This window comes from Marinobacter adhaerens HP15 (assembly GCF_000166295.1).
GTDB classification, from domain to species: domain Bacteria; phylum Pseudomonadota; class Gammaproteobacteria; order Pseudomonadales; family Oleiphilaceae; genus Marinobacter; species Marinobacter adhaerens.
On the sequence record NC_017506.1, the window covers coordinates 57,672 to 169,544 of the forward strand.

Annotated in this window: 118 protein-coding genes and 3 pseudogenes (2 of these 121 running past the window's edge); 76 read left to right on the forward strand and 45 right to left on the reverse strand. The window is 51.6% G+C overall.

What is annotated here, in order from left to right; all coding sequences use genetic code 11:
- The 8 genes from HP15_RS00270 to HP15_RS00305 all read left to right on the forward strand — a co-directional run.
- Window positions 1-511 carry the end of an amidohydrolase family protein gene (locus HP15_RS00270; RefSeq protein WP_014575683.1) on the forward strand. It extends 797 nt beyond the left edge of the window, so only the last 511 of its 1,308 coding nucleotides appear in the window; its start codon lies beyond the left edge, outside the window; the stop codon is at window positions 509-511.
- A gap of 109 nt (window positions 512-620) precedes the next feature.
- Complete coding sequence (locus tag HP15_RS00275) at window positions 621-1,772, forward strand: acyl-CoA dehydrogenase family protein (RefSeq protein WP_014575684.1); 1,152 nt, start codon at window positions 621-623, stop codon at window positions 1,770-1,772.
- The gene (locus HP15_RS00280; RefSeq protein ID WP_014575685.1) at window positions 1,772-2,830 is read left to right on the forward strand and encodes an acyl-CoA dehydrogenase family protein; all 1,059 of its coding nucleotides are present in this window, start codon (window positions 1,772-1,774) and stop codon (window positions 2,828-2,830) included. The genes HP15_RS00275 and HP15_RS00280 overlap by 1 nt, the downstream gene beginning before the upstream one ends.
- Window positions 2,831-2,840: 10 nt before the next feature.
- Window positions 2,841-3,641, forward strand: a complete 801-nt coding sequence (locus tag HP15_RS00285) for a crotonase/enoyl-CoA hydratase family protein (protein WP_014575686.1) — start codon at window positions 2,841-2,843, stop codon at window positions 3,639-3,641.
- Window positions 3,642-3,665: 24 nt separating this feature from the next.
- Complete coding sequence (locus tag HP15_RS00290; protein WP_014575687.1) at window positions 3,666-4,790, forward strand: acyl-CoA dehydrogenase family protein; 1,125 nt, start codon at window positions 3,666-3,668, stop codon at window positions 4,788-4,790.
- A gap of 32 nt (window positions 4,791-4,822) precedes the next feature.
- Complete coding sequence (locus HP15_RS00295; RefSeq protein WP_014575688.1) at window positions 4,823-5,722, forward strand: cache domain-containing protein; 900 nt, start codon at window positions 4,823-4,825, stop codon at window positions 5,720-5,722.
- A 45-nt stretch (window positions 5,723-5,767) separates the two neighbouring features.
- Complete coding sequence (folE, locus tag HP15_RS00300; protein WP_014575689.1) at window positions 5,768-6,397, forward strand: GTP cyclohydrolase I FolE; 630 nt, start codon at window positions 5,768-5,770, stop codon at window positions 6,395-6,397.
- A gap of 91 nt (window positions 6,398-6,488) precedes the next feature.
- Complete coding sequence (locus HP15_RS00305) at window positions 6,489-7,235, forward strand: SDR family NAD(P)-dependent oxidoreductase (RefSeq protein WP_014575690.1); 747 nt, start codon at window positions 6,489-6,491, stop codon at window positions 7,233-7,235.
- 13 nt (window positions 7,236-7,248) lie between these two features.
- Here HP15_RS00305 and HP15_RS00310 read toward each other — a convergent pair whose 3' ends face one another.
- A complete protein-coding gene (locus tag HP15_RS00310) occupies window positions 7,249-7,701 on the reverse strand; it encodes an Lrp/AsnC family transcriptional regulator (RefSeq protein WP_041644838.1) in 453 nt (150 codons plus the stop codon).
- A gap of 157 nt (window positions 7,702-7,858) precedes the next feature.
- On the opposite strand from HP15_RS00310, the gene HP15_RS00315 reads away from it, so the two are divergent.
- The 8 genes from HP15_RS00315 to HP15_RS00350 all read left to right on the forward strand — a co-directional run bounded on the left by HP15_RS00315 (window position 7,859) and on the right by HP15_RS00350 (window position 20,294).
- A complete protein-coding gene (locus HP15_RS00315) occupies window positions 7,859-9,088 on the forward strand; it encodes a thiamine pyrophosphate-dependent enzyme (protein ID WP_014575692.1) in 1,230 nt (409 codons plus the stop codon).
- A gap of 2 nt (window positions 9,089-9,090) precedes the next feature.
- Window positions 9,091-10,104: an alpha-ketoacid dehydrogenase subunit beta gene (locus HP15_RS00320; protein WP_041644839.1), complete on the forward strand. Its 1,014-nt coding sequence runs from the start codon at window positions 9,091-9,093 to the stop codon at window positions 10,102-10,104.
- Between the two features lie 17 nt (window positions 10,105-10,121).
- On the forward strand, window positions 10,122-11,420 hold the full coding sequence (locus HP15_RS00325) for a dihydrolipoamide acetyltransferase family protein (RefSeq protein WP_014575695.1): 1,299 nt from the start codon (window positions 10,122-10,124) through the stop codon (window positions 11,418-11,420).
- Window positions 11,417-12,802, forward strand: coding sequence for a dihydrolipoyl dehydrogenase (gene lpdA / locus HP15_RS00330; RefSeq protein ID WP_014575696.1), 1,386 nt, complete (start codon window positions 11,417-11,419; stop codon window positions 12,800-12,802). Before HP15_RS00325 ends, lpdA begins: the two co-directional genes overlap by 4 nt.
- Window positions 12,803-13,118: 316 nt before the next feature.
- Window positions 13,119-14,528 carry a CYTH domain-containing protein gene (locus tag HP15_RS21610; RefSeq protein ID WP_014575697.1) on the forward strand — a complete coding sequence of 470 codons (1,410 nt, stop codon included), beginning with the start codon at window positions 13,119-13,121 and terminating at the stop codon, window positions 14,526-14,528.
- Window positions 14,529-14,564: 36 nt separating this feature from the next.
- Window positions 14,565-15,263 carry a dihydromonapterin reductase gene (folM, locus tag HP15_RS00340; RefSeq protein ID WP_041644840.1) on the forward strand — a complete coding sequence of 233 codons (699 nt, stop codon included), beginning with the start codon at window positions 14,565-14,567 and terminating at the stop codon, window positions 15,261-15,263.
- A 215-nt stretch (window positions 15,264-15,478) separates the two neighbouring features.
- Window positions 15,479-18,967, forward strand: coding sequence for an EAL domain-containing protein (locus tag HP15_RS21615; protein ID WP_014575699.1), 3,489 nt, complete (start codon window positions 15,479-15,481; stop codon window positions 18,965-18,967).
- Between the two features lie 805 nt (window positions 18,968-19,772).
- Entirely contained in the window at window positions 19,773-20,294 is a 522-nt protein-coding gene (locus tag HP15_RS00350; protein WP_041644842.1) for a hypothetical protein, read from the forward strand.
- A 229-nt stretch (window positions 20,295-20,523) separates the two neighbouring features.
- Here HP15_RS00350 and HP15_RS00355 read toward each other — a convergent pair whose 3' ends face one another.
- From HP15_RS00355 to HP15_RS21620, 4 genes are all read right to left on the reverse strand, one after another.
- The gene (locus HP15_RS00355; protein ID WP_041644843.1) at window positions 20,524-21,213 is read right to left on the reverse strand and encodes a hypothetical protein; all 690 of its coding nucleotides are present in this window, start codon (window positions 21,211-21,213) and stop codon (window positions 20,524-20,526) included.
- A 197-nt stretch (window positions 21,214-21,410) separates the two neighbouring features.
- A complete protein-coding gene (locus tag HP15_RS00360; protein WP_041644844.1) occupies window positions 21,411-21,854 on the reverse strand; it encodes a hypothetical protein in 444 nt (147 codons plus the stop codon).
- Window positions 21,847-22,068, reverse strand: a complete 222-nt coding sequence (locus HP15_RS22225; RefSeq protein WP_169702116.1) for a hypothetical protein — start codon at window positions 22,066-22,068, stop codon at window positions 21,847-21,849. The genes HP15_RS00360 and HP15_RS22225 overlap by 8 nt, the downstream gene beginning before the upstream one ends.
- Window positions 22,069-22,110: 42 nt before the next feature.
- A complete protein-coding gene (locus HP15_RS21620; protein WP_169702117.1) occupies window positions 22,111-22,746 on the reverse strand; it encodes a hypothetical protein in 636 nt (211 codons plus the stop codon).
- 833 nt (window positions 22,747-23,579) lie between these two features.
- Here HP15_RS21620 and HP15_RS00370 point away from each other — a divergent pair.
- From HP15_RS00370 to HP15_RS00380, 3 genes are read left to right on the forward strand one after another with little or no spacing between them, the layout of a single operon-like run.
- Window positions 23,580-24,149: a hypothetical protein gene (locus tag HP15_RS00370; protein WP_041644846.1), complete on the forward strand. Its 570-nt coding sequence runs from the start codon at window positions 23,580-23,582 to the stop codon at window positions 24,147-24,149.
- Entirely contained in the window at window positions 24,146-26,455 is a 2,310-nt protein-coding gene (locus HP15_RS00375) for a site-specific integrase (protein ID WP_014575706.1), read from the forward strand. The genes HP15_RS00370 and HP15_RS00375 overlap by 4 nt, the downstream gene beginning before the upstream one ends.
- The gene (locus HP15_RS00380) at window positions 26,452-29,802 is read left to right on the forward strand and encodes a site-specific integrase (protein WP_014575707.1); all 3,351 of its coding nucleotides are present in this window, start codon (window positions 26,452-26,454) and stop codon (window positions 29,800-29,802) included. The genes HP15_RS00375 and HP15_RS00380 overlap by 4 nt, the downstream gene beginning before the upstream one ends.
- Window positions 29,803-30,245: 443 nt before the next feature.
- On the opposite strand, the gene HP15_RS00390 is transcribed toward HP15_RS00380, so the two are convergent.
- From HP15_RS00390 to HP15_RS00405, 4 genes are read right to left on the reverse strand one after another with little or no spacing between them, the layout of a single operon-like run.
- Window positions 30,246-30,518 carry a hypothetical protein gene (locus HP15_RS00390; RefSeq protein WP_041644849.1) on the reverse strand — a complete coding sequence of 91 codons (273 nt, stop codon included), beginning with the start codon at window positions 30,516-30,518 and terminating at the stop codon, window positions 30,246-30,248.
- Window positions 30,515-30,805: a hypothetical protein gene (locus HP15_RS00395; protein ID WP_041644850.1), complete on the reverse strand. Its 291-nt coding sequence runs from the start codon at window positions 30,803-30,805 to the stop codon at window positions 30,515-30,517. The genes HP15_RS00390 and HP15_RS00395 overlap by 4 nt, the downstream gene beginning before the upstream one ends.
- A complete protein-coding gene (locus HP15_RS00400) occupies window positions 30,795-32,003 on the reverse strand; it encodes an Arm DNA-binding domain-containing protein (RefSeq protein WP_014575710.1) in 1,209 nt (402 codons plus the stop codon). The genes HP15_RS00395 and HP15_RS00400 overlap by 11 nt, the downstream gene beginning before the upstream one ends.
- Window positions 31,996-32,232, reverse strand: coding sequence for a hypothetical protein (locus HP15_RS00405; protein WP_014575711.1), 237 nt, complete (start codon window positions 32,230-32,232; stop codon window positions 31,996-31,998). Before HP15_RS00405 ends, HP15_RS00400 begins: the two co-directional genes overlap by 8 nt.
- A 150-nt stretch (window positions 32,233-32,382) precedes the next feature.
- Between HP15_RS00405 and HP15_RS00410 the strand changes: the two genes are divergently transcribed.
- Together HP15_RS00410 and HP15_RS22230 are read left to right on the forward strand one after the other, a co-directional pair.
- Window positions 32,383-32,589, forward strand: a complete 207-nt coding sequence (locus tag HP15_RS00410) for a helix-turn-helix domain-containing protein (protein WP_041644851.1) — start codon at window positions 32,383-32,385, stop codon at window positions 32,587-32,589.
- A gap of 50 nt (window positions 32,590-32,639) precedes the next feature.
- Window positions 32,640-32,777: a hypothetical protein gene (locus HP15_RS22230; protein WP_014575713.1), complete on the forward strand. Its 138-nt coding sequence runs from the start codon at window positions 32,640-32,642 to the stop codon at window positions 32,775-32,777.
- A gap of 510 nt (window positions 32,778-33,287) precedes the next feature.
- Here HP15_RS22230 and HP15_RS00415 read toward each other — a convergent pair.
- From HP15_RS00415 to HP15_RS00440, 6 genes are all read right to left on the reverse strand, one after another.
- Window positions 33,288-33,914 (reverse strand): SCO family protein, encoded by a 627-nt coding sequence (locus HP15_RS00415; RefSeq protein WP_041644852.1) that lies wholly within the window; start codon window positions 33,912-33,914, stop codon window positions 33,288-33,290.
- A gap of 17 nt (window positions 33,915-33,931) precedes the next feature.
- On the reverse strand, window positions 33,932-34,288 hold the full coding sequence (locus HP15_RS00420; RefSeq protein WP_014575715.1) for a DUF3703 domain-containing protein: 357 nt from the start codon (window positions 34,286-34,288) through the stop codon (window positions 33,932-33,934).
- A gap of 57 nt (window positions 34,289-34,345) precedes the next feature.
- Window positions 34,346-35,068: a cytochrome c biogenesis CcdA family protein gene (locus HP15_RS00425; protein WP_041644854.1), complete on the reverse strand. Its 723-nt coding sequence runs from the start codon at window positions 35,066-35,068 to the stop codon at window positions 34,346-34,348.
- Between the two features lie 80 nt (window positions 35,069-35,148).
- A complete protein-coding gene (locus tag HP15_RS00430; protein ID WP_014575717.1) occupies window positions 35,149-35,826 on the reverse strand; it encodes a DsbA family protein in 678 nt (225 codons plus the stop codon).
- The gene (locus HP15_RS00435) at window positions 35,823-36,257 is read right to left on the reverse strand and encodes a disulfide bond formation protein B (RefSeq protein ID WP_014575718.1); all 435 of its coding nucleotides are present in this window, start codon (window positions 36,255-36,257) and stop codon (window positions 35,823-35,825) included. Before HP15_RS00435 ends, HP15_RS00430 begins: the two co-directional genes overlap by 4 nt.
- Window positions 36,254-36,979, reverse strand: coding sequence for a cation diffusion facilitator family transporter (locus HP15_RS00440; protein ID WP_014575719.1), 726 nt, complete (start codon window positions 36,977-36,979; stop codon window positions 36,254-36,256). The genes HP15_RS00435 and HP15_RS00440 overlap by 4 nt, the downstream gene beginning before the upstream one ends.
- A 69-nt stretch (window positions 36,980-37,048) precedes the next feature.
- On the opposite strand from HP15_RS00440, the gene HP15_RS00445 reads away from it, so the two are divergent.
- Window positions 37,049-37,456 (forward strand): MerR family transcriptional regulator, encoded by a 408-nt coding sequence (locus HP15_RS00445; RefSeq protein ID WP_041644855.1) that lies wholly within the window; start codon window positions 37,049-37,051, stop codon window positions 37,454-37,456.
- A 61-nt stretch (window positions 37,457-37,517) separates the two neighbouring features.
- On the opposite strand, the gene HP15_RS00450 is transcribed toward HP15_RS00445, so the two are convergent.
- The 7 genes from HP15_RS00450 to HP15_RS00480 form a co-directional block, all read right to left on the reverse strand.
- On the reverse strand, window positions 37,518-38,141 hold the full coding sequence (locus HP15_RS00450) for an SCO family protein (protein WP_014575721.1): 624 nt from the start codon (window positions 38,139-38,141) through the stop codon (window positions 37,518-37,520).
- Entirely contained in the window at window positions 38,138-38,980 is an 843-nt protein-coding gene (locus tag HP15_RS00455) for a cytochrome c oxidase assembly protein (RefSeq protein WP_014575722.1), read from the reverse strand. Before HP15_RS00455 ends, HP15_RS00450 begins: the two co-directional genes overlap by 4 nt.
- 22 nt (window positions 38,981-39,002) lie before the next feature.
- Window positions 39,003-39,641, reverse strand: a complete 639-nt coding sequence (locus tag HP15_RS00460; RefSeq protein WP_014575723.1) for a DsbA family protein — start codon at window positions 39,639-39,641, stop codon at window positions 39,003-39,005.
- A gap of 176 nt (window positions 39,642-39,817) precedes the next feature.
- Window positions 39,818-40,390 carry a hypothetical protein gene (locus tag HP15_RS00465; protein ID WP_014575725.1) on the reverse strand — a complete coding sequence of 191 codons (573 nt, stop codon included), beginning with the start codon at window positions 40,388-40,390 and terminating at the stop codon, window positions 39,818-39,820.
- Between the two features lie 75 nt (window positions 40,391-40,465).
- A complete protein-coding gene (locus tag HP15_RS00470; protein WP_041644856.1) occupies window positions 40,466-41,374 on the reverse strand; it encodes a cation diffusion facilitator family transporter in 909 nt (302 codons plus the stop codon).
- Between the two features lie 97 nt (window positions 41,375-41,471).
- Window positions 41,472-41,987 (reverse strand): signal peptidase II, encoded by a 516-nt coding sequence (gene lspA, locus HP15_RS00475; protein WP_014575727.1) that lies wholly within the window; start codon window positions 41,985-41,987, stop codon window positions 41,472-41,474.
- A gap of 4 nt (window positions 41,988-41,991) precedes the next feature.
- The gene (locus HP15_RS00480) at window positions 41,992-42,888 is read right to left on the reverse strand and encodes a cation transporter (RefSeq protein ID WP_014575728.1); all 897 of its coding nucleotides are present in this window, start codon (window positions 42,886-42,888) and stop codon (window positions 41,992-41,994) included.
- A gap of 165 nt (window positions 42,889-43,053) precedes the next feature.
- On the opposite strand from HP15_RS00480, the gene HP15_RS00485 reads away from it, so the two are divergent.
- The 6 genes from HP15_RS00485 (at window position 43,054) to HP15_RS00510 (ending at window position 49,906) form a co-directional block, all read left to right on the forward strand.
- Complete coding sequence (locus tag HP15_RS00485; protein ID WP_041644857.1) at window positions 43,054-43,521, forward strand: hypothetical protein; 468 nt, start codon at window positions 43,054-43,056, stop codon at window positions 43,519-43,521.
- Between the two features lie 319 nt (window positions 43,522-43,840).
- Window positions 43,841-44,416 (forward strand): hypothetical protein, encoded by a 576-nt coding sequence (locus HP15_RS00490; RefSeq protein ID WP_041644859.1) that lies wholly within the window; start codon window positions 43,841-43,843, stop codon window positions 44,414-44,416.
- On the forward strand, window positions 44,413-45,624 hold the full coding sequence (locus tag HP15_RS00495; RefSeq protein ID WP_014575731.1) for a saccharopine dehydrogenase NADP-binding domain-containing protein: 1,212 nt from the start codon (window positions 44,413-44,415) through the stop codon (window positions 45,622-45,624). Before HP15_RS00490 ends, HP15_RS00495 begins: the two co-directional genes overlap by 4 nt.
- A 25-nt stretch (window positions 45,625-45,649) precedes the next feature.
- Window positions 45,650-46,639 (forward strand): porin, encoded by a 990-nt coding sequence (locus HP15_RS00500; protein WP_227499677.1) that lies wholly within the window; start codon window positions 45,650-45,652, stop codon window positions 46,637-46,639.
- A 248-nt stretch (window positions 46,640-46,887) separates the two neighbouring features.
- A complete protein-coding gene (locus HP15_RS00505; protein WP_014575733.1) occupies window positions 46,888-48,294 on the forward strand; it encodes a hypothetical protein in 1,407 nt (468 codons plus the stop codon).
- Between the two features lie 73 nt (window positions 48,295-48,367).
- The gene (locus tag HP15_RS00510) at window positions 48,368-49,906 is read left to right on the forward strand and encodes a hypothetical protein (protein WP_014575734.1); all 1,539 of its coding nucleotides are present in this window, start codon (window positions 48,368-48,370) and stop codon (window positions 49,904-49,906) included.
- A gap of 30 nt (window positions 49,907-49,936) precedes the next feature.
- On the opposite strand, the gene HP15_RS00515 is transcribed toward HP15_RS00510, so the two are convergent.
- Window positions 49,937-51,250 carry an ATP-binding protein gene (locus tag HP15_RS00515; RefSeq protein ID WP_014575735.1) on the reverse strand — a complete coding sequence of 438 codons (1,314 nt, stop codon included), beginning with the start codon at window positions 51,248-51,250 and terminating at the stop codon, window positions 49,937-49,939.
- A 186-nt stretch (window positions 51,251-51,436) separates the two neighbouring features.
- Window positions 51,437-51,733, reverse strand: a complete 297-nt coding sequence (locus HP15_RS00520; protein WP_041644860.1) for a hypothetical protein — start codon at window positions 51,731-51,733, stop codon at window positions 51,437-51,439.
- A 336-nt stretch (window positions 51,734-52,069) separates the two neighbouring features.
- Between HP15_RS00520 and HP15_RS00525 the strand changes: the two genes are divergently transcribed.
- The 5 genes from HP15_RS00525 to HP15_RS00545 all read left to right on the forward strand — a co-directional run bounded on the left by HP15_RS00525 (window position 52,070) and on the right by HP15_RS00545 (window position 59,666).
- Window positions 52,070-53,320 carry a DcaP family trimeric outer membrane transporter gene (locus tag HP15_RS00525; RefSeq protein WP_014575737.1) on the forward strand — a complete coding sequence of 417 codons (1,251 nt, stop codon included), beginning with the start codon at window positions 52,070-52,072 and terminating at the stop codon, window positions 53,318-53,320.
- Window positions 53,321-53,646: 326 nt separating this feature from the next.
- On the forward strand, window positions 53,647-54,948 hold the full coding sequence (locus HP15_RS00530) for a TolC family protein (RefSeq protein ID WP_041644862.1): 1,302 nt from the start codon (window positions 53,647-53,649) through the stop codon (window positions 54,946-54,948).
- Between the two features lie 49 nt (window positions 54,949-54,997).
- Window positions 54,998-56,182 carry an efflux RND transporter periplasmic adaptor subunit gene (locus HP15_RS00535; RefSeq protein WP_014575740.1) on the forward strand — a complete coding sequence of 395 codons (1,185 nt, stop codon included), beginning with the start codon at window positions 54,998-55,000 and terminating at the stop codon, window positions 56,180-56,182.
- Between the two features lie 14 nt (window positions 56,183-56,196).
- Window positions 56,197-59,304, forward strand: a complete 3,108-nt coding sequence (locus HP15_RS00540) for an efflux RND transporter permease subunit (protein WP_014575741.1) — start codon at window positions 56,197-56,199, stop codon at window positions 59,302-59,304.
- 17 nt (window positions 59,305-59,321) lie between these two features.
- The gene (locus HP15_RS00545; protein WP_014575742.1) at window positions 59,322-59,666 is read left to right on the forward strand and encodes a P-II family nitrogen regulator; all 345 of its coding nucleotides are present in this window, start codon (window positions 59,322-59,324) and stop codon (window positions 59,664-59,666) included.
- 424 nt (window positions 59,667-60,090) lie between these two features.
- Here the strand turns inward: HP15_RS00545 and HP15_RS00550 are convergent, their stop codons facing one another.
- Complete coding sequence (locus tag HP15_RS00550) at window positions 60,091-62,232, reverse strand: TonB-dependent receptor family protein (protein ID WP_041644863.1); 2,142 nt, start codon at window positions 62,230-62,232, stop codon at window positions 60,091-60,093.
- 417 nt (window positions 62,233-62,649) lie between these two features.
- Here HP15_RS00550 and HP15_RS00555 point away from each other — a divergent pair, with 417 nt between their 5' ends.
- The 3 genes from HP15_RS00555 to HP15_RS00565 are packed head-to-tail and all read left to right on the forward strand — an operon-like array spanning window position 62,650 to window position 68,351.
- On the forward strand, window positions 62,650-63,867 hold the full coding sequence (locus HP15_RS00555) for a TolC family protein (protein ID WP_041644864.1): 1,218 nt from the start codon (window positions 62,650-62,652) through the stop codon (window positions 63,865-63,867).
- 24 nt (window positions 63,868-63,891) lie between these two features.
- Complete coding sequence (locus HP15_RS00560) at window positions 63,892-65,139, forward strand: efflux RND transporter periplasmic adaptor subunit (RefSeq protein ID WP_014575745.1); 1,248 nt, start codon at window positions 63,892-63,894, stop codon at window positions 65,137-65,139.
- Between the two features lie 14 nt (window positions 65,140-65,153).
- Window positions 65,154-68,351, forward strand: a complete 3,198-nt coding sequence (locus HP15_RS00565) for an efflux RND transporter permease subunit (RefSeq protein WP_014575746.1) — start codon at window positions 65,154-65,156, stop codon at window positions 68,349-68,351.
- A gap of 87 nt (window positions 68,352-68,438) precedes the next feature.
- On the opposite strand, the gene HP15_RS00570 is transcribed toward HP15_RS00565, so the two are convergent.
- Entirely contained in the window at window positions 68,439-69,761 is a 1,323-nt protein-coding gene (locus HP15_RS00570; RefSeq protein WP_041646046.1) for a sensor histidine kinase, read from the reverse strand.
- A 347-nt stretch (window positions 69,762-70,108) separates the two neighbouring features.
- Between HP15_RS00570 and HP15_RS00575 the strand changes: the two genes are divergently transcribed.
- Together HP15_RS00575 and HP15_RS00580 are read left to right on the forward strand one after the other, a co-directional pair.
- Entirely contained in the window at window positions 70,109-70,339 is a 231-nt protein-coding gene (locus HP15_RS00575; protein WP_014575748.1) for a hypothetical protein, read from the forward strand.
- A gap of 535 nt (window positions 70,340-70,874) precedes the next feature.
- On the forward strand, window positions 70,875-71,603 hold the full coding sequence (locus tag HP15_RS00580) for a TorF family putative porin (RefSeq protein ID WP_041644866.1): 729 nt from the start codon (window positions 70,875-70,877) through the stop codon (window positions 71,601-71,603).
- A gap of 124 nt (window positions 71,604-71,727) precedes the next feature.
- Here HP15_RS00580 and HP15_RS00585 read toward each other — a convergent pair whose 3' ends face one another.
- Window positions 71,728-72,414, reverse strand: a complete 687-nt coding sequence (locus tag HP15_RS00585) for a response regulator transcription factor (protein WP_014575751.1) — start codon at window positions 72,412-72,414, stop codon at window positions 71,728-71,730.
- 287 nt (window positions 72,415-72,701) lie between these two features.
- On the opposite strand from HP15_RS00585, the pseudogene HP15_RS00590 reads away from it, so the two are divergent.
- Window positions 72,702-73,001, forward strand: a pseudogene (locus HP15_RS00590) (transposase); the annotation flags it as partial.
- Here the strand turns inward: HP15_RS00590 and HP15_RS00595 are convergent.
- Window positions 72,978-74,147 (reverse strand): IS30 family transposase, encoded by a 1,170-nt coding sequence (locus HP15_RS00595; RefSeq protein WP_014575753.1) that lies wholly within the window; start codon window positions 74,145-74,147, stop codon window positions 72,978-72,980. The pseudogene HP15_RS00590 and the gene HP15_RS00595 sit on opposite strands and share 24 nt — an antisense overlap.
- Window positions 74,148-74,211: 64 nt before the next feature.
- On the opposite strand from HP15_RS00595, the pseudogene HP15_RS00600 reads away from it, so the two are divergent.
- The 6 genes and pseudogenes from HP15_RS00600 to HP15_RS00625 form a co-directional block, all read left to right on the forward strand.
- Window positions 74,212-75,102 (forward strand): annotated as a pseudogene (locus tag HP15_RS00600) (IS3 family transposase); the annotation flags it as partial.
- Window positions 75,103-75,603: 501 nt separating this feature from the next.
- On the forward strand, window positions 75,604-75,894 hold the full coding sequence (locus HP15_RS00605; protein WP_149600523.1) for a hypothetical protein: 291 nt from the start codon (window positions 75,604-75,606) through the stop codon (window positions 75,892-75,894).
- A gap of 470 nt (window positions 75,895-76,364) precedes the next feature.
- Window positions 76,365-76,601 carry a hypothetical protein gene (locus HP15_RS00610; protein WP_014575755.1) on the forward strand — a complete coding sequence of 79 codons (237 nt, stop codon included), beginning with the start codon at window positions 76,365-76,367 and terminating at the stop codon, window positions 76,599-76,601.
- Window positions 76,601-76,942 carry a hypothetical protein gene (locus tag HP15_RS00615; RefSeq protein WP_014575756.1) on the forward strand — a complete coding sequence of 114 codons (342 nt, stop codon included), beginning with the start codon at window positions 76,601-76,603 and terminating at the stop codon, window positions 76,940-76,942. The genes HP15_RS00610 and HP15_RS00615 overlap by 1 nt, the downstream gene beginning before the upstream one ends.
- Before the next feature lie 2 nt (window positions 76,943-76,944).
- Window positions 76,945-77,409 (forward strand): single-stranded DNA-binding protein, encoded by a 465-nt coding sequence (locus tag HP15_RS00620; RefSeq protein ID WP_041644868.1) that lies wholly within the window; start codon window positions 76,945-76,947, stop codon window positions 77,407-77,409.
- An 81-nt stretch (window positions 77,410-77,490) separates the two neighbouring features.
- Window positions 77,491-77,682 carry a hypothetical protein gene (locus HP15_RS00625; protein ID WP_143743805.1) on the forward strand — a complete coding sequence of 64 codons (192 nt, stop codon included), beginning with the start codon at window positions 77,491-77,493 and terminating at the stop codon, window positions 77,680-77,682.
- On the opposite strand, the gene HP15_RS00630 is transcribed toward HP15_RS00625, so the two are convergent.
- Entirely contained in the window at window positions 77,669-77,989 is a 321-nt protein-coding gene (locus HP15_RS00630; protein WP_014575759.1) for a hypothetical protein, read from the reverse strand. The two genes, HP15_RS00625 and HP15_RS00630, sit on opposite strands and share 14 nt — an antisense overlap.
- 57 nt (window positions 77,990-78,046) lie before the next feature.
- Here HP15_RS00630 and HP15_RS00635 point away from each other — a divergent pair, with 57 nt between their 5' ends.
- The 11 genes from HP15_RS00635 to HP15_RS00680 all read left to right on the forward strand — a co-directional run bounded on the left by HP15_RS00635 (window position 78,047) and on the right by HP15_RS00680 (window position 87,472).
- On the forward strand, window positions 78,047-79,003 hold the full coding sequence (locus tag HP15_RS00635; protein ID WP_014575760.1) for a recombinase RecT: 957 nt from the start codon (window positions 78,047-78,049) through the stop codon (window positions 79,001-79,003).
- Between the two features lie 74 nt (window positions 79,004-79,077).
- A complete protein-coding gene (locus HP15_RS00640) occupies window positions 79,078-79,371 on the forward strand; it encodes a hypothetical protein (RefSeq protein WP_169702119.1) in 294 nt (97 codons plus the stop codon).
- A 71-nt stretch (window positions 79,372-79,442) separates the two neighbouring features.
- The gene (locus HP15_RS00645; RefSeq protein ID WP_014575762.1) at window positions 79,443-80,447 is read left to right on the forward strand and encodes a YqaJ viral recombinase family nuclease; all 1,005 of its coding nucleotides are present in this window, start codon (window positions 79,443-79,445) and stop codon (window positions 80,445-80,447) included.
- Between the two features lie 302 nt (window positions 80,448-80,749).
- Window positions 80,750-81,709 carry an AAA family ATPase gene (locus HP15_RS00650; RefSeq protein WP_014575763.1) on the forward strand — a complete coding sequence of 320 codons (960 nt, stop codon included), beginning with the start codon at window positions 80,750-80,752 and terminating at the stop codon, window positions 81,707-81,709.
- Window positions 81,710-81,711: 2 nt separating this feature from the next.
- Window positions 81,712-82,452 carry a hypothetical protein gene (locus HP15_RS00655; protein ID WP_014575764.1) on the forward strand — a complete coding sequence of 247 codons (741 nt, stop codon included), beginning with the start codon at window positions 81,712-81,714 and terminating at the stop codon, window positions 82,450-82,452.
- A 90-nt stretch (window positions 82,453-82,542) separates the two neighbouring features.
- Window positions 82,543-83,457, forward strand: a complete 915-nt coding sequence (locus HP15_RS00660) for a DUF3150 domain-containing protein (protein WP_041644869.1) — start codon at window positions 82,543-82,545, stop codon at window positions 83,455-83,457.
- Between the two features lie 10 nt (window positions 83,458-83,467).
- Window positions 83,468-85,240, forward strand: coding sequence for a vWA domain-containing protein (locus tag HP15_RS00665; protein ID WP_014575766.1), 1,773 nt, complete (start codon window positions 83,468-83,470; stop codon window positions 85,238-85,240).
- Window positions 85,241-85,315: 75 nt separating this feature from the next.
- Window positions 85,316-85,609: a hypothetical protein gene (locus tag HP15_RS00670; RefSeq protein ID WP_014575767.1), complete on the forward strand. Its 294-nt coding sequence runs from the start codon at window positions 85,316-85,318 to the stop codon at window positions 85,607-85,609.
- A gap of 81 nt (window positions 85,610-85,690) precedes the next feature.
- Window positions 85,691-85,858: a hypothetical protein gene (locus HP15_RS22235; RefSeq protein WP_169702120.1), complete on the forward strand. Its 168-nt coding sequence runs from the start codon at window positions 85,691-85,693 to the stop codon at window positions 85,856-85,858.
- Between the two features lie 78 nt (window positions 85,859-85,936).
- Window positions 85,937-87,016, forward strand: a complete 1,080-nt coding sequence (locus HP15_RS00675) for a DUF7146 domain-containing protein (RefSeq protein ID WP_041644870.1) — start codon at window positions 85,937-85,939, stop codon at window positions 87,014-87,016.
- A gap of 93 nt (window positions 87,017-87,109) precedes the next feature.
- Window positions 87,110-87,472, forward strand: coding sequence for a hypothetical protein (locus tag HP15_RS00680; RefSeq protein ID WP_014575770.1), 363 nt, complete (start codon window positions 87,110-87,112; stop codon window positions 87,470-87,472).
- 267 nt (window positions 87,473-87,739) lie between these two features.
- Here the strand turns inward: HP15_RS00680 and HP15_RS00685 are convergent, their stop codons facing one another.
- A complete protein-coding gene (locus HP15_RS00685) occupies window positions 87,740-88,105 on the reverse strand; it encodes a hypothetical protein (RefSeq protein WP_041644872.1) in 366 nt (121 codons plus the stop codon).
- A gap of 399 nt (window positions 88,106-88,504) precedes the next feature.
- Here HP15_RS00685 and HP15_RS00690 point away from each other — a divergent pair, with 399 nt between their 5' ends.
- The 9 genes from HP15_RS00690 to HP15_RS00725 all read left to right on the forward strand — a co-directional run bounded on the left by HP15_RS00690 (window position 88,505) and on the right by HP15_RS00725 (window position 93,814).
- On the forward strand, window positions 88,505-89,893 hold the full coding sequence (locus tag HP15_RS00690; protein WP_041644873.1) for an AlbA family DNA-binding domain-containing protein: 1,389 nt from the start codon (window positions 88,505-88,507) through the stop codon (window positions 89,891-89,893).
- A gap of 172 nt (window positions 89,894-90,065) precedes the next feature.
- The gene (locus HP15_RS00695) at window positions 90,066-90,617 is read left to right on the forward strand and encodes a hypothetical protein (RefSeq protein WP_041644874.1); all 552 of its coding nucleotides are present in this window, start codon (window positions 90,066-90,068) and stop codon (window positions 90,615-90,617) included.
- 83 nt (window positions 90,618-90,700) lie between these two features.
- The gene (locus HP15_RS22240) at window positions 90,701-90,862 is read left to right on the forward strand and encodes a hypothetical protein (RefSeq protein WP_169702121.1); all 162 of its coding nucleotides are present in this window, start codon (window positions 90,701-90,703) and stop codon (window positions 90,860-90,862) included.
- Window positions 90,863-90,874: 12 nt separating this feature from the next.
- On the forward strand, window positions 90,875-91,150 hold the full coding sequence (locus HP15_RS00700; RefSeq protein WP_014575775.1) for a hypothetical protein: 276 nt from the start codon (window positions 90,875-90,877) through the stop codon (window positions 91,148-91,150).
- A 3-nt stretch (window positions 91,151-91,153) separates the two neighbouring features.
- Entirely contained in the window at window positions 91,154-91,456 is a 303-nt protein-coding gene (locus HP15_RS00705) for a hypothetical protein (protein ID WP_014575776.1), read from the forward strand.
- An 11-nt stretch (window positions 91,457-91,467) separates the two neighbouring features.
- Window positions 91,468-91,887, forward strand: coding sequence for a hypothetical protein (locus tag HP15_RS22245; protein ID WP_169702122.1), 420 nt, complete (start codon window positions 91,468-91,470; stop codon window positions 91,885-91,887).
- Window positions 91,888-91,896: 9 nt separating this feature from the next.
- Window positions 91,897-92,493, forward strand: a complete 597-nt coding sequence (locus tag HP15_RS00715) for a hypothetical protein (protein WP_041644877.1) — start codon at window positions 91,897-91,899, stop codon at window positions 92,491-92,493.
- On the forward strand, window positions 92,493-92,984 hold the full coding sequence (locus tag HP15_RS00720) for a hypothetical protein (RefSeq protein ID WP_041644878.1): 492 nt from the start codon (window positions 92,493-92,495) through the stop codon (window positions 92,982-92,984). The genes HP15_RS00715 and HP15_RS00720 overlap by 1 nt, the downstream gene beginning before the upstream one ends.
- The gene (locus HP15_RS00725; protein WP_227499678.1) at window positions 92,981-93,814 is read left to right on the forward strand and encodes a hypothetical protein; all 834 of its coding nucleotides are present in this window, start codon (window positions 92,981-92,983) and stop codon (window positions 93,812-93,814) included. Before HP15_RS00720 ends, HP15_RS00725 begins: the two co-directional genes overlap by 4 nt.
- A 310-nt stretch (window positions 93,815-94,124) precedes the next feature.
- Here the strand turns inward: HP15_RS00725 and HP15_RS00735 are convergent, their stop codons facing one another.
- Genes HP15_RS00735 through HP15_RS00740 form a run of 3 tightly spaced genes read right to left on the reverse strand, consistent with a single transcriptional unit; the run spans window position 94,125 to window position 96,232 of the window.
- Complete coding sequence (locus HP15_RS00735) at window positions 94,125-95,213, reverse strand: hypothetical protein (RefSeq protein ID WP_014575782.1); 1,089 nt, start codon at window positions 95,211-95,213, stop codon at window positions 94,125-94,127.
- A gap of 7 nt (window positions 95,214-95,220) precedes the next feature.
- Complete coding sequence (locus HP15_RS22250) at window positions 95,221-95,454, reverse strand: hypothetical protein (protein WP_014575783.1); 234 nt, start codon at window positions 95,452-95,454, stop codon at window positions 95,221-95,223.
- Between the two features lies 1 nt (window position 95,455).
- On the reverse strand, window positions 95,456-96,232 hold the full coding sequence (locus HP15_RS00740; RefSeq protein ID WP_169702123.1) for a DsbA family protein: 777 nt from the start codon (window positions 96,230-96,232) through the stop codon (window positions 95,456-95,458).
- A 461-nt stretch (window positions 96,233-96,693) separates the two neighbouring features.
- Between HP15_RS00740 and HP15_RS00750 the strand changes: the two genes are divergently transcribed.
- The 6 genes and pseudogenes from HP15_RS00750 to HP15_RS00770 all read left to right on the forward strand — a co-directional run.
- Window positions 96,694-96,999 carry a hypothetical protein gene (locus tag HP15_RS00750; RefSeq protein ID WP_041644881.1) on the forward strand — a complete coding sequence of 102 codons (306 nt, stop codon included), beginning with the start codon at window positions 96,694-96,696 and terminating at the stop codon, window positions 96,997-96,999.
- Window positions 96,989-97,285: a hypothetical protein gene (locus HP15_RS00755; RefSeq protein ID WP_169702124.1), complete on the forward strand. Its 297-nt coding sequence runs from the start codon at window positions 96,989-96,991 to the stop codon at window positions 97,283-97,285. Before HP15_RS00750 ends, HP15_RS00755 begins: the two co-directional genes overlap by 11 nt.
- Window positions 97,282-97,959, forward strand: coding sequence for a hypothetical protein (locus HP15_RS00760; protein ID WP_014575786.1), 678 nt, complete (start codon window positions 97,282-97,284; stop codon window positions 97,957-97,959). The genes HP15_RS00755 and HP15_RS00760 overlap by 4 nt, the downstream gene beginning before the upstream one ends.
- Window positions 97,960-98,008: 49 nt before the next feature.
- A complete protein-coding gene (locus HP15_RS00765) occupies window positions 98,009-98,326 on the forward strand; it encodes a hypothetical protein (RefSeq protein ID WP_014575787.1) in 318 nt (105 codons plus the stop codon).
- A gap of 53 nt (window positions 98,327-98,379) precedes the next feature.
- Window positions 98,380-99,108: an HNH endonuclease family protein gene (locus tag HP15_RS21815; protein WP_227499679.1), complete on the forward strand. Its 729-nt coding sequence runs from the start codon at window positions 98,380-98,382 to the stop codon at window positions 99,106-99,108.
- A gap of 174 nt (window positions 99,109-99,282) precedes the next feature.
- Window positions 99,283-99,555, forward strand: a pseudogene (locus HP15_RS00770) (MerR family DNA-binding protein); the annotation flags it as partial.
- A 60-nt stretch (window positions 99,556-99,615) separates the two neighbouring features.
- Here the strand turns inward: HP15_RS00770 and HP15_RS00775 are convergent.
- The 3 genes from HP15_RS00775 to HP15_RS00785 form a co-directional block, all read right to left on the reverse strand.
- Window positions 99,616-100,338 (reverse strand): cytochrome c biogenesis CcdA family protein, encoded by a 723-nt coding sequence (locus HP15_RS00775; protein WP_004578693.1) that lies wholly within the window; start codon window positions 100,336-100,338, stop codon window positions 99,616-99,618.
- Between the two features lies 1 nt (window position 100,339).
- Window positions 100,340-100,843 (reverse strand): DUF411 domain-containing protein, encoded by a 504-nt coding sequence (locus tag HP15_RS00780; RefSeq protein ID WP_004578692.1) that lies wholly within the window; start codon window positions 100,841-100,843, stop codon window positions 100,340-100,342.
- 79 nt (window positions 100,844-100,922) lie between these two features.
- On the reverse strand, window positions 100,923-101,186 hold the full coding sequence (locus tag HP15_RS00785) for a hypothetical protein (protein WP_004578691.1): 264 nt from the start codon (window positions 101,184-101,186) through the stop codon (window positions 100,923-100,925).
- 659 nt (window positions 101,187-101,845) lie between these two features.
- Between HP15_RS00785 and HP15_RS00790 the strand changes: the two genes are divergently transcribed.
- Entirely contained in the window at window positions 101,846-102,043 is a 198-nt protein-coding gene (locus tag HP15_RS00790; protein ID WP_014575789.1) for a hypothetical protein, read from the forward strand.
- A 68-nt stretch (window positions 102,044-102,111) separates the two neighbouring features.
- Here HP15_RS00790 and HP15_RS00795 read toward each other — a convergent pair whose 3' ends face one another.
- The 3 genes from HP15_RS00795 to HP15_RS00805 all read right to left on the reverse strand — a co-directional run bounded on the left by HP15_RS00795 (window position 102,112) and on the right by HP15_RS00805 (window position 104,432).
- Window positions 102,112-103,017, reverse strand: coding sequence for a cation diffusion facilitator family transporter (locus HP15_RS00795; RefSeq protein ID WP_004578690.1), 906 nt, complete (start codon window positions 103,015-103,017; stop codon window positions 102,112-102,114).
- A 65-nt stretch (window positions 103,018-103,082) separates the two neighbouring features.
- Complete coding sequence (locus tag HP15_RS00800) at window positions 103,083-103,472, reverse strand: DUF3703 domain-containing protein (RefSeq protein ID WP_004578689.1); 390 nt, start codon at window positions 103,470-103,472, stop codon at window positions 103,083-103,085.
- 63 nt (window positions 103,473-103,535) lie between these two features.
- Window positions 103,536-104,432: a cation transporter gene (locus HP15_RS00805; RefSeq protein WP_004578688.1), complete on the reverse strand. Its 897-nt coding sequence runs from the start codon at window positions 104,430-104,432 to the stop codon at window positions 103,536-103,538.
- 168 nt (window positions 104,433-104,600) lie between these two features.
- Here HP15_RS00805 and HP15_RS00810 point away from each other — a divergent pair, with 168 nt between their 5' ends.
- The 3 genes from HP15_RS00810 (at window position 104,601) to HP15_RS22255 (ending at window position 106,188) form a co-directional block, all read left to right on the forward strand.
- Entirely contained in the window at window positions 104,601-105,065 is a 465-nt protein-coding gene (locus HP15_RS00810; RefSeq protein ID WP_004578687.1) for a hypothetical protein, read from the forward strand.
- A gap of 489 nt (window positions 105,066-105,554) precedes the next feature.
- Window positions 105,555-105,842 (forward strand): hypothetical protein, encoded by a 288-nt coding sequence (locus tag HP15_RS00815; RefSeq protein WP_004578686.1) that lies wholly within the window; start codon window positions 105,555-105,557, stop codon window positions 105,840-105,842.
- A 103-nt stretch (window positions 105,843-105,945) separates the two neighbouring features.
- A complete protein-coding gene (locus HP15_RS22255; RefSeq protein ID WP_041644884.1) occupies window positions 105,946-106,188 on the forward strand; it encodes a hypothetical protein in 243 nt (80 codons plus the stop codon).
- 85 nt (window positions 106,189-106,273) lie between these two features.
- Here HP15_RS22255 and HP15_RS00825 read toward each other — a convergent pair whose 3' ends face one another.
- Genes HP15_RS00825 through HP15_RS00835 form a run of 3 tightly spaced genes read right to left on the reverse strand, consistent with a single transcriptional unit; the run spans window position 106,274 to window position 107,572 of the window.
- Window positions 106,274-106,696, reverse strand: a complete 423-nt coding sequence (locus tag HP15_RS00825; RefSeq protein WP_227499680.1) for a c-type cytochrome — start codon at window positions 106,694-106,696, stop codon at window positions 106,274-106,276.
- Window positions 106,693-107,358: an isoprenylcysteine carboxylmethyltransferase family protein gene (locus HP15_RS00830; RefSeq protein ID WP_004578683.1), complete on the reverse strand. Its 666-nt coding sequence runs from the start codon at window positions 107,356-107,358 to the stop codon at window positions 106,693-106,695. Before HP15_RS00830 ends, HP15_RS00825 begins: the two co-directional genes overlap by 4 nt.
- Entirely contained in the window at window positions 107,351-107,572 is a 222-nt protein-coding gene (locus HP15_RS00835; protein ID WP_040882146.1) for a DUF2933 domain-containing protein, read from the reverse strand. Before HP15_RS00835 ends, HP15_RS00830 begins: the two co-directional genes overlap by 8 nt.
- Window positions 107,573-107,720: 148 nt before the next feature.
- Here HP15_RS00835 and HP15_RS00840 point away from each other — a divergent pair, with 148 nt between their 5' ends.
- The gene (locus tag HP15_RS00840) at window positions 107,721-109,013 is read left to right on the forward strand and encodes an ATP-grasp domain-containing protein (protein WP_004578681.1); all 1,293 of its coding nucleotides are present in this window, start codon (window positions 107,721-107,723) and stop codon (window positions 109,011-109,013) included.
- A 60-nt stretch (window positions 109,014-109,073) separates the two neighbouring features.
- Here HP15_RS00840 and HP15_RS00845 read toward each other — a convergent pair whose 3' ends face one another.
- The 3 genes from HP15_RS00845 to HP15_RS00855 all read right to left on the reverse strand — a co-directional run.
- A complete protein-coding gene (locus HP15_RS00845) occupies window positions 109,074-109,532 on the reverse strand; it encodes a hypothetical protein (RefSeq protein ID WP_004578680.1) in 459 nt (152 codons plus the stop codon).
- A gap of 175 nt (window positions 109,533-109,707) precedes the next feature.
- Window positions 109,708-110,094 (reverse strand): DUF302 domain-containing protein, encoded by a 387-nt coding sequence (locus HP15_RS00850; RefSeq protein WP_004578679.1) that lies wholly within the window; start codon window positions 110,092-110,094, stop codon window positions 109,708-109,710.
- Window positions 110,095-110,118: 24 nt separating this feature from the next.
- Window positions 110,119-111,873 carry the 3' portion of a heavy metal translocating P-type ATPase gene (locus HP15_RS00855; protein ID WP_041644886.1) on the reverse strand. It continues 600 nt past the right edge of the window, so 1,755 of the gene's 2,355 nt are visible here — the last part of the coding sequence; its start codon lies beyond the right edge, outside the window; its stop codon occupies window positions 110,119-110,121.

The window sequence follows — 111,873 nt, forward strand, 5'->3', positions numbered from 1 at the left end:
TATTGGTTGGGTGCCTTATCTCCTGGAGCGTGCTGATTTCACGCATCGCCATCACCATGCCTGGACCAATGCGGATTTCGGCGGAAAAATGCCAAGTGATATTTTCTTCAAGCATTTCATTACTTGCTTCATTGAGGACAAGTTCGGACTCCAGAATCTCGATTTCATGAACGAGGACATGGTGACTTGGGAAAGTGATTACCCTCACTCGGATTGCACATGGCCTCATTCCCCTGAAACAACTTGGGACCACCTTAAAGGTCTGACAGATGAGCAGATCAATAAGGTTACGCACCTGAACGCCATGCGTGAGTTCTCTTATGATCCGTTCTCGGTTCTTGGTCGCGAGAATTGCACGGTGGGAGCTCTGCGAGCTCAGGCCACTCATGTGAGCACTGAGCCTGCGCTTGGGCTCGGAGGGGCTGAGGTAACCAGAAAAGATGGCAAGCCTGTCACCTCTGGTGACATCACCTCAATGTTCGAAAAGGCGGATGCCAAGACCGCTATCTAAATCTGCCAGCTAGTAACGCCTCCTCTACTCCACTTTTATGGAGAGGGGAGGCTCCTTACATCTGATGCAAACGGAGCTGTTCCGGTTAGCTAGCTAAGGACGCCTTACAATGAGTATTTCCCAATTTCGCCAGAGTTCTATTCCCCAAGAGGCCGAGCTGCTCCGGTCAGAAGTTCAATCCTTTTTAAAGAGCGAGCTTACTGACTACCCGCTGTCAGACAGGGCCCATTCCTGGATGGGATTTGATGCGGAGTTTAGCCGCAAGTTGGGTGCTAAAGGCTGGTTGGGTATGTCTTTGCCCATTCAGTATGGCGGGGCGGAAGCTTCACCATTCGCACGGTATGTCGTTATTGAAGAGCTTTTGGCCGCAGGTGCTCCTGTGTCGGCTCACTGGATCGCGGATAGACAAAGCGGGCCCTTAATTCAGCGCTTCGGCACGGCAGAACAGAAAGAAAAATTCCTGCCCTCGATCTGTAAGGGGGAAAGTTTCTTCTGTATTGGAATGAGCGAGCCAGATTCGGGCTCGGATTTGGCTTCCATCAAGACCAATGCAAAAAGAACCGACAATGGGTGGGTGTTGAATGGACAGAAGGTCTGGACGACCAATGCACATTTATCACACTACATGATAGCGCTGGTCAGAACTGGTGATCGAGAGGAAACAGGGCGTCATGGCGGAATGTCCCAATTCATTATCGACCTAAGTCTTCCAGGGGTAACTGTGCGCGCTATCCCCGATTTGACCGGAGGTGAACATTTCAATGAGGTGTTCTTCGACAACGTAGCGTTAGAAAAGGACGCTCTAATCGGTGAGGAGGGTGCGGGATGGCAGCAAGTGACTGCTGAGCTCGCCTTCGAGCGAAGTGGTCCGGAGCGCTTCCTCAGTAGTATTGCGCTGGTTTACGCCGCCCTTGATGTAATCGGAACCAATCCTGATGCGCTGCAATCGCGGGATATCGGAAGAATTACTGCTCGGCTTTTAACGCTTCGAGACATGTCTCTATCTGTGACTCAACAGCTAAGTGACGGAGAGAATCCGGCTTGGGCCGCCTCGTGCGTCAAAGACCTCGGTAATGCCTTCGAGCAAGAGATTCCCGAGATACTTCAGCTTTTAATTGAACAGCAGCCGCAGATAGATGGTGGCTCAGAGTATTCAAGGGTGCTTGCGTACTTGACGCAAATGGCACCGTCTTTCTCATTGCGCGGGGGAACCCGTGAAATTCTTCGCGGAATCATCGCACGTGGTTTGGGGCTTCGATAATGCGTGAGCTATTTGAATCTACTATTGAAAGGCTACTGGGCGATCTCTCAACAACTGAATGCATTCGGAGTGCAGAATCGGGCGGCTGGGCTGGTGGAGTCTGGGAGGCGCTTGAGGAGAACGGATTCACGTTGGCCAGCGTGTCTGAGGACAATGGCGGTGTCGGGGCTGGTTGGGGAGACCTTTTCGTGGTTGCTCGTGCGGCTGGAAGGCATATGGCGCCCGTTCCTTTGGTCGAAATGCTGCTCGCAAACTGGCTCTTGGAGTTGGCTGGACTGGAGGCCAAGGGCGGTGTTCTGACAGTTGCTCCAGAAGGAATGCTTGAGCGCACGGGAAATCTCATTTCGGGAGATTTGAGACAAGTGCCTTGGGGAAGGCATTCGCATGCGGTGGTCGCTCTGCTAAGTGAGGGTGAAAGGTCGAGCGTTGTTCTATTGCAAACGGCAGACGCGTCTGCAGTCACCAAAAGCAATAATGTCGCCGGTGAACCGAGAGATACGTTGACATTCACCTCTGTTTCGCCACTGGCAGTTGGTGAGCTTCCGGACGGGGTTGGCAATTCTTCATTGCAGCTCGGCGGCGCCATGTTGCGTTCTGCACAAATGGCCGGAGCGATGTCAAAGGCCATGGAGTTGTCATCAAATTATGCGGCGGAACGGAAGCAGTTTGGCCGACCTATCGCGAAGTTTCAGGCTATACAGCAGCAGCTAGCGATTATGGCTGAGCAGACTGCTGCAGCCAGTGTCGCATCGGAGTCTGCGTTTTCGGCTTCGGACTCTCAGCTGAATGCATTTCGGATAGCGGCCGCAAAGATTGCTACTTCTGATGGGGCGAGCGAAGCAGCTCGTATTGCGCATTCGGTTCATGGTGCGATCGGATTTACTCAGGAGTACGAACTGCAGTTGTTGACCCGACGTCTCTGGTCGTGGAGAGGCGAGTTCGGAAGCTCTACGTTCTGGAGCAAGGTATTGGGTGAACATATCTGCGCATCTGGGTCGAGGAATTTCTGGGCAGCGATCACGCATTCCCATCTTCAAGAATTAAAGCTTTCAAGGTAGAGGCATTGCCATGACAAAGTTTTTGAACGTCGAACGTCTCGGTAATGTCGCTGTGGTCCGGATGAACAGTCCTGAGACCCATAACGCTCTCACTACCGAAAGTCAGATAAACGAAATTGTTGATCTTTGCGCGGAGGTCAAGGCTGACAAAAGCATCAGGGCGATGGTTCTTACCGGCACGGGAAAAGCGTTTTGCGCTGGTGGAAACATCAAAGATATGCAGAAGAGGCAGGGTATTTTCGCTGGCTCGCCCTATGATCTGCGAGATGTGTACCGCAATGGAATCCAAAAAATTCCACTTTGTCTTTACGAACTCGACATTCCCGTAATTGCAGCCGTGAACGGCCATGCCATCGGCGCTGGGCTTGATTTGGCATGCATGTGTGACATTCGTATAGCGAGTAACAACGCCAAGTTTGCAGAGAGCTTTGTGAAGCTGGGTATTGTTCCTGGTGACGGAGGTGCGTGGCTGTTACCGCGGATTGTCGGTATACCCAAGGCCAGTCTGATGGCATTTACCGGTGAGACAATCGGTGCTGAACAAGCCTTGAGCTGGGGGCTAGTGGAGCAGGTTTGTGCTCCAGATGAGCTGGATGCCGAGGCCCTGGGGCTTGCACAGCGTATCGCCGAAAATCCTGGGCACGCGCTCCGGTTATGTAAGCGGCTCCTGCGTGAGGGCCAGCACATGCGTCTGGACTCGCTGCTGGAACTATCCGCAGCCTACCAGTCGCTGGCACATCATACCCAAGATCATCAAGAGGCAGTTGATTCGTTTGTTGAAAAACGAAAGCCCAATTTTCTCGACAAATAATTTCTAGAACGGAGATACATTTTAATGCGTACCGTGTTCCGTGAAGATCACAATATGTTTAGAGAGCAAGCTCGCCGTTTCATCGAACGGGAGATTTGCCCGCACCTTGAAGAATGGGAAAAAAGTGGGATTGTTCCCAAGGAAATTTGGAGGAAGGCCGGCGAGATGGGCTTGCTCTGCTCAACTGTACCGGAAGAATACGGCGGAGCTGGTGGAGATTTCGGGCACTCTGCGGTGATGATTGAAGAGCTTGCAAGAGTAAATGCAACCGCTATTGGATTTACTACCCACTCAGAAATTGTAGCTCCCTATATCGTCGCTTACGGGACCGAGGAACAAAAGCAGAAGTGGCTTCCCAGAATGGTCAGTGGCGAAATTATCGGCGTCATTGCCATGAGCGAACCAGGTATTGGTAGTGATCTGAGATCGATGCGCACTCAGTTACGTCGTGATGGTGATCAATACATCATTTCAGGTCAGAAAACATTTATCACTAATGGCGGGAATGCAGACTTGGTTGTGACAGCAACCAAAGTGGACCCTGCAAGCAAGGATCTGACTCTAGTTTGCGTTGAAACCGACCGTGACGGGTTTGCGAAAGGCCGGTTGCTGGACAAGATTGGTCTAAAGGGGCAGGACACGGCGGAGTTGTTTTTTGATGATGTGCGTGTGCCAGTCTCAAACCGTCTTGGAGAGGAGAATGAAGGTTTTGGCTACCTAACACATCAGTTGGCTTGGGAACGGCTGATTATTGCCATTCGGGCAGCAGAGTCTATCGATAGCTTTTTGGATATGACTATCGGTTACACCAAAGAGCGCAAAGTGTTTGGAAAGACAGTGTTCGATTTTCAGAACACACGCTTCAAATTGGCCGAAATCAAGGCCCAAGCCACAATGCTGAGGGTCTTTGTTGATAACTGCTTGGAGCGTGTAATGAACAATGACCTTCCGGCAGATGTGGCTGCCATGGCAAAACTCATGGGTTCGGAGCTCCAGGGCAAACTGCTCGACGAAATGCTCCAGCTGCACGGCGGTTACGGGTTCATGAGTGAGTACCGAATTGGCCAAGCATGGATTGATGCTCGCGTGGCGCGCATTTATGGCGGGACTTCGGAAATAATGAAAGAAATTATCAGCCGAAAGCTCTAAACGATGTTTTCGAATCGGTGCAGGTGACTGACATGATGCACAAGGTTATTGAGGCAGTAACGATCAAGTTGGATGTCATTCTAAAAGTGATTTCCTTACAAATGTTGCTCGTAGCCTGTGCATTTGGGCAGGGGCTGCCGGCAGATGTTGACGGACAGGATGCTAAACGAGCAAAAGCGCTATTAAATAAGGCTGTGTCCTACTATCAAGAAGCGGGCGATGCCTCACTGGCTGCCATCAGCAGGCAAGGCCAATTTACGGATGATGAGCTGTACGTATACGTTGTCAATACGGAAGGTACGATGCTCGCAAGCGGCGGGCCCTCAGCAACCTTGATTGGCCGGGATGTTTCTCAAGCACTAGGCGAATCGCTGAGAACAGAGTTTCGGCAGGCGCTCGATCGTCCCGAGACTGGTAAGATATATCACGCTACTTATCGGTGGCAGAATTGGTCTAGTGGCCGCTATGAAAAGAAAAGTGTTTTCTACACGCGTGTTGACGATAAGGTCTTTGCAGTTGGCTATTACGTTCCTCGGTCGAATGAAAAACAAGCAAAAGAACTGTTGAATCGGGTTGTTCAATCAATCAATGAAAATCCAGAAGAAACCATTGAAAAAATAAATGGTTTGTCTCCCGAGTTTCTCCAAGATGATTTGTATGCCTTTGTTATTGATCGCGATTCAGAGCGATTTGTTGCTCACGGATATAATCGTCGATTGGTGGGAAGTGACTTCAATAAGATTCGGTCGACAGATAAAAAGCCTATCGGGAAAAGCATTTTGGAAATGGCAGAAGCGAACAATAGTGGGAAAATGTCGTATTTGTGGCCAAATCCAACGACTAACTCCAATGAGCCAAAAATAACTCTATTCAGAGTTACAGGTAAATATATAGTTGCGGTTGGATACTATTTGAACGCTGATGATCAGTAATGGCTGAATAAACGTTGAAGAATAAATAAAAACCGGTCCGAAATAATGTTTTATTCAGAGATGAAAACTTTGGGTTCCTTGCGAAGCTCGGAGCTGAAAAAAAGAGAAAAAGTCATGAGTCTTGAAAACCTGACCAAACAATATGAAGAAATCCTCATGGGGCTTGATCCCAATCCGTCCCGTAACGGACTAGTCGGCACTCCACAGCGTGCCGCGAAGGCAATGCAGTTTTTGTGTCGAGGTTATGATCAATCTCTGGATGAAGTCGTAAATGGGGCCTTGTTTGAGTCCGATAACGACGAAATGGTTTTGGTTAAAGACATTGAGTTGTACTCCCTGTGTGAGCATCACATGTTGCCTTTTGTGGGCAAAGCCCATGTTGCCTACATCCCTTCCGGCAAGGTTATTGGTTTATCTAAAGTTGCTCGGATTGTTGATATGTTCGCTCGACGCTTGCAGATTCAGGAGAACCTGACCAGGGAAATCGCAGAGGCTTTACAAAGTGTGACTCAGGCAGACGGCGTTGCCGTTGTTATTGAGGCCAGGCACATGTGCATGATGATGCGAGGAGTGGAAAAGCAGAACTCAAAAATGTACAGCTCAGTTATGCTCGGCGCTTTTCGTGAATCAGTAAATACACGGCAAGAGTTTCTCCAGCTCGTCAGCAGAGGGTAGTGAGAGCCCTTTTGGCGTAAATCGTTGTATTCGTTGATCGCTGGTGCCTCGAATTTTCGCAAGTTGAGCAACCAATAAGGCAGAACTGAAAATGTCGCGCTTTTCCGAAAAATCATTTGTTATTACCGGTGGCACTAGCGGCATTGGGTTTGCTACAGCACTCTCCATTGCTAAGGAAGGGGGGCGCGTTCTCGTCACGGGTACAGGCCAAGAGCGTCTCGAAGCTGCGGCGACGGCACATCCAAATATAGAAGCGGTCTTCAATGATGCGTCTGATTTCAACACCGCGGACCGGTTGGCTGAAGAGGTTCGAAAGAGATTTGGTTTAATTGACGGCGCGTTTTTGAACGCCGGCAAGGGCGGGGGAGCCATTTTGGGGGAAATCACCCCTGAACTCTATCGAGAGCTAGTCGATCTGAATGTCGGTGGAGTTCTTTTTGGCGTGCAGGCGTTAAGCAGTCTGGTGAAAGACGGAGGCAGCCTAGTGCTCATGTCCTCTCTCGCAAAAGATAAGGGAATGGCTGGTGGCGCGGTCTATTCAGCGGCCAAGGGAGCAGTCCGCTCGATGACCCGAGCTTTTGCTCGTGAGCTTTTGTCGCGTCGAATTCGTGTGAATGCTGTAAGTCCAGGGCCCATCCACACCCCATTTTTTAAGCGCACCGGGCGTACTGATGAGGCGGTGGAACAGATGCAATCTGCGTTTTGTAAGTCAAACCCCATGGGACGGATGGGAACGGCTGATGAAGTGGCGTCCGTGGTTCTGTTCCTATTATCGGATGAGGCTAGCTATGTTACTGGTGCCGATTATGCAGTTGATGGGGGTGAGGCCCAGATATAGAGTGTCGCTCAAGTTAAATGGGAAGGTCTGTGGTTAACTTGACTCGTTTTAATACGAAGCTCGAATTGACACCTGTAACTCCCGGAAGATGGACCAGGGTCTTTTTCAGAAAGTTCTCATAGTCTTCAATACTGCGAGCCATGACTCGAAGCATGTAATCACTTTCTCCGCTCATTGAAAAGCACTCGACTATCTCGGGATGAGTTTGGACCTCCGCCTCAAGAGCTTCCAGAGTTTCCTCCTCCTGCCTAGCTACTTTTAAATGAGCGACCACGTCGATAACTATCCCCAAGCTCTTTGGATCCAGGATAACTGCCCGCCCTGAGATAACACCATCGTCTTCCAGTTTCTTTATTCGGCGCCAACACGGTGTCTGAGATAGACCTATCTTTTCGGCCAAATACGACACGGAAGCCTCAGGCCGGTCCTGGAGAAAGCGCAAAATTTTCAGGTCTGTTGTGTCCATAAAAATCCAGATTCCGAAAAGAGAATTTAATTCTAATATAAGTATAAAATAGGGAAATGCAACCCAAAAAATCCGGTTTTTGGAAGAAAATGAACAAAGAAAATCCCTTATGTGCATGACATCATCGTTGTACAAAGAGAGAGGGGAGTGACACTCAATGACTAATTCGAAACCACTTCATTTGCATGTTCCCGAGCCGCCTGCCCGCCCAGGAGACAAGCCGAGCTTCAGTCATCTTGTGATTCCAGAGGCTGGTGAAACTAGGAAGCCAGATGTCACAGACTCTGAATCGGATATGCGGGATCTGCCTTACGGACTGGTTCGTGTCCTGGACGATAATGGGGCGGCCATCGGGCCGTGGGACCCGGGGTTGTCTCCCGATGTTTTGCGCAAAGGCTTGCGGTCTATGCTTTTGACCCGGGTTTTCGACGAGAGGCTCTTCCGTGTGCATCGTCAGGGAAAAACCAGCTTTTATATGAAGTCGACGGGAGAAGAGGCCATCGGAGCGGCTCAATCACTTGCTCTGTCTCAGGGCGATATGTGTTTTCCTACATACCGGGTGATGAGCTGGTTAATGGCAAGGGATTATCCACTAATCGATATGGTTAATCAGATCTTCTCTAATGAGAAGGACCCGTTGAAAGGCAGGCAACTTCCAATTCTCTTTTCTGCCCGTGACTATGGTTTTTACTCACTTTCAGGAAATGTTGGAAGTCGATTTGGCCATGCGGTGGGTTGGGCCATGGCATCCGCCTACAAAGGCGACGATAAAATTGCCCTAGGTTACATCGGCGAGGGGACTACTGCCGAAGGTGATTTCCACGAGGCACTGACTTTCGCCTCGGTTTACAGGGCTCCTGTAATTCTCTGTGTTACTAACAATCAATGGGCGATTTCTAGCTACTCGGGCATTGCCGGTGCAGAAGCAACGACATTTGCAGCGAAAGCGCTTGCTTATGGATTACCTGGTTTGAGAGTAGATGGTAACGATTTCCTCGCTGTTTGGTCCGCGACAAAGTGGGCAGCAGAGAGGGCTAGAAACAATCTTGGTGCGACTTTGATTGAGTTCTTCACCTACCGTGCTGCTGGCCACTCCACTAGTGACGACCCGACAAAGTATAGGCCCGCAGACGAAGCAGAGCACTGGCCTCTGGGCGATCCACTCGAGCGTCTGAAACATCATCTGATCTCCCTGGGAGAGTGGGATGACGAGCGGCATGAGGCTCTGACCGATGAGTTGTCTGAAACGGTAAGGGCGGCGGTAAAAGAAGGTGAGGCCGTTGGCACTCTCGGTCAATCCAAACCCAGTGTTCGTGAAATGTTCGAAGGCGTCTTTGCAGAACCAGATTGGCGGGTGCTGGAACAGCGCCGGGAAGTGGGGATCTGATAATGGCCAAAATGAATATGATTCAGGCGCTGAACTCAGCGCTAGATGTGATGCTTGAGAGGGATCCCAATGTTCTCATCTTCGGTGAGGATGTTGGTTACTTCGGTGGTGTTTTCCGCGTAACCGACAAGTTGCAGGAGAAGCATGGAAAAACCCGTTGCTTTGATGCTCCCATTTCTGAAGGAGGGATCATCTCAACCGCTATCGGAATGGGCGCCTATGGACTGAGGCCCGTTGCGGAAATTCAGTTTGCAGATTACATCTTACCGGCTTATGACCAATTGGTATCGGAGGCTGCTCGGTTGAGATATAGATCTGGAGGCGAATTTTGGGCGCCTATTACCGTTCGATCGCCCTATGGAGGAGGTATTTTTGGTGGTCAAACCCACAGCCAGAGCCCAGAAGCCATATTTGCGCACATTACCGGTTTGAAGACAGTCATTCCCTCGAATCCCTACGATGCGAAAGGCTTGCTCATATCATCGATTGAGTCTGACGATCCTATTATTTTTCTCGAGCCCAAGCGGATCTATAACGGTCCCTTTGATGGCCACCATGAAAGACAAATTAAAAGCTGGGCCGATCATCCGGATGCCTCTGTGCCAGAGGGACACTATACGGTTCCATTAGGTAAAGCCGCCACGGTTCGTCATGGCAGCGATGTCACTGTGCTGGCATACGGAGCAATGGTACATGTGGCTAAGGCAGGAATCGAAGAGAGTGGCGTTGATGCTGAGCTTCTAGATCTGCGCTCGATCGTTCCTCTGGATATCGACGCAATTGTTCAGTCAGTCAAAAAGACAGGTCGTTGTGTGATTCTCCATGAGGCGTCTCGTTATGGTGGGTTCGGAGGAGAGCTTTCCGCGCTTGTCCAAGAACGTTGTTTTTATCACCTCAAAAGCCCTATCGAAAGAGTCGCTGGCTGGGATACTCCATACCCACATGCATTTGAGTGGGATTATTTTCCAGGGCCCATGAGACTTGCTAAAGCATTGCAAAAGTCGATGAATCACTGATTACGGAGGAAAGAAAAATGGGGCTATATGTATTCCGCCTTCCGGATATTGGTGAGGGCGTCGCCGAGGCCGAGATTGTTGAGTGGTATGTAAAAATCGGAGACAAGATCGAAGAGGACCAGACTCTTGTCGATGTTATGACCGATAAAGCTACTGTTGATATCACTTCACCTGTCAGTGGTGTTGTTGTTGCAGTTCATGGAAACATTGGTGATCAGGCTGCCGTTGGGTCAACTTTGGTTGAGCTGGAAGTAGAAGGAACTGGTAATGTTGATCAAGCTGAACTGGTGGACGTTCCGGAAACTCAAGCCGTCGAACCATCCGATAAAGAGGCTGAAGAGGAACCTCAACCTGAATTTAGTTCAGAGTCGAGTAATCCAAGAAAATCAGAGTATAGAGGGGGGCAGGTATCTGCAGATAGATATCCTTTGCGTAATCCTGGAGATGATCCTCTGGCTGCGCCAGCCACTCGAAAGCGAGCCTACGAACTAGGAATCCCTCTTCAGTTTGTCCCGGGCACCGGACCTGGCGGGCGAATTACACCAGATGATCTGCAAAGTTATATCGAGCAAGGAGGCGCTGGGCCTGTCCAATCTGGGCATGCGAAGCGGACGACGGTCACTGAGCAGAAAGTTATTGGTCTGCGCCGGAAAATCGCAGAAAAGATGCAGGACGCTAAAAGGCGAATTCCACATTTTGGATTCGTCGAAGCATTTGATTTGACCGAGCTGGAAAATCTGCGAAAAGCCTTGAATGCAGATCGCGGTGAGGATACGCCGAAACTGACATTGTTGCCCTTCTTTATGAAGGCCGTCGCGCAGCTGCAGAGTGAATTCCCTGAGATTAATGCTCGTTATGATGACGAGGCAGGCATTCTATATAAATACGATGGTGTTCATATCGGCATTGCCGCACAGACTCCCCAAGGCCTGATGGTGCCAGTGGTAAGGCATGTTGAGTCTCTCAATCTTTGGGACTGTGCTAGAGAGCTGAGCAGGGTGACCAAGGCTGCTCGTGAGGGCACTGCCGCGCGAGATGAACTTTCCGGATCGACGATTACTTTGACTAGTCTCGGAGTTCTTGGTGGCATTTCTGCTACGCCAATCATTAATGCTCCGGAAGTGGCAATAATTGGTCCCAATAAGTTGGAAGAGCGCCCTGTAGTACGTGATGGTCAAATGGTAATTCGGACCATGATGAACGTGTCGTCGTCTTTTGATCATCGGATTGTTGATGGTCACGACGCAGCAAGTTTCATTCAACGGCTAAAGCGTTTGATTGAGCGACCCACCTTGATATTTCTGGAGCGTCCATGAGCGAAGTAATCAAAACAAAAGTTCTGGTTGTTGGGGGCGGTCCCGGCGGATACGTTGCAGCGATTCGTTGTGGCCAGTTAGGACTCGATACTGTTCTTGTCGAAGCGGATCAATTAGGCGGAACATGCCTGACTCGAGGATGTATTCCGTCAAAAGCGATGATCCACGCGGCCAGTGAATTTTCCGCCATGATGAAAGCTGCGAGTAAGCCGCATCTAGGGATTTCATTGTCGGAACCGCCAAAAGTGGATCTGGCTGCAACTGTGGATTGGAAAGACTCCATCGTCAAGCGACTGAACACGGGAGTAGCTGCCCTGCTCAAGCGAGCAAAAGTAAAGGTGGTTAAAGGTTGGGGGACTTTTTCGGATGCCAAAACATGCAACGTAGAAACCGCCGATGGGGTGATTACTATCCAGAGCGAGCATGTGATTTTGGCGACTGGTTCTGCGCCTGTTGAATTGCCATTTCTGCCCTTGGGCGGAAAAGTGATTAGCTCAACTGAGGCGTTGTCCCTCCCAGACGTGCCTTCAAAGCTAGTCGTTATTGGCGCTGGTTACATTGGGCTGGAGCTGGGCATTGCATATGCGAAATTGGGAAGCGATGTGACAATTGTAGAATCGTCTGATCGCATTCTACCTCTGTATGATGAAGCTCTCGTTGAGCCAGTCCGGCGCTGGCTGGATGAGAGTGCTGTAAAGCTCCATCTGAATGCTCGCGCTTTGGGAGAGCGTGATGGAGGTCTAGCCGTCGAGCTTGAAGGCGGTAGCGAAACCGTTTTGCCCGCCGATAATATTTTGGTAACAGTCGGGCGAAAGCCGGTGACACAAGGCTGGGGGCTCGAAAATATGGCGCTGGATATGGATGGTCGCTATGTGAGAGTGGACGAGCAATGCGCGACCTCTATGAAAAATGTCTGGGCGATTGGCGATTTGGTTGGTGAGCCGATGCTAGCCCATAAAGCTTCAGCTCAAGGAGAGGTCGTGGCCGAGGTGATTGCCGGCAAAAGGCGTCGATTTGATCCTGTGGCTATTCCCGCTGTTTGCTTTACCGAGCCCGAAATTGTGAGCGTGGGCGCTGAGCCTAGTCTGGCTGGAACAGTGACTGGAGTGTTCCCTGTAGCGGCGAATGGGCGAGCCCTATCAATGGATGCAGGAGACAACGGGGGCTTTGTAAGGGTCGTTGCACATTCGGAAACCCATAGAATTTTGGGGGTACAGGCCGTTGGTACTCATATCTCCGAATTAACGGCAGCTTTTGTCACTGCCGTCGAAATGGGCGCCACCGTCGATGATATTGAAGGTATGATTCAAGCGCACCCGACGTTGGGAGAAATGTTCCATGAGGCATCTCTGAAAATTCTTGGCCACGCAATTCACGCATAGTTGCCGAATGGAGAGGCTCGTAAGCGCTCTTGATATCATCATGCTGGGTACGGCTGAGTATCAATCTGAGGGACTGAATGAACCAGTTCCTCAGACTCTCGCACCTGGCTCGATTACGTGGAGCACGAACGATCACTCAGATCACGATTCACAGCTGAGCCAGGTTCTAGATAAGTCACGATAAGCAGTCACTTATCATGGTTCATATACGAGTGGAAACGACTCCACGTTCAAAGCATGTGGGAGAAGTTAAGAAAAAGTTGACGGGGCAGAGGAATACCAAGCTCAAGTCCTCCGACTACTAAAGAGATATGCATTGTTTACGGAAACCGAAATAAAGTTGAGGATCACTCCTAAAACTGCGGACTCTATCAAGGCTAGCTCGCTGGTAGATTCTCGCTTGGTTGGATGCTGGCAATCGAGCATGATTCTCAATCAGTACTATGATACTGCGGAAAGAGATCTCGCCCGCGCAGGGGTTGCGTTGCGTCTGCGCATCGATGGCAATAGATATATCCAAACTTTCAAGCATAGCGGTAGCGGTCTGGCTGGCCTGTCTGTCAGGAAGGAATGGGATTGGTATTTAGATTCGCCAGAGCTCGACACCGCTTTGATTGAGTCAAATAGCTGGCCGGCTGGATTGCGGGAGTTGGACCTGAGCCACATCGAACCCATTTTCCGCACTGACTTTCGTAGGACCCGCGGTCTCTTACGTTGGGCTTTGCATGGGAGAACCGTGGAAGCGGAAGTGGCGATTGATCAGGGCTCAATAGCCACAGATGCAGGTTTTGAGCCTATATGTGAGCTAGAAATAGAACTAAGAGAGGGGCCTGAAACCGCCGTCACTGCGCTAGCACTAGAGTTGGCGAATACTAATTCGTTAATGCCTTGTGATTTGAGTAAATCAGATCGTGGTTACAGACTCCTCGGATTCTGCTCTGGCATAGCTCATGATGACCGAGAAGAGCTATGGCGCGGATCAAAAATTTCAAGTGTGGTCCTTGGTTTGGGGCGCTCCATACTTAATGACGTGGTTTCATTATCCGAACACTTTTTTTCGTTCCGTGACCACGAAAGCTTCTCCAAACTGCACCTGAAAGTGATATTTCTTTACTCATATTTTCACCTTTTTGATTTTGTGAAATTTCGGATCAAAAAATTTAGGGAGCTGTCGAGTCTGGCGGGCAGACTCTTGGATGAATCTAGCCATTTGTCTCAAATTGCGAACAGTGAAGGTTTCGATTCAGGGCTGGCCTCTCGGATCCTTAGTGTATTCATTGAGGAACATTTGTGGGGGCAACTTTTAATTGGGTTTGGGGACTGGCTGTTTAGTTACGAATTGGAGTGCGAAGTCCAGGAAGCTGGTAACGAAAGCTTTATAGACGAATCCTTAGAGTCTTGGCTAGCCACAGAAGCAAAAAAAACGACTAGCGCCATTAGGCTTTGGCATAAAAAAAATACCTGTAAAGATGGTGGTAGGTGTGCAGAGTCTGAATTAAACCCCATTTATCGCCTCGCGTTCCTGGTTGAGTATTTTGATGAATGCTTTGGGATTAATAAAAGCCACCAAAATCCCGATCTTAAAGAGTTCTTGTTATATGAACAGGTTGAAGCAGTACCCACATATCTTTCTTGGAAAGGTTCAACCGTATGGCTGGCGATAGAAAGGTTGGAGGAGCAGGCTGAACAGTATGTGCAAGGAAGTGCCAAAGGCTCGGATTCATAAGGTCGAATTAATGTTAGATATTGTCAGGAGAAAACCGTGAAGAATAAACCATCAATACTTATCACGGGGGGCGGGCAACGCATTGGACTTCACTGCGCTCAACGGTTTGTTGAGGACGGTTACCACGTTACGATCACATGCCGAAATTTTCGCAAAGAGTGGGCGGAAAATCCTCTTGAAGGCATAGATGTCATTCAGGCAGACTTCTCGACAATAGAAGGGATTGAAGAATTTATTGATACGATAAAATCCCAAGGAAAAAAATTTAGAGCAATCATACATAACGCTTCGCAATGGCTTGATGATAGTGAGGGGTACGAATCGTTTCAAACGATGTTTATGATTCACATGCAGGCTCCTTACATGATCAATAATGCCTGTGACGTGCTGTTTTATGACAACGGGCCTGCTGATATCGTTCATGTTACGGACTATGGTGCTCAACACGGTAGTGGTAAGCACGTGGCTTACGCTTCTACGAAAGCAGGCCTTGAAAACATGACATTGTCGTATGCGAAGAAGTTGGCTCCACGAGTAAAGGTCAACTCGATAGCTCCTTTTCTTATTATGTTCAATAAATGGGATTCAGAGGAGTATAAAGAAAAATCGTTAAATAAATCGGTCTTGGGAATCGAGCCGGGACCTGAAGTCGTCTACCAAGGGGTGCGTTATCTGATGGATAATATTTATGTTACAGGCGAATGCTTGAATTTGGATGGTGGTCGGCACCTGTAAGTGGGATGTATTTGGGTGCTAGACATTTTTTTTATGACATATGAGCTGCAATAGTGGTGTAAGATTCTTTATTATTTTCAGTGATAATTAAAGTGAAAGGCCGTTTTATTAAGCCCTCCGAAGACCTGATTTTCGAGGTCGTCTTCTCTCTATAATGTTCAGCGGCTGATTGGGTTTATAGAGAGCCGAATTTTTAAATAGGTATAAAAAGAATAATGACAGAACAAACCTCGAGCCTGTCGCGTCAAGCTGTTCTTTTATTGCTTCTATTAAGCTGTATTGCAATTGGGGCAAAAATATTACTCCTTGAATTCATGAAAATTGATCTCGTGCCAGTTTCTCAAGATCTCACTCTAGCAGAGGCAGTAGGCCTGATACTGGCGGGCTTCACTTTGGGCGTTATGGTGCTTGGAGTTTCAAAGCCAGTTAGGCTGGTTTTCTCGGCAGTTTTGCTCATATACAGTCTGAGCAGCTTGGTGCAATCAGTTAACATTTTCGGAGTATCTGGGCTTTTCTCGATAAAGGTTGGGTTGTTACCGTTAATGCCCGCTGCGATTGCAACACTCGCAGGCATTTGTTGTGCACTGGGGCTGACTCGACGAACTCTGATTCTCTGGCGGCTATTCGGCAGCATAGCTGGAACAGTCGGCATTCTTGCGATTCTTCAGGGATTGGGTGTTTCAAGCTTCCCGAGTATTCTCCAGATTCCGGCTGATCAGGCGTCTTTTACCGGGGCTCTTTTTGCGATAGCAATTGGCGTTATTGCATGGATGTTGGCCCGAAGTATTGATCGTCCGGCTATCTCACTTCCCTACTCGGCGATCGGCATAGGGATCTCTGGGACGCTGGCAACCGTGATTTTGATGTGTGTTGCGTCCATCGACCGCCATGAAGAAAGGTTGAAAGCTGCAAACGGGGTCCTTGAAAATCTGACTCATGCTATTGAACAGGCCAGTGAAAACAGAATGCGTGTTTTGCAGAGGATGGCCGAGCGATGGGCCTTATTATCAGAGTATGTCGGGGATGAAATTTACAAGACGGATGCTCGATTATTAACTCAAGACAAACTCGGTTTTCTCGCGTATGCGCTTATCGGTGTTTCAGGCTGGCGCTATGCCTCTGTTCCCAGCACTGGTCAGTGGCTAGAAGAACAACTGGATAAGCCGGAGAGCTCTCGTTGGTTACGTGAGTTCAGGGCTGGAGAGGAGCCTGGATCCTGGTTTTTTCCGAGTGATGACTACCCCTCGCGCGCTTTTCTTGTTGTCAGACCGCCTAACAATTCCAAATACATACTCATCGGATTGGTGGACTTAAGAGAGTTTATCCAGGCAGAAACACGTCAAGCAGCTGATGAGCTGGTAATTAACGTGTCGCGTAGTGGTATTCCACTTACCTCCATTGCCGGGGCAATTGGCGCAGCTGGTAAAAAGGGGGAGGTGTACGCCGAGTCTCAAGCACAGTTGCCAGGAAATGGCCAACCGTTGATAGCGCGAGCGCTGCCCCGATTCGATGCGATCGATAATCAACTCCCCGTGGCAATCTTTTTCTTTGGTCTGATGTTCACTCATCAGCTCATACTTAGTCGATCCCTGAGCCATATTCGCCATGAGCAATCCAAGACTCTCGCTTTGAGTGAGCAGAGGTTTCGGTCGTTATATGACCACAACCCGGATGCCGTCTTCTCTCTTGATGCAGATGGACGTTATCGAGATATTAATCCTGCGACGAAACATAGCCTGGGGGTGCCAAATTGTGAATTGCGGGGAAGGCATTTTACCGAACGGATAAACAAGGAAACCGTTCCAGAAGGGGATTTGAAAGAAGTCTTTCGCGCCTACACTGAAGCTACGCGTGGCTATCCAAGAACGGACTTCTCAATGTCGCTTCGAACATCAGGGCATGAGGTCCGCCATTTCGACGTCACGTTCCTTCCAATAGTTATTCAGGATCGGATTGACGGGGTATTTGCTATTGCGAAAGACATCACTAAACGAGTCAGGACGGAAGAGCAGCAACGCATAATGCAGCGAAGCGTTGAGGCAAGTAGCAACGCAGTCGTCATAACTAATGCGAGGGATCCAGGATTCCCGGTTGTATATGTGAATCCGGCATTCTCGCAGATCACCGGTTTCGGTAGTGAGGAGGTAGAAGGCCAGTCCTTGGGCTTCCTGATCGGAGAGGGTTCGGAAGACGACGACATTGAACGCATAAAGGTAGCTGTGCGTGAGCATCGCTCAGTGTCGGTGACCATGCGAAGCTATAGAAAAGATGGTGCACCTTTCTGGTATCAGCTTTTTCTTTCTCCAGTACGGGATGACGAAGGAGAAGTCACGCATTTTGTTGCTGTAATCAATGATATCTCGGAAAAGAAAGAGCAAGACGAGGAAATGGCCTATCAGGCAACGCACGACCTCCTGACCGGTCTTGCAAATAGATCACTTTTTAACGACCGACTAAAGCACGACTTTGAATTGGCAAAGCGTCATAGCCAATCAATGGCAGTTCTATTTATTGATCTCGATGAGTTCAAACCAATAAATGACACGCTTGGGCACAGGGTCGGAGATAAACTGCTTGTCAGTGTGGCGGAGAGATTGAATAGTTTGATCAGGCCGAGTGACACTTTGGCCCGCTTTGGAGGTGACGAATTTGTATTGTTGCTTCCGGATCTTGAAGAGACAGGACTTGCCGAGGAAATTGCAGAACGTATTCTTCAGGAGCTTGCGAAACCGCACCAGATTGATAATAACGAATTGCATATTTCTGCGAGCATAGGGATCGCTACGAATTCGCACTCCTCAAGATTTCCGGAAAAGCTGCTTCAGCGAGCTGATATGGCCATGTATAAAGCCAAACAACAGGGCCGTGATACCTATGAGATTTATTCTGCAGATCTTGATGAAGCGCTATCGACACGGGTGACGCTAAGAAATGATTTGCAGGAAGCGATCAAGGGTGATCAGCTAAGATTGCATTATCAACCACTTGTAAACGCTGATGGCAGCATCGTGAGCCTTGAGGCATTAGTGCGTTGGCAGCATCCCCAAAAGGGCAGCATTTCACCAGCGGATTTTATTCCGATTGCAGAAGAGACAGGACAGATAGTTCCATTAGGGAAGTGGGTGACGAGAAAGGCTTGTGAGGACGCCTTGATCCTTATCGAACGTGGATTGCGTATGGGTTGCATGGCTGTGAACCTATCGCCGATGCAGTTTCATCGTCCCAACTTTCTCAACGTGCTTCGACAGATATTGGAAGAGACTGGTTTGCCTCCTGAATATCTGGAGTTAGAGTTGACAGAGGGAATTCTGATGAAAGATACGGGGGGAGCTAAGAATATTCTGAATGACCTTCGGGGTATGGGTGTCAAAACTGCGATTGATGACTTTGGTACAGGTTTTTCAAGTTTTGGTTATCTGCGCGAATTGCCAGTGGATAAAATAAAGATTGATAGAAGCTTTGTTGAAGATGTCACCTCCTGTGAGAAAGATGCGGCTGTGTGCAAGGGCGTCATTACCTTGGCCAGGGAGCTCGGCATGAGAGTCGTTGCTGAGGGCGTGGAGACGGAAGAGCAGTATCGATATCTTGCAAAACATGGTTGTACCGGATTTCAGGGGTACTACTTCGCTAAACCTATGGCTCTTGATGAGCTGATTGTTTGGGTCGAAGAGAATGCAGGGGGCCTGAGGTGGCAGCGGCTATAATTCCTCACTGGTCTCGTAAATTGCATTAAACTTATTGAATTAGCTGGCGGGTTATGGGCGTCATGTTGGCGTGCTATGACCGCAAGACTATTTGAACCCATACAAAAGAAGCTGTTTCACGCTGCTTGGTATTTCTTACGAACACCAATCCCCACAATATTCTTATGCTTGATTTATGGAACTAGGTTTGCGAATTATTTCGGGAAACTATGTTGTGTAAATCGGTGTAGGAAGAAGAAAAAGCCTACCCGGAGAAAGTTCGGCCAGGATCATACTCCCTCCCTCTTTCTATTATTTTTACCTCTGGTGTAGATAAAGCAAAAACAAGGTGTGACGAACGCAAATAGGACATAAGCCAGAGAAATTAACCCTGACTGGCTCACGTTCTGAATTGCTCCTATGGCAAAGTGGAAGAAACAGGCCGGCTGCAATCGAGTGATTATCGACACAAACTAGACCAGGGGGGCGGTGCCCAAACTCACTTCGAACAAATCAGTTTTACACCAGCTTTTGGTTGTTTTGTTGAGCTCGTGTCGAAAAAACACGTCAAGACGACCCCGGTGCCTGCTATATATCCTAGAAAATGGCTCTATCGAAGCAAATTTGATGGAGTCGACATGAAGCCAATCCTAACTGCACGAAGTTCTTCTTTAACAAGCTCGCGCCATTGCTCAATGGAGCCAACGCTAGTTGCATCGTCAGTTTCGGCGCGCCAAGCAAAACCTACCGCCGCTCAAACTCTTTAAATTCGCTCATTTCAAGCAGCTGATTCCCTCCAATACATGAGAAATCCGGACGAGAAATTATGCAAATGATCCCTCAAATTAAACTGTTCGTTGGTGACGGTGAAATGAGTTACGTGGCGCCAGAACGAAGTGAAATCTGTATCAAGCTGAATTTCGGGATGGGGAAGGAATCCGCGTCCATATCCGAACCGTTCCTGTTGAGGCGAGGAGTGGAACGTGGATGTGAGTGGGGAGATTTTTTTGGCCACACCATGACGCTGAGGCTCGGGCGATACGTTCAGGCCTCGGAACTGGCGAAGCTGAAAGACAGAATCAGACCGCACGTAAAAACAATTAGATCAGGCTATCATTGTGTTGATGAGAAAACTTATGCAATTTTCGATAATTCAGCTTTAGAAGGCATTGATAAACTACATCGGGTTGTCTCGGCGTTCTCCTTTCATTTTGAAGAACCTTGTAACCCTGATGTAGCGATTGCCAAAATCATGTTAAATATGAGTGAGAGCGACCTCGCGCGATTGAGCCGTTGCCCAAGCAGCACTTTGAAACAAATGGCAGCTGATTATTCAAAGCAATGTTAACCGTATATGCATCCTTGGGACGCCTATCAATGCCTTAAACAGGTTCAGAAAAATCTAAAAGAAAGCTGCTTTTCCAAATAAAGAAATGGCTTAGACAGTAGAGGGCCAACTACTCTCCTTCTGTCTGTTTCATAACCTTCTTCCCTGTAGCTGCGAGGGAAGTGAATCCTGTCAAAATGTCGATAAAGCGCACCTGCTGTTTGGCCCCGTTCGGCAAAGAGGATTATGACTACTTCCGGAACTCCGACACTTCCCGCTCGAGATTTGCATACATGGTTAAGAAATCATCGCCATCAAGACGCCCGCCGATGTCTTCCCGGGCTTTCTTCTTATTTATCTGGCTACGTTGCTCGGCATAAACATGGTGCAGCACACTGGGTGGTAAATCGTGGCCTTCGTGTTCGTTTAACTGTTTGCGAAGCGCTTTAAATTGAGCAGGGCTGGGTGTGAGCTTCAGCTTGTCGGCAACGTCCTTTTGCCTAATCTCATAGATTTCTCCCCAATGAGAAACTGCCTGCTGCCAGGCTTGTGAGAGTGTCACTTTCTCATCAATGTAGAATTTCGTGGCAGCCCCTCGCTTGTTAACTGAAAAGTAACAGACTTCTTGGTCGGCTCTTCTGCCCGAGCCGATCCCAAGCGTGATGCCATGAAACCCAACACCGCGATATGGCCGAGTTGTGGGGTGTTCCTTCGTAATGAAGTCCAGGTATTGTATGGCGGCAGATCGCGCCATGTATCGGGCCTCGTAATATCGGGCTCGCGTTTCCTGGTACTGGTGCCAGAGTTCTTGGGAGATTTGGTAGTTCGGTCGATCTAATGAAAAGTATTTCTGAAAGCGCTTGCCACGAATGGTGGCAACAACACGCCAGCCGTGAAATCGAGATGATAACTCACCCTTCTCGTAAAATCTTATAGCCATGAATAGTCGATCTCTCTCTTTAGCACTCTGGTCGAAAATTTCACACTAGTGATGATAACGCAGCAGCGTTAGGCCTTGATTTTTTAAGTCGTGGCAACTTAAACCGCTGATTCAAGTTTTTCGCAGTCCGTATGTCGATGTCGCATTGTCATGCCCGATTAAATTAGATCCTTCTTGCATCTCGAAATACGAACGTTTTAAAGGCCCCGATGCTTTCTCCTGACGTGAATGAAACAGGCTCCCGGAATAAAAATGGTACATGCGGTGCCAATCATTAGAACCGCCACAGAATCTATCACATGCTGAAAAAATGCGATCGCCATGTAACAGGCCAAAAACGCCACCAGATGCAACGCGCAAAAGAGCGTCATCTCCGCGGCAGTGGGTATGTTCCGACCGGCGCGATTCGATGTAATCTGAAGGCCACTTACCACCAGGGTTGCCGCTAGCGGGGCTACAAACATAAGGCCTGTTGCACCACCTACGCCTTGAATGTCCTCTGGACTGATCCAGGAATAGGGGCCGTAGGCTCCGACTAGAGTGATAGCGCTCAGCACAAACAACGCCATTCCTGCGCAATTCAGATAGACGCGAACGTCGTCATTGGCATCCTGATCGGGACAGCCTCCGCCTCTAGCCATGGCTATCCTTCCCTTTCGAGAAATGCTTTTTCGCCCAGGCTTCCAATTGATCTGCTTTCCAATATCCCGCAAGACCAAGCAATGTCAGTGTTACTACAAATCCGCCGAATCCGATCAATCCAAGAAACATATTCATAGGTTTGCTCCAGTAATCTGAACCTGATGACCAGAATACCGGATTTCTGGATTCGTCCAAGTTATGCTCTGTGAGCACGCGGTTTCCTTGGATTGCAGGCGATCTATGAGCACGGTGCCGTCAGTCGGAGATCCGGAATCTTGCCAACTCAAGAACAGGTTCAGGGTTGCCGGTAGAGATGAGCCAGTCACGCGCACAGACCGCGCCACTTTGACCCTCGAGGTCCGGGTTGGGCAGAAGCATGAAGCGAGAGAGTGCCAACGGAGTGATGGATTTTCCTATGAGAGCCAGTATTGATTCGAGGTGGGGGATTGTTTCTGAATCCATGAACTGCCATCGGGGAAAACGAATCTGCCCATCTGCCAATGCAAAAGCGTGCAACATTGGAGGACTACACAACGCTCTTTGCTTGGCTTCTAAGGATGAAATTTTAAGCAAAGTTGCTACAGACTCAAGATTGAGTGAGCTGCCGACGAGGGCGCGGCATTCCTCAACCAACTCACCGAGTAGTTTAATTGCCCCAGCAGTGATTTCTGGCTGGGGGCTTTGGTCGAGCCCCTTGGCCCCTCCTTTTTTAAGGACGGCGATCTCTTTAGCTGATAGTGGATTAGTACTTTGCTTGCGTTCGGAAGCTAAACGCAGCGAGGGAGCAATACCTGCCCCATTCAATAAACGTCGAAGCTGTATGTTGGAGACTCCAAGGCCCGACATTATCTGCATGTCATAATCTGTAATCAGCGGCGCTTTTGTTTGCACGGTATTTTTCTCTACGGGCTCGCTTTCCCCTTATCCCTCCAGTTTGACAGACATTCGTTTTCTTACCAGCTCATATCGGATGTTTAAGCATTTTGGAGAAGGTGCCTCTATCCGATGACGAATTCGCATCGATTTTCGTTAATTTGGCGTCAACACAGTTTTGCTTATCCCGGAGAAAATATGATTTAAACAAGCGAATGGGAGCTAGCAGTGTTGTTGAATTTGGAGTTTCGCGTAATCCGGCGCGATCGATTGTTACCCATTTCCATGGAGCCGGCAGACCGTCTTCTGATCGCTTCCAGAGTGTATGCATTGAGAGAATCTGAGGTTCTTTCTCCGTATGCTCGTCAGCACTTGTCAATCCTGATGCCACCAGTTGTGCGTCGGTCTGGCAGCGGGTATTTGCCGATCGGCAATTTCCGAACGATAGAGATTTGTAACTCTCTACCTCCAAATGCATGGATCGGCGTGCTTGTGTTGCCATCGAATTCAGAGGTTGATGACAGCTTCCTCCGTGTCTCCGATCTGGTGTCGTTGATTCTCGACGGTCTAACGTTGCGGTACGCGAAGAAGCCATTCTTGAATCTCTGGGGCCTGTGCCCGGCATCGTCACTGAAGAATCTCTCACACGAATTCACGACTCGTTCCGGGCTGGAGCGGTCGTTCGGACTAAATCGAAAGCAGGAAATTCCAGCCAAACCCGAGATTCAGGAATCAGTTTGGGGGTGATTTCTCTCAAATTGACGAGTTCGTGCATAAAAAACACCGTTTAACGTCACCTGGACCCTCGCGGCCTTGAAAGAATGGGTCATCGTTTAAGGAGATTCCTGAGCATGACCCATTTACTTGAGAAAGAAGATTTGCAGCGGATTAGGTTTCGTTCCGTGCCCGTGAGCAGTTTGATCGCCCCACCGATTTCAGCCGAGAAACTTCACCTCATGGGGCTAGAAACCTCTTCGCTGACGGAGCCCGCTCAACTCTCCCTCACAGCGATTCAGGTCGCTACGATGACCCAGCCCATTCTGGTGGTTCGTAACGGTGCTCACTACGAGGTGGTGGGCAATCTCCGAACATTTGCTCTGGCAAAGCTACTGCCTTCTGATCATAAGGTGGGTGTGCTGGACCTGCGGGGTGCTCTGGCTGGCGTGAATTACCTGGCGCGTATTGCAGCGTTCCTAACAACCAGTGCTACGGCTCTCGAAGCTCAATCGGCGAATCAACAATTTCTCCAAACCTGGCTCCTGACCTCCCAGGAGATCTGCAAACGGATCTCTCCATCGCTTTCCTCTCGTTCGAGACTGAGACAACTCCTGAGAATTCGGATAAACGACCAGCTTAACTCACTGGCTCCTATTCAATCAGGCTTCGCGCAATTGCTGGATCAAGACGGAGGCAAATTATGAGAACTGATCAATGCATCCAGGAGGTCTCAACATACTGCCAACTGAGTAGAACCCAAACCGGATTGCCGTCAATTGCCCAGCTTTTGCTGCGACTCGACAAACTCACAGAAGGCGTTCCATCAGTTCAACTGCCTTCGGCGATCGTTAACGCGGCTGCAACGGTTGTAGAAGCAATCTCTGAAGAGCCGGGCGAGGATCACACTTTTGAGCGTGGCCTAAAAACAGAGTACCCCGTGCATGCGGGCCTGCTTCAGTTGTCGTCCCGAAAAAATCTCGATTCGGCATCTGCGGTGACGATATCGATGATTCTGGTCGCGACTCGTGAGTGGCGAGACCGTTTGGAGATAGGGGCTACCGAAAAAGACGCTAGCCGAAAAATGTTCTCCTTATCTGAGTACGACGTATGGCTGGCATTGAGAAAACTGCCGACAGCGGTCTTGGCCGATATCTCGGATAGTTCATTCGAGGCGCTTTACCGCAACATTGAAGGGGCGACCGCAGGGGAGTGTTACGGAAAAGGCCAACGTATGGACCTTCGCCGGGTTGAGCGGTTTTTCGCGCGTTTCCTGGGTATTCGAGAGCGGACTGCTAATCGAGCCTCCCGTGATTCGGTGCCAAAAGACGAGCAGCACGTTACAACCCTACTGGAAAGTGACCCCGAAACGGATTTGGAACATCCCAAGGTTTCAATATGGGAGCATCATCTCTGCCCGAAGGAACTCAGGAGAACGATTGCTTACAGTGAGGGCAATAGTGCCGCGGAGATCCAGAATGCTGGCAACTATTTCCGTGAGCAGACACCCATATCGCGAACGCACGGACAGACCCCCGAAATTGCCGCACGGCGAGTTCGAGGTCAGATTGCTCACATACGCCGAACCGCTCAGATGTTGCCGGGTCGGTGGGGCCAATTAACAGATGATGAGATTTGTCAGCTGTTAACAACCGAAGCTGGGTATGTGTTTCTGGCTGTTCCGGCCCTGAGAATCCTGAGTCTCATGACCGGGCGACCTTATGATGATGTTGCGAAGATACGGCTTGTTGCCACTGAGGATAATTTACCTCTGACCATCAGCCCGGATGACCTTTACGTGGTCACGAACGATCGCACGTGGGTGACAGGGGTTCTGGCACCGGAGGATCGCCGCAAAGCTCATCCTGAATGGGAGCCAGTTCTGCAGCCCCATCTTGATCGGTTGGTACTACCAATCACTGGATATTTTTGGGAGCTCCTGAAGGTGTTGGTCACGCGGCGCTCTCGGGGGCTATCAAAGCGCTCTGTGTCGCTTTTTGATTTGGGTGACGACACGGTACGGATTCTGAGCGGGGAAATTTCTTTGTCGGCCAGAAACGCCCCTCGCAGAGTGACGCGTACCCGAATAGAGCAACAACTTTATTCTGAAATCCTGGCCCTTGATGGCGATTTTGTAGAAGCAAGTTTGATCACCGGGCGGCATCCGCCTGGAGGCACTTCGGCTGCATTGTTTTACCACTGGTGTAATCGCGAGCACCTCGTCGCTCAATATACGAAAGTGCTGAAGCGATGGGAGAGGCTGGTAAAGCGAGAACAAACTGGAATTGGACAACAGCAACAACTCCGGCTTGACGGCGCAGTGGGGTCGAACCTGTCTCTTCGAATGTCGGCGATTCAGACCCTTTGTAGCGACTTTCAGAGCGATGTTGAGCGATGGCGAACCGCATGGGGGGATCCGGAATTGTTGACCGGGTTTCACAACGCTTTCACCAACTACACATTGTTCATGGTGTTGTTTCTCACTGGGTATCGCGTTGTCACTGACGTGCTGGATAAGCGCTCGGATTGGGATGAGGAGGCCGGGACGCTCGTGATCGTTGATAAGACCGCAGATGATATGGGGCATGTTCGGATGGTGCCGGTGTGCTCAACACTTCGAGCTCAACTGCGAGCTTACGAACAGCACTCTCAATTAATCAGAGAAAGATTGGTTTGCCTCGGTGCAGAGGGTTCTGCTGGTTTCTTGTTTTATCTCTCCCGCAGTGGGGATCTGGAAAGAGTGACACCTAGAACGATAAAAGCTCGTTTTGCCTGGGGTTACGGTTTACACCTGAATTCTAACCGGCATTACCTGAGAGGTGCTCTGCGAGAGAGCGGGGTATCTGGCAACTACGTTGACGCGTTGATGGGGCATTGGGGGATTGGCCGAGAGCCTACCGCCCGGTATTCGGGATTCGATCCGTTGCATTACACCAAACAGGTTGGAGCAGCTCTAGAGGAGATTGCAGAGCAAATTGGCTTCGTCGTTATTTCTGGATACGGGGAGAAATGATCATGTGGGCAGGATGGGCAGAAGTGGGTTTACCGACGGCGGAGCAGATCCGAAAGGCGGCTGAGAAGCGGGCTTCAGGTGGAGAGCCGAAACTCGGGGCAGAAGCACGGCAGGAGTCCCGGAAAAAACGTCGTGATTCGATGCGATTGAAGTTGATTGAGGGCCTTAAGAAGTCCTGTTCAGAGCTGTACCACGGGGAGCGCAATATCGTGCTGTCAGATGAGGAGGTGGAAAATTTGCGTGAGGCTGTGTGCGGGGGATTGATGGGTCAGGAGCTCCGGGACGCTAACAACTTGCTGGTGAGGGGCTTGTATCGCGGCACCCAGGAATTGGGCTGGCAGTTAAATCCGCCCTGTATGGTTCGCATTCTATCCATGGAAGCATCGGCGATTTCCTCGCGCTCCCAGGCTCTCTGCCAGGAGTACAACACCCTGAACAAGCGATTTTACGAGGATCTGGGCAATATCAGTACCCCGACCAGGTTACAGAACGATATATCCCTAGCGGCCGGTCAATTGCTATTCAGCCTGATCATGCACAGTGGATGCCTGAGTAATATGGTTGTTCTTCAGCTGCCGGAGGCAATACGCTCCGGCGCACACGTTCATGGAGACAGAGTCTGGCTGGAATGTCGCAATCGCTCCTCGAAAGCGGGAACCGTTGAGAGTGAGACTGATTCAGAGCAGGAAGATATTGGTACGCAGGCGCCACTCAAGTACGAGGTTGCCGCTGGGAGACCAGACCGTCGAGTCTTTCCTGTGCCCGTAACTGCGTTGTTACTCATGCGCTACTTCAAGCGCTATGGTCGTCAGTGGCCCAAGGAATCAGTCAGGAATCTCATCGGAAACTACCTGAGACACCTTGACCCCACAGTGACTATTAGCCGCAGTCCACACAAGCGAGTGATTGAGATCAGTCGTGCCAAAGCGGCGGTGCTTTTGCCAGGCGTACTGCGAACGTACGCAGAAACTGCTCGGCTGGCTCCGCCTATCTCCTCCGTCAATATGGCTCGATTAGTCACCGGCACGCATTGGCGGATGACAGATGAAGAAGAACTAGAGGCCGATGATATAAAAGCGGTAGAGCATGACCAGATCGCGAAAAAGACCGTATGCAGGAATCTCCGGGAATCGCTATCGCGACTGAAAGCCCTTCTGCGACAGCCGAATGTCAGTGGCAAACAGGAGGCCATGAGAGTTAGGGCTGGACTACGTGATTTCCTTAACGAGTATGTGGACCTGCATCCACTGATTGAAATGTTGGCGCATTGGGCTATTCACCTGTTGGCACATGGAAACAAGGGCGGTAAGCCCCTAGCTCCGTCGTCAACGCTGGATTATGTCGAGAAGGTAAGCAAGGCGCTGCTACCGCTCGCCTCCGAACTAGCATGTCCAGAGGAACTCACGGGTGAGCAATGGGAAGCGCTGTATGAGGCTGCACTTGAAAATAGCTCTGCTGCCAAGCCGCCTGTCGCAGCGCGCCTGGGGTATTTTCATCGATTTTTAGAGCAGGCATTTGATTACTCCGAAGCTGAGGTTGAGGGTACTGCTGGTTACGGGGATGTTGATGCTGCGATTATTACGCCCACCGAATATATTCAGGCTTATGAGTTGTTGAGCAAAGGGCGAGAAGATGACCTGTCACGCCTATGTGCTGCAGCACTGGTGCTAGGTTACCGCTGCGGCCTGCGGAGAACTGAAGCTCTGGGTCTGACGTTGAAGGATTTTGTGGGATTCGACACGAACCTGGAGCGAGTCGAACTACTGGTTCAACGAAACGGTTTTCGAGGGCTGAAAAGCTTCAGTGCTACTCGGCGCTTGCCGCTATGGGTATTATTGACCAAAGAAGAACTGATACTTATCCGCGCTTTGAGGGAACGACGGAAGGCTCAAAGTTCCGGAGACCTGAAAAAGCCATTGTTCGATTTGCCGGCGGGGACCGAAAGGCACCTAGTCGAGCGAATGGTCATGATGCCGGTTACCCAGACATTGCGCCACGTGACGGGAGATCAAAATGCACGATTCCATCACCTCAGGCATTCATTCGCTAGCCTCACGCTGCTCAGGATGCTGGAATTCGAACCGCTGCAAATAATTCCACAGGTCTATAGAACTGCTACGATTCAGAGCTCTCACCCTTGCGCAAATGCGGTGATGTGGCGAAAGGCCGGTTGTAGTGACACTCTGTCCGCTGTTTCTGTGTTGTCAGCATGGCTTGGGCACTCTAGTCCTTCTGTGACCATGCAGACCTATGTTCACTCGGCTGACTGGGCTCTATTTCAGCGCTTGTCGGACAGCCATGAGGTGGCGTTCACTCAGGCTATGCAGTCCAACATCACTGGTATGTCGCTCGGTGCAACTGAAAAGCACAACCAACGCAGAAAAATCATAAAGCCAACAGCCTCTGTGGTTCTGAACTCATTGGTATCTGCATGGCCGCGCGATCATTGTTACAAACTAGCAGCGAAACCCAGATCCGAGCCGGCAGTAGATTTTAATCCCTTTCACGGGCACACCCAGAAAATTCACTATCGTGCGCCGTACCAGATCGAGCGGTTGCTCACTGAAAAGTCGGACCTCAGCAACCTGACGGACGAGGATTATTCCCGTGTTGCTAAGATTATGGGGTTCAGTGAGTGTTCGATTTTGAGAATCCATAATAATGCCGTCTATCTTGCTACTTTGACTTACAAAGGGCGGGGGCGAGCCAAAGGCCAAGAGCGTAGCCGTTTTTTTACGACCAACGAAAGAACCAGGAAACCGCTAGAAGATAAGGATCAGAAAAAAGGTGATCCCCAACTGCCGTACTTTATTGCCCCGCCTCGAAAACGGGTTGTCAGGCGTTATGCGAAGCGATTTTTCGATGCGTTGATAGCCTGGCACGCCAGCGATTTACCCATGGCAAGTAAAGCTATTAGCGAGCAGCTGCGCGCTGCGCAACGTGTTAAGAGCGGGGTGAGACATCGGAAAGAGTCTAGGAAGTTGAATCAGATCGCCTTGTATAAGGCTATCGGGATTTGGTCGTGGATTCGGATTCAGGTGAAAGTTCCGATCGGCCATGCGACTACCGATCAAGAGTTAAAAAGGCACTACAGCCAGCGGTTCAAGTTGGAGGCAAAATGGATTTCTGTTGAGCGCGTAGTCAATCGTGAGGGGCGTTATGATGGCCTTTATGGGAGTTGGTTTCCGGAGGTTCAGCCGCCTGAAGAACTAATTCTCGATAGGGGCGGCAAGTGGGGGCCTACTGAACATTTTGAGGAGGCGCTCTTGTTTGCGGCGTTCTCTGCTGGGGCGTATCTCCTGGAGCCGGACCAGCTCCAAAGCGCCAGCACGCCATCAGATGATTGACAAGAGGCTCTCGATGCCGCCGTGACCAACCGAAAAGGGATCTAAGTCTGACGCTGATGTTGGGTGGATCCAGTTTCAGGTTTGGTAAACTAAAACGCTCGGTTAGAAAGCCGGAGGTTTCCACGAAAGAGAAACGACCAACAGAGCACGAGCTACTCAAAAACCTGGATGCTTTAGGAGCCCATGCTGACGAATTGGCTAAGCCGCGTCGTCACGGGTCTTGTCCGTTGGAGAGACTTAAAGGTTCCGTTGAGAAATTCGAGCGACCCACGGACCCCGCCATTCAGCCAGAAGATTGGGATGCATGGTTCGATGGGGAGGGAGTTTCAGAGGATTTTATGATGAACCGTCGAGAGAAGCGCTGAATAGGAAGTGCTAGGCATCATGGCGAGGACGAGGATCTGAGCCGCAAAAGGCAGCGTCGACTCAGATCCCACTCTCATTTAATAAGGGGCGAGTGTTGCTAGCAGTGCGGTCACGAAGTTCGCCGTCAGAGCCAGCCCCATGTCGTAGCAAGCCAGCCGGAACAATCCCCAGCTACCCTCTCGCGGAATCGTCTGTCTCGGAAGGTCGTCGACGATCCATACTGCTTCGGTCGCAACGCCCGTTGAATCGGTGAGCTCCAGCATCCAGCTGGCACCCACCGAAGCTGGAGTGACCAAACGCATGCCATCAACTCTGTACCACCGCACGATTTCGTTGGAATGATTGCTCATGGTCCAACCTCCAGATAATCCGTTAACAGCTTTTCCAATCGATGAATCAGCTCCGCCAATAACTGCTGATTCGTCATTCCGCGAAGTGTCGGCAGTTGAAGCCTGACCCAGGTTTCAAGCGCCTCCCTATTCGTGCGCTCGTCTCCAGCTCCCAGCAAAAGGACTAACTGGTTGCCTGGCGCAAGATTCATCGCAACAGCGATTGAAGACCCAAGATTCCGAACAAGTTGAAGGTCGGTGCCAGTTTGGACTGAGCGTTGACGAAGTTGTGCTGTGTTACTTCTCATCGGCAGTATCCTCCATGGGCTCTAGCTCAGGATTTTGAAATTGTGTGATCAGCAGGCGTTCAAAAGCGGATCCATCGCGACGGGTCAGGTTGGGCACGTAGCGGCTGTAAACGCGAAACAGCATCTCAGTGGTGGTGTGCCCCATCTGGCGCGCAATCCATTCTGGGTTCTCCCCCGCAGCCAGCCACAACGTGGCCGCAGTATGGCGAGTCTGATAGGGGCGCCGCTTCCGTAAACCCAGGTGTCGGAGTAGGGGATACCAAACGCGTTTGGTTACGTTGTTGTGATTCAGCGGTCCACCGGTCCGGGTGCAAAAAACAAAATCCTTTTTCCCGGTGGTCTTCTTTTGTTCGGTGAGCGCATCGACCACCAACTGAGACATCTCGATCGTCCTGAAGGAGCCGTCATTTTTGGTGTATTCGAGGCGCCCGTTCACCAAAGCCTGACGAACCAGGATCTGGCGCCGCCTGAAGTCCACGTGGTCCCATTGAAGTCCGTCAATTTCACCGGTTCGCATCCCGGTAAAAAATCGAACGATGTAGTAGTTCCGGAAGTCTGGTCGAACGGTATCGATGATCTGCCTGACCTCATCAATACCAAATGGCTCTACATCCGTGCGCGGAACCTTGAGTGATTTAATCCCGTGGTAGGGTGAGCTAAACTCGAACCGGTTGGCTGCTTCGCTAAGGATCATGCGCAAAGGCGTCATGATTCGGTTGATACGACTGGCTGAAAGACGGTTTCCTTTCCGGGTCGAAACTTTGGCGAGTGAAGCCCGGAATTCGAGAATGTCTTGCTTGGTGATGCAGCCAACCTCTTTTTCCCCGAACTCGGGATTGAGGTAGTTTTTCAATGTTCCCTCCACCGTGGTGATGTGAGACTGGCGCCACTGGATTTTCATTTCATCGAGCCAATCCTTAGAGAAGACCTCGAATAAAGGCGTGTCGTGGGCTTCCCGAGCCCTCTGCACTTCTGCTTGTTTGGTGAACTCCTCTGCTCGCGGGCTGTTGGGGAAGTAGCGGTGGTACTCGAAAGTGCCAAGCGTGATCTCCGCCTCAATTTTCTTCAGGATACTTTCCAGCTTTTTGCGATTCGCCGGCGTACTATCGAGAGTCGTCTGCTCCCGGCACCGTTTACCCTCATACCTGAAATCGAAAAACAGTTTGCCCGTCTCTGGGCGCTCTACGATCTTACCCACGGCAGACACCTCCGCCAGCCATAGGTACGGCAAAGGTTTGGCTGCTGGAGTGATTGAGCATGTCCTGCTCGATCACATCCCAGATATAGAGAATTTTGCGACCGCCGAACGGCCTGATGTAGTGCACGCCCTCGAGCAAAACTGAGTCTTTCAAGCGCTCACGGATGGTCCGAGTGTCGTACTTGATCCTTTCGGCTAGCTCTTCAGTAGTGAGATATTCTTGTGACATACGAAAACTCCTTTGATATTGTCAGCCGTGGAGAACAAAAGGTCTGCGTTACCCTTCAAAATGTTCTCCTGAAGATCATTATGCACTCATAAAGACTTTCTGCAAGTCTTTTTGATCTCCTGTGGGTTAATTTGTTCTTTGGTGGGCCAAATGATTAAGTGCCATCTGTCCAGACTGATGGGTGAAAAGAAGCTCAAGATTGTTGATGTGGCGAGGGAAACAGGGGTGAACCGGGGCACCATTACCCGGCTTTATCACGAGACTGCCAGCCGGGTTGAATTGGATTCGATCGAAGCGCTTTGCCGCTATTTAAATTGCGAGGTGGGCGAGCTTTTCGAGTACGTTGAAGACCGCTGAAGTGCTGCGCCGTCCCTCCTGCAAGTCAAAGGGTTATCAAGGAGAGATGAATGAGACGCTGGGAAAAGAACTTTGAAAAATATCTCGTGCACGAATCGCTGGAACATCTGACGCATTGGCTCGATGTAGATTCGACAAAGCCTGAACAGGATTGTAAGGATTCAGGTCTATTTACCTTCGCACGCTAGTGAGGTCCGAGAGAATGTTTATGAGCTCTCGATGGTGTATACCCGAGCAAGGCCCGTTCAGCTTTTCTGCTTTGCAGACTTGGCTCTAGCAAAGAAAGCCGTTTCCCTCCAGACAGCCCGATGAAGAGCGAGCTAAGCACCTCCGTCGACCTCGCAACCCCAATACTCAAACGAAAACGTCGTTTTGGCAGCCCTAGTTAAAGATCCGAGCGATCCATGCGATTTGGAAATGACGAGACCTTTTGAAGATTCGAAACTAAACAAAAGCGAACATTCGAGTCAGGGCTTCCTCCAGTGCCTCCAGGCAAATCGCATCCATTTCATCCGGTATCATTGCCGGAACAAGTTGGAAACGCTAAATCATTGCACGGCAGAGATGGAAGGAAAATGCGCCAGCGATTATTGTGCCTCATGCGAACAGGAATGCGTGGAGACTATCGGACTTGAGGATTGTCGAACAGGGCCTTTACAAACGCCCTTGCAAAGAACACTATCGAATCCTTCAGTCATTCAGGAACTTTCTTCAAGAAGGGCAACAAGGTCCTGCCGAATGGCTTGAGCGCTTAAATCTTCCGGTCGGATAAGCAGGCGTGGATTACCCTCACGATCAAACACATAAACTGCGCCGCTGTGAGTGACGGCGTAATCACCTTCTGCGTCCGGTTCTTCATGCCCGAACGTGGTCCGGTATCGCTGGGTAAGTGTGCGTAGGTCAGAGGTTTTGCCGGTCAGCCCGACGATCCTTTCACCAAAAAAATTGACATACTCTGCCAGGCGCTCGGGCGTATCGCGCTGAGGGTCAACGCTGACGAACAGCGTAAGTACCTCCTCCTGGTTTTCCGGGCTCAGGCCGCTAACGGCCTGACTGAGTTTTTGCAGAGCAGTGGGGCAAACATCAGGGCAAGAGGTAAATCCGAAAAACAGCATTCGTACCTGACCACTGTAATCATCGCCTGAAACCGGTGCTCCCTGACTGTCGATCAAATCGAATTCAAGCTTGGGCATCACGCCGCTGATGTCTGTTCCGTGCCAATCCGGCGCATCATCGCCCATGCAGCCAACAAGGAGGATTGCCAGCATCATTAATGCAATGGATGCAAAGCGCTTTGTGTGGTGTTGGAAGCAGGGTGTGATCATAAAGTGGTGTCCTTCAGTTACGTGTTGGAAGGCTTCTGGTGTCCCAGAACAATCGCCAAGTCTTCCGGCACCGCCATCGGTTCAAATGCGCTGACGTTGGCACGTCCCGTATTGCCGACAGGAACCCAGATTCGTGAAACCAGCAACGCAGCGAAGGCCCGAGCCAGCTGACCGAGAACCTCGCGAGCATCGCGCGTGTGCCAGCCGAGCCGTAGCATGCGCAAATGTGTTGTCGTGTGCGCTAACGCGAACTTCTGGCTCAGAATATGAGCCCGTTCAAGATGTCTGAACGCTGTATCGACATCGCCCTGATTGTCTGCATCAGCGGCTGCTGCCAGTTCTGTCAGATAGAACGCCTTGAGTTCACTGTTCACTGCTCGGTTCTCCTGCCTTATCGGCCAGCTGAGTGGTGGGCAAAGATTTGCCCGGGATCAACCGAGTCTTCCGAGTACCGGAAATGCGGATAACATCCATGATGCAAACCGGGTCATCTGTCCCGTCAGCACCATTACCCCCATAACAACCAGAACCAGCCCTGCCAGAATTCTCAGTGACTGACTCCAGCGGCTCATCCAGCGCACTCGCGCCCGAAAGTGCTCAATAAATAGAGCCGTTGCCAAAAATGGAATTGCCAACCCCAGCGAATAAACGGCCAGGTACAGCATGCCGGTTTCAGCATTCGCATGGGTGGAACTGAGAGCCAGGATAGCGCCCAATATCGGGCCAATACACGGTGTCCATCCGACGGCAAAGGCCAAACCGAGAAGAAACGCTGCCGTGGGCCGTCCACCCTCAAGGGTTTGCCCAAAGCGCCAGTCGCGCTGTAGCGCGGGCATGCTCCACCAGCCCAGCATAAATAGCCCCATCAGCACGATCAGAATGCCCGCCACCAGATTGGCTTCCTGCCGGTAGGCCATCAGCCACTGACCGAGCAGACTAGCGCTGGCACCAAAAGCGATGAACACCACACTGAATCCAAGGACAAAACAGATACTGAGCCACAGAGATTGCAGTCGACTCGAACGGTCTGTGACGGTGCCGCCCGTAACGACCGAGAGATACCCCGGAACCAGCGGCAGAGTGCAGGGTGAGAAAAAAGACACCAGGCCGCCAAAAAAAGCAGCCAGCATTCCCCATGTCGCAAGATCTGGCATTTCCGTGAGTCCTCAACTTTCTGAGTTCAGTTGACGGTGGAGGGCATCAAGCCCATCCGTGTTTTAATCGACACCGGTCGCTATTGCTGTGCGTCTGGGAGCGACTCCTGAACAAGGCGAAGTAGCGGTTTGGGACCAAACTCCGTGAGTTGGCGGCCATTCACGAAAAAAGTCGGGGTGCCCCGAACGCCGATGGTTTTGACGTCCTGCATGTCTTGATCAAGGATGGCGCTTATCCGTTCGGATTGCATATCCTCACGGGCTTGGGACAGGTCCAGACCGGCTGCCTCGGCCGCTCCCCATGCCTTGGCAACCTTCGGGTCGTCGTGCCAGGCAGGCTGCACCTCCAACACAGCTTCCAGCACCGGTTCATAGACATCTTGCAGGCGAGCTGCTTCCAGAATTCTGGAGACTTCCTCGGAACCCTGATGGAACAGTGTGTAACGCAAAACAAGGCGCACCTGACCTGGATACTCAGCAAGAATCTGTTTCACGATGGGGTAGAACGCCCGGCAGGCTTCGCAGGAGGGGTCGAAAAACTCAACGATGGTCACCGGTGCGTCGGCAGGCCCGAATGTGGGCGAATGGAAGCGTACCAATGCTTGTTGGTTCGCGATCGGTTCGGAAGCGACAACAGACTTTTCACCGGTGGTGGCCGTTTTTTGAGGCTGCTGGGGCTGTGGCTTGAACAAGACAGCGGCCGAAAAGGCTGCGATCAGCACGAGACACACGACAACAACGATGGCACGACGATTCATGAATGAATTCTCCGACGGACAAGCAAGAGCAGAATTATGATGGCAACGAAAATGGCCAGCGATAGAAACGGAAGCGGCAGCCCACCAAATATCGTCATTCCGTCACCCGAGCAGGACGGGCCAGTGGCCGTGCAGGGCTGAATGGGTTGTGGAATTATCCCCACATAAAGCAGTGAGTGGGCCAGAGCGAACAGGGAGCCAATAACAGCCAGCGGCATAGCGTAGCGCCAAACGTTGAAATCCGAGTAGTAGCAGGCGACTGCGAGAATCACCGCCAACGGAAACATGAAGGCGCGCTGAAACCAGCACAGAACGCACGGAGCCTGCCCGAGAACTTCCCCGATGTAGATGGCTGAAAGCGAGGACACCAACGCCAGTAGCCAGGCCGACAGCAGCAGCCCCCATGGAATCACCTGGTTATTGTTGGTCACCGGGATGGCTCTTCCGATGCACTGCCACACGTGCTTTGCGATGAAGAACAGCAGTTGTCTCCGGTAGTGGCGACCTCACCTTCGTCCGATTGGTTGGCGGATTCTGCGCCACCGGCACGCCATTCCCCCATACCTTCACTGATGACTTGCCAGGCGGAATGCAGGAAAAGCGCAGCAATGGCGAGGCCCACAATGATGTCCGGCCAGAGGGTATTGGTGAGGGCGACCAATCCAGCCGCAATGATGACACTGCTGTTGGCGAACAGATCGTTCCTGGAACACATCCAGGTGGAACGCATGTTGAGGTCGTCCGCACGATGACGGTAGAGCAACACAAAACAAACGCCGTTTGCAAAAAGAGCAAGAGCGCCGACAGCGCCCATCCACTCGGCGGCCGGCACTTCCTGTATCACCAGCTTGCGGATGGCATCGGCGACAACAACAAGCCCGAACAACAGCATAAAGCCGCCTTTGAACAAAGCCGCTCCGGCACGCGCGCGACGGCTTCGGTCCAGCACGAACAGTGTCAGTGCATAGACAGACGCGTCGCCGAACATATCCAGCGAATCGCCCAGCAACGCGGTAGAGCTTGCAATCCAGCCGGCGCTGAATTCCACCACAAACATCACTGCGTTTATGGCAAGCGCAATGTAAAGCACCCGGCTTTGGCTCGCTCGCAATTGTGTCAGTTCACCGGCCTTGTTTTCACAGCAGCTATCCACGACGAACCCTCCTAGTATTTGCAATACAACGATACAATAGGGGTTATAGTAACTATAAGGTCAATGATGATGAGCGAAAAAACCTACACGGTCGGTCGGTTGGCTGATGATACGGGCATCAAGCCCGTAACCATCCGCTACTACGAAAGAATTGGACTGTTACCGAAAGCGATCCGCTCGGACTCCGGATATCGACTGTACGCCAAAGCGGATTATTCGCGGCTGCTGTTTATCCGACGAAGCCGGGGGCTCGGTTTCAGCCTTGACGATATTCGAGAGCTGCTGTCGCTAGCAGATCGACATCAGGAGTCCTGCGCTGGAGTAGACGCCAAAGTTGAACAACAGTTGGAACAGGTGCGCTCTCGACTGAAAGATTTGCGTGCGATGGAACACGAGTTGGAAAGACTGAGTGCGTGTTGTGAAGGCGGGGTTATTATGGATTGCCGAATTATTGAGACACTCTCCGGCTCTGCTTAACCAATTTGTATCTGCCCGCCAATCAGGACTGTCCCAATTCGAGTTGGGACAGTCTATTCAGTCAGGAATCCTCCTGAATAAGAGCAACGAGATCATGCCGAATTTCTTCCCCGCTCAAATCGGGCCGAATTAAAAGGCGGGGGTTACCCTCGCGATCAAATACATAAATCGCGCTGCTGTGTGACACCGCATAATTTCCATCGGGGTCAGGTTCGTCATAACCGAAGGTGGTTCTATATCGTTTTGCGAGTTCACGAAGCTGGGGTTCATTTCCAGTGAGTCCTACAATATTGTCACCGAAAAAATCCACGTATTTTGCGAGGCGCTCAGGCGTGTCACGTTTCGGATCGACACTCACGAACAAAGTGAGTACTTCATCCTGAAGCGTCGGGGCCAGGCCACTGGTTGCCTGATTGAGCTTTTGCAGGGCGGTTGGGCAAACATCGGGGCACGAGGTGAACCCGAAAAACAGCATTCTCACCCGTCCACTGTAATCCTCGCCAGATACCGACTCGCCCTGGCTATTGATCAGGTCGAATTCCAGCTCAGGCATCAAGCCACTGATGTTTTTACCGTTCCAGTCTTCCTCGTCATTGGCAAAGCAACCAGTCAGCAATAGGGATGCAATCAGCGTTAAGGTCGCCGATATGATGTTGGTGCGCTGTCGCCAGAAGCGAGTTCTCATGACGCTGTTTCCTCAAGTGGTTTGGATTGATTGGCATATTTTCCGTCCTGATGCATGGCTCGCCGAAGCATCAGAAGAATGCCAAGGATGCTCATCATAGCGGGAGGGATATAGGTCAGCATGCCGCCCAGGAGCTGGTCGACTTCCGGGTCCAGCGGCCAGGCCCTGCCACAGACTTCGTAAACGTCGTAGACCATGTCACGTGAGAACACGATCCACGCCCCAAGAAACATCTGAAGCACACCTGCGGCAGCCAGAACCAACATGCGTCTGCCATACCCCAGCGATGAGGTGATCGCAGGCGGTCGCGGGTCGAAGATCAACCACCAGAACAGCAGGCCATCCAGTAACATGCTCCAGTTCATGACCCAGTACAGATCCCGGCTGAGCATGGCGTCGAAATGGATTGATGGCCACAGCCAGAAATAAATGAGCCCGACAAACAGGAATAGGGCGATGAAGGGTTGTTGCAGGACCTGATAAAACCAACCCAGAGGCCGGAGCGTGCGCCTCCAGCCTGGGCTGATTTTTTCAAACCAGAACCGCATGACCGGCAAGGGATTGGAAAGCGCGATCAGGATAGGCCCAATATGATGAAGGATCAGATGCTGGCCCCGATGGACGAAGAACATGTATTGCGCGTAGTAATCGAAGCGGGTCTGCATCACCGCATAACAGATCATCACCCCCAGGGTGAACGCAAAGATCCGCAGTGCGCCTGGCCGGTCCTGTTCCGGCATCCGAAATAGCCCAACGCCATAGAACCCCATCACGAGCATGTAGCTCAGTATGGTCAGCGGCGAGAAATCGTAAGGTAATAAGTAGTCAAGCAGTGACATAGCGTTGCCGGTTCTGAAGTTGTTATTGAGGCGACTCTACCTTGGAGGTGACAAGGTCGTACAGTTCTTGGGGTCCCAGCCGACTTAAGGTGTCCCCGTTGACGTAAAAGGTTGGGGTTCCAGAAATTCCAACCGCTTTCACGTCAGCCGCATCCTGTTGAATAATGCGGTCAATCTCCTGCGAGTTCATACCGGCCCGGGCGGCTTCTAAATCAAGCCCGGCTGACTCCGCCGCATCCCATGCTGCGGCGACCTTTGGATCGTCATGCCACTGGGGTTGGGCTTCCATGACAGCGTCAAGCACCGGCTCGTAGATCCCCTGTTCGCGGGCGGTTTCCAGAATTCTGACGGCCTCTTCCGAGCCTTTGTGAAACAATACGTAGCGCAGGACCAGACGCACGTTGTCCGGGTATGCAGCCTGAATCTGTTTCACATAGGGATGCATGGCGCGACAGCCTTCGCAGGATGGGTCGAAGAATTCGACAATGGTTACCGGCGCGTCCTCAGGGCCGATAACGGGAGAGTAATCTCTCACCAGCGGCGTTTTTTCAACAACGGCGGGTTCATCAATGCCTTGAGAACGATCGTAATAAACGAAAGCGGCCGCGAAGACAACCAGACAAAAAAGAACGAGGCTTGTGACCAGGGTTCGGGTACGCACGTAAGATCTTCCTATTTTAGATAAGTTTAACGAGTGTCAGATTTTCCGGTATTCGGTAGCAGCCGATTGGGAAGCCACCTCAGATAAAACATCATATCAATAAGTTCCACCAGGGACTGCACGACAATCACCACGACAGCCGCGGCCCAGGCCTCTGGTAGCGACAATGCCAGAGGTTAAACCACGAAGGAGTTGCGGGTGCCAAGGCTGAAAATGACGGTGCGACCGGTTGCTACCGGTAATCGAAAGACCCGGCGCAGAGTCTTTCCAACCGGAGCCTCAGCTAGCAAATAGGCCGGAAACAGAATCATCAAGGGCCAGATAAGTGGGCCGGTACTGTCGATCTGGCTGACTTGTGTCATTGAGATGATGAAAAGTACGACTGTCAGCAGAGGGACCGGCATCAGACCCATGAAGCGAATCAACCCGGTGGCTTTTTCGGACTTTTCCGCCCATTTTTCAGTCAGAAATGCCAGGATAAGGGGGACAACAAGCAGCCCGACAAAGGCCGGCAGGAGGTGTCGCCCAAGCTCAAGATTTACGTCGAACTGATTGCCCAGGAAAAGCCAGAGGTAAAGTGCAAGAAGAGCCAGTTGAGCAATCAACAGAACCGGCGTTGCCGCAATGGCTCGGGTGCTCTGGCACTCCTGCACCCTGTCGCCGAGGGAAGAGGTCCATCCGGCAATGAGGCCGGAAAAAACAGCGATGAGGTAGGCCCAGACCTGATGGCGTTCAATTACGTCTCGCATAAGGTGTTCTTAACCGTGTGGCATGTCGGCCATTCGCAGTCGATCTGCCACACGGCACCCATTTCAGCAGCCCTGTTAGCCATGGCCATAAGTATGGGCATCTTTGTGACTGTGATCAGGGTGTTCAAACTCCAATGTTGAATGAGTGATGCTGAACTCGTTATCCAAAGTTCGTTTTATCCGGCCCTTGACTTTTTCAAGTTCATTCCATGCACTTATTTCGACCACCACATGGGCGTCGAGGGAGGCATCATGCTCACCCATCTGCCAGAAATGTACGTGGTGAAGGTCTAAAACGCCTTCTACGTTTGATAAAGCCTCGATGACAGAATCTGTGTCGATATCCACTGGGCTACCCAGCATGAGTGTCCGGATGGTTCCGCCGATTTCCGTTAAGCCCAGGTAGAGAATATAGCTTGCGATACCAATTGTGATCGCGGGATCAACCCAACGCATGTCGTACAGGAGAATCAGGGCGCCGCCTACAACGACTGCAATTGACGCAAACGCATCAGACAAGTTGTGTAGAAACAGCGCACGGATGTTGACGCTGTCCTTTTGCATGGAGTAAGTGAGCAACGCGGTCAAACCATCCACTACCAATGCGATAATGCCAAGCCAAACTACCCACCAGCCCTTGATTTCCGGGGGATCTAGGAATCGCATGCCACCTTCGTAGATTAAATATGCCCCGATCATAATCAAAGTGGTGTAATTTATAAGTGCCGCAACAATCTCAATTCTCCCGTAGCCAAAGGTCATCTTCGAGTCGGCCGGGCGGCGTGCAATCTTCCGCGCCGCAAATGCAATAAATAGTGACGCCATATCCGAAAAGTTGTGTATAGCGTCGGCTATCAGCGCCAAGCTGCCAGCGAAGATCCCTCCAGCGATCTGAGCCAAGGTTAGGATACCGTTCGCCCAGATAGCTACTGCAACTCTCTTATCCTTAGTATCCGGTGACATGTGAACATGCTCGTGGCCCATTGTTTTCTCCTTGGTCGTTGCTGTTCAATTAAACGTAGTCGCAACACTCGCTAAGCCGGACTCAGAGGGCTTAGCGAGTGATGCGACCGCGCGAAAACTAGCCATTCTGGCGATTTTTCGTGTTGTTCCCAACACCTTTCTCGGCTGTGAAGCCCGTGACCAAAATCATGATCACGCCCAGGACGATGAACACGTCGGCAAGGTTGAACGCCGGCCAATGCCAGGATTGCCAATGGAAATCCAGGTAATCGACAACGTGGCCTCGAAAAACTCGGTCGATGACATTTCCCAGTGCGCCTCCAAGAACCATGGCGTAAGCTAGGGCTTCTGTTCGTTGATGGCTGTCCCGAATCAATTTGACCAGAACAGCTGAGACGACAACGGCTATTGCGATAAAAAAGTATCGCTGCCAGCCCCCGCCATCGGCGAAGAGACTAAAGGCAGCGCCTTTATTCCATACGTGCACCCAATTAAAGAAAGAAGTGATCTCAACCGATTGCCCGTAAGCCATGGATTGCTGGACCAGCCATTTAATGGCCTGGTCAGCCAACGCTATCAGCGTGGAAAAGCCGAGAAAGTTCAGCGTAAAAAAGCGAGAACGGTCTCCAGACATCGAATTATCCTTTTAGTGCAAGTATGCGCTTGGCACCGATGAGTACAATGCCTCCCACAATGCCGCCAATAACCAGATCCGGGTAGTTGGAGCCGGTCCAGGCGACAAGAAGCCCTGCGAGGATAACCCCTAGATTGATGACCACGTCGTTGGCCGAAAATATCCAGCTGGCTTTCATGTGAGCACCGCCTTCACGGTGTTTGGCGATCAGGAGCAGGCAACTGACGTTGGCAATAAGGGCCACAGATGCGACGGCCATCATCATCAGCGACTGCGGATCACTGCCGAACAGAAAACGCCTGCCAACCTCAACTAGTACACCGACGGCAAGGATGAGCTGGAGAATGCCAGCAACATGGGCCGCTCTGACCTGCATTTTGATGCCATGCCCGACGGCGTAAAGCGCAAGACCGTAGACGGCAGCGTCGGCAAGCATGTCTAGCGAGTCAGCAATCAGGCCAGCGGACTGGGCGATCAGGCCCATCGTCATTTCGACCAGAAACATCAGACCGTTGATTGCCAGCAGTATCCATAAAGTGCCGGATTCCTCGGTTTCGTTGGCATTAGACGACTCAGCCGATCTGACGGATTCAGCGCTGGCCTCTTCTGACTTCTGCAAGGAAGCGCCCAGCCCCAGGGTTTCCAGCTTGCTCGTAATAGGTCCGGCTTCGCCTTGATGAATAATTTCCAGATTTCGATTCGATAGGTCGAATGAGAGTGACCGAATGTTGTCAAAGCCATTGAGCGCCATTCGAATCATTCGCTCTTCCGAAGGACAGTCCATTTTTGGCACTTTGTAGGTGCTGATCTGGGCTCCATGTGTGGTGATAACGGGGTTCCGAGTGTAATTATCTGTGCCAGCTTCCTCACTGCCACACTGTCCGTCACAGGTGTTGCTCATTTTCTCGGCTCCGGTTCTCGTACAAATGATGCAATTTAAAACCCTGTAGTTACTACAGGGTCAATGACTAATTTACTCTAGTCGTTAAGATCGGCGTTTATCTGGATAAAGATCTACAATGATAAGTGAAATGGAGTGGGCATCTCATTTTTGGGGGATAACTTTATGATTTCATCTAAAGGGCTTGCTGCAACCGCTGCGCTATTGGTTTTTCCAGCATTGGTAATAGCGCATGGTGACCAAGGCCCCTGGCAAGGGCATGGTCCCGGCATGATGATGGATCAGGAGCAAATGCAGCAGATGCACCAGAACTGGTCTCACATGAACCAGCTGATGCAACGCATACCTGATGAAGCATCACCGCAAGAGCGGCAACGATTGATGCGAGAACACAGGGAGGCGATGCAAGAACAAATGGATTATATGCATCGCGGCATGATGGGACCTGGCATGATGCGTGGACAAAACGACATGATGGGAGGTCAGCACCTGATGAACGGCGGCGGTAAATCAAAAAATGGTGGTAGTCTGTCTAACGAGCAACAAATTCAGATGATGCAAGAGCGCATGGATCAAATGCAGCTGATGATGGAGCAGATGTTGCAACACCAGAAAAATTTGAACGTGCAGTGATTTGACGTGGCACTCGCCCCCAACTCGACCACCAAGCGTGTGGCTGAATTGGGGGACTGAACATCTCTATATGAATTACTGTTTCGAACCTTGCATCAGTTGCTAGATTCTTTATCCCCGGTCAGGCAAAGCGTCCAATTATTTAAAGTGCGCTCTCGCCCATTCAGCACAGAATGCTCTTCATCAGCTATGGCGAACGCGTTCAATCGCTCCGAACAATCTAAGCTCTTGATCGAACTTTCTGCGTTAGATCTCTATTTGACCCTGTAGTTGCTAAAGGGTTTAGGGATGTCTGATCTGAAGAAAAAGAGGGCTTGGTATGAACCGCATGATAATGGCTTGCGCAACTTTTATGCTCGTCGGACTCTTGATCTTTGCAGGCTTTGATCTTCGGAAAGTGGATGTTACCGAGAGCGTTGTTGTTGATGCGCCCCGCACGGAGATTTGGGGGGCAGTGACGGATTTCGAAGGCATCTTTCACCGAGCAAATGACGCTCATATTTTGACTGAGATAACGAGCCGACCCGGTACGGGATTTGTTGACGGGCTTAGATTTCTCCAGGTTGAAACGGTTGGTGGAATAAAAGGGGTTCTGGACGGGCGTGTGTACGACGTCTTTCCGCCAACACGCTACAGATGGTCAGCCGAAACTACCTACAGCCTTTTGGGGATCGATATCGTTGACGTGTTCGAGGGGGGAGATTTACGAATTGAAAAGACCAACTCTGAGAAAGGATGGCGTCTCTCTCACCGGGTATACGGTGTCTTCCCCGATTCCTTTAAAGGCAGAGCCTTGAGTTGGTTCATGTCAGCCTTTATGGGCATCGAGTCAGACGCTGCGCAACACACCCGGGTTGAGTTGGAGTACGTCAAAAGGGAGCTTGAGAAACGATGAGACAGGGCGACAAGAGCGTACTTGTCCTTGGTGGCTACGGAGCTGCCGGGACCGCTACTGCGACTTTCTTGGGGCAACGGATCGACGGCAATATTGTCTTGGCAGGGCGTTCACTGGAAAAAGGGCGTAAACGAGCGGAACAGTTAGATCGCGAAGCCGGTGTCACAGGTCGTTTCAACGCCAGATCAATTGATGTGGCTGACGCTGCACAGGCCAGGCAATGCTCGCATGAGCAAGATGTCGTTATTGTGGCATGTGACCTTTCCGTGTCTGCTCTTGAGAATCTGGTTCACGGTTGTATCGCGAATCGAGCCGACTACATCGATATCACTCCAAATCCGCGCAAGCTTGAGGTATTCCAAGGCATGCGGACACTCATCGAGACCAGCGACAGCCGATTTGTACTGGATGCAGGTGCTGATCCGGGGCTGCCCGGGTGGCTGGCTCGATGGCTTTGTCAGGCCTCTCCGGGGACAGTGAAGGATATTCAGATGTATGGGCGTTATCGATCCACCGACATAGGCTGGGGCGGTGTTGCCGACATCCTGAGTGCCGCTGATCGCCAGGGGTGGAAGTATAATGGCGGATGGACACAGTCCCGTTTTTGGGACGTCCGTTATAGAAGGTTCGAAGGCGGGTTGGGAAGCAGCATCTGTGTTCCGGTTTTTCTGGATGAACTTCATGGCTTACCGCAGGAGCTATCACTGGAATGCTTCAGCTTCTATCACGCCGGTCTCAACCCGGTTACCGATGTGCTGATGACATTTGAGAGAACGGGAATGCTTGGCTGCTTTTCCTTCAAGTCACGCCAGCGCGCATTTTATTCAGCTCTTAAACGCTTCACTAACAAGCCATTCGGCCTTGAATTGACTGCCGAGAGCCGAGGTGACCGCGCATCGCGCCGAGTATCAATTGGCCATCATGATCTTTATCGCGCAACCGCAATCCCTGCCGCGATTCATTGTGAGTCGCTTTTGGAAGGTTCCGGGGATGAATCTGGGGTCAGATGGGAATCGCTTTCATGCTCACAACGCGATGTACGAAAACGGCTGCTTATATTCAAGTTCAATTCAGTGTCAAAGGATATAATAGAAGGTTTTAATTTTATATTGTTGAAAATAAAAGAAAAATATTTCAATGTAATAATTTTGCAACAGATACAAAGCACCATCTTCTCAGCATTTGAAAGACTTCAAGTGTCATTTTGAATCTATCTAATCTGAAGAGGTGTCCATGAAAAAGTGTCTATCGATGTTCGTGTTTGGTGGATTTGTCGTTACTTCAATAAATGCACTCGCGGCGGACGGTCCTATCCTGTACGGCAAAGCCAATGTTTCGTATGAAAACCAGGACGACGGTAATAGCGATACTTGGAAGCTTCAGAGCAATGCTTCCCGTCTTGGTGTAAAAGGGGCGTTCGATACCGACCTCGCAGGCCTGGAGGCGATATACAAGGCGGAATTTGAAATATCGATTGATGATGGAGATAAAGATGGCCAAACCTTCTCGCAGCGTAATATATACGGCGGCTTCAAACAGGCGAACCTCGGTGCACTGATTGCGGGAAAATTTGACACACCTTTAAAGTCAGCGCAGGGCAAGGTTGACCAGTTCAACGACCTACAGGCGGATATAAAAAATATCATGGCTGGTGAAAATCGGACCAGCAACATTGTTCAATACAGTTCCCCACGTCTGTTCGATGCTGTGGGCGTCAGTGTTGCCGTCATCCCGGGTGAAGAGCAGTCAGCTGGTGCAGAGAACGACGGACCTGCGGATGCAGTTTCCAGCTCTTTTACGTTTGAGAATGATCGTTTCTACGGAAGTATTGCCTACGATTCTGATATCGACGATTCACTGGAAGCCGATTCAAGTGGCGATAGTCGTCTCAATATCCTGCGAACCGTAGGGAAGGTCCGATTAAGCAACTTCGAGATCGGCGCAGTTTACCAGTTGGCAGAAGAAAGCGATGGCCCTGGAGAAGATACGTCTTATCTGGTTGGCGGTGCCGTTAACCTTGAGCGTTGGAAGATCAAGGCTCAGTACGGACTGACAGAAGCCGAGACAACAAACGAGGAGCTAACCCTGTTGGCCTTGGGGTTCGATTATAAACTGGCAAGCAAGAGTAAGGTTTATGCTTACGTGTCTCAGGTGGAGGCGGACCTGGCTGACTCTGAGGACTCCACATTTGGTATGGGCTTCGAGCATAAGTTTTCCATGTAGGGTCGAGCGTGATCGCTGAATATGGCGAGACCGACGTATCTAAAATATTTTCCGGATTTCAAGTTCATTTAAGGTTCGTGTGAGAGCCTACTTGCGAGTTAACTAAGGTTATTTAATGGCGGGAATGCTTCATTCCCGCCTTTTTTTTGGTCTTTCGTCCGGTGTTCTAGCTGGTTTTAAGATTTACGCCACTATCCGTACGAATCGAACATCACAAACAATCAAGAAAGAAACTGGAGGAGACTACGTTGAAACGCAACATTCTGGCCACTGCGATTGCGGGGATGACAACACTGTCGGGAAGTTGGGCCGCGACGGCAGCGGAGATTGAATTCCACGGTGATATGGATAACCGCTTTCAGGCTTACACCAATCAAAGAGACTGGTTTTCTGGTGGTAACTCAGGTGGCGGTACGCTGAAAGATGACGAGCCGACCGAGAGCTTCGGCGAGGTCAAATATCGCTTCTGGGCGAAGGCAACTTCCGACGACAAAAACGTTACCGGTGTATTCGCGACGGAGATTGGAGGCATCCGCTACGGTGAGGGTTCGGGTGGCGACTATTCCGGTGATGGTGTGAACATCGAAACACGGTGGGCTTATGTGGATTTTTTGGTGCCCAACACGCTAGACCAGCGCGTATCGCTGGGCTTGCAGCCGGTGTCAGTGAACCGACATGTCTGGACTGAAACCGCCACAGCCGCTGTTTGGAAAGGCTCACTGGGCTCTGGATTTGACTATCAGTTGTTATGGGGGCGAGGTGACTCTTCCAATGAGAGCGGCGTCGACTCAGAACAGGACGAAGGCTGGGATGGCGCGGACAACTTTGCGATCAACCTGAACAAGCGTTACTCACCGAACCTGAGCGCGGGCCTCTTCTATCTCTATCAGATGAATGATCAAATTGCTGAGGGAATAGGTACGGTAAATAGCAGGGAGTATGAACTGAAGAGTATCGCTGATAACTCCAAATATTCCGTTTCCAGCTTTGGGGTGGAGATGGATTACGGTCAAGAGACGTCGCTAGGCCGCATGTTCGTGAAGGGTACGGTGATTGGCCAAAGCGGAACAATAGAAGGTGTAAATTTCGTCCCATTGAATGGTGCTACGAATCCCAATACGAACTATGACCTTTCGACCTTTCTGGGACGCGGCGAGCTCGGGCTGCAATTTGGACCAAACCAACTGACGTACACCGTGCTCTACGCATCGGGCGATGGCAATGAGCAAGACGGGGACTTCGACGCCTTCATCGCCACGGATGTCGACTTCAGCGACAGTATGATTTTTCAGGAAAACATGACGAGCGATGACTACTTCGCCGAAACACCCTATATCCTCGACAAAGGGTATTTCATGAACAAGCTACAGCTCGATCATAAAGTAGCGGCCAATATTACGGTCAGCGGAATGATTGTCTACAACCGCTTGGCTGAGGACATTGCACTTGCCGATGGATCGTCCTCAAAAGATCTCGGACTGGAATTTGGCTCCAAGGTCTCGTACTTCCCATACCCTTCGCTTGAGCTGTCGGCAGAAGCTGCATACCTGGCATCAGGCGATGCTATGGATGCGCTGGAAGAAACTGCCTTGCAGGACGGCAAAAGCGATCAGGACATTGTTCATGTTGCCGGTCGGGTAAGGTACAAGTTCTAACAAGAACGGGGTGGTGGGAGCGCCACCCCGCTTTTGTTATACAAAATGAATCCGCATTAAGTGACTTTTTCCTATGATGACTCGTTCTGCAGTATTTGTGTTCCTGATGCTACTACTAGCTGGTGCGGTACAGGCGGTTGAGCGTGAGCATCCAGCAAAGGCAAAGGTCACTCAGGTAGATCGTGATCAAAAAGTGCTTTCCCTCACAGTCGACGATGCCACTGTTGAGGTAGGTGATTTATTTGTTGTGTTGTGGGAGCCTGATCATGCAGGCATCCTGGAGCAAAACCTTGCAGTCATCGGTATCGAGAGTATCGGAAAGGATCAGGCGGTAGGGAAATTGCTGTTTGGAACGATGCCCTCCGTTGGCGCTGTATCGAAACGCTTTTACGGTATCCCGGCGGTGTTTACTGATAGAGCCGGCGACCCCAGGGCGGTAACGCCGGCGTTGAAAGCCCGATTTCCTGATCTTTTGTGGCGGGACGAGCCAGAGGCGTCAAACGATGTGCCATTGGTGCGTTTTCAGGTTACCGGGAGAGGTCAAGCCGTTGCGACTTACAATAACACCTGGTTGGTCGGCATCGTACAGACCAATGCTGAAGAAGGTCGGGTAGGTCCGGTTGAGGAGGAGGCTTTAGCGTCTCCATTTGCCAGACTGCCCATCAACGCAAAGTCGTTGTCCGCGTTTCGTTCTGGCAGCGATTACTATTTTGCGGCGGAGCATGGAAACAAACTCAGCTTTTTCCATGTTAATTCCAGTGGGGCTGTTCAGAGCCTGGCGTCCATTGAGGTGCCCCGTCGGGAGAAAGTCATCCGAATGGACTGGTACGTTTCAGAGAACTCATACTACCTCATTTTAAATCAGTGGAATGGCCGTCGCGTTTCAAGTTCTTTGATCCAGTTGGCCGAGGGGGAGGCCGAAGCCATCGGTTTCATTCCCTTAATTTTGGGGTTGCAGGATTTGGATGCTGACGGACGCCGGGAAACTATTCTCGGGCAGTCTTTCTACTCAGAGCAGGGGTTTGGTTCAGAGATTTATGAGATATTAATCTCACCGAACGGGCCTGACCTCTATAAGGCCGATCATGAAAAGTTAAGTCGATACACGTCAGTGTTTCGGGTAATCGGTGCTGTTGTTCAGAGCAAACCGGGACCTTTGAATATGGTGACCGTCTCCCAAGGGAAGGTTTCATTTTTCCCTGCTGGCACTGAGGGCCCACAGCTGGACTATGAAATTGGAAACCGGGTGGCAGGCACGAGTATGACTTACGACGTGTCGCCTGAGCTGGTGTTTAGTCCGAGGCAAACACTATTTTTGCCGAACCTGCTCGTACGCTCCGGTGAGGACCCAGTTAATATCGGGATTCCACAGAAATCCAGTGCAGCCGAAGATATGATAGGTGTTTATGATACGCGAGTTGATTGGTTGACGCTGAGATCCGGGAAATCTCCCCAAACGCAGTCAACAAGTCTTCTAACGTCGGCTCCGGTGTCGCCCGTATCAGGTAATACAGGGTTGTTCTTTATGTCGCCTGATGAGAACTCAGTTCAAAGCAACAGTTTTGATGTTGAGACGTTGGTGTATCGGGCTGCTATGCCTGCTGGTCGCTGACTAAAGCTGGATAAGTTGCCCTTGTAGTCGTCAAATGCTTCTGGGAAGCTCGATTAGAACCCGCAGACCACCTTTGGGTGATATAGAAAAATGCATGGCGCCACCGTAGTCATTGGTGATTTCCTCAACGATTGATAGGCCAAGGCCATAGCCAGGAGTTTTTTCGTCCAGTCTTTTCTGGCGCCTGGTAAGATCGGCAAGCTGGTGTGACGCTACTCCGGGGCCGTCATCTTCAACAAGAATGGTCAAAGTGTCATCGTGAAGTTTCAAGTGTAGATGAACTTCCTGAGAGCACCATTTGCTTGCGTTATCAAGGACATTACCCAAGATCTCATTAAAATCACGCTCATCAATTGGCCAGACAAGCTCTCTGGGTAATGTTTCTTGAAGATGGATCTGTTTGTAAGGATAGATTCGACTGACTACGTCCACCAGTGCCAGAGTTCTCTCAATGATCGGTGTCGCCTTTCCAATGTACTGACCGGACATTTCGGTTTTTCTCATTTGAGTGTCGATCAGCTCGTGCATTTCAGACAGTTGAGACTTAATTTGACTCGCGATTGTGGTGGGAATGGCTTCGTCATTGATCATGGAGTTTATGACGGCAAGGGGGGTTTTTAAGCTATGAGAAATATCTGCGGCTAGGTGGCGTGAACGGGAAAGTTTTTTGTCGTACGACTCTAATAGACGATTAAGATGTTTGACAAGTTCAGTGAATTCTTCAGGTACGTTCTCATCCAGTCTATTACGCTCACCATTTTTAAGCGACGTTAATTGGGAGCTCATCATTTTTAAAGGTTTTAGTGCGATAGTTACCCCAATAAATATGATCATTGATATCGTAACGAGAATTGTAAATGATATGATCCATATAAGACCGTGGATTTTGTCAAGAGTGTTTGGGGAGTAGGAGCTTTTTTCAATTATAGTAACGCTTAGCTTATCTTGTCTGTTATTAAATATTTTGTAGTATCCAAGGATTGATCGATCATTATACGATATGTGAAAAATTCCAGGATTTCTGAACGATTCTACCACCTGTAATTTCGGTTCAATGTTCTCGCTTGTAAAACTCCGACCTTGACTGTCTTCGATGTGAACAGAATATTGGGACAATGAAAAATCTCTGAGAGAAGATTTTGTAATTTCTTCTTTATCATTTGTTAGTGTCTTTGAGAGCCGGTTAGCTGCAGCCTCTAGCTGCTGCCTGTGAAGCTCGTCATGGATATAGTCGATTAAAAGGGTGTGTGAGAAGAATATTACCCCGGTACACGCGAAACCCGTTAGTGTCAGGAAAGTAAGCAGTTTCCGTTTTATTGAAGGGCGTTGTTTTTTTCTGGGCATGTGGTCTGCCAAGCAGGTAATTGGAAGTTGCTATCGACTAAATCTAGGCCTAAAAAAGCCGCACTACAAAAGTAGTGCGGCAAGACGGAATGGTGGAGACCATTCACGATGCAACTGGTTTTAAAACGATCTTTGTCGACAAGTTTCTATTGTTCAATCAAAAATTCTATTAATGCGACATTATTTCTAATGAATAAACTGATCTTTTGAAAATTGGTCCAATTGAGATAGATTGATATCTCCCGATTTGATCATCTCGTGATAGATATCGTCCTTAGTCGATAACATCAATTTTCGGCGTGCCTCCATGCCCACTTCAGATAACGCCGCCTGTGTCATTACCTTATGTTGTCTCTTCATATCCTGAATGCTGCTTTTGGAGAGCATGCCTTGTGCTAACTTATCGTCCTTGGCCTCAGTGGCATGGAGGTTTCCTGCCGCCAAGGCTAATGCTAACGATGTGAGCCAGAGATAGTTCCTCATAGAGTCACCTTTAAGTTGAATGATGTGCACCCTGATGGAACCAAATGAACTTTAACTCAGCTTGAAAAAATAAAATTAAATCATGAAAAGAGGACACGGGTGTAAGAACGGTTGCGATGGGGTCGTTAATACAAAGGTATTAAGGGGGTATTTTTTTCAATTTCGTTTCAAGTTCATCTGCTATCAATGGCGATGCGTTGTTCTGGCCGAAAGTGCCGGCATAACCAGCAACTTACCGGTGGTGGTCTGTAACCGAAGCGCCTTCGCGTTTGGTTTATGAGGTGTCGATCGCCGGTAGGGGATCTTATAACGAAAGCTCACGGAGACTGATTTATAATGCAAACTAAAAAACTCAGGTTAGCGATAAGAGCAACACTTGCGATATCAACCATGGGCCTGGTGGTCCCATCTGCTTTGGCGCAATCAACTGCGGAACTTCAAAAGCAGATCAATGACTTGCGCAGTCAGGTGGATCAGATGGCGGGGACCAATGATTCCAAGGGGTGGTTGCTGCCCGGCACTAACACTTCGGTTACGATTGGTGGTTACGTAAAATTGGATATGATTTACGACACAGACCAGGATATCGGTGACTTGCACGACCCGAGTGTTCTCGATACATCCGTAGAGGATGGTGATAGCTCTTTGAGAGCGCATGCCCGTCAATCACGAGTGCGTCTCGGAACCAGTACCCCGACCGATATTGGAGAAGCCAAGACGGTTGTTGAGGCAGACTTCTACGGCGGTGGTGGCAACGAACTGTTCTCCAATTCACGGGGGCTTCGTATTCGTCACGCCTATGGCGAGCTCAACGGCTGGCTTGCGGGTCAGACGTGGAGTAACTTTATGCACTTTACGGCTTACCCGACCACACTGGACTTTAATGGGCCGGTAGGTGTGAGCTTTATTCGTCAGGCACAGATTCGTTACACGATGGGAATAGGTGACGGACAGTTCTCGGTGTCAGCTGAAAACCCTGAAACCAGTGGGTTTGAAGGTTCACGTGATACCGTTCCTGACCTTACCGCCCGTTACAAGTGGGCAGGGTCTGGTGGTGGATTTGAGGTTGCTGGCCTGGCCCGTTCTCTCAAGACCGACGACGTCAGTGCTACAGGTGACGACGCTGCGTTTGGATATGGCGTCATGGCGGCTGGTCGACTCAACGTCACTTCAGAAACCTCGCTCATGGCCGGAGTTGTTTTGGGTGATGGTGTAGGTCGTTATCTTTACAGCTCGTACAGTAACAACGACAGCACTGCGAGTCGGACTGGCATCGGTGAGGCATATATAACTTCCGATGGTGATCTCGAAACTATCGAGGCTTACGGCTTCAACGTGGCGGCGAGCCATAAGTGGACGCCAAAATTCACCACGAGTGTGGCCTATGGGTTTTTAGAGGGTGATCAGGACGAGACTCTCTTTCCAAACTCTTTCCAAACCCTAGAGAGCGCTTACTTCAGCAACTTCTACCAAGTAGCTGATCCGGTGACTGTAGGGGTTGAGCTGTCGTACGCCAACAAAGAACTTGCAAACGGTGAGTCAGCTGACAACACCCGTCTTCAGTTGGCTGCGCAGTTTAGCTTTTAATTCATTATTACATTGCTTCACATAGTTGGACCCCACGACGGGCCTCAGTAGGCCCGTCGTACGTTATTGTTCACTTACACGCGATGCCGTCAGGGGCTCTTTCACCTCTCCTCCTTTTACGACGTTATCCCTGCCATTGTCTCGTCGATTCGACCTGCCCTCGGCATTTAATCCAAAAGTTCGCTAGTAATGTCCGTTCAGTCGCAATGTAGCTCTTATGGAGCGGCATTCAGACTGATTTAAAGGTTTGTCTGTAAGGTCGTCTTGGAATTTACGGCGAAAACGCTGATTCATGTATCTCAGTCAAATAGCCAGGATGATATTGAATGAACAAACGACTGTTGTTGTGGGTGCTGATAGTACCCGGAGTCTTGAACGTCATGCCTTCGGCGGCAGCCACCACCGGGGAGAGCGTTTCACTCAAGGAGTACCAGCAAGCCAAGGCCAGCCAGGCTGTCTCCTTGAATGAGGCAATGGTAATGGCATTTGAGAATAGCCCGGTGTTGGCTTTGAGGCGGGCTGCGGTGTCCATGCAGGAAGCTGACCTCGATCATGCCAGCCGCTGGGCGCCCAGCAACCCTGAGCTTGAGCTGAGTGGCCGTGACAATCCAGATCAGGCGGATCAGGCACTGAATTACGAGGTTCGGGTCACTCAGGAAGTCTGGATGGGCAATCGGGGCGATCTCGGTCAGTCGCGTGCTCAGAGCACTCTCACTTCTCAACAGCAGGAACTTGAATACCTGAAGGTGGCGACCAAGGCCCGAGTGCGGTCGGCCTACTTCAAGATTCTGCTTGCACAGAAAGAGCTGGAAACGGCAAGCCGCACCGTTGAGCTAATGCGGCGAACCAAAGAGCTGGTTGAGGTGTCCGTTGAGCGGGGCAAACAGACCCGAATTGACCTCAATACCGCTGTCATTGGCTTGGCAAGAGCTAAGAACCAGAAGGCCGAAGCGGAGCAAAAGCTTAGGCAATCAAAAATTGACCTGACGGAAGTTCTTGGGGTGTCCCCCTCTGATGCGGTAGAGGTCTTGGGAGAGCTCAATGTAGCTCGTGCCAACTTGCCACCAACTAATCGCCTGGTCGCGATGGCTCAGCGCCAGAGAGGGGATCTGAAGGCGGCAGCAGCCAGAATTGCTGCGAATGAGTCCGGCCTGAAACTGGCCAAGAGTCTAACGATTCCGAACCTGAAAGTGTTCGGGTTCTACGAGCGGGAGGAAAGATCCAACCTTTTTGGTGCGGGTGTGTCGATGCCTCTGACCGTGTTTCATGACTATTCCGGTGAAAAAAGGAAGGCCTCGGCTCAGTTGAAAATCTCCGAGCTTGAGGCCGAAGCGCTGCGTTTGGCGACTGAACGCCAGGTCGTGTCTGCTGTAGCTCAGTACGAATCCGCCGTACGCAGACTGCGCCAGATGAACGAGTCGATTCTCGAACGTTCGGAGGAAACGCTGCAACTGATGCAGAAAGCTCTTCAAGCGGGAAAAGTCGATGCCTCCGATGTCCTAGCTGCCCAGGACAATCTTTTGTCGGTGAGGAAGGAATATGTCCAAGTGCAACACGACTATATCGATGCCGTCCGGGCGTTGGAAGTGAGCACCGGTGGTGCCCTTTCAATGTCATCCGGTTCCTGATGGCAAGAAAATTAATGGTTGAACGTTCTCTTATATCGAAGGTGTTTAGATGATTCGAAATATGCAGATAATGTTTGTCGCGATCAGTTTTCTGGTCTATCAGCCACTGGCGCACGGCGCCGAGGAAGCCGAAGGAGGGCAGCACCAAAAGGGTGAGGCTGGGCACTCGGCTGAAGGCAGTGAGGCCCGCGAAGTTCATCTCACCCCAGAGCAGAGGGAGTTGCTTTCCGTGCAGACTGTAACGGTGCCCCGAGGCCGAGCTGACAATATCGTGACTGCGCCAGCTGAAGTTCATTACGTTCCGGATCGCGTCGCTGAGGTAGGGCCGCTCCTGCAGGGAAAGCTTACGAGACTGGCTGTTGATCTTGGGGACCAGGTTGAAAAAGGCCAGTTGTTGGCCGCGCTGAACAGCGTTGAGTTGGCTCGCATTCGTTCTCGCCTAAACTCGTTGAAAGCTCGGAAAGAAGCCGCGACTGCGGAGTATCAGCGAGAAAAGCAATTGCGGAGTGAAAGCTTCACCAGCGAAGAAGAGTTCCTGGACGCCAAGGCTGCTTATCTTGAAATTACAGCGGAGTACGATTCAATTCGTGAGCAACTGGCGGTTTTTGGCAGTGATTCGTCAGGCGCTGATAGCAGTCTCGCACAGTACGCGCTCCGTTCTCCTATTCAGGGGCGTATTGAGCGCATGGATGCCAGGTTGGGCCAAACCTTAAGCTCTTCAGATACGCCCTTTACCGTGGCTGATACCTCTGTGGTGTGGGTGATGTTGCAAGTTGCCGAAACTGACATTGGCAGGGTATCCGTCGGAGATGAAGTTCAGGTCTTCTCAAAGTCGGTTGAAGACCGCTTTCACACCGGAGAAGTGTCTTGGATCTCAAATGAGCTTGATGAGGAAACCCGCACCATTCCGGTTCGCGTTGTACTCGAATCCCCCAACGGCGACCTTCGTCCAAATACCTACGCCACGGCCAGAATCATGACTGAATCGGCGGCATCACTGCCCCTGGTTCCACACGATGCCGTGCAAACCATCGATGACGAGTCCGTTGTATTTGTTCCGGGTAATGAAAGGGGAGCCTACAAGGCGGTTCCAGTCACTCTTGGCAAGGAGGCTAACGACTGGATAGAGATTAAGTCCGGCATCAGCGCAAACACGGAAGTGGTTTCAGTGGGCGCTTTTGATCTGATGTCGGCCATTACCGCCAGTGGCCGCAGCGCCGCTCACGGACACTAATACTCGGGGGGAGCATGATCAACGCAATTGTGAATTATGCGCTGAACAATCGTTTGATGACGCTTGTTTTTGCTATCGCCGTGATCGTTGCCGGCATATTTTCATTTCAAAAACTGCCGGTGGATGCGTTTCCGGACGCGACACCGACCATGGTTCAGGTGTTCACTACCAGTCCTGGTTTGTCGCCAGTTGATATCGAAACGCTGATTTCCTATCCCGTTGAGATCAGCATGTATGGAATTCCCAAGTTAGAAAAAGTGCAGAGCACGTCGATTTTCGGACTTTCGCGGGTGACCATCTATTTCGAAGATGGCACCGATATCTACTTCGCCAGGCGGCTAGTTAACGAACGGCTATCCGAGGCCAAGCGCCAGATTCCCGAAGGGATGGGGGAACCCGAACTCGGGCCCATCGCAAGCGGTCTTGGGCGCATCCTGATGTATTCCTTGGAAACTGAGGATAAAGAGCAGTACAGCCTGCAGGAAATCCGCACGATCCAAGACTGGATTGTCAAGCCACAGCTCAGAACCGTGCCGGGTGTAACCGGTGTCCTGTCCATCGGCGGCGAGGTAAAACAATACCAGGTCAATATCGATGCGCAGGAGCTTCAGGCAAGGAACTTGACGGTGTCTGATATTCGCGGCGCTCTCACCCAGAATAATCGTAACGTCGGCGCCTCTTTCATTACGCGAGGCGGTGAAGAGTACATTGTTCGCGGTTACGGTTGGGTCGACTCAGGTTACGAAGGCATCGAAGACATCCAGAACATCATTGTGTCCAAGAGTGAGGGTGAGTCCCCTATTTACGTCAAGGATGTGGCGGAGGTTGGGCTTGGGCCAGCGATTCGCCGTGGGGCAGAGGTGTCCTCGGGTGAGGAATCCGTGGGCGGTTACGTGATGAAATTGATTGGCACCAACACCAGTCAGGTGCTTGAGGACGTCAATGCGAAAATCGACGATCTGAACAAGTCCCTCCCAGAGGGGTTGAAGATTGAAGCGTATTACTCTCAGGCAGACTTGGTGGGCAAGGCTATAGGCACTGTCGAGAAAGCACTGCTTGAAGGTTCGGTTCTGGTACTGGTTTTTCTCTATCTGTTCCTCGGAAATGTTCGTTCCACACTGATCGTGGTGGCGACATTGCCGTTGTCTGTACTCTTTGCGTTCATTGCCATGCGCATGTCGGGCCTGTCGGCCAACCTGATGAGTCTGGGGGGGCTGGCTATCGGCATCGGCATGATGGTGGACGGCGCTGTCGTGATGATAGAGAACATCTTCCGACACCTTGAGGAGCGATCCGATGAAAAGGTCAGCGTTTTGAGGCTTGTAGGTGAGTCCGCTCGGGAAGTGGCTCGTCCGATCGTGTTTGCGATTGGCATCATTATCATTGTTTTTTTGCCGCTGTTTACCCTGCAGGGCGTTGAGGGCAAGCTGTTTTCGCCCATGGCCTACACCATCAGCTTCGCGTTGATTGGTGCGCTGCTACTCGCGTTGACATTGGTGCCGGTTCTGGCCTCGCTCTCATTCAAAATGGGTGGGCAACATAAGGAGCCGAAGCTGGTTCTGTTCCTGAACCGGTTATACAAGCCGGTGGTGAATACTGTCGTCAAAGTCCCTAAGATTGTGATGGGCGTGGCCGTCGTTGCTTTTGCAGGCAGTCTTCTGCTCTTTCCCTATCTCGGAAGCGAATTCGTTCCCACGCTCAGGGAAGGCACGTTCCAGATTCGCTCGACACTGCCACCTGGAGCCAGTCTTGAATCCGCCATCAAATATGGCAAACGGATTCAGTCCGTTGTAGATGAATTTCCAGAGGTCACCGGCACCTATGCCAGGATCGGTCGTGCCGAAGTGGGTGGTGATCCTGAACCTGTGAACGTTGTCGCGACGCTTGTCAATCTGAAGCCCCTGGATCAGTGGCGAGAGGACGTGAGCTATGAGGATCTCCAAAGCAGGATTGCAGAGGCTTTGGATGAACGGGTCCCGGGGCTTGCCAACAATCTGTCCCAACCGATTCAGCTCAGAACCGACGAACTCCTGTCAGGCGTTCAGGCGCAACTGGTTGCCAGCATTTTCGGCGATGACCTAGACGAGTTGGGCCGGATCGGCAGGGAGGTAGCGGCCCTGGCGAATGATGTGCCGGGTGCAACGGATGTGCGCGCGCAGCAGAGTGCGGGTAAAAAACAGATCGTTATTCGCCCCGACCGTGAAGTGCTGGCGCAGTTCGGCATCAGCATCGATAACCTGATGAGTACGGTTGAAACCGGTATTGGCGGTAAAAGCGCCGGGCTGGTTTTCGACGGTGTCCGGCGATTTGAGATTTTCGCCCGGCTGCAAGAGTCCTATCGCGGGTCCATCGATGAAATCAGGAAGCTTCCCCTTAGGGGCAACAGCGGCGAGCTGATACCGCTTTCACGGGTGGCAGATGTTGAGATGTACGCGGGACCCAAGAAAATTTCACGCTCCAATGCCAGTCGGCGACAGTACGTGCAGATGAACGTACGTGGTCGCGATATGGGCAGTGTTGTTCAGGATTTGCGCAATCGGATTGAAAAGCAAGTGGACATGCCGCCGGGGTATTTCGTGGAGTTCGGTGGTCAGTTTGAGAACCAGGAAAGGGCCATGGCGCGGCTGGCGATTGTTGTGCCGATTACCCTGGCGCTTATTTTCCTGCTTCTTTTCTCCGCATTCAGCAGTCTGCGCTATGCGGCGCTGATCTTCATGAATGTGCCCTTTGCGGTTACTGGTGGCATTGTCGCGCTTTTTGTGACGGGGCTTTACCTCTCCGTGCCTGCAGCGGTGGGGTTCATCGCTGTGTTTGGCGTAGCCGTACTGAACGGTGTGGTGATGGTGAGCTACATCAATCAGTTGCGGGACGAAGGCTACGAAGTCATTGAAGCAGTCAAGCTGGGTGCTCAACGCCGTTTGCGGCCGGTTCTGATGACAGCCTCGGTGGCTATTCTGGGGCTGATTCCCTTGTTGCTGGCCGACGGTATTGGTTCCAATGTCCAACGGCCGCTGGCGACGGTTGTGGTTGGCGGTCTGATCACCTCAACGCTGCTGACGCTGGTGGTGTTGCCCAGTGTGTACCAGTGGTTTGCATCCGAACGTCGTGACGTTGAAGTCTGATAGGCAGGAGAAGGTTTATGTACGAAATAAAGGCTTATGTCAGAGAGGTGATGGCGGAGCATGTGGTTGATGCTCTAGCAAAAGTCCAAGGAGTGGCAAGCATTGCCGTCGTGTCTCTCAACGAATTTGGCCATCTGGTCGGTGATGAGTCGCCTCTGGAGAAAGTGAAGATGGTCAAGCTGGAAGTAGATGTAGCGACCGAAACTGTTGCCGATGAAGTTGTGGACATCATTGTGCGAACGAGCAGGACCCGGGATGGACACCCGGGGGACGGCAAGGTACTGGTATCCCGCCTGGTTCGGGCTGTTCGCATCGAGGATGGTGCGGCCAACGAAAGCGCACTTCAACCCACTTCAAGCTAGTTCTATTTAAGCTGGATGGTGGCATCGCGGCTGTGCTGGTCGCGCGAGCCGCCATCACAGCTCCATTCCCGGCTGAAAGATTTCAGACCTCGCCTAGGCCGCCCGCAACGAGTCGAAAAGCTCAAATTGCTTGTTTGATCTTGCGCGAAGAGAAGACAATGGTGGCGTAGGCATAAATCAGTAACTTTAGCATCGTCCGTGGATTGAGCGGCGAGTTGCGCCGGCCGACCACTTCATGTTCGTGTTGCGGCGGAAGCGGCGCTTTGAGAATGGGTCAGTCTCTAAAAAGTCGAGGCTCCAACTACAACAAACCCCCGCCGTAATGACGAGGGTTTATCAGCAATCTGAGCCCCAGCCTCGGGCTCTTTGCTGTCGTGACGTAAACGCGAAGCCACCCGGAAATCAGGCGCCATCCGGTTGTTCGTCAGAAGTTGACGCTTATCCCCAATGAAGCGGTGCGTGGTAGGTTTGCCATGGCGCCATCGGGCAAACGTGAGACAATTTGCTGCTCATCGAACACATTGTCCACTTTCAGGAAGACATCCGCACTGGCGGTCAGTGCGTAGCGGCTGATGAAATCAACCAGGAACAGGGACTCGGTCTCGTCCAGTTTCGTGGCGGTGTTGTTGCAACCTGCGCTGACGCACATTTCATCGACGTAGGTGGCCACAAGGTAGTTGTCCCAGCCACTTGGGTGTTCCATGCCTGTCCGGAAGCTCATCTGGTTTTCAGGTACGTCTTTGAGCTGCTCACCTTTTGTCAGGCCCGAGGCAGCATTGTCCTTGCTGATTTCCGCTTGGGTAAAGGTGTAGGTAAGGCTAACCGGAAGGTAGAACTCGCCCGCCCGCGTGCCGGTCTGGAGCTGGAACTCAACACCGGAAATTTCAGCCTCGCCGGTTACAAAACTGCCAGAGGTGGCGCCATTGCTGCACGGCGATCCCACGGAACAGTTTTCGGCCTTGTTGGAGAAGTCGCTGTAGAAGCCGATCATTTCCGCGAAGAACGCATTGCCAAAGTACCGGAGGCCGGCCTCCCAGTTCTTGCTGGTTTCCGGCTCTTCGTTTGCCTTGGCACCACCCCCGAGAGGTGAGAAACCCCGGTGTACGCCACCCAGAACCTGCCAGCTTTGGGATAGGTCATAGGTAAAGGAAGTGCCGGGCAGGAGTTCAGCACTCTCATTGGCGCGGGTGCTGTCGATGGTTGTGCGGCCGGGATCCGCGTATTGGGTGCGACCGGTTTTCACATCCTCGTAGCGCAGGGCGAGGTTAACGCTGAGCTTGTCCGTCGCCTGCCAGGTGTCGAGCGCCCAGAAGCTCAGGGCCTCGCCGGTCTCAAAGCGATTATTGCTGCCCGTGGGGGCGACAGTGTTCTGGAACACCAGAGAGCCGTTGACCTGGTCATAAACATCGACTGGCTGGAAACGATCCATTTCATCTTCGTGGTAGCGGGCGCCGAAATCAAACTGGTGGCTGCCCATGTCGACATCAAAGTTTACCTGCACGCCCTCGGACAGGTAGTCCCTGGCGTTGTTTTTGTAATCCAGACCGCTGGCATCAACTGTGCCGTCCAGAATACCCTGGGCATTGGCGTCGCCGCCGTTTGCCGAGTCGATGATGCTTCCGCCGCCGCTGAGCTTGAACCAGTTCCGCTTGAAGTCGTTGCGATAGAGGGTGGCCGTGCTGCTTACGGTGTTACTCCAATCGAACTGATGGGTCAGGCTGATACCGGAGTGGGTATTGTTCATCTGGTCGATGCTGGACAACCCGTAACGCCGGTTCGGATCCTGGCTGAAGTCCGCATCGGTCAGGCCGAGGTAACTGGAGTTGGAGGTTTCCTCGGAGTATTGCAGCTTGGCGGTCACGCTCTGGCGCTCTCCCTGCCAGCGTAGTTTGCCGACATAGTCTTCGATATCAAAGCCGGTATCGCGGTTGCTGCGGTCAATTTCCTTGAAGCCTTTCGCGGAGCGCTGGACGGTCTCAAGCAGGTAGCCCCAGTCGCCGGCCGTGTCACCGTAGGTTACATGAACGTCGGTGGAGCCGCGGTCGTTGGTGACGGACTCAATATAGCCCTGCCGCTGATCGGGAATGGGTGTGGAAATCAGGTTGACGACACCACCGGTGGTTTGCGGGCCATAGCGCAGCAGCGGGGCACCCTTGAGCACTTCCAGCGAGGACATCCGCTTCAGCGTCGGGAAATAATAGGCGGCCGGATTGGAGTAGGGCGCCGGTGCGATAAGAATGCCATCTTCCATCAGGGTGACATTGCTGCTGCGCTCGGCCGTGGCGCCGCGGATGCCGATGTTAGGTCGCAGACCCAGGCCTTCCTCTTCCCGCACATAGACACCCGGAACGGTTTTCAGTACCTGGTTGATGTCGGTCTCAACTTCGGTTTTCATCTGCTGCTCACCAACAACGTAGCCTGACCCTGGCAAGGTCTGGACGGCAGAAGCATCGCCAATGATTTCCATGGGTTCAAGCATCTGGGGCTGGTTATCTCCGGCGGCCCAGTTCAGACCCGGGGCAAGGCTGATTGCCACGGCCAGTGATAGTCGGCAAGGTTTAAACATGTGGTTATTCTCCGTTATCATTTGCTGGTGGTAATGCAGGTGCAAACAATTCGCATTTCTGTCTATAAACTTTACGGCTCTGTAACTATCGAGTCAATAGTCAATGCTCATGGTGCGGGAAGGTGTCACCAGGCTGAAAACGGTTAACAGCCTTTCCCTGATTACTCGGTCTGAGGGTTATGCCGTGAGCCATCCTGGCGCCCCGGTTGACCTGCTGGCCAGTCGGGCGATGAACCGGTTCAAAACATGGCAGGTCAAAAGCTTATGTCGCGCAGGCCCTAGGCGATTTTTCTAAAATAGGCTGCAAATTCAAACTCATTTCAAAGTTCACACTTAAGATTCCGATCACTTCCTACCTCGTCACGGGCTTCTTACCGCCCATAATTTTTGGCTACTAATTGCTTCGGGAGAACGATGATGAAGGCAAGCAAGCACTCGCCTCGGGCGTTGCTGTGTTCAGTACTATTGTCCATTCCTCTGTTAGGTCAAGCGGAGACTGTCAATTGGGCGAATTGGCTCACAGGCCAGATAAGTAAGCACCCGGAGGTACTGGCAGCGACAGAGCAGGCGGCAGCGCGGAAAGAGGACGCTCAGGCAAGCGAACAACCGCTGTATAACCCGGAGTTATCCGTGGGAGCAGACAGAACGGGCAGTGAGAATAACTTTGAGGCAGGGCTGTCACAAACGATCGATTGGTCTGATCAACAGGGCGCATTAAAGGAGAAGGCAAAGCTGATCAGGCTTTCTGCGCAAGCTGGCTTGAGCGAAGCAGTCCTGACACAAACGTCTGAATCATTGTTTGCGCTTGTCGAGTGGCGCACCACTACGCTGTTAGAGGAAATTGCTGAATCCCAACAGCAGCGCCTGGATGCCTTGCTGGACCAGGTTGAACAGCGCCAGCAGGCAGGTGATCTGGGGCGTGCCGACGCAGAGCTTCTGTTTTTAAATCTATCCCGTCAGTTGAGCGAAGTCGCCCAGGCAAAGGCCGCAGTTGATCGAGCAGAAACTCAAGTTAGAGAACGTCTGCCGGACTGGAGGCCTCAGGATGGGGGAATCCCCGAGTATATATGGTCAGCGCTGGAGTCCGAGATTGGTGATGCTGATCTGCTGGCACACCCGTCAATTGCTGCCGCTCGAGCCGAGTGGCAGGTGCTGAAAAGTGAGGCAGAGGTTGCCAGACGCAAAGCCACAGCATCGCCGACAGTAGGGCTGAGCGGAGGGCGTGACGGCGGCGAGAACGTGGTTGGCCTGACATTCTCGATCCCTCTGAACGTCCGTAATAACTACAGCGCTGAAACCCGGGCTGCGAATCGACGGGCTCTGGAGGCGGAAGCGCGGTTTCAGGCGCTCTACCGGAAACGACAATATGACCTGGCAGGCGCTCGCGCTTCCTGGAAGCGATACGACAAGCAACTCCGTCGATGGAAAGAACTATCCCAGGGGCGTGTACAGCGAAGTGCCGATTTGCTTGAGAAGCAGTGGCAGGTCGGCGACCTCTCCACCTCTGAGTATCTCCAGGCGCTGGGCCAGCGCGCGGAGAGTCTGAAAACCGGTATTGAACTGGAAAAGCTGGCGCAGCTGGGCCTGATTGAGCTCTTGAGCCAGTCTGGCGAACTGATCACCCCCTTCCAATAATATTCTGGAAACTGGATATTCATCATGAAAAAAACTCTGATTTCAGTATTTGTTTTGACGCTGTTTATAGCTCCCCCTTCACTGGTGCAGGCCGAGGAAGATGCTCATAACGAGGCGGGCCACGATCATGCCGCCGGTGGCGACGATCATCGAGAAGGCACCGGTGAAGAGGATGAGCATGAGGGCGGACATGCTGAAGAACGTGAGCATGAAGAAGAAGGTCATGGCCACGAAGAGGAGAGCGATGGTGGTCATGAAGAAGCAACCTCCGCAAGCATCAATGCCAAACAAAAAGAGCTTGCCGGCATTGAAGTAGCAACCCTCGAGAGCAAGCGCGTTGACTATGAAATTTACGCTCCCGGTGAGCTGCTGACCAACGGCTATACCAGCTATCACGTGTCCCCCCGAGTTGCCTCGGTGGTGTTGAGACGTCACGTGGAATTGGGTGAGCACGTAACCAAAGGTCAGCCGCTGGTAACCCTGTTCAGTGAGACGGTGGCACAGGCGCAGGCTGATTACAGGAAGGCTTTTCCTGAATGGGAGCGAATCAGCGGGCTGGGTCGTTCCGTGGTGGGTGATCAACGGTTCAATACCGCGAAAGCCAATATTGAAGCGGCGAGGGCGACTCTGCTTGCTTATGGACTAAACGATGATGACATTGGTGCGTTGAAGGCCAGCGGCGTAGGTAGTCTCGGTGAATACACGCTCAGGGCTCGCGTGGACGGCGCAGTGCTGACCGATGAGTTTGAGCAAGGACAAAGAGTTGAGGCAGGCCAACCGCTGGTGACTCTGGCTAATGAAAGCGAACTTTGGGTAGAGGCTCACCTGCCAGCAAACTCCGACATTGTCCTTAAGCAAGGAGCAGAAGCGGAAGTAAGAGTTGCAGGTCGTGTAGCTGTGGCAACGGTATCCCAAGAAGCTCATACCATTGACGCTGTGACCCGCACGCGGATTGTTCGGTTGGAGCTGGACAATCCTGAAGATCGTTTTCATCCCGGAATGTTTGCAGATGTGTATTTCCTTTTTAAAACCAAGGAGCCGGTACTTGCGGTGCCGGAGAGCGCCTTGATGCGAGGGGCCGATGGCGACTGGACGGTCTATGTGGAAGAGGCTGAAGGGGAGTATGAGCCTGTGGAAGTGGAACTGGGCCGCTCAATTGGCGGACTCCGTGAAATTTCCGGCCTGACTGCAGGCCAGCGGATTGTTTCGCGGGGCGCATTTTTTGTGGCCTCTGAAATTGCCAAAGGCGGCTTTGACCCACACAACCACTGATTCCGGGAGCCATTATGTTCAACCGAGTTGTCGACTGGGCGGTTCAGAACCGCCTGTTGGTTCTTATTGCGCTAGCAGTGCTTATCGCCACGGCCGCGTTTCAGATCCCAAAACTGAATCTTGATGCCTTCCCTGACGTTACAAACGTCCAGGTCGCTGTTAACACAGAGGCGCCCGGACTTGCGGCTGAGGAGGTCGAGCAGCTGATCACCTATCCCATTGAAGCGGTGATGTATGCGTTGCCGGATGTTGAGGAGGTTCGATCCATTTCCAAAACCGGGTTGTCCGGTGTCACCGTGGTCTTTAAAGAGGGCACGGATATCTATTTCGCGCGTCAACTGGTGTTCGAGCGGTTGCAGGCCGCGCGGGAGCTGATTCCGGACGGGGTCGGGGTGCCTGAAATGGGCCCGAATACGTCCGGTCTCGGCCAAGTCTACCAGTACTTGTTGATAGCGGACCCGAATTCGGGGTACGACGCAATGGAATTGCGCAGCTTGCACGACTGGCTGGTCAAACTGTTGCTGATACCGGCCGAAGGGGTTACAGAAATCCTGTCGTTTGGCGGAGAAGTTCGCCAGTACCAGGTGAACCTGAATCCGGCTCGAATGTTGTCCTATGACTTATCACAGAATGACGTCATGCATGCCCTGGAAAACAACAACTCCAATGTTGGGGGCTGGTATATGGGCCGCGGACAGGAGCAGTTGGTTATTCGCGGTATGGGATGGCTGGGCAATGGCGAGCAGGGGCTGGAGCAGATCCGTCAGGTACCCGTTAAAACCAGTGACGGCATCACAGTAACCGTGGACGATGTCGCTCAGGTGGGACTTGGCACTGAAATTCGCCAGGGTGCGGTGACCATGACCCGGAAGGACGAAGACGGTCAAGTTGAACAACTGGGTGAAGTGGTTTCTGGCATTGTACTCAAACGAATGGGGGCCAACACAAAAGCCACCATCGACGGCATCGAGGCTCGCATTGAGCGCATAAATCAGGCGCTTCCGAGTGGGGTTCGTTTTGAGCCCTATTACAACCAGGCGGATCTGGTGACCAAGGCAGTAGAGACGGTGACGAATGCGCTTTTGTTGGCTTTTGTGTTTATTGCGATTGTGCTTGCTCTCTTCCTGATGAATCTGCGAGCAACAACGCTCGTGCTGCTTTCAATACCGATTTCCATCGGTATTGCCCTGATGATCATGGCCTGGTTCGGTCTCTCGGCCAACTTGATGTCTCTGGGCGGCATTGCTGTGGCAATTGGCATGCTGGTGGACGGCTCTGTTGTTATGGTCGAGAACATGTTCAAACATCTGACGCATCCCGATGCTGAGCATGACGCCCATCGAGATGAATTGATTGAAAACGACCCCGATCCGTTGGACGCGTCACACGATGATCATGGCATTGCGCTCAGACTCCAGGAAGCCGGCCGGGAAGTGGCGCGCCCCATCTTTTTCGCCACGGCGATTATCTTGGTCGTTTTCATGCCTCTGTTCAGCTTTGAAGGTGTGGAAGCCAAGCTGTTCCAGCCAATGGCGATCAGCATCATGCTGGCCATTGTGTCCGCTGTGATCGTTGCTCTGATCGTCGTGCCTGCGTTGGCTTCGTTTGTGTTTCGCAAGGGTATCCGGGAACGGGAAAGCTTCGTTTTAAAACCTCTTGAGAAGCTTTATCGCCAGGGCCTTGACTGGTCGCTGAAACACACCCGATCTGTTGTCGGTGCTGCCGCTGTTCTTGTGGTGCTGGCGGCCCTGGTCGTGCCGCGACTCGGCACTGAGTTTGTCCCTGAACTGGAAGAAGGGACGATCAACCTCCGGGTGACGCTGGCCCCTTCATCAAGCCTTGATACGGCGATTGAAGTTGCGCCAAAACTGGAAGCCATGTTGATGGAATTTCCAGAAGTGACTTACGCTCTGTCCCGGGCTGGTCGAGCAGAAATAGGGGGCGACCCGGAGCCCGTCAACAACATAGAGATCTATATTGGCTTAAAGCCAACTTCGGAGTGGACCAGCGCCAGTAATCGCTACGAATTGCAGGCCCTGTTTGAGGAGAAGCTCGAACAGCACCCGGGGCTACTGTTTAACTTTTCTCAGCCTATCGCGACTCGGGTTGATGAATTGTTGTCAGGTGTTCGTGCGCAGTTGGCCATCAAACTCTTTGGCCCGGATCTCGACGTACTGGCGGAGAAAGGCCAGCAGATTGAAGCGGCGGTCCGAACAGTTCAGGGAACACGAGACGTCGCCATGGAGCAGATTGCTGGTGAAGCGCAGTTGGTGGTTCAGCCTGACCGTCAGGCACTCTCCCGGTACGGACTCGCCGTGTCTGATGTGATGAGTGTCGTCCGGGATGGACTGGGTGGTGCCGCCGCAGGCCAGATCATCAACGGAAATGAGCGGTACGATATCTATGTGCGTCTGGCCAAACGTTTCCGGGAGGACCGGGATGCCATTGCCGATCTCAGGTTACAAGCGCCGTCCGGGGCCTGGGTGAGACTCGGTGATGTGGCCGATGTGTCTATTGAGTCCGGCCCGCCTCAGGTGCGCCGCGATGACGTGCAGCGCCGTGTGGTCATTCAGTCCAATGTGCAGGGTCGTGACATGGGCAGTGTGGTTGCCGATATTCAAGATACCATCGCGTCAGAAGTGAACCTTCCCCCCGGCTATTCGGTGGATATTGGTGGTCAATTTGAAAACCAGCAGCGAGCTCAGAAGCGATTGGCCATTGTGGTTCCTGTATCCTTGGGTCTGATTGCGTTGTTGTTGTACTTTGCTTTCAGTTCGGTTGGTCAGGCGCTGCTGATTCTTGTCAACGTACCGCTTGCTGTCATTGGTGGCGTCTTTTCACTCTGGATCTCCGGCCAGTACCTTTCCGTGCCCAGTTCCGTTGGATTTATCACACTGTTTGGTGTGGCGGTGCTTAACGGAGTCGTTATGGTCGAAAGCATCAATCAGCGAATACAGGATGGGTTAAGCGTGGATGCCGCGGTGTTTGAAGGTGCCGTCTCCCGTTTGCGTCCTGTCTTGATGACAGCAATAACCTCGGCACTCGGTTTGATACCGATGCTATTGTCGACGGGCGTGGGTGCGGAAATCCAGAAGCCATTGGCCAGCGTGATTGTAGGTGGTCTCGTGACTGCGACTTTCCTAACGCTTTTTGTTTTGCCGGCTCTATTCACGCGCTTCTCAAGGGCTAAACTCGATGATATGCAACGGTAGAAAAGAGGTGGAAATACACAGTTTTGATCGCGAGCAGGGGAGGGTAGTCCCTCCGTCATAGCGGGGCGGAGGAATTATGGTTGTGCTCTACTCTGGGAAAGGAAGCACAACTGTAATTCTGGCGCCCCCCGTTTCTGAGGGGCCAATGTTCATCCGTCCGAAATTGTCTTCTAGTATTTCGGACACGATGGACAGTCCCAATCCAAATCCAGAAACGGTTTCGTCAAGCCGGGAACCTCTATCCATCACTTTTGAGGCCGCTTCTGGAGTAATCCCAGGGCCGTCGTCTGCAACTTCTATCGTTAGCCCGGAATCGGTCTGGCTTATTGAAACGTCAATCTCAGCCTGACTCCACTTCCCGCCGTTTTCGAGCAGGTTACCGAATAACTCTGATAGGTCCTGACGCTCCATGGGCCAACTGAAGTTATTCGGCAAGGATGTATTAATACGGAAACTCTTATCGGGAAAGATTTTTTCCATGACAGAAATGACGTTGTTCGCTATTTCAATCGGCAAACATGTTTGCCCCATCTGCCTGCCGGAGATATCTGCCTTGCTCATGCGGTAGTTCAAGGACCGGCTTAGATCCTTTAGGTTGGAGGTCATGAACTCTATGTCGTCGCGGGACGGAGGTAATGAACCAGTGTCTGACAAGATTGCGAGATTGGCAGAGATCGAGGTCTTGACCATGTGAGAAAGATCGGAATTGAGGCGGCGATGGCGGTCAAGGCGACGACTTGCTAGTTCAAGTAGGTTATTGAACTGTTTGATCAGCGGACTGAACTCCTCTGGTGCATCAGGATTCAAACGAGGTTGTTTGCCAGATTGCAGTCTCCTCATGTCTTCCTTGATGTGTTCGATCGGTTTCAAAGCCAGGTAAGTAGTGGTGCCTACCAGAGCCAAGAGAACAACAAGTAATATTGCGGAGGCAGCCAGCAAGGTCAGGTGAGCCCCACTGGATCGCTCAGCTAGTCCGCTTTCCATTTCCAAGATGGTGATTGACGAAAGCGAACTATCAATTCCGACACCACGTTTTAATCCGAGAAGGCGATCCGCACCGTGGGATATTTCGACAAAGCCCGCCGGCTTTTCTGAGATCATACGCAACTTCGTTTGATTTACGTTGTTACTGGCAATGACGCTTCCATCTTTCATTTCAACAATGAGGGCGTGTTCCAGTAGCAATTGGAATTGATCGATCATGCTTCCGATCTCGTCGGCCGTCGGCATTTCGTTTGCAATGATGGTTTGAAAACTCTCCACCTCTTTGTCAAGACGATGTTTTCTGGACTCGTTCGAAAGCTCCTCTATCACATAGGTGTGTGAGAAAAAAATAAGCAGAAAATACAGGATGCTAAAAACCATGCCATATTGGAGTGCAGTTTTTCGGATGCTTTTCTGCGCTGTCATGAGGGTGCTTTTGTCGATTGAGCGGAAGGGTTCAGTTGAAAGCAAACAGAGGTGTTCCGGTCCGAAAGCATAGTTGGAATCGAAGCGTGCCGCAACGGGTGCGAACCTGAGGGAGGGCGGCTCTGGCCTTCAGATAGGTCTGGCCTAGTCTTATTTTCTCAGGCATTGAAAAATTAGGTTTAGTGTCATCAAAGCCGACCTGAATGGCTTTTGAGCTAGGGGTAAACGCTAAAAAAACGTTTCATCACCATAGATTTTCAAGTGTGTTTAAAGTTTCGATGTTCTACTGATCATCCGAGGCCATTGAATTTTGTCGGTCTAATTGGAATAAATATCGGAGCCGTTTTATGAAGAAAGTATCCATGATTCTAGTAGCTTCTTTCCTGGCAAGTGGTGCTTCAATAGCCCTCGCAGGAGGGCAAGCGGACAGATACAACGAGGCAAGAACCTATCCTAATAAGAGCATAGATGAACGTTCCTCCCAGTATCGTGTGGAAGAGATCGAGACCATCAAAAAACTGAAGGAAGAACATAGATTGATTAAAGAGTTGATTGGGGATCTTTTGGCAAAGCAATAACATTTATCGTTGTTTATTTGGAGCCAGGCGCGCAATTGCGTGGCTCCAAGATTAGTTTGATGATAGATTTTGTTAATTTTTCCAAAAACGGCGAAAGTCGCGCTTTAAGGCTGATCAATTTCGAAAAAAAGACAGAGTGCAAAAAGTTGGAAATTTGCATTCTTTACTCAGAGTTTTTTTAGTAGTATTCATGACCAATTAAGACCTACCTCTATTTTCCTAATAGAACCATATCTTATCTCGAATTTTTGCGTTAAAAATATTCTACTTTAGTGATATTTTTATTTCAGTTTTTGTTCCTATTTGGTGCGCATTATTAATGAGTGCACTATCGTCGAGCAATGCGAAACTATGAAGCAAAATGTTCATTGCATTGAATGATTAAATATTCAACGGATTTTATTAACTATGGACCTGATTTGACAATAATTGCTCATAAACTAAGTCTCTAAAAGTTGGCGCAAAATATGCAGTCATTGTAGATGCGTTATTCGATGCGCAAATAACTAAGCTGTCAAAATTTAAGGTGAAAACGATGAAAAGACGTATCTCGACTAAGGATTGTTTGCTAAGTGTTGGTTTGCTCGTAACCCTCCAAGCGGTCCCGTTAATTGCCAACGCTAATGTAAGTGCAAATTTAGGTGTAACAAGCAACTACTTATTTCGTGGTGTGACACAAACAGATGGCTCAACGGCGACGCAAGGCGGGCTTGACTACGAACATGCGTCGGGGCTTTATTTTGGCGGCTGGGGCTCCAATGTGGATTTCGGCGATGGGACGAGCTATGAGCTTGATCTTTATGCTGGCTTCTCCGGTGCAATCGAGGATATTGGTTACGATGTTGGGTACATTTATTACTCTTACCCTGATGCTCCTGAATCTATTGATTTTGGCGAAATATACGGAGAGTTGAATTACAGCATTGCATCTATAGGTGTTGCTTACACAGCAAACAGCGACGTAAGCGGCGATGGGCTGTTCGTTCAAGGCGATATCTATTATTACGCATCTGTTGATGTGCCGCTGGAAGACGATTTCAGCACAGGTGTTTTGATTGGCTATTATGATTTCACTGATGATAGCAAGGCGTCTATTGGCGAGGCGAGCTACGGACATGCAGCTGTCAACATCACCAAAGATGCGGAGAGCTTTGGAGCTTTTAGTGTTAATCTGGAGTACGCTGATATCGATTCAAGTAACGCACTTGGTTCGGTCAATTCGGACGACCCGAAGTTTTGGCTGGGCTGGACTAAGTCCTTTTAATCTATTTGGTATTTTTCACCGAAACGGTTAAACATTGAGAAAGCTGGCCCGGTCTTTGGGCCAGCGCATTTATCTGGCGAGCCTTGGCCCTTGAGGAAAAATGGTTAAATCACAGTAAAATAATTTAACCTTCAACCCCTTTTTGAAGAGGATCTCTTGCAAAGAAATATCCTTGTCCTCTCAATGTTTTTATTCGTTTTTTACCGAGTATCTTTCTGAGCCTAGCTATGTAGACTTGAACGACATTTCTGGTTGGGCACCTTTCGATATTATAGAGTGCTTCAACAAGTTCGTCCTGCGAGAAGACTCTGTCAGGAGAGCGAAGAAGGCATTGTAAAAGGCGGTACTCCGTTGCGGTTAGTCTGAACTCTTTATGATCGGGAGTTGTTAGGGTTCTATAGGTTGCATTAAGTTGAAAGCCATCCACGATAATCTTATCAGTTGCTCGCCCGTCTTTTCTTCGTATTATGGCGCTAAGTCGAGCTTTTAGTTCATCGAATTCGAAGGGTTTTGGAAGATAATCGTCTGCGCCGGCATTCAAGCCCTCAACTCTCTCTGTCCAGTTGGAGCGAGCAGTTAAAATAAGAATAGCCTCATCTTTGCCACCGCTTCTCCACTTCTGCATCAAGGAAAGTCCGTTCTGGTCGGGCAGTCCGATATCGAGTATAATCGCCTGATAACTGCATGTTTCTACGAAAGAATTGGCCTCTGCGCCGTTTTTGGCTACATCAACAGTAAAGTGTTCCTTCGCAAGCCAACCAGAAATTTTTTCTGCGAGTATCGCGTTATCCTCGACAATTAGAACTTTCATCTATGAACGCCGTTTCTGGATGTTGGATGATTTTGGTCGCCACCTATCTCGTGCGCAAATCAAAATAGCTCAAAAATGGATTTCAAGCGACGCGGCATTTCAACAGACGAACCTGAATTCAGCTTGAAAAGCACATTACCTTTCGGACAGGTTGGCAATCCACAAAGCATGGGCTGAGGCAAGTTGGTCTTCCACCGTTTATCGTGACAGATGCACCAAGTGTAGTGGTTCAATGATTCCGGACACCAACGTAGGTGGTAATATCGCCACCATAAACGAGGTGTCTGATGACCAGAAAGCGACGTTCTTTTTCTCCGGAGTTCAAACAGGAAGCAGCCAGCCTGGTGCTGGATCAAGGTTACACGATTCCCCAGACGAGCGTGTCCCTGGGAATTGGTGAAAGCGCTATCCGGCGCTGGGTTAACCAACTGACCGAGGAGCGTGACGGTGTCACCCCGAAGGGCAAGGCGTTAACCCCGGAGCAGCGCCGTATTCAGGAGCTGGAAGCCCGCTGCAAGCGCCTTGAGCAGGAGAAAGACATACTAAAAAAGGCTACTATGAGTTCAACCGGTCAACGCAAATATACTTTGTAGCTTCTCCACAGGTGTTAGGTAGTCGAGTGTTTTCCTCGGTCGTTCATTCAGCTTCCTTGCAAATTCATTTAACTGCTTCTGGGAATAGCCCGATAAATCGGTCTTCTTCGGGAAGTACTGGCGCAACAGACGATTGGTGTTCTCGTTGCTGCCTCTTTGCCAGGGGCTCTGCGGGTCACAGAAATAAACCTGCATGTCGGTCGCAAGCGTAAATTTCCTGTGGTTACCCAGCTCACCTCCTCGATCCCAGGTCAGGGTTCTCTTCAACTCCTCGGGGAGTTGGCCGACTTCCCGACAAAGCGCCGAAACAACGCTTTCCGTATCTTTTCCGCCGACATGAACGAGCATCGTAAATCTGGACTGCCGCTCTACTAGCGTCGCAATATGTGAGTTCTTGGATCCGGATATCAGGTCTCCCTCCCAATGGCCAGGAACAGCCCTGCCTTCAACCTCTTTTGGCCGAGCACGGATAGAAACTAAATCTGTGATGCTGGTGCGGGATTCTGCCTCTTCAGAGCTTCTGTGCCGTGATCGACGCATACCGCGTCTTGATCGGAGGTGTTTGATAAGTTCCTTCTTCAGAACACCTCGGGCTTGAATAAAGAGACTTCGGTAAATCGTTTCATGGGACACATGCATCGACTTGTCGTCCGGGAACTGGCGTTTTAGCCAGCCTGCTACTTGCTCTGGAGACCAGTCAAGGCTCAGCTTTTCGGCAACGGCTGCACGGAGGGGCTCATTCAATGCGAGAAGGCATTTTTTCGGACGTCTTGATTGGGTCCAGGCACGCCGATCTGCCACGTTCGCCCTGTACCGACTTCTTCCTCCGTTACGACTGACCTCTCGACTGATGGTTGAGGCAGACCGTCCCATCGAGTCGGCAATCTGAGTCAATGTCAGTCCCGCTGAGATGCCTCTTGAAATCTCTTCGCGCTCAGAGCTACTAAGCACCCTCGCCGACCTGGAACGTCTCAGAGGGGCAATGCCGCCATGTATGGCGAGCATTCCAGTAATCGATCCAGCATGCTTCCCAAGGGCTCTGCCAATCTCGCTAAGCGACTGTCCTTTCTTCCATCGAGCCCATAGCTCCTGCTTCTGCTGGTAGGTCAGCCCTCTGGTCTTTAATACTTGCTGCGACATTCTGAAAGCCCCGATAGTTACCAGTGTGCATTATGTTGCACTGACCGGTTGAATCTACCACCGCTCTCTTGATGTCGGACGACATGAATCGTACGCGCTGATAGACCAGTTGAGTGAGCAAATGCCTGTTGAAATGGTCTGCAATGCGTTTGATATACGCCGTTCCAGCTATTACGAGTACCGCCAACGGCGGAAGCACGTGGATGTTGAGCGTCTGGCCCTAAAGGCTCAGGTAAACCGCCTATTTACCAAGAGCCGCAGCTCTGCCGGCAGTAGAACGATCAAGGGCATGCTCAATGACGACGGCGTTGTCATCGGGCGCTTCAAGGTTCGACGATTGATGAGTGAGCTGGGGCTGATCTGTAAGCAGCCGGGTCCTCACGCCTACAAGCAGGCGACCGTTGAGCGACCGGATATCCCGAACCATCTGGCTCGTGAGTTTACGGTAGACCGGCCGAATCAGGCGTGGTGTGGTGACATCACCTACGTATGGAGCGGCCAGCGGTGGAGTTATCTGGCTGTCGTTCTGGATTTATATGCCCGACGCGTCGTTGGTTGGGCGATGTCATCCAGCCCCGATGCCGATTTGGTGGTCAAAGCTCTAGACCACTCCTGGGAACAGCGTGGTCAACCAGAAAAAGTCATGTTCCACTCGGATCAGGGAAGCCAGTATGCCAGTCGAAAGTTCCGTCAGCGGCTCTGGCGCTATCGAATGACACAAAGCATGAGCCGACGTGGCAACTGCTGGGACAACGCACCGATGGAGAGGCTGTTCCGGAGTCTGAAATCTGAATGGATACCGGCCCTGGGATATCGAAATCTGCCTGAGGCCAAAAAAGATGTTGGTGGCTATCTGATGGACTACTACAACCAGCAAAGACCTCATACGTTCAACGGCGGCATTTCTCCCGTTGCAGCAGAGGAAAACCTTAAAATACTGTCCGGGATTAGTTGACCACTACAAAGGGGTTCTACCCCGTTACTGCGCACCTTTCTAAAAAGAGTCCGAATTTCTTCTAGGGAGAGTCTTGGTCTATCTGTCTGAATATCCGCTTTGCGACCTCAGCCTGCATTTCGCAGAAATTCAAGAATTGTGAGCGTCGAGAAAATATTTTGCCTTGTACCTCGCACAAGGCTGGTGTAATTTTCAAATAGTGCCTCACCGGGTCATTCGGCACACCGCCTCGTCGGGACCCATCTCTCCAGATCGCGCACCTCCGCGCACTTTTACCCAAAAGCAGATTAAACAGACCTCTTTGATAGGCCCACCCCTTTCCTGAGGGTGTTTTGCCGTGCCTGTGAGTTTCTCAGGGCAGGGCAGACCGCCTTTTGGTTTCTCCGGATCTTGTTGCTGTTTGTTCTCTGAACAACGGCACCTGATGAGCATCCTCAATTTAGCCACGAAACGGATGCGATCGCCACGGCGATTTGGCTTAACACTAGACCGGAGAAAATTATGTTTACTGCAAAAGAAAAACTCTTCATTCGAAATTCTGAACTTCATGCACGATGGAGAGCAGCAATGGTAAGCGTCAACGCAAGTTCAATGGCGCCCACATCTGTCGCTCTTTGGGAATTGCTCAATAACGGCGATCTCATCCAACTGGCTATCTACCTCGTTCTCACGATCATCATTGTGAGCCTAAACGTCATCTGCGCTGGAAAAATTGCTCATTACAAGCACTCTGTAGAGCGAATCCGAATGCGACTGGATCACCCTCCGAACAAGTCTGAAAGACTTGATTAGCGAGTAAAAATCCACCAACATTCTTAAGGAGACGCAACCTATGGAGCCTTCCATGCTTATTTTTATGACTTGCTTTGTAGCCGTCGTAGTAAGCAGCGTTTTGATAGCGGCCCACATCGACTCGAAGAACGAGCAGCTATTGATTGCTGAAGTCGAACGCGAAGAGAAAAACCTCTAGGCCTACGGCCTTAACTCTGTTCGTTTTTACGAACACATCCCCGACAGACCGCATGATCCTCAGTTGATTCTCAACTGCTAGGTTTCGTGCGTCTGTCTTTCCTTCCCTACCCCTCACGAGCATTGCGGCCTGGACCCGTATCGGATCCAGACTTGAATGCTTTCCCTGTGATTCCTCGAATCTTGTTGCTGCAGTTCAACTGAACTCGGCACTTGATCAGCGTCCTCACCTAGCCATGAAACGGACGCGGTTGCTACGGCAATTGGCTTAACACTCCAAAGGAATCACTCCCATGAATCGAAGTGAACACGATGCCAACAAGCATCTCTCTCAATTCGTCAACCACGTTGATGAGGTCATCCAACAGGCAATCGAAAAAGCGGACAAAGGACGTTTTGTCGTTGCCACTTCTGAGGCCGGAAATGTGCTGCTACTGCCGCACTTTAACGCCTCTCTGAGACAGGATCTGACTTGGGTCTATGACACTGAGTACGGGTATGTCTTCTCACCTGAGAAAAGGAGTGCTTGATGGAACTCGTTTTGGGTCTGTCTGCAATCCTGGTCCTGATGTTCGGTAGCAGGATTATTCTTTTCCTGGTCGATCTCGGTTTCGAAACTGGAGACCGTCTTCTCGCAGCGTGTGAACGTCGTTTGACGCTGTACACCAAAGCCTTGCTTCGAGGAATGGTCTTCGTGATTCGCTGGATTCTCCATCGATTCTACAAGCCTGAACCCGAGCAAATGACCATCCGGTCAATCATCGATTCTCCTGCTGAACTTCAGCACATGAGAAATCAGCACCTCCTTCAATCCGGCAAGCGTGCGCCTGTCGAGATTGAATACTCTCAACCTAAGCTCAAGAGGAAATAATCATGCTTAACAAAGCACAACTCATTGGCCGTCTCGGTCAAAAAGATGTTCGTTCCACCCCAAGCGGCATGCAGGTGGCTTCTTATTCAATCGCTACAACCAAGTCTCTCAAGGACAAGGATACTGGCGAATGGAAAGAGAACACCGAATGGCACCGTTGCGTCAGTTTCAACAAGACTGCTGAGCACATCGGCATGAACGTTGAACCTGGAGATCTCTTGTTCCTTGAGGGCGAGTTGAGAACCAGGAAATGGCAAACCCAGAGCGGTGAAGATCGTTACACCACAGAAATCGTGGTCAATGACTTCCCACGCAAGCTGCCGAAGTATTTTTCCAAAAATGGTTCGCAGCAAGCCGCTCCCGCGCCACAGTCCCAACAGCAGGCTCATACTTCACCGAGTCAGCCTGGGCATCTGGAACAGCCGCCAGTTGAAGCCTATGGCTTTGACGACGACTACCCGTTCTAGCGACTGGCTTTTTAACCTTTAACCCGAATGGGGCTTCTACCCCAGACGGGAGAGCCCCATCTTCTCGATGGAGACAACATCATGGGGTTCTCAAGGAAAGAGGTTTATTACTGGCTGGAAACGGCAAGTGATGAACAACTTCAGGCGCACCTACGCAATTCTCAGGAAATGCTGGTGCTTCTCACCGATCGGGAACAGATCAAATCTTTGAAGTGGCTTCGCAGTCGCATCATTGAGGAAATCAACGCCCGCAAAGAAGCTAAACAGTCTTAAACGACCGTTTCCGCTTCATCTTCTCAATCAGAGCTTTCTGCTCTTCATCTGACCCAAACGCGATGGATCTGATGGCCTGCCACTCAACGGTGTCCGGCTTTCCTTCCAGCATGCGGTCAGTTTCGTCTCTGAGGTAATCCATAAAGTAAGGCCTAGCGGTCTTCCTGGCCTGGATATATGCCTCATACGTCTTGATGGATGTGGGATCAATGCCGGCTTTAACCAGCAGCGGTCCTTCTTCCTCAAGACCCACCGATGTGAACCTGAAATTGCCCTCGTCATCGACGATGTAATGGTTGGTCTGCATCTCTCTCACCTCTCCGGGAATTATCACCCGGAATTCTTTACGCGCAAGGACCTTTCTATGAATCAGGCACCTCAGGCAGTACAACCCGCTCAATGGCATCAGATCATTGAATCCTCAAAAGAGAAGTTCAACAGCTCCAGTTTGGATTTTAAACAGGAGCAAATCTTTGCGACCCAACAGTTGATGAACAACTCCTATCTGCTGGATGTGGCAAAGAAGAACCTCTCATCACTTCGGCTTGCGATGTACAACGTCGCCGCGGTCGGACTAACGCTCAATCCCAACCAGGGCCTGGCGTTTTTGGTCCCCCGTCGTCTACGCCGCAATGAAGACGCCAAGGTCATGCTCGATATTTCTTATCGGGGATTGATTGCAATTGGCGTGGAAACCGGTGCGATCCGTTGGGCCAAGGCTGAACTGGTGTACGAGAAAGACCAGTTTTCCTACAAAGGCCCCGCCGAGAAACCAGATCACGTCTGTGATCCCTTCTCAACGGATCGTGGCTCCATTCGAGGTGGTTACTGCATCGCAGAACTACCTTCCGGGGGCGTTCTGGTCGAAGCCATGTCGAAAGCTGACATGGACAAGGTTCGGGACGTTTCTGAAGCCTTTAAAAAAGGTTTTGGGCCCTGGGTCGATTGGGCTGAACAAATGATGTTGAAAAGCATCGTGAAGCGAGCCAGCAAGTGGTGGCCAATCTCGAACCCTCGCATGGCACAGGCACTCAGGATCCTCAACGAGGAGAACGGAGAAGGCCTGGCGATTCTGGCAAACCAGCACAAGCCGGTTACGCCTTCGGCGCTTCCTGCACCACCGCCAAGAGAAGAACTCTCGGCCCAACTGCTCAACACCGTGAAAAATCTGGTGGACCGGGCAAAGAACCAAAACGCTTTTGAAGCGTGCAAAGAGGTCATGATGGAGAGGATCAAAGATCCCTCTGAGTTGGCCTACGCTCTGGACGAACTGGATAAGGCAAAGGCCCAACCAGCCCCGTCCGCTGCGGTAAATCAATAAAACCTAAACCCACTTGGGGCATGGACCCCAACACGGGTGTTCATGCCTCTTATCTCTACTCACGAGGAATAATCATGAACGCTCAAACTCAACCAAAGATGACGATGTTCTACTTCGATAGCCTTGAGAAGATCCGCGACTACGACTCTTTCCGAGTCAAAGCCGTTTATCTGTCTCACTCGGAACCTCAGTGCAACGACGGCCGCCCGAATTTCTATTCGGTCATCGGCCACCTCCGGCCCGGTGTTCAATTTGAATACCCGGAATTCCCGGTCGCTGACTTTCCCTCAGAAGGCTACGCGAGGATGTTTGCAGAGCTCTGCGAACAGTACATCAAAGACTTTCCGGCCATGAGCCAGACAGCCTAAACACTCACTCTCTCAACCCAATGGGGTAATGCACCCATTGGGCGGCATTACCCCTCTAATGGAGATTCGTAATGCCGAAAATGACTGTAGTTGACCTGAACCAACGCTCTGAAGAATGGCTGAAATGGCGAGCCCTGGGCATCACCGCAACAGACATTCCGGTGATCCTTGGACTGAGCCCCTATAAAACCCCTTGGCAACTTTGGGCTGAAAAGATCGGACGGATTAACCCGCCAGACCTTTCAGGCAACCCAAACATCCAAAGAGGTGTTGCCCTCGAGGATAAAGCGCGTCAGTTGGCCGAAGCCCGCTACGGTGAGTTTCTGCTTCCTATGTGCGGTGAATGTGCCAAATGGGACGTGCTTCGCGCCTCGTTTGATGGTGTGGATACACATGATCAACCCTACGAATTCAAGGCGCCTTCCAAGACTGTTTGGGATGACCTTGAGGCAAACGGAGTCGAGTCCACGGCCTTCAAGCTTTACGAAGCTCAGGTTCAGGCTCAGTTGACTGTAGCCGGCCAGAGCATCGGACGACTCATTTTCTACCGTGAAGATGGTGCGGACCAGGATTTCGAGATTCGGTTAACTCCTGAACGGGAGCATCAAATCATCGAGGCGGCCAAGCACTTTTGGCAACTGGTCCAGACTGAGCAACCCCCAGAATTGGATCCTGATCGCGACTGGTTTATCCCGGAAAGCGGTACGGAAAAATTCAAGTGGGAAGCTCATGCGGAAGCCTGGCGGATGCAACAGGAACAGATCAAGTCTCTGAAGGACAAGCTGAAGGCTCTTGAAAAAGACCAGAAGGATGTCCAAAAGGCATTGGTTAACCTGATGGGACCTTTTCGCCATGCTGATGTCGGCGGCGTGAAGGTCACTCGCTTCGAAAAGTCGGGATCTGTCGACTACCTCAAATACCTTCAGGAGAACTTCCCTGACCTGGATTTGAGCACCGCGCTGGAGAATTATCGCAAGCCCTCTCGCGAGGAAGTTCGGTTCACCCGTTCTGAGGATGAACTGGTCAATCGCGACGTGGGTGAGGTGATTACGCCAGTCAAAGCGGCCTACTTCTAAACCAGCAATGGCTGTTCCGGGGATTTTATCCTCGGAGCAGTTCCATTTTTTGTGTCTGCCTTCTCTAGTGCCCTGCAATCCAGGGTGTTACGGAAGGCGGTTACCCCACCAGGTAATCCCTTGAGCATTTTGATCGTGCTTGCACGACAAAATAAGTGTCTATACCGGAATTTGAAACGGACACGTCAGCTACGGCTGTAATTCCTCTCTCAAAAAATCTCACTTGCCAGAAGGCCATCATCACCTTCTGGTGTGTGATGCCGCTCTGGAATAAGTGAACTCTCACTGAAAAGGAGCTTTCTATGACCGTTCGCGACAAGGCACTGCCAATTCGCAACACCTTCAACCTCGACGTTCCAGCTGAAGTAATCACAGCCGGTTTCGCCGATTCCACCAATCCCTACATCCCCAAGCGAAACGATTCCTACGTTTTCCGCCGGGAGACTCTGCGGGACATCCTGAACTTTCTGGATGATCCCGACGATGATGGGCTCTACTTCTCTGGTCATTACGGAGCAGGGAAGACCACCTTGCCTTACCAAGTTGCGTCACGCCTTAACTGGCCGACGCAGAGCTTCACCGCGCACTCGCGTATGGAGTTCGATGACCTGGTAGGCACTTGGAAATTGGTTAACGGCACGATGGAGTTCGTTTACGGACCCCTTTCTGTTGCCATGCGTGATGGTCACCTATTCATTTTGAATGAGGTCGATCGAGCTGATCCCGGTCAGCTTGCCGCTTTGCATGATGTCCTCGAAGGACACCCGTTGGTCATTGCGACAAACGGTGGCGAAGTGATTCACGCTCACCCAAACTTTCGGTTCATTGTGAACGGCAACAGCGTTGGTTCTGGCGACAGCACCGGCCTGTATCAGGGTGTAAACCAGCTTGATATCGCCTTCCTTGACCGATTCCGGATGGTGCACGTGGACTATCCAACCGAGGACGTTGAACTGACGATCCTTGAAAAGAAGGCACCAGACCTTCCCGAAGAGCTGCGTAAGAAGATGGTTCGCGTAGCGAATCAGATTCGGAAGCTGTTCATTGGGGGTGAGGAAACGGCGACGCCGCTGACCATCACCATGTCCACGCGCACGCTGTGTCGCTGGGCAAAATTGGCACTGGCCTTCCGAAATGCACCAAATGCTCTGTCTTATTCGCTGAATCAGGCTTTCCTGGCTAAAGCGGAACCAGAGCAAAGGATAGCAATCGAGCGAATCGCACAGGACATCTTTGGTACCTCCTGGTCCAAAGGAGCTTGAGCATGAGCGACGATATCCGTGTCCTGCACTACGCCGATAAAACGTCCGATAAATATTGGGCGATAGATACGCGGCCAAACGCCAAAGGTGGTCACGATGTCTGGTATGGACGCCGTGGGAAGCCCTTGGTTTATCGTTCCTCGGATAAGGCGGATTGGAGAAGGCAGTACGAAGCGAAACTTCGCAAGGGCTACCTCAAATTCAAATCGCTGACGATCGATCGAAGCACCAACATGGTTGTTTCGAAAAACGACCTGGAGAGCAGCATTCCAAACCAGTTTTGGTTTCGGATCTCGACTCAGGTTCCCGAAACGCAGATCGCCAGCTTCTTGGCGTCTGCACTCAACACTTTCACGGAGCAATTCCGTGATGAGGCAACCACACTGGCTTCACTACCGGTGTTCAAAAGCCTTTTAAGTGGCAGTCACAGCGGCGGCGCGGAACTTTCCGAAGGTCCGTTGGCGATTCTGCTGCTGTTTGCTCTTCGTCGGCATCTGACTGAGCAAGGCCCCTCAGCCTCGCTCTCATTTGCACCCATAGAAATTGTGGACGACGACAATACTCTCCTGACGGACAGTTTCGATGAGCTCGCAGAGCTTTACGGAACGTCCAAGGAGTTTTCGGACATGCGTCAGAGCTGTCCCCCTGCTGACTTCAGGAAATACGCCATCGCACTGGGCGCAATCGAGGCACCAATTGATTTGACGGTAATTGAGTCAAACACAAAGGCCGCCTTTTTCTGAGTCTTTCCTCGACCCCGGTTCTCTGAACCACAACTCACCGCCGGCCTCCGGCGGTACACCCTCTTCTCATAATTGCTAAGGAGATAACACATGGAATTCATCCATGGGACCACCCTTGTCCATCTGAAAATGCGGTGTTGGAGCGGTGAGAAAAAAGCCTCTCGCGACAGTGATATCCGATTGGGCACAGACGGCAAAATGCCACCACAGAAACTGCTGGATTTGGGTCGAAAGAAGATTTTTCCTCCCAAAGCTCTCGATCCTTTGCTCAGTAAGCGCAAATCGGCTGAAAGGGCATGTCTGGCTGAAGGCACACGTTTCATGGGCGGATTCGCTGTACGCGATGCAGCAATTGATGACGTAGTTGCCAAACTCGAAACCGTGAAGGCCGGCTTTGAATCCGCGTTGCAGCAATTTCTCAATGATTTTGACCGCAACAAGGAGGACTGGATCGCGGAGAACGAAGAGTACGCTCACATCATGCGGGATCAGGTTCCTGACCGCGAAACCGTGGCGAGCGCATTCAAGTTCGAATTTAAGCTCTACAAAATGCAGCCCCTAAAAGGCTTCGAACCGGATGAGGCAGAAATTGCCGATCAAATCCTGCACGAAGTCGGACTGAGCTGCCGTGAGATGTCCGACCGTCTTCTGGAGCGGAAACGCGCCATCGGCGGAAAGACACTTTGCAAACAACTCGACCCATTGGTGACCAAGCTGGACACCCTGAGTTTCGGCAACGGCCGGATTCTTAGGGTTCTTGGCGAATTCCGCGCGCTGCGTAGCTCCATCCCAGCGGAACGAATCGACCAGGATCATCCTGTGTTTGGCAGGGTACTGACGTTCCTCACGATGTGTTCTGACGATAAAAAGTTGGAGCGGATCGTGTCTGGAGAATTCTCGGTGACAAAACTGATTGCCGGGCTCCAGAGCGGAAACGCACAGCCCCAGGTTTCACCTTCCTCAACCTATCCAACCACTGCATCAGCAATGGGCGCCTACTTCTAGGAGCGGAACTATGAACCAAAGACAATCCGCTCTCGAGCGGGCATTACCAATCGTGGCAGCTGCCTATGGTGAGCAATTTGGTGTGCGCGTCGTGCTTTCGGGCTCAGACGCCATGACAGATGGCAAAACCATTGTGCTGCCTATGCTAGACAACATGAGTGAGATGAAAGATGTGCTGTTTGGCTATCTCTCTCACGAAGCAGCTCATATTCGCGAGTCCAGTTTCGACACCTTAAAAAAGTGCCGGTCTGAAATCGAAAAGAGTATGACCAACTTGATTGAGGACATCCGGATTGAGCGTGCTATCCAGCACGCCTTTCCCGGGACTCAGTTCACGCTGGAAGCCATGGAGAACTACATCCATGGGCGAGGCTGGACACCCGTACCAACCACGGCAGAAAGCGAGGCATCACAATTGTTTCGTTACCTCTACCACCGGTTGTATGGAGAGTTTCTGGATCGGCAGGTCTACCAACCGCTGATTCCAGAGTCTTTGAAGGTCTTGGAGCAGACGTTTCCCAGAGGCTTCTTCGTTCGTTTGGACGGGCTGCTGGCGAAATACATGATGTCCATGACAACCAGTGATGACGCTCTCAAGGTGGCCCGGGCCATTTTGAAAGCGTTAAAGGATGCCGAAAAAGAGGAAGAGCAGGAGCGAAAGTCCGGCCAGGATAGTGATTCGTCACAGCCGCCTGATCCGTCACCCGACGGCCAGGGGGATTCTTCGGACCCGAACTCCAACTCAGACAGTTCCTCATCTGAGAATGGCGACAATCAGGGGGATTCCTCTCCTGAAGCCGCTGACCAGACAGAAGGCCCGTCGGATGCGTCCGGTGAGCAATCAATGTCTGATCAGGACTCAGCTGGTGACCAGGCAGAATCGGACTCGTCTTCGGACGATTCCAGCGACGCTGGCGCAGGAGGCACCTATGAACGGGTTATGTCGGAGCAGGATATGCCGACCAATCCCGGTCAACAGCTAAAAGAAGACTTGTGCTCACAGGCCCGTGAAGACCAGTCCGGTAAATCTTTCGAGATTGATACCGGTGTGGGCCAGGACATGAGGAACGGTAACGGTGACACGAGTGAATTGCAGGCGGGCATTTTGACGTCTTCAAGCATTCGCAGCCGGTTGCTGGGACTTCTACAGGCTGAAACCCGACAGCGCCAGTGGTTGCATGACCGCGGGCGCCGCGTTGATGGCCGTCGTCTAAGCCGTTTGGCTGCAGGCGACACTCGGGTGTTCATCCAGCGAGATGAACATAAGAGGCCTGAAACCTCGGTTCATGTCCTGCTCGATACGAGTGGTTCCATGAGCCAAAGACAGGAGATTGCCAATCAGGCCACTGTGTCGTTGGCGCTGGCTATTTCCACCATCCCGAAATGTGACATTGCGGTGTCGATGTTTCCGGGTTGTGGGGGGAGTGTCAGTCCGATGATCCATCGTGGACAGCCGGTGAGACCCAATCTTGGGCGCTTCCTGGTCAGTTCCGGCGGTGGCACACCTCTGGCTGAAGCAATGCTCTACGCGGCACGGGAACTCAGTGCCAGTCATAAACCACGTCAGGTCCTGATTGTGATTACCGACGGTTCTCCGAACAACGGTCACGCAGTCAACTACCTGCTGGATCTGATGAAACACCAGATCGACACCTATGCCATTGGTATAGGTTCAAACGCTGTGAAGTCGTATTTCGGGAATTGGACCGTCATCAACGATGTGAGGGAGCTGCAATCAGCTTTGTTTCGCATCGCCGGCAACGTCCTCGATCTCGATCCCTGACTCCACAATCTTCCAACAGCCCACGCGGGAACACATCTTCCCGTTGGGTTGGTGTGTTCTTCGCAAGGAGGACACATGGAAACCTCTCGGAAACCGGACTTCTGTGAGCCTTCGGGCCCACTACAGGAGATCCCCGAATCAGCCTTCGCAGATATTCGTGAACGGCTTCTAATCGAGTCAGTAAAAAGCGCCTTTGGCATCCGTCAGCACGGTGGTGTTCGCAAACCGTGCGATGAAGCCTGGGAGTGGATTCTGTCCGAAAACCGGGAAATGCCCTTCTCATTTGCAGCTTGCTGCAGGGAGTGGGGTGTGGATCCGGAAACAATGGTCGAGTGGCTGCGGTACTACCGCAAGAAGATGCTCGGCTAAGAAAAGACCTCAACCCTCTAAGGGACACACTCTGTCCCTTGGGGCTGGTGTGTTCCCTCAATACTCAAAAGGAAACGCACCATGTCTCAACAACCTCAACTCTCGATTGAGCACGGCCTGACCACGCGGAACGGCAAGCCAATCCGACTCATGACGATCTATGAGCCCCAGAAAACCACCGAATTGTTTTTCCAACAGTTCGGGAATACCTGGGTGCAATACAAAAGAGTCGTTCTGACGCTTCACTGATGACTGAAAGGGCCCCGGCCCTTTCTTACTCACTGCTCGGCAGTGTCCCTTGAAAAGTTCACTGTCTGGAGGAGAACCATGGAAAAACGAAACTCAACTGCTCTGAAACGTCGCATGGAAGGACGTTGGCTCAGTGCTTTCCTTGCACTGGCGCCAGCCCTCGAAACTGCGGTCAATAAGCTTGGCAAAAATGTGCCTTGTCCCGTTGACGGTGGTACCGATGGCTTCCGGCTGTTTCGTGACGCCAACACCACTGGTGGCGGCGTAAAACAGGCTTGGCGAGTGATCCCCGAAGGCATCGACATGCTGATGTGGGTGAACGATTGGTCATTCACCAAGACCTACGACGAACTTGAAGCCTTTTTGGGCGGAAGGATCGTGGACGCCAAACCTATCAGGACGCCCAAGACTCAGATCCAGGACGATTCAAAGCTTCGGCTTTGGCTTAACCAGATCTGGGGGGATGCTCTGCCACTGAACGACCTGCGATCGTACCCGGCGAGAGCCTATTTCGAACGCAGAAGTCTACGCACAGCAGCGATGCTCGCCGATGACCTGCGGTTCCATCCGTCACTCAACTACGTTGGTGTCGACGGTCAAACGCTGGGTCAGTACGGCACGATCCTCGGTCTGGTCCGCAATAATGCGGGTGAACCAGTCTCGATTCATCGGACGTTCATCACCAAAAGTGGGCTGAAGGTCGAGTTTTCCGACGGCAAGAACAAGTCGCGAAAACTCACGCCGGCGGTCAACAAAGAAAGCCGCGGACGCCAGATTCGCGTGAACCCGGTGAAAGGAACCGTTATGGGTGTCGCAGAAGGACTGGAAACAGCTCTTGCGGTAACACTCATGACGCAGCTGCCAGTGTGGCCAACGCTTTCGACGACCATGATGCAATCGTTTCTGCCGCCCGAATGGGTAGAAAAGGTTCTGATTTTCGTCGACAAAGATCGTAACCAAGCGGGTGAAGTCGCTGCCAACACGCTGGCCCAGAAGCTCAGTCTTCTAGGCCTGGATGTTCAGCTGATTTTGCCATCAATTCCGATGCTCGAATCGGATTCAAAAGGTGTGGACTGGGCGGACCAGTTGAAGCGTGACCCTTCTGGTTTTAGCCAGATTGGAAACCTATTAAGGGACCGTCCACGACAGACAGCTTAAACCACAAACTGCCGACCTCGGAGAGCAAGCCAACCCTCTCCGGGGTCTGGCTTGTTTTCTCTGAGCGAGGTCATGCCTGGAGAGAACACACGTATGAAATTGCTTTACCAGAAACTCAACAAACTACGGACGCAGGATCTGATCATTCAGAAAATGCGCTACCGGCGAAGCACCAGGTTGGTGGGCAGTCTGAAAACGATGGCCTACGCTGCCTCAGCTTTAATGGCCGGACACCTGTTCCAAACCTTTGCCGATGGACTGGAACTTACCAGTTTTGACGCAATCGCAATGGTTCTAGTGATGTGGTTGCTCGCCATCATTCTCATGTTAGAAGTGGAAATGGCTCGCGATCTCGCAGGACATGAACTGATTCAGGATCTTTTGGTGCTGCGAAGTCAGCGGCTGAACTTGACTGTCAGTAAGCGTTCCGCTCCAATGAAACGAGGTAAACAGTGATGGGCAATGCCATGTCAGTTTTTCTCATGTTTGGAATCGTCCTTACCCTGGTAGGCACAGTCGGTACCGGCTTCGTGGTCTATCAGCGCCGCCTTCAGTGGCAAGAGATTTGTCGCCTGGCGGATCAACAAGACTGTCGAAAATCGAAATAGACCCACAAAACCCGCTTCGGCGGGTTTTCTATTTTGGCAGGCGGGTTCTGACTAAGAAACTCTTTAACCGCCTACGGTATCTGATTTTAAGAAACGCAGGCACGCATGCAAGAACTTAGCTCAACCTATTTCTAACGCGCATGTCGATCAATCGTTGGCACACACACTCGAAAATAATTGCGCCAAATACTATACAAAAGGCGCCCAGGTAGGTGTGATTTTCGAGAAAATGATCTGCTGCGAGTGTGTAACCAACTGCTGCCCCCATCCCAATCAGGGCCTCTAAAAAATAAAGTTTGCCGAAGTGACATATCCAAAGCAGAACTGCGCTTCCTATTGCCCAAACCACAAATGGATTAACCACGGGTCCGTCAAAACCAAAGAAACTGTTCCACACCGTTATGAGAGTTGCTACTCCCAAGCCAATAACGGAAATGAATTTCCCCCGAGTCTGCCAAAACCTTTCTCCATTAAACTTCATGATTTCCGTGCGTCCATTGATCAATCTATTAGAGCCTGTCACAAAAGCTTTACGCAGCTTTGATAGTCGTTATAGGTCAATAATATCATGACTTTAGGTGCAAAAACCCAAACATAATTTCACTCTGGCCATGACGATAGGCTTTCAGGAAGACTCAGATCCCCGGAGGTCGGACTATAAAACCGATTTGCAATCCAATTCGATCAAATACAAATAGCGGACTATCCAAGTCGCACGGTAACCGTGAATCTCCTGCTCCTCGTGTGGAATCCTAATAAATTCGGTAACTAGATTTCCCAATGATCGATCGGCTGGGGAATCGTGGCTGGATGGATGGTAGGAAGGACCGTAAACTTTCAAGTCGTGCGCCATCAAAGAAAAAAGAGAGAAACGACAGTCATGGATGATAAGCAGATCAATCAACTGATTACCCGGCCCAATGAAAGCCTTGGACTGGAACTGAAGAACTGGTTTGATCCTGACTCGTTCTCAGGTCGCGCGAAACTTATCAAAGCTATCATCGCCCTCAGAAATAATGATGGCGGCTATCTCTTGATTGGTTTCAACGATGAGGATGGATCACCAAACCTCGCCGATGCGCCCGATGATGTGCAAACGCAATTTCATGTGGACAAACTGGTTGCCCTTGTTACCAAGATGGCCTCCCACTCCTTCGAAATTTTTGTCCATTACCCTGTCATCGATGGCAAGCATTTCGTTTTGGTTGAGGTCCCTTCAGGCATAAAGTCACCCATTGTCACGAAGTCAGAGCTAAAGGACGGATCAAACGTCTACGTGAAGCTAAACTGCACCTACGTTCGAACGCTCAAAGCCAATCTCACGCCAAGCACCGCAGAAGCCACTTGGAAAGACTGGCCTGACCTAGTTGAACGCTGCTTTGAAAACCGCGAAGCGGACGTAGGCCGGTTTGTAAGGCGACACTTGGCTAGCGCGATGACCGGGGACATGAAAGAAACGCTTGGGCACGTCTTTTCCAATAGTCGCCCTCCTACTCCCGTCGATCAACTTCATCAGTTTCTTGACGAATCCCTGGCCCGATATCAGAGCCGGATCGAGGAGCGAAAACATGAAGATCTGCCCGAACACGGCTCAATGGAGTTTGCAGCCAGCATTGACGGTGAGATCGGAGAATTTCGCGTGAATCAGGATTTCCTGAACCTGATCCAGTCGACCAACCCTAACTGGACCGGTTGGTCAGTTTTTAGCGTAGTGGGCAGCACGGATTTCCCCTCGTTTAAACCTCGGAACGTGGACGGCGCATGGGAAGCACTAGTCGACATTTTTGGTACCGGATTCATGGATGACCTGACATTCTGGCGTGTAGCACCCGAAGGTCGTTTCTACGCTTATCATGGCTTTGAGGACGATTTCAGCAACGGGGATAGAACACCGGAGCCTGGCACGGCCCTGGAGTTCGTTCTTGCGATCCTCCGTGCTTCCGAATGTCTGGCGCTTTCCCTCCATTTTGCAAAAGCTATGGGTGCCACCGAGGACGGCGTTCTGCACGCGACTTACCGTTGGAAAGGAATCAGCGGGCGCACACTGAGTTCATGGGCCAGCCCGAGAAGAATGATGCCCTCATGGTATACAGCTGAGCAGGATGAAGTGATTTCAACTATCAGTGTACCCATCGAAACCGCGCCAGCAGCACTTGGTGGATACGTCTTTCAAGCGACACGCCCACTGTTCGAGGTCTTTGACGGTTTCACTCTGAAACCAGATATCGTCGACGATATTGTTTCACGCCTGCTCAACCGACAACTCTAAATGGAATTCGGTACATGGGATCAAGTCCATTGTGTTGATAATTGGGAATTCACCTCACTCCGGAGGTTTGCAGAAGTTTCTAGTTACCGACTTTATTGAGGGTCCACGACTTGCCCGTGAAACATTCCATGAGAAGGTTATAGCAAATGGGTAAAACAGGGACATCGTGGACATGGGTTTCACATCAGAGCTGCTCAAGACGGTTACTTTTCAAGGTCTGTCCAGTACACCGGCTCGCCTAATGGCTGCTGGAGCGTCACTGGTCATCTGGGCCTTGTCAGTGTTTGTTCTGGTTGAACTGAGCTTTCGGTTCGAGGCGGCCGGCATCGCTGATCAGGTGGGGTTGGTTGCGGCTTCGATCATCCTCGTTCACTACTCACTATCAGGACGATTCTTGCTGGCGGACATTGCTACCTGGATGGCTTTGCGCACGCCGGTCGGTGTTTTGTACCGGAATGATAGGAAGATCCTCGATAGAGCACGCGAAGAGATCCTTCGCCTGGCTGGGCAACACTCTCTTGCCAGTTTCCTGCCCTACAGCAACATCAACCCCGCGGTTGCGCGCGCCGACGCCTTTGAAGTCTTCAAGCAGCAGGAAGCTGGAACACTTCAGTCGTGGTTGGATGACTCGCAGAATCTGAATACAGCCGCCTACCTGGTGTTCCAGATTGCGCTTGTTGAGCAGGCTCTGGCCGCCGGCGACTACCCAAAACCCGAATTTTAAAAGGTCACACTCCGCTGACCTTTTGATCCCCAATTCGTCGAGTGCCCTCAATAGACTGGCCAAAAGCTCAGGAGGGCGCCTTCATGTTCATAACCACACCGTTTATCAGATGGCTCGTTAACCGGCTTTTCCAGACCGGAAAGATCGACGGCCAGCAGCGTGAACAGCTTCTGTCTCAGGATCGACAGATCAATGTTGTCATCACAGGCGCCGCACTGGTCCTTTTCGCTTCACTTTTTCTCTGACGGGGTGACCCCTTGACCAATATCGTTCACGCGAACTTCGGCGGCCGGCTTTGTGATGGGCAATTTTTCAATGCCGACGTGTACACGGAAAACCGAACCAAGTACCAGTTCGAGGCAACGGCCGATTCAGCCACTGCGGCTTATTTCCGAATCATTGCTCTCGCAGTAAAAGAGGGGATTTCAGTGATTCGGCTGGTAGCGATGTTTGATGGAGTCCTGGCAGACAGAAAAGCCGATCATCCGCCCATCAAAGTATGGTCGCGTCCAAAAATTGCGTCTGGGTTGTAAAAGATGCTTTCCCGCTGGCTTCGCTCGCCCCGCTCATACCCGATCCTCGTTGTCGTGGCTGCGGCGATCGCGATGTTTGTCATCATCCAGATGGGCGATCCGGTCAGCATGACGTTTCCCCTGATGCTCTTCATCTCCGCAAAAATGGGAATTCTCTTTGCCTGCGTAGAGATCGGGCTCTCTGTGACGGGGCTTTATAAGGAGAAAGAGCGGGTGTATCGCAGCATCAGCCGAGCAATAACCGCACTGGGCATGTCGATCAGCTTCATGTTGTTGCTTGGTGCGTTTGAGCGGGCTTTGAGGTGAGGGCGGTAACAATGAACGTCATGCGTGTTACCGAATTCCACTCTGCCGACGCGGCCATAGACCGAAGTTTATTTCAGTTGCTCGAGCATTTTTCTTCGTTTTGCCTGATTGAGTGCAAACGGCAGAACGCGATTCAGATTCCTTCAGAATGCCCAGTCCTTGTTTTGGACAATCTGGACCTGGCAAGGGATCCGGAAACCATATTGGGCAGTGTGATTGCCCAATCCCGCCCGCAGGATGTTCTGATCGTTGTTGATCATCAACCAGACAATTGGCTTTTGGCTGCCGCCGGACTGAGACCAGTGGTTCACCTCGTTCTGGGCTCGACAGGCCACCTCCATCATAAACCCAACAGGCACCAGCCCGACGTTCCGGCAACTGCTTCGATTACGACGGCACTGGCTTGCCTGGAACATGCTCGAGCTGCATAGGACGACATCATGAGTGAAACCAATCAAATCGAGGCTGAAGCGAATCGGAAATCGGATCCTTTGGACGCTAGCACTCCCGTTTCATATGACAACGAAGAAGTCGTCTGGGAGGGCAGTCCATCCCAGATAGTGAATCTTGGCAGCTTTATCTTTTGGGGCCTTGTTTTTGCGGCAGCCGGCGTTGGCCTGGTGTTGTGGAACGCAGGCCTTAAAGCGCAATACACACCACTGATCGATCAAGTCGTCAGGTATTCAATCTACGGGCTTCTCATCGTTGGCGTCCTGAACGTTCTCATGTCCTACCTAACTGTGAAGTGTGAGCGGACAGTTATCACCCGCAACAAGATCAAAGAAGCGAAGGGCATTACCTCAATTTTCCGCCAAGAGTTGTTCTGCGAGATGTCAGAGGTCTCGGATATCAAGAGTCCGCCGGCAGGGCTCATGGGGCTGTTCGGTCTGTCCACGCTGGTCCTTGAAACAAAAGATGCGGATCAACCGATCATTCGAATTCGAGCGATTCGAAATCGTGATGAGCTGGTGCAGAAGATTCTGCCGATTTGGCGGAAGCTCAAAATGGACCGCAAAGGCTACTTTGGAGATAAGTGATGAAAAAACTGACCCTGTTGCTCCTTTCGGCAGGCTTGAGCACATTGGCGCTCGCCGATCCCCCTGAATACGACCGAAAGTCTCTGCGTTTGGCAACGGAAGCGAACGCCAGAGAATTGGTTGAAATCTACTACGACAAGGCTGCGGTTGGCTTGTCTGATCGAGATTTGAATGTCTTCTACAGTCGAAAATACCGCCGCTCTTTAAACGAAGTAGTCGCTCAATTGTCTCAGACGACCGGCCAAGGCACTGACATCGAGCAGCATCGTGTTCTCGAACTCGAGCGGATGAATGCAAAGTGCGAGAATCTCACGTTCCAGGACGCCAAAACCTATGGTTCTCAAACCCGGCAATCTGAACTGCATTACCTGGTGACCAACACCTGTGTGGACTACGTTCCGACAATTGCACGCACCATCGAGCTTCGCTACTCAACAGACATCGACAGCTGGCAGATCGACGAGGTAAGGGACCGGGAGCTCGTGGAATGAAGAGACTAGTCGGCTCTCTTTGTTTGGTAGGTGCCATGATGGCTGGACCGGTCTTGGCCTCCTCTGAAGCTCTTCCTGGTAAGCCGTTCCCAGAGGTTACCTTTGATCTCGTCTCGGAAATTTTCGGTCACAACCTGGACACCAGCGAAGATCGCCTGCAAACGCTGCTTTTAGCAATCGGCATGGACCACACCACGCCAACGTCGCCACATTTCGAAGAAGAGGTTGGTATCCCTTTCATTGTTCATTACGGACCGAACCATTGGGTAAACCGACTGGCCAGCGGGGACATGAGTGTTGATGTCCTGGTCAACAATGCTCTGCTTCTGCTGTTTGCAGAAGCGGATATACCGAATCGGGACAAGGCTGCCTATGACCTAATGAAAAAGGCCTCAGAACAAGGATACTGGCCGGCGGACTATTTTGTGGCCGAAACCAATCTTCTGAAGCAATTGGTCAACGGGCCGGACGTTGCCATTCCTATGGCGCCAAGCATTGAGAACAGTGGTCTCAGAGAGGTAGCGCAAGAGACGATGGACGCCTTCAGCCGATGTGCCGAAGTTGGTTTTGCTCCCTGTCGCTACCGGGTGGGCTTCTGGCTTTCCAATTCCAGGCAGACTCTTCAGGACGGTTTGAAAGTTCTTCAATCCGCCATTGACGTGAATCTGAAAGACACGCGTTACGAGGACAAGCTTGATGGCGCTCTCGTTGCTGCAGCCCATGAGTTGGCAACGCGGGGTGAAGCAATTGGTTTGGATTCAGACACCGTAAACCAGTACAGACAATTGATTGATCAATACAGCAGGAGTGCGAGCCGTCTTCTGAACTGAATGCGGCAATACCAAGGCAGGTATGAGATGAAAGATTCAGAATTTTACTGCGGCCATTTCACGGCTGATCGGTCAAATCAGCATGGATTTGATTCTATTGATGAAGCAGAGGCAAAAGCCCGTGCACTGGCCTCTGAATCCGAAGATCCCGCGATTGCTGTCTGGGACCGCTGGGGGAAGCCCTGCATTGTGATCTGGGGATCTCAGGAAATAAGGCGAGTGTCAGTGAAGCCAAATTCTCATGAGAGCGACCTGTCGAAATAGCCAAAAGAGCTGCCCCGTATTCAGCAGACTGACCGATCATTCAGCTCTAACGGTCTTTCGATTCCAGAAGTTCCTGGAGTGCCATGGGCATTCGCGCCCTCACAGTCTGTGAGATCGCTTTCTCGTGCCGTTGCCAAAGAACGCCCAGGTAAATGATGCCCAGCCCAATGGCGGTCAACATTACCGGAAACAAGACGCTGTCCTGAAAGACGTTTGAGGCAAGGTAGCCAAGGTAGCCACAGCTGCCAAGAGCGCCGAATATCACGAAGACACGACGCACCAGAAGAACACCCACCCCGATCATCAGAAGGTTGATGCAGAAGTAGAGAAACTTCGACAATTCGCTGTCTGATTCTTGGGCGGACAGTCCCCCCCAAAAAGCAACGACGCCGAACAGATACAGCCAAAATGCGTAATCCGCTGTATGCCTGGAGCGGATATCCACCCAGAACGCGATCCCTATGACCAACAAACCAGAATAGAGAGAGACGAGGGCGCGCAACTCCCAAGTCATCTCGCCACCCGTTAAGACCGAGGTCAGGTCCATCGTCAGATACCAGAGCGTAAGGGCGATCGGCATGATCAAAAACGGGTATTTGTACTTCCAGGCAACCAGGACACCTACGGCCAACGTGCCCAGCTCCATAAACAACCAGTGCCACTGGATGTAACGATGGTAATCCCGGTAGACCGAGTCGTCCGGCCATACTCCGAGCCATTGTTGAAGGCCATAAATTGCCAGTGGCGTCAGACAAACGACAAAAGTCGCGCAAAGACCGGCGGGAATAGGGAGTTCTCTTTGCTGAAAATGATGTGTGAGCTTCAGTCCCACGCCGGCATACGCGAGGGCTATGAAAAAAATACCGGCGCCACCGAAAGACTCCCATGCCAGGTTCATAAACAGTGTCATCGCGCCTATCGCGATTAAACCGCCAAGGTAGTAAAGAACGTGTGTGAATATAAAGCGGGGGCGACTTTCCGCCTTATCCGCGAGGAACTGGAACAAGGCTTCGGATTGCTGGCTTGAGATGATGCCCTGGTCGACGGCTTCATCCAGATTCTTTCGGTTTATGTCCACCGAAGACGCTCCTGTCTTCTGCAATTGATAAGGGTAGGTACCGTGTTCGATGGCCACCGGCCGATCACACTTCGGTCGAACCTACCCATTCATCGCCGAGAAAAGCATCCAGTTCTGATGTCGTCAGATGAGCTGTGCACGTCTCCAGAAGAAGTGGTGTCCATCCGTCTGCCGGTGCCGACATGTTGAACACGATGTTCTTGTGCGCGTCCGTGACGGTCAGTGGCAAATGAGCAATAGGGCTCAGGATGTCAGGCTCTCGGGGATTCGCTCGATCAACAATAAAGCAGATTGCCACGTCAGGCACCCAGAATCTGCTGTAAAGCTTGAGCAAGCTGTTCTGGGGTCTTGTAGCCTTTGATCAGGTAATCCCGACCAGTTTTGTGATCGAGAATTCTCAGAGCGGGTGTCCCGGTAATACCCATTCGCGATCCCTCCCGATAATCTTGGGTGATTCGGTCTTGGTGAGCATCAGATTGAAGACAGAGCTCCATCGCTTTCCCACTCAAACCCATTGATCTGGCAAACGTTGGCAAATCACCGACCCCCTGACCATTACTTCGCGTTTTCTCGAAAAACTGATCGAGAGCCGCCCAGGCAACACGATTGCCATAGGACTCACGCACGCATTCAACGGCCTTGGCCTGCATAGCCGCCGCCGGGTTATGCCCGCTTAGTGGGAAATGCTTGAACTCCCAATTGACGACGCCTTGGGAGTTATCAACGACGGATTTCAAACCGCCATGCATTTTTCGGCAAAACGGGCATTCAATATCGCTGAATTCCTGCATGGTCAGGCGAGCGTTAATGCTGCCGTAGACGAGTCGATCTTCCGGAACTCTGGGAGAGGCCAGTTCGTAATCCGCTATCAGCGTCTGAAATTTGTCCTGTGCCCGCCTTTGTTCAGCGACATCCAACCGTTGATCCACGATGGACACAATTTCATTGGACGTGAGGGCCTGTGTGGCCTGAGATCGCTCTTGTTTGAGCGTTTGGATCTCTGAGAACTGATAGGCGTGGCTCACCGAGAGGACGCCAAGCGCTGCGAAAACAGCGACCTGCGTGAATTTGGGCATAACGGGAAGGTCCATAGTAGGTTTTCATCATCCTATCGGCTCAGGACCACTTAAGAAGGTTCAAAAGGTCAGGGGGTCATGACCTTTTGTTTCCCGAACAAAACCTTGCTGGGCAGTAAAATTTACCGATATTTCCAAGAATAGGAATGACAGGTGAGCGAGGTCATTATCTTCGGGATTTTCATACAGTTTCCCTGGCTCGCCGCCTTAATAGGGACTGGATTCTTGATCGCATGGCGGCATTGGCGCGTTCATCGATCGCTGCTGCTTCCCGCTTCCGCGTGGCTTGGCTGTAGCGTTTATGAAGCGATGGTGCACGCGGGAATAATTTGTCCAGCCAGCTGTGACATCCGGATAGATGCCCTGGTTATATATCCTGCTTTGGCGGTTGTTTCGCTGATTCCCTTCATCAAGTTAGCGCTCTCTGACCTTGTCGGCGCCCAAAAAGGTAGGTTCTAAACATGACGACACGGGCAAGTGGAATCGTCATTGCTCAGACTGCAGTTGAAATCGGCGGCGATATGGCAACCAGCTACCTGCCTGTAGGCTATTCGGGACGCTGTGCAATTGTCGCCGATTCTGACTCAAAGGTTATCGCCGTTCTGTCATCCGGGATTGAGGCCTTTAGAGTGGCGGCATACGCAATCACTCCTGATGGAGGCTACGGCTCGGTGAACATCCAACCAACGGAGCTAGGTGAAACCCATGAGTCTCTCCTAGACTGGATCGAGGTCGGCCCAAAAATTAGGTGTGCTGTTGAAGATTGAACTGCTGTTTCTGGCTTTTGCTGCCTACATCATTCTCCAACTTGTCAGTTTGAGAGTTCTTCGCGGCCATTGGAGGTCCGCTGCCGTCGTTTCAGCGGTCATTGGTGCTCTTATCAGCGCCTATACAATCGTCGCATTCATTCTGGCCAGCAACCTTTGGCCGCTGATGCTGCTATTGTCGGCTCCCTGGATGTTGCTCTATGTCGTTGCTTTGTTGGTCCTGAACGCTCTGGCTGGGGCAACGTCTGCCAGTAACGGAAATCGTAGTTCCCAACCAAAACCATGAAAGAAACTGTCCTGAAATTGCTGGGGTGGGCTGAGTTCCGCGCTCGCATGAAGCATCGCTTCAATCCCGGGCCCGTCGATACAAGCCAGTTTGCGGACCATGTTGCCAGTAAGATTCCATGGTCGCCCATGGACACACGAAGCGTACTTCTTCGTCGAAGACTGGCACCAGTTGGGCCATTGGCTCTGACATTCGCATTGCCGCCCTCTCTGAAGATCCTGCTGACTCTGCTACCTGTTCTGATCACGCTGCCGATGATTCTGGTTGTCGATACCTGGAGCACCATCGCTTTTATTACACCGTTCATCCTGGTTCCCAGTTACCTCACAATTGGCTACATCCTCTATCGCTCGGCGAGTCGTCCTGTGTTTGATCGGAAATCAGGAACCTTCTGGAAAGGTCCAAGCCAATCCCGGCACAAAGTTGCAGTAGCGCTGGCCGACATTCATGCACTTCAGCTGATTTCTTACTTTTACTCAGATGGCGAACTGAAATCAGCCGGTGTTGTTTATCAGCTGAACGTGGTCGTCAGCGACAAATCTCGACGCGAAGTTTTCACACAACGCCAACCTTTGACCTCGGCTGGAAGGACTGCGCTCATGGATGATTGCGAACGCCTGGCTCGATGGCTCGGAGTTCACCTTTGGAATGCTATTCATGAATTTGATCGATAGGCTATGGACGATTAAGGTCTGAGAATCTGATTCAATAAGGGACTCTTTAATGGAGCAACGTAAGGCTCGTGTGGTCATTCCCGACCATCTTTCGTTCTCAGATCTCGGGCTGAAACGCCCAGAGACAGGCAAAATTGAATTCGAATGGGACGTAGTCAAACAAATCTGTGAGAGCAGCGAGGGACTTCCTCTGAAGAATCTCGAAGAAGGCCCTGAGGACAATATCGTCGGGTTGATTCTCGGCTGGTATATGGTGATTCGAGAGAATGGTGGAGAGACAGATCCTGTAGCCGAAGAACTCCTGGCTGAAGTGATGGAGAAAAGGGGCGAGTCCGTTTCCACGGACGATGAATCAGGACGTACTTGAGCTGCACCGAACCTCAGTTTTGACTATTCCAGGTACATTAGGAACTAGAAGCCTTGATCAATGCAGTAATTAAGATCGTCGTATTTGTCCTTCTTGCCGCCTTAAATCCAGCTTTCGCATCTGTTGTTAAAATGTCGAGCAGCGGGATTTGTCACCCACCGCAGAGCAGCTGGTACGACCGCACCAAAAACTTTCAGCCGTTTGGTTCGGTCGAAGCCTGCCTTGCAGCTGGGGGACGCCTGCCAAAAGGAATCGCTCGTCCTTCCGCCAGTGACCGGCGAACAATTAAGCCCTCTGATTCAGGGAGCTACTCCAGAACTGCCTTTGGCCACGGATGGGATGATTCTGATGGTGATTGTCAGGACAGTAGGGCAGAAGCGCTCGTTCAGATGTCATCAACACCGGTCAGATTCGCAACAGATCGACGCTGCCGGGTCGTGACCGGCAGGTGGATAAGCCCTTTCTCGGGAAATGTCATTCAAAATGCGTCTGAAGCGGACATCGATCATGTCGTTCCATTGAAATGGGCCTGGGATCGGGGGGCCAATCACTGGAGTGACGCAAATCGAGAACGGTTTGCCAATGACCCCGTAAATCTTCTGCCGGTCGAGGCATCGCTTAATCGTAGTAAAGGTGCAAAGGGGCCCACGGAATGGTTGCCGCCGTCTGGTCAGTGTTCTTACGTGGCGCGGTTCTCGAGAATCACGAAGAAATACCAGCTAGAACCTCGACCATCCGAGACTGTGTGGATCCAAGACTTTCTGCAGCGTTGCCGTTCATGACAACTATCGATCAAAGTTCAGCTGTTAAACAATAGCGAACATCGAGCCAGAGCTTTCCTCCAGAGCTGACGACTTAATCACAGCCAGTTTATCCAGTGTGATTGGCGGAGCAAATTGCAGGCGCTGCCGCCGTAAAGATAGTGCTCAATATATCGGGGTAAGTCCAATATCGATCGATTGACGTTCGTGAAATCGGCGCAGAACCTGGGCTTCAGTCTCGATGAGATTATCGACTTGCTTCGGCTGGAAGATGGTGCCTACTGCCAGGAAGCCAGTGTCCTGGCCGAGCACAAACTGGAGTCCGTGCGTGGAAAGATCAAAAAGCTGGAGAGGATTGAAGGTGTTCTGAGCGATATGGTCACCCGATGCCATATTCAAAAAGGGGATGTTCAATGTCCTCTAATTGCGTCATTGCACACTGGAATCAGTGAAGCCCCAGAGGTTTGAGTGGGATCGTTGTTGAGATTCTAGAAGCGGGGCACCGGGACCTCCGCTTTTAGAAAAACATTAGCCGAGCTTTCCCAGCACTGGAAATGTGGACAGCATCCAGGTGGCAAATAGAGTCATTTGACCGGTTAACACCATCACGCCCATGACAATCAAAACCAAACCAGCTAGCGCTCTCAGAAACCTACTCCAGCGGCTCAAGCCGCGCACGCGCTTGCGGAAATGCTCAATGAACAGGGCGGTCCCAAGAAAAGGCAACGCCAGTCCCAACGAGTATATTGCCAGATACAGCATTCCCGTTTCGGCGTTGGCATGCGTAGAGCTCAGAGCCAGAATGGCACCAAGTATGGGGCCGATACAGGGCGTCCAGCCGACGGCAAAGGCGACGCCCAGTACAAAGGCCGCCGTCGGCCGCCCACCTTCGAGTGTCTGCCCGAGGCGCCAGTCACGTTGCAGAGCGGGCATGCTCCACCAACCCAGCATGAACAGCCCCATCAGCACAATTAGTGTGCCTGCCACCAGGTTGGCTTCCTGACGGTAGGCCATCAGCCATTGGCCCAGGAGGCTGGCGCTCGCACCGAGCGCGACAAAAACCAGGCTGAATCCCATCACAAAACAAAGGCTCAACCAAAAAGCCTTCAACCTATTTGAGGCTTCGCTTACCGCGCCGCCGGTCACAACGGATAGATAACCCGGTACGAGCGGAAGGGTACAAGGGGAGAAGAAGGACACAAGGCCGCCGAGAAAGGCGGCCAGAGTGCCCCAGGTTGCGAGGTCCGGCATATCAGAACTCGTATCGTTTGACGCTTTGAGCCATGCCGTCGGCGGTAAATGCCATCACGTCATAGTTATCCTGCCTGCCTGTTTCCATACCAGGCGTGCCATGAGGCATGCCAGGGACCGCGAGGCCGACGGCGTTGTCGCCGAATGGTTGTGACGGTGAATCAAGGTATGCCTTGATGTCGTCTGCTGGAACATGACCCTCGATCACCAAGCCATCGATGATACCCGTGTGGCAGGATGCCATGTCCCGTGGAATCTGATGCTGGATTTTGACTTCGTTGATGTTGCTTGTGTTCTCAATGGTCACGTCGAATCCGTTGTTCTCAAGATGCTCTGCCCAGTCGGCACAGCATGAACAATTGGGACTCTTGTAAACGGTAATGGCATGATCGGCTTTACCCGATACGCCGTTTTCGAGAGTGGGTTCGGCGGCGTGAAGCTGGAATCCCGTAGAAAGAGTGCTCAAAGCAAGAGCGATTGAGCCGGCAGCGATGGAGGTTCTCATAGAGTGTTCCTGTCAAATGATTTGAGTGAGGCTGGTGTCGCAGGTTTTAGCGCGTCACCAGCCATGGGCTCTTGATTAGTTATTGGCTGGATTCGTCCTGATTGCTTGATGGCGACGCTTTGTTGTGGCTCTGCATCATCTTCATGCACGCCGCCTGCATTTTGGAACGATCCTCGGCGGACATGCCGGACATCATTCCCATCATGCCGCCCATGGTCTCCATGTGTTCGCCCATCATGCCCATACCTTGCTGTTCAGGTTTGTGGGCAAAAGCGGAAACGCTAGCGATGGCGGCGGTAAGAACAGCACCTGCACCGATCATTTTGAACGTAGTGGTTTTCATCGTCATTCTCCTTACGCGCAGATCCGGACCCGTGTAGCCATTGCCAGAACTGCTTTTGTGTTCGAGCGGATATTCTTGTGCCGAGCTTTGGAGCACGGACTCGGCGGAACAGTGGTTCAGGAGCGAGAATCAGGTGGGGGCGTGAGAACGTCTGCAATAGGGCTCTGGTATTCCGCACTGATCGGTGCGGCACGAAAACCTGTGGTGAGCTGAATACTTGGAACGGAGCTTGTGCCTGTCAGCGCATATAACGGTATTAAGGGGCATTGCGCTGCGATCCGCAAACAGTTCATCTTCTCAGGATCACTGCAGTTCGTCGGTACCTTGGCGGTGCCAGATTCCATATCAGCTGGATAACCTTGACCCATTCCGCGGCAATGAGTCTCACTGCCAATCGCGTCAGTGGCACCCATTGCTACCCCAGCTAGACCCGATGGTACGGTGCCGAGCAAAAGCAGAATACTTAGCAATGCGGTGGTGACGTTTCGGAAGAGCATTGGTCGACCCGGATTAAATACCGAAGGTCATAATAAAACCCTTGAGCTGCTCATACGTCAAGCACTGGATCAGGGCAATCAAAAAAATCTTAAACCTATATCACCTCTGTGAACCAGGGCACTGAAAGTGCCTTCCCTCCCAATTCACAGAGGTAATTTCCAATGTCTGAACAATGCCCCAACTGCCTGTCCCGGAGGATTGGCAAGAATAACTACGGAAAGAAAACCGCTGGTGTGGTCGGTGCGTCTGCCGGTATCTACGACGGTTATGCAGCTGCCACTGCCGGTGCACAAGCGGGCGCCGCGATGGGGCCAGCAATTCAGCGGGGTTTAAAGAACGGAAAATTGGAAATAGCTTAGTTAAGCGTTATAAACCAGGCAGCCGAAATATCGGCTGCCACTAAGCGTGCGCCACATCTTTCCAATATTCAGCAAAGCAATGTATTTGGGCACTGGCCCTCACAACGCTCCCACTGAACGGTCGTATGCTGGATTCCAAAGTGCTGATTCAGCATTTCAGCGGCCTCACTGATCACCTGGTCGTCACTCTCGGGGTCGGGTTTCACTAGGTGAACGGTTAGCGCGTTTTCGGTGGTACTCAGGGCCCAGATGTGTAGGTGATGGGCCGATATTACTCCTGGCAATCGTTCAAGACGCTCATGGACAGCCGAAGGATCAATCCCCTTGGGAACAGCATCCACCGCCAGGTTTACGGAGTCCTTCAGTAACTGCCAGGTGCCCACAAAGATCACAACGGCAATAACGAGACTCACAATTGGATCAATCCAGGTCAGGTTGGTGAACATCAGTATCGTGCCGGAGATCACGACGCCGACCGACACTGCGGTATCTGCGGCCATATGCAAGAAAGCGCCCCGGATATTGATGTCCCCTTTCTGCCCTTTGAGAAAGAGCATCATGGTTGCGCCGTTGATCAGTACGCCAATGCCAGCCACGATCACCACGGTCAGACCAGCGACGTCGGCAGGATCTGTCAGGCGCTGAAGGGCTTCCCAGGTAATGCCACCGACAGCGGCGATCAGAATCAGAGCGTTAAACAGGGCCGCCAGAATCGTGGTTTTCTTCAGGCCATAGGTCTTTGCGTTGGTTGCCGCTTTGCTGGCCAGCCAACTGGCTGCCCAGGCCATGATCAACCCCATAACATCGCTGAGGTTGTGGCCGGCATCGGCAAGCAGCGCCAGCGAGCCGGATATGACCCCGTACACCGCTTCGATGACGACAAACAGGATGTTGAGGAACACAGCAATCGCAAAGGAGCGGTTATGGGTGTCGAAATGATGGCTGTGGTCGTGACCGTGACTGTGATCGTGCATTTTTGCCTCTATCAATGATCAACAACGATGTTGGTCTAGTTATGAACCCTGTAGCAACTATAGGGTCAAGGGAGCCGCCGATTCTTCGGTACGTTGTGAGCAACCATACTGACCGCGCTTTTTCCCAGTATCTCTGCCAAGTCTTCGGGCACCGGCATGGGTGCAAACGCGCTGACGTTGGCACGACCGGTGTTTCCGACCGGAACCCAAATTCGGGAAAAGACCAGGGCGGCAATGGTTCGAATAGACTGCCCCAGCACTTCACGAACGTCTCTTGTCCGCCACCCTAGTCTGAGCATTCGCAGATGGGTTGCAGTGTGCGCCAGAGCAAATTTCTGGCTGAGGATATGGGCTCGCTCAAGGTGAGTGAAGGCTGTTTGGAAATCGCCCGCCCATTCCGCAACGCGTGCCGCTTCAAGCTCCGTAAGATAGGACGCCTTCAATTCACTGTGCATTGATGTTCACTCCCCATGAATGGCAAACGACGGCCAAGTATCGACCACCTGACCCCGAAAGGTTCAGCTTTTCAGTGCCAGTATGCGTTTGGCACCCATCAATACGATGGCACCAACAATTCCTCCAATAATCAGATCTGGGTAGTTGGACCCGGTCCAGGCAACGAGCAGTCCCGCAAGTATTACTCCCAGGTTGATGACCACGTCGTTGGCTGAAAATATCCAGCTGGCTTTCATGTGAGCACCGCCCTCACGGTGTTTTGCGATCAGAAGAAGGCAACTGATATTCGCAATAAGAGCAACAGAGGCAACGGTCATCATCATTAACGACTGAGGGTCACTACCGAACAGAAAACGCCGGCCGACTTCAACCAGTACACCGGCGGCAAGGATCAGTTGGAGAATGCCGGCAACATGCGCAGCTCTGACCTGCATTTTGATGCCGTGCCCAACGGCGTAAAGCGCGAGACCGTAGACGGCGGCATCGGCAAGCATGTCTAGCGAGTCTGCAATCAGGCCAGCAGACTGGGCGATCAGGCCCATCGTCATCTCGACCAGAAACATCAGAGCGTTGATTGCCAGCAGTATCCATAAAGTGCCGGATTCTTCGCTTTCGTTGGTTTTAGACGATTCAGCCGCTCTGACGGACTCAGCGCTGGCCTCTTCTGACTTCTGCAAGGAAGCGCCCAGCCCCAGGGTTTCCAGTTTGCTGGTAATTGGTCCGGTTTCGCCCTGATGGATAATTTCCAGCTTTCGATTCGATAGGTCGAATGAGAGTGATTGAATGTTGTCAAAGCCCGTGAGCGCCATTCGAATCATTCGCTCTTCTGAAGGGCAATCCATTTTTGGCACGGTGTAGGTGCTGAACTGACTGCCTATTTTGGCGGTGACGGGGCTCTTAAACTCATTGCTTACGACAGCATCTTCGCTGCCACACTGTCCATTGCAGGGGGTGCTCATTTTTTTGGGGCTCCGGTTCTCGCAGAAGTTCCGTAATTTAAAACCCTGTAGTCACTACAGGGTCAATAGCTGGTTTACTCTCGTCGCAAAAAATCGGTGCCTATCTGGATAAAGATCTACAATTAAAAGCGGGATGGAGTGAGCATCTCACTTTCAGGGGAGAATTTTATGATTTCAATTAAAGGACTGATAGCAACCGCTGCGCTGTTGGGTTTTCCAGCATTCGTACTAGCGCATGGTGATCAAGGCTCATGGCAAGGGCATGGTCCTGGCATGATGATGGATCAGGAGCAAATGCAGCAGATGCACCAGAACTGGTCCCACATGAACCAGCTGATGAAACGCATTCCTGATGAAGCTTCACCGCAAGAACGACAACGATTGATGCGAGAACACAGGGAGGCGATGCAAGAGCAAATGGATTTTATGCATCACGGTATGATGGGCCCCGGCATGATGCGGGGACAACAGGGCATGATGGGAGGCAAGCACATGATGAATGGTGGTAAACCAAAAGATGGTGGTGGCCTGACGACCGATCAACAAATTCAGATGATGCAGGAGCGCATGGATCAAATGCAGCTGATGATGGAGCAAATGCTGCAATACCAGCAAAATCTAAAGGTAGAGTGATCGAGAAGCCTTCAAATACTTCTGTTTAACAGACGCTTAGTATCTGACGAGTTTGATAGGCTGACGTTTGTGAAAACGGCGCAGTAGCTGGCTTTCAGTCTCTACTATCCGTAACCTTTTACGGCTGAAAATTGGCGCTCCGGGCGCTCCGGGCGCTACTTCGAATGTTCGCTTTGCGACCAGGGCATCCTCTGAACTCAGCTAAACAAAAGCGAACATTCGAGCCAGAGCTTTCCTCCAGAGCTGCCGAGTTAATTACAGCCAGTTCATACATTGTGATTGGCGGAGCAAATTGCAGGCGCCGCCGTAAAGATAGTGCCCATGGTGCCGAGGTAAGTCCATAACCCGTATCTTTATAACGTTTTTCTGTCCATCTTTTTTTAATCCACCCACCTGTAAATTTAAAGTTATATTTATTTTTTCTTTTTCAGGACCATTTCAGAAACCAATGGTTAAATATAATCGACAACCAAATAGGAGGTTTCGATTATGAAGAACATACTTTTATTTACCGCAACAATTGCTCTCTCAACATATACATTTGCTGGCAACGTGTCACCAGATGAGAATATGAAAGCCACGCATGATCAGTCTAAAGGTAAGGGCTCCTTAGAAAACATTCTCAACAATGACGAAATGAAACGCCTACACAAGCGGATGACACGTTACAGCATGTCCGAGCCTGGGATGGAGGCTCGCGTGGAAATGATTACGACTGAAGTGGGTCGGGCCTACCACAAGGCACTGGAAAAGGCAGAGAAAAATACCGCAGGATAACCCTGCGGCCAAGTTAACTCATGGAGACGTTAACAATCTAACCATACGAACCTGAACTCAGGCTGAAATAATCAACTGATTTTAAGGTTAAAGGGGAAAGGTCATGAAAAAAGTAATGGTAATCACAGCAATCGCAGCTTTTTTTTCAACAATGGCTTCGGCCAACTCAGGCTTGGCAGACCGTATTAATGAGGCTCGCACTTATCCGAACAAAACGGTCGAAATCCGATTTACAAAAAATTTCAAAGAGCATGCTAGAACGAAAAAGAATTCAAGTAAAATAAATACCGAACACAATCAGCACAGTGAACAGAATGTAGAAACGATGAGCCACAAGCACTCATGAATCGAAGATTATAAGTTGAGAGAAATAAGAACCGACCCTGTAAGTATCGGGGTCGGTTTCATTTTATTGCCTGAACAACTGAGTATCAGAGCCCACTCCTTTCAGACCATGCTTCGTAGATCCGCTTTTCCCATTTGCTTTGGAAATAGGCGATAGCGGCTTTTTGATCGTCCCTGGAGAGCTCGTCTGCGAAGGCCGGCATTTTCCCACCCATGGGGGCGCCACCTTGACTAATTGTACCCATCAGCGTGTCGAAGGAATGGTGCCAGGCATGGCCTGTTCCGTTGAGCGGTGGCGGCGGATAGGAGCCATCCTTCAGGGTCTTTTTCCAATTGAAAGCGCCTTGGGCATTTCCGCCATGGCAGCTTGCGCAGTTGTCGTCGAAGACCACTGCGCCGCGTTCGACCTGGGCCTGTGTGTACCAGCGGTCATCCACCGTCTGTTTACCGCAGCCGCTGATTAGTGCGACAGCAAGAACGCCTGCTGAGATAGTTACCACATGCATCATTCTTGTTCCTCGATTTCCTTGCGCCTCAAATTCCTCAATTGCGGAATAAAACGGGGAGTTCTGGCTGCATAGGCTCGCCAATCGGAGCCGAACGCTTTTTCTGTTTCACGCTCCTCGTGAATAGACAGGCGCGAGTACATCCACACCAGCACCGGGAACATGGCCAGCGTCAGCAGCGTTGGCCACTGCAGGAGAAAACCGAACATGATGAGCACGAAGCCGGAATACTGGGGGTGGCGAACGTGGGCATACAGGCCGGTTGCGGCCAACTGCCCTGCCTTTTGCGCGGCATACAGGGTACGCCAGCCAGCCGCAATCAGATAAAACCCGAGGCCAATAAACACTGTGCTCAAGAGATGAAACGGCCCAAAGTGTGGGGACCCCTTCCAACCAAACAGCATTTCCAGCAAGTGGCCACTGTCGTGAGCCAACCAGTTAACGTCGGGATACTGGCTCTGCAGCCAGCCGGAGAGGAAGTAGAGCGTCAGCGGGAACCCGTACATCTCGGTGAACAGTGCCACCAGAAACGCGCTGAAGGCACCAAACGAACGCCAGTCCCGGCGGGTCTGTGGTTTGAAGAAACTGAAGGCGAAGAAGATGAAAATTGCTGAATTCAAAACCACCAGGCTCCAAAGGCCATAATCCGAAGTGCCACTAGTCATCACGCCGTTCTACGCTTTTGCCAGATTGCTCTACTTGATGGCGATGCCCTCCATGTCCGCCGTGCCCACCATGCATAAAGATGTGGATCAGTGGGCAGGCAAGCAGTATCAGCCAAGGCAAAGCGCCAAGCAGATGAACCTTGTGTTCTCCCCAGAGTAAGACCAGTGCGATAACGGCAAATATTGCCAAGGTGATTTTGAAGCGTCGATCCATGAGCGGGTCCTTTTTGAGAAAACTCAGATATGGTTATTATCGATCAGTCCACCACACCAAGCTGAAACAGGCCTGAAAACAGTTGCGTAACATGCATTCGTTTGACCAGAATCAAGGTCGAACGATTCACAATGACCATGGACGACCAATGCAAGACGTACCCCGGGGAAACCAGCGGACACCCAAATCCCGCGCCGACCGGCTCAACCGGCAGTGTTATTGCATCACTCTTGACCGAAAAGCGCTCACCGACAGCCTCAAAAAGCAGTTTTCAGAGGCCGGGCATGAACTGTCGGCGGCTCCCGAGCTCCACCACTTTTTTTCAAACACGCCGGTTTTTGTACCCCAGGCGGACATCGCAACGATGGAGCGGATCGTCCAGGCGATCGAATCGGCTACCGAGCTTCCGTCCTACCGCGAAAGGGCTCTATCCTGGGCGCCGGACATCGCCGGTTTTGATCCAGGCCCCATCGGGGCCTTCATGGGCTACGACTTTCACCTGGGCGAGAACGGGCCTCAGCTGATCGAAATCAACACCAACGCCGGCGGCGCATTTCTGAACACGGTATTGGCCCGGGCTCAACACCGATGCTGTGACCCGTCCCAGCAGACCGCTGGCACCAACCGTGCACTGGATGGGTTCGAGGACGCGGTGTTTGCCATGTTCCAGCAGGAGTGGCAACGGCAAGGTGGCGACTCGACGCCCGGTTGCCTGGCCATTGTGGACGATGCCCCTGAATCCCAGTTTATGTTCCCGGAATTCCAACTGGCCCAGCAGTTATTCCAGGCCAGAGGCATTGAGACCTTGATCCTCGACCCATCGGAGCTTGAGTATGTTGATGGCGCTCTGAGCGCCCACGGCAAGCCTATCGACATGGTGTACAACCGCTTGGTGGATTTTGGCTTGGAGGCCCCGGCTCTTGGGGCGCTGAGGCGCGCCTACCTCGACGGCGCGGCGGTCGTCACGCCCAATCCACGCGCCCATGCGCTGATGGCCGACAAACGGAACCTGATCCTGCTATCTGATGCCCAAACCCTGCGCGACTGGGGCCTGAGTGAAACCGAGGCAGGATTTCTGGATAGAGCTGTACCGAAGACCCGGCTGGTTTCAGCAAGTGATGAGGCGGAGTTGTGGAGCAACCGGCGTAAACTGTTTTTCAAACCGGTAGCGGGCCATGGCAGCAAGGGCGTCTATCGGGGCGAAAAACTAACCCGCCGCGTTTTCGAAGAGATCCTGAAGGGTGATTACATCGCGCAGAACTTCGTTCCCGCCGGAGAACGCACCCTGAGAGTGGATGGCACGGTCACCACCAGAAAGGTCGATATCCGTTTGTACACCTATGCCGGGCAACATCTGCTTGCCGCTGCCCGTGTGTACCAGGGCCAGGCCACCAACTTTCGAACGCCGGGAGGTGGCTTTGCGCCCGTCTTTGAGGTGTGAAGGTGAGCCTCAATTGGAAACATTCAAAGGGATTAAGCCGTCAGCAAAAGTGCTCGGATCTCATAGATCCTGCATTCGGCCAACCTGACGAGCCAGTCTCATCGACTCATTTTCCTCCATCGCCAAAAGAGATTCGAACAGCTCTTTTGCTTCTGGAATTTCGGCTTTTCCAATCAGCGTTTTGTAGAGATCAATAATCTGATCATGAAAGTCGAACACCTCCCGGCAGATACCATCAAAATCAAGCTTCGCGTAAGGCTCGTCACAGGTTCGATGAGTTTTGATCGGATTATGGGACAGGTAGTCGTACACCCTAGTTTCCAGTGCCTTCTTATCCCCTTGGTGCTCAAACTCGTTCACGATCCGCTCTATTTCCGATTCATGAGTTGCCAGATAATCCAACAGCGCACGGGCCCGTTCTTCTTCGTGCTTTGTTGCGCAATGGGACAGGCAGCTCGCCAGATGTGAGTGCAGATCGCGCGTCCAGTCGATCAGTTGTCCAAAGGTCTTTATATCCATATCTTTTCCCTTTTTGCTTCTCCAAAGTATGACTGACATCCAGTAGATATCCCGTCATCAAATTAGAAGTCCTATTTGCATTTCCAGTGTTCAGCTGGGCTAGGGGCTCGCCTGGCTAGTTTGCTTACCCATTGTAAACCGGAGGCACTCCAGCAAATCGACGCCTCTACTGGCTTCAGATCGATTCGACAACCTCAGAGAGCATATCCCTGACCTTCCCAGCAACCTGCTTGAGCTCGTCATTATCGATGGCGCTCATGGAAGCCACTGGATCCACTGCACTCACCTCAATACCCTCCGAAACCTCTCGAAGAATAACGTTACAAGGCAGCATGGCACCCACGCGAGGCTCCACACCAATGGCTTCCCAGGCCATGCCAGGATTGCAGGCCCCCAGAATCCGATAGGCCAACATATCCTTGTCCAGCTTTTTCTTCATGGTGGCTTTGACATCAATTTCTGTCAGCACACCGAACCCGTGATCAGTGAGGGCCTGACGCGCTCTTCTGTCCACGTCCTCGAAATCGACATCTTTGATAACTCGATCGATCGTGTATGACATAGCTACCTCCAATGATTCAGAAGTTCATTGCTTTGACCCGAGTTTCACCACCCTCAAACGCAGCGCATTCACGATCACGCTGACCGAGGACAGCGACATGGCGGCCGCTGCAAAAATGGGCGACAGCAGTATCCCGAAAAACGGGTACAAAACCCCTGCCGCTATCGGAACACCGGCGGAGTTGTAAACGAAGGCGAAAAACAGGTTCTGACGGATATTGCGCATGGTCGCCAGAGACAAACGGCGCGCCTCGACAATGCCCATCAGGTCGCCGCGTAGCAGCGTAATGCCGGCGCTTTCGATGGCGACATCGGTCCCGGTGCCCATGGCCACACCGACATCCGCCGTTGCCAGTGCAGGCGCATCGTTTACGCCGTCACCCGCCATCACGACAACACGGCCTTCGTCTTTCAGGCGCTGGACGATCTTGCCCTTATCTTCCGGCAGGACTTCCGCTTCCACTTCGTCGATATGCAGTTTTCGGGCAACTGCTTCAGCTGAAGTGCGGTTATCGCCGGTCAGCATGACCACCCGGATGCCGTCTTTTTGCAGCGCGGAAATAGCGGCTTCGGTGGTTTCCTTGACCGGATCGGCAATCGCCAGCAACCCTGCGACGTTTCCGTCGACAGCAGCAAAAATCACGGTAGCACCATCTTTTCGGAGCTGGTCGGCGTCGTCGTCAAATCGCGTGGTGTCGACATTTTCCGACTCCATGAGAAGGCGGTTACCAAGTAGCACCCGCTTGCCGTCTATTCGACCGGCAACCCCTTTACCATTCGGAGAGTCAAAGTCTTCCGCATCCGGAAGCTTCAGGTCCATGCCCTTGGCTCTATCGAGTATGGCGTGAGCCAGTGGGTGCTCACTGCCTTTCTCCAGGCCGCCTGCATAACGCATGAGACTACTGTCATCGAACCCGTTGGCCGCGACAAGCCGGGTGACTTGCGGCTTGCCCTCTGTCAGCGTGCCGGTTTTATCCACCACCACGGTGTCCACCTTCTCCATACGTTCCAGAGCTTCCGCATCGCGAATGAGCACGCCACTCTGGGCACCGCGTCCGACACCCACCATGATGGACATGGGCGTCGCCAGGCCAAGTGCGCAAGGGCAGGCAATGATCAGAACACTGACCGCTGCAATCAGCCCGAACGCCATAGGCGGTGCGGGTCCAAAGAAGGACCAAGCAATAAAGGCGACAATAGCAATCACAATAACTGCAGGCACAAACCAGCCTGCTACCTTGTCAGCCAGCCCCTGGATCGGTGCTCGGCTACGCTGGGCGCTGGCCACCATCTGAACGATCTGGGACAGCATGGTATCGCGGCCAACCTTGTCGGCGCGCATGATGAAACTGCCCTGCTGGTTGATGCTGCCGCCGATCACCTCATCGCCGGATTTCTTACTAACCGCCAGGGGCTCACCGGTCACCATGGACTCATCCACGTTAGAACTGCCTTCAAGCACTTCGCCATCCAGCGGCACCTTGTCTCCAGGGCGCACTCGGAGACGGTCACCAACCTTTACCTGATCCAGCGACACATCAGACTCACTGCCATCATCATCCAGCTTCCTGGCTGTGGCGGGCGCCAGATCCAACAGAGCTTTGATGGCGCCGGAGGTTTTTTCTCGGGCGCGCAATTCCAGCACCTGCCCCAGCAGCACCAGCACCACGATGACAGCAGCCGCCTCGAAGTAGACGGCGACCGACCCGTCTTCCTGCCGGAAGGCGCCTGGGAAGATCTGCGGCGCCAGGGTTGCCACCAGGCTGTAGATCAGCGCGAC

Bases quoted from the DNA above. Each gene is read 5' to 3' on its own strand.
- HP15_RS00375 (WP_014575706.1), top strand. From the start codon at position 24,146: ATGAGAACTGATCAATGCATCCAGGAGGTCTCAACATACTGCCAACTG.
- HP15_RS00835 (WP_040882146.1), bottom strand. From the start codon at position 107,572: ATGGATCGACGCTTCAAAATCACCTTGGCAATATTTGCCGTTATCGCA.
- HP15_RS00550 (WP_041644863.1), bottom strand. From the start codon at position 62,232: ATGTTTAAACCTTGCCGACTATCACTGGCCGTGGCAATCAGCCTTGCC.
- HP15_RS00780 (WP_004578692.1), bottom strand. From the start codon at position 100,843: ATGAGAACCTCCATCGCTGCCGGCTCAATCGCTCTTGCTTTGAGCACT.
- HP15_RS00415 (WP_041644852.1), bottom strand. From the start codon at position 33,914: ATGATCACACCCTGCTTCCAACACCACACAAAGCGCTTTGCATCCATT.
- lpdA (WP_014575696.1), top strand. From the start codon at position 11,417: ATGAGCGAAGTAATCAAAACAAAAGTTCTGGTTGTTGGGGGCGGTCCC.
- HP15_RS00830 (WP_004578683.1), bottom strand. From the start codon at position 107,358: ATGACTAGTGGCACTTCGGATTATGGCCTTTGGAGCCTGGTGGTTTTG.
- HP15_RS00715 (WP_041644877.1), top strand. From the start codon at position 91,897: ATGAGTGAAACCAATCAAATCGAGGCTGAAGCGAATCGGAAATCGGAT.
- HP15_RS00570 (WP_041646046.1), bottom strand. From the start codon at position 69,761: ATGACAGCGCAGAAAAGCATCCGAAAAACTGCACTCCAATATGGCATG.
- HP15_RS00540 (WP_014575741.1), top strand. From the start codon at position 56,197: ATGATCAACGCAATTGTGAATTATGCGCTGAACAATCGTTTGATGACG.
- HP15_RS00670 (WP_014575767.1), top strand. From the start codon at position 85,316: ATGGAAACCTCTCGGAAACCGGACTTCTGTGAGCCTTCGGGCCCACTA.
- HP15_RS00565 (WP_014575746.1), top strand. From the start codon at position 65,154: ATGTTCAACCGAGTTGTCGACTGGGCGGTTCAGAACCGCCTGTTGGTT.
- HP15_RS22255 (WP_041644884.1), top strand. From the start codon at position 105,946: ATGAAAAAAGTAATGGTAATCACAGCAATCGCAGCTTTTTTTTCAACA.
- HP15_RS00630 (WP_014575759.1), bottom strand. From the start codon at position 77,989: ATGCAGACCAACCATTACATCGTCGATGACGAGGGCAATTTCAGGTTC.
- lspA (WP_014575727.1), bottom strand. From the start codon at position 41,987: ATGTCTGGAGACCGTTCTCGCTTTTTTACGCTGAACTTTCTCGGCTTT.
- HP15_RS00815 (WP_004578686.1), top strand. From the start codon at position 105,555: ATGAAGAACATACTTTTATTTACCGCAACAATTGCTCTCTCAACATAT.
- HP15_RS00390 (WP_041644849.1), bottom strand. From the start codon at position 30,518: ATGAGCAATCATTCCAACGAAATCGTGCGGTGGTACAGAGTTGATGGC.
- HP15_RS00280 (WP_014575685.1), top strand. From the start codon at position 1,772: ATGCGTGAGCTATTTGAATCTACTATTGAAAGGCTACTGGGCGATCTC.
- HP15_RS00295 (WP_014575688.1), top strand. From the start codon at position 4,823: ATGATGCACAAGGTTATTGAGGCAGTAACGATCAAGTTGGATGTCATT.
- HP15_RS21615 (WP_014575699.1), top strand. From the start codon at position 15,479: ATGACAGAACAAACCTCGAGCCTGTCGCGTCAAGCTGTTCTTTTATTG.
- HP15_RS00430 (WP_014575717.1), bottom strand. From the start codon at position 35,826: ATGAATCGTCGTGCCATCGTTGTTGTCGTGTGTCTCGTGCTGATCGCA.
- HP15_RS00580 (WP_041644866.1), top strand. From the start codon at position 70,875: ATGAAAAGACGTATCTCGACTAAGGATTGTTTGCTAAGTGTTGGTTTG.
- HP15_RS00560 (WP_014575745.1), top strand. From the start codon at position 63,892: ATGAAAAAAACTCTGATTTCAGTATTTGTTTTGACGCTGTTTATAGCT.
- HP15_RS00825 (WP_227499680.1), bottom strand. From the start codon at position 106,696: ATGATGCATGTGGTAACTATCTCAGCAGGCGTTCTTGCTGTCGCACTA.
- HP15_RS00800 (WP_004578689.1), bottom strand. From the start codon at position 103,472: ATGCACAGTGAATTGAAGGCGTCCTATCTTACGGAGCTTGAAGCGGCA.
- HP15_RS00525 (WP_014575737.1), top strand. From the start codon at position 52,070: ATGCAAACTAAAAAACTCAGGTTAGCGATAAGAGCAACACTTGCGATA.
- HP15_RS00530 (WP_041644862.1), top strand. From the start codon at position 53,647: ATGAACAAACGACTGTTGTTGTGGGTGCTGATAGTACCCGGAGTCTTG.
- HP15_RS00310 (WP_041644838.1), bottom strand. From the start codon at position 7,701: ATGGACACAACAGACCTGAAAATTTTGCGCTTTCTCCAGGACCGGCCT.
- HP15_RS00725 (WP_227499678.1), top strand. From the start codon at position 92,981: ATGAAGAGACTAGTCGGCTCTCTTTGTTTGGTAGGTGCCATGATGGCT.
- HP15_RS00470 (WP_041644856.1), bottom strand. From the start codon at position 41,374: ATGGGCCACGAGCATGTTCACATGTCACCGGATACTAAGGATAAGAGA.
- HP15_RS22235 (WP_169702120.1), top strand. From the start codon at position 85,691: ATGTCTCAACAACCTCAACTCTCGATTGAGCACGGCCTGACCACGCGG.
- HP15_RS00450 (WP_014575721.1), bottom strand. From the start codon at position 38,141: ATGAGAACTCGCTTCTGGCGACAGCGCACCAACATCATATCGGCGACC.
- folE (WP_014575689.1), top strand. From the start codon at position 5,768: ATGTTTTATTCAGAGATGAAAACTTTGGGTTCCTTGCGAAGCTCGGAG.
- HP15_RS00585 (WP_014575751.1), bottom strand. From the start codon at position 72,414: ATGAAAGTTCTAATTGTCGAGGATAACGCGATACTCGCAGAAAAAATT.
- HP15_RS00520 (WP_041644860.1), bottom strand. From the start codon at position 51,733: ATGAGGAACTATCTCTGGCTCACATCGTTAGCATTAGCCTTGGCGGCA.
- HP15_RS00740 (WP_169702123.1), bottom strand. From the start codon at position 96,232: ATGCCCAAATTCACGCAGGTCGCTGTTTTCGCAGCGCTTGGCGTCCTC.
- HP15_RS22240 (WP_169702121.1), top strand. From the start codon at position 90,701: ATGTTCATAACCACACCGTTTATCAGATGGCTCGTTAACCGGCTTTTC.
- HP15_RS00845 (WP_004578680.1), bottom strand. From the start codon at position 109,532: ATGGATATAAAGACCTTTGGACAACTGATCGACTGGACGCGCGATCTG.
- HP15_RS00370 (WP_041644846.1), top strand. From the start codon at position 23,580: ATGACCCATTTACTTGAGAAAGAAGATTTGCAGCGGATTAGGTTTCGT.
- HP15_RS00275 (WP_014575684.1), top strand. From the start codon at position 621: ATGAGTATTTCCCAATTTCGCCAGAGTTCTATTCCCCAAGAGGCCGAG.
- HP15_RS00750 (WP_041644881.1), top strand. From the start codon at position 96,694: ATGACGACACGGGCAAGTGGAATCGTCATTGCTCAGACTGCAGTTGAA.
- HP15_RS00625 (WP_143743805.1), top strand. From the start codon at position 77,491: ATGGGGTTCTCAAGGAAAGAGGTTTATTACTGGCTGGAAACGGCAAGT.
- HP15_RS00425 (WP_041644854.1), bottom strand. From the start codon at position 35,068: ATGCCAGATCTTGCGACATGGGGAATGCTGGCTGCTTTTTTTGGCGGC.
- HP15_RS00360 (WP_041644844.1), bottom strand. From the start codon at position 21,854: ATGGCTAGAGGCGGAGGCTGTCCCGATCAGGATGCCAATGACGACGTT.
- HP15_RS00685 (WP_041644872.1), bottom strand. From the start codon at position 88,105: ATGAAGTTTAATGGAGAAAGGTTTTGGCAGACTCGGGGGAAATTCATT.
- HP15_RS00480 (WP_014575728.1), bottom strand. From the start codon at position 42,888: ATGAGCAACACCTGTGACGGACAGTGTGGCAGTGAGGAAGCTGGCACA.
- HP15_RS00410 (WP_041644851.1), top strand. From the start codon at position 32,383: ATGATTAAGTGCCATCTGTCCAGACTGATGGGTGAAAAGAAGCTCAAG.
- HP15_RS00795 (WP_004578690.1), bottom strand. From the start codon at position 103,017: ATGCACGATCACAGTCACGGTCACGACCACAGCCATCATTTCGACACC.
- HP15_RS00810 (WP_004578687.1), top strand. From the start codon at position 104,601: ATGATTTCAATTAAAGGACTGATAGCAACCGCTGCGCTGTTGGGTTTT.
- HP15_RS00350 (WP_041644842.1), top strand. From the start codon at position 19,773: ATGCAAATGATCCCTCAAATTAAACTGTTCGTTGGTGACGGTGAAATG.
- HP15_RS00840 (WP_004578681.1), top strand. From the start codon at position 107,721: ATGCAAGACGTACCCCGGGGAAACCAGCGGACACCCAAATCCCGCGCC.
- HP15_RS00510 (WP_014575734.1), top strand. From the start codon at position 48,368: ATGATGACTCGTTCTGCAGTATTTGTGTTCCTGATGCTACTACTAGCT.
- HP15_RS00515 (WP_014575735.1), bottom strand. From the start codon at position 51,250: ATGCCCAGAAAAAAACAACGCCCTTCAATAAAACGGAAACTGCTTACT.
- HP15_RS00315 (WP_014575692.1), top strand. From the start codon at position 7,859: ATGACTAATTCGAAACCACTTCATTTGCATGTTCCCGAGCCGCCTGCC.
- HP15_RS00605 (WP_149600523.1), top strand. From the start codon at position 75,604: ATGTTTACTGCAAAAGAAAAACTCTTCATTCGAAATTCTGAACTTCAT.
- HP15_RS22230 (WP_014575713.1), top strand. From the start codon at position 32,640: ATGAGACGCTGGGAAAAGAACTTTGAAAAATATCTCGTGCACGAATCG.
- HP15_RS00785 (WP_004578691.1), bottom strand. From the start codon at position 101,186: ATGAAAACCACTACGTTCAAAATGATCGGTGCAGGTGCTGTTCTTACC.
- HP15_RS00665 (WP_014575766.1), top strand. From the start codon at position 83,468: ATGAACCAAAGACAATCCGCTCTCGAGCGGGCATTACCAATCGTGGCA.
- HP15_RS00380 (WP_014575707.1), top strand. From the start codon at position 26,452: ATGATCATGTGGGCAGGATGGGCAGAAGTGGGTTTACCGACGGCGGAG.
- HP15_RS22245 (WP_169702122.1), top strand. From the start codon at position 91,468: ATGAACGTCATGCGTGTTACCGAATTCCACTCTGCCGACGCGGCCATA.
- HP15_RS00575 (WP_014575748.1), top strand. From the start codon at position 70,109: ATGAAGAAAGTATCCATGATTCTAGTAGCTTCTTTCCTGGCAAGTGGT.
- HP15_RS00485 (WP_041644857.1), top strand. From the start codon at position 43,054: ATGATTTCATCTAAAGGGCTTGCTGCAACCGCTGCGCTATTGGTTTTT.
- HP15_RS00555 (WP_041644864.1), top strand. From the start codon at position 62,650: ATGAAGGCAAGCAAGCACTCGCCTCGGGCGTTGCTGTGTTCAGTACTA.
- HP15_RS00765 (WP_014575787.1), top strand. From the start codon at position 98,009: ATGGAGCAACGTAAGGCTCGTGTGGTCATTCCCGACCATCTTTCGTTC.
- HP15_RS00650 (WP_014575763.1), top strand. From the start codon at position 80,750: ATGACCGTTCGCGACAAGGCACTGCCAATTCGCAACACCTTCAACCTC.
- HP15_RS00355 (WP_041644843.1), bottom strand. From the start codon at position 21,213: ATGGCTATAAGATTTTACGAGAAGGGTGAGTTATCATCTCGATTTCAC.
- HP15_RS00490 (WP_041644859.1), top strand. From the start codon at position 43,841: ATGAACCGCATGATAATGGCTTGCGCAACTTTTATGCTCGTCGGACTC.
- HP15_RS00635 (WP_014575760.1), top strand. From the start codon at position 78,047: ATGAATCAGGCACCTCAGGCAGTACAACCCGCTCAATGGCATCAGATC.
- HP15_RS00775 (WP_004578693.1), bottom strand. From the start codon at position 100,338: ATGCCGGACCTCGCAACCTGGGGCACTCTGGCCGCCTTTCTCGGCGGC.
- HP15_RS00405 (WP_014575711.1), bottom strand. From the start codon at position 32,232: ATGTCACAAGAATATCTCACTACTGAAGAGCTAGCCGAAAGGATCAAG.
- HP15_RS00615 (WP_014575756.1), top strand. From the start codon at position 76,601: ATGGAACTCGTTTTGGGTCTGTCTGCAATCCTGGTCCTGATGTTCGGT.
- HP15_RS00395 (WP_041644850.1), bottom strand. From the start codon at position 30,805: ATGAGAAGTAACACAGCACAACTTCGTCAACGCTCAGTCCAAACTGGC.
- HP15_RS00465 (WP_014575725.1), bottom strand. From the start codon at position 40,390: ATGCGAGACGTAATTGAACGCCATCAGGTCTGGGCCTACCTCATCGCT.
- HP15_RS00455 (WP_014575722.1), bottom strand. From the start codon at position 38,980: ATGTCACTGCTTGACTACTTATTACCTTACGATTTCTCGCCGCTGACC.
- HP15_RS00680 (WP_014575770.1), top strand. From the start codon at position 87,110: ATGAAATTGCTTTACCAGAAACTCAACAAACTACGGACGCAGGATCTG.
- HP15_RS00640 (WP_169702119.1), top strand. From the start codon at position 79,078: ATGAACGCTCAAACTCAACCAAAGATGACGATGTTCTACTTCGATAGC.
- HP15_RS00760 (WP_014575786.1), top strand. From the start codon at position 97,282: ATGAAAGAAACTGTCCTGAAATTGCTGGGGTGGGCTGAGTTCCGCGCT.
- HP15_RS00545 (WP_014575742.1), top strand. From the start codon at position 59,322: ATGTACGAAATAAAGGCTTATGTCAGAGAGGTGATGGCGGAGCATGTG.
- HP15_RS00720 (WP_041644878.1), top strand. From the start codon at position 92,493: ATGAAAAAACTGACCCTGTTGCTCCTTTCGGCAGGCTTGAGCACATTG.
- HP15_RS00595 (WP_014575753.1), bottom strand. From the start codon at position 74,147: ATGTCGCAGCAAGTATTAAAGACCAGAGGGCTGACCTACCAGCAGAAG.
- HP15_RS00660 (WP_041644869.1), top strand. From the start codon at position 82,543: ATGGAATTCATCCATGGGACCACCCTTGTCCATCTGAAAATGCGGTGT.
- HP15_RS00850 (WP_004578679.1), bottom strand. From the start codon at position 110,094: ATGTCATACACGATCGATCGAGTTATCAAAGATGTCGATTTCGAGGAC.
- HP15_RS00290 (WP_014575687.1), top strand. From the start codon at position 3,666: ATGCGTACCGTGTTCCGTGAAGATCACAATATGTTTAGAGAGCAAGCT.
- HP15_RS00320 (WP_041644839.1), top strand. From the start codon at position 9,091: ATGGCCAAAATGAATATGATTCAGGCGCTGAACTCAGCGCTAGATGTG.
- HP15_RS00645 (WP_014575762.1), top strand. From the start codon at position 79,443: ATGCCGAAAATGACTGTAGTTGACCTGAACCAACGCTCTGAAGAATGG.
- HP15_RS00285 (WP_014575686.1), top strand. From the start codon at position 2,841: ATGACAAAGTTTTTGAACGTCGAACGTCTCGGTAATGTCGCTGTGGTC.
- HP15_RS00705 (WP_014575776.1), top strand. From the start codon at position 91,154: ATGCTTTCCCGCTGGCTTCGCTCGCCCCGCTCATACCCGATCCTCGTT.
- HP15_RS00675 (WP_041644870.1), top strand. From the start codon at position 85,937: ATGGAAAAACGAAACTCAACTGCTCTGAAACGTCGCATGGAAGGACGT.
- HP15_RS00500 (WP_227499677.1), top strand. From the start codon at position 45,650: ATGAAAAAGTGTCTATCGATGTTCGTGTTTGGTGGATTTGTCGTTACT.
- HP15_RS00805 (WP_004578688.1), bottom strand. From the start codon at position 104,432: ATGAGCACCCCCTGCAATGGACAGTGTGGCAGCGAAGATGCTGTCGTA.
- HP15_RS00655 (WP_014575764.1), top strand. From the start codon at position 81,712: ATGAGCGACGATATCCGTGTCCTGCACTACGCCGATAAAACGTCCGAT.
- HP15_RS00495 (WP_014575731.1), top strand. From the start codon at position 44,413: ATGAGACAGGGCGACAAGAGCGTACTTGTCCTTGGTGGCTACGGAGCT.
- HP15_RS00610 (WP_014575755.1), top strand. From the start codon at position 76,365: ATGAATCGAAGTGAACACGATGCCAACAAGCATCTCTCTCAATTCGTC.
- HP15_RS00690 (WP_041644873.1), top strand. From the start codon at position 88,505: ATGGATGATAAGCAGATCAATCAACTGATTACCCGGCCCAATGAAAGC.
- HP15_RS00535 (WP_014575740.1), top strand. From the start codon at position 54,998: ATGATTCGAAATATGCAGATAATGTTTGTCGCGATCAGTTTTCTGGTC.
- HP15_RS00695 (WP_041644874.1), top strand. From the start codon at position 90,066: ATGGGTTTCACATCAGAGCTGCTCAAGACGGTTACTTTTCAAGGTCTG.
- HP15_RS00305 (WP_014575690.1), top strand. From the start codon at position 6,489: ATGTCGCGCTTTTCCGAAAAATCATTTGTTATTACCGGTGGCACTAGC.
- HP15_RS00790 (WP_014575789.1), top strand. From the start codon at position 101,846: ATGTCTGAACAATGCCCCAACTGCCTGTCCCGGAGGATTGGCAAGAAT.
- HP15_RS00445 (WP_041644855.1), top strand. From the start codon at position 37,049: ATGAGCGAAAAAACCTACACGGTCGGTCGGTTGGCTGATGATACGGGC.
- HP15_RS00620 (WP_041644868.1), top strand. From the start codon at position 76,945: ATGCTTAACAAAGCACAACTCATTGGCCGTCTCGGTCAAAAAGATGTT.
- HP15_RS00325 (WP_014575695.1), top strand. From the start codon at position 10,122: ATGGGGCTATATGTATTCCGCCTTCCGGATATTGGTGAGGGCGTCGCC.